This is a genomic window from Holophaga foetida DSM 6591 (assembly GCF_000242615.2).
Lineage (GTDB): Bacteria > Acidobacteriota > Holophagae > Holophagales > Holophagaceae > Holophaga > Holophaga foetida.
Genome location: NZ_KI912268.1, coordinates 1,115,462 through 1,230,804, shown reverse-complemented (window position 1 = coordinate 1,230,804; position 115,343 = coordinate 1,115,462). Strand labels below are relative to the sequence as shown.

Genomic DNA, 115,343 nt, shown 5'->3' with positions numbered 1-115,343 from the left:
CGATGATTACGGCCTCGCTGGCCAGCGCCTCCCGCACGAAGGCGTCGACGCGGGCCTGGTCGTAGAGCTGGGCCTGAGTGCGGGCCCAGAGCCTGATGTCAGAGTCTTCCGCCTTGAGACGCAGAATGGCTTGACTGAGGGTGGTCAGTTCCGTCGCGGTGGCACTGAAGTAAGAGATACGGGTCTCGATCATGGGAGGTCCTCAGCAGGGCGGACGCCAGGGTCCGATAGATGGAACAGGTGATGGATGGACCGACTTCGTGTGCGAGGCGGGAGGGGCAGTCCCCAGGGCAGCGGCCTGCAAGGGGGCAGGTTTCGCATGGCCCATTGAGGCGGGTGCCGCAGAAGGTCGACCGAAGCTTCTTCCAGTCAGGGGCTTCCAGGGTGCCGACCTGCAACCCCGGGTTGCCCACCGATTGGCTGCAGGGATAGAGCCGACCATCAGGAGCCACCGCAAGGCTTTCTCCTCGGCAGGCGTGGCAATAGTCCGCGCTTCCACAGGAGGCCCCCGCCATCGCTTGCGGCATCAGGGCCTTCTCCACCAGATCCAGTTCCCGCCAGGAGAAGGGAGTGCGGCGCCTTGACTTCAGGCCCTGGACAGTCGTGAAAAGGCTGCGTATCCCCGCCACCACCGAAGGTGGAGTGGGAACCAGATCCGGACGAGCCGCCGCCCGCCCCAGGTTCACCAAAGGATCCAGCGCCAGGCCTCTCACATTTGGATAGGTGGACAGGGCCAGGGCCAGCTTTTCGAGGTGGGCCACGTTCAGGCTGGAGAGCACCGTGGTGACCCGGACCGGTATGTCCTGTTCGGCCAAGCGGCCAAGGGTCCGGTAGGATTCCAGGCCTCTTCCCCGACTCTGGCCGTGAACCGCCGGAGGGCCGTCCAGACTCATGCCGATGTCCACGCTGTGGGACTGACACAGGCGGATAAGGTCCTCTGTCATGCTGGTCCCGTTGGTCTGAAGGGCGATGGTCGCGGGCCACTGCTGATTGCGGATCCTCTCAACAACGGTCGTGATCACACCGGGAGCCAAGGTGGGTTCCCCTCCGGCGATCTGAACGTGGAAGGGCAGGCCCGAAGACGCCGCCAACGCCAGGGCGGCGTGGGCGGTGTTCCGGGACATGGTCTCGGAGCCCCGGGTCTGGCGGTAGCAGTAGACACAATCCAGGTTGCAATCTGCGGTGGCCCAGAGCACCAGATAGCGGATCGCGGGTTTCAGCGGCACAGGACCTCCAGATTGAGGCGGTCCATGATGTGGCGGCGTCGGTAGGCCGCCGAATCCAGTTTGATCTGCAAAGTGCCCGGATGTGTGCGGCTGAGTTCGCTCCAGGGCTCATGCCCCGGGGGGGGGAGGAAGAGAACGGACTCGTCCGGAGAGGCCAGAGCGACGGGGATCCGCTCCAGGCACTTCACGCCCAGCATCGTCCTCAGGTCGGGAGCGAGATCCTGGCAGGGGGCGAAAGCAAGGTCACAACCCAGCTTGGCCAGGGATACCGCCAGCTCGGGATGCAGGAAGGCCTGGGGTCGCACGAGCGCCAAGCGGAAGCCGTCCCGCTCGGCCACATGGAAGTCCTGATCCTCCGATAGGGTATGGATGCCCCAGGGGCCCACCAGGAAAGGGTTCCCCTCCGAGGAGCCAGCGATCATTGGCAAGTCCTTGGCGATCACTTGCCTCTCGACGTAATTCAGGATGCCGGTGGAAAGATCCCCCGGGGGAAGCATGGAGACAACCCCTTGTCTGGAGGGCGTCAGGACCTCCCTGATTTGGGCGTGGGCCTTCTCTGGGTGATGCTCGGGCATCAGCATCTGGAGATCCACCGGAGACGAGGGCGCGCTCCCCCAGAGGTACGTGGTGTCCTCCAGGCCGTTGGTGTCCCTTCCCAGAGGGCGGTAGTTCCGAGGGGAGCGGGTCTCCAGGATATGTTCCCGCCTGGAAGACTTCATCTGGCCGTTGCTCAAGGGCCATCGGATCAGAAGAGCGCGACTTTCGCTGGATCTGTCGTCCAGGAGCACCTCGCCCTCGCCGGTGACGGCGTACGAGGAGGCTTCGCGGCAATCCATCATCTGGTCCAGGCCCGTGCGGTTGCACCCGATGACCCCGAGGCCGTTCTCCAGGGCGCGGGCTCGCCAAAGGGTCCGGGGGTCAACCCCTTGGGGTGGCCAGTTGGCCAAGACCAGGATCAGATCCGTGCCCTGGAGGGCCAGGGTCCTGGCGGGCAGGCCGTAATAGCTGTCCGCGCACACCAGCATGCCGACACGCCCCCAGGGGGTGTCGAACCAGCTCCGGGTGTAGGGATTCCCCGGGGTCGCCCAGCGCCTTTCAGCCACCAGTTTCCGGTGGTGGGCGGCGGTGCTGCCGTCCGGGCCGATGGCGATGGCGCTGTTGTGGAGGAGGCCTGTTTCCGGGTCCTGCTCCAGCATTCCGATGCAGCAGAAGACTCCGTAGTGGCTGCAGATCTCTCGCAGCCCTGTCAGGGTGGGACCATCCAGGCTTTCCGCGAAGGGCTCGGCCTCCTGCACACTGGGGAAGCTGTAGCCTGAGATCGCCATCTCCGGAAGCACGATCAGGCGGCTGCCCTTCTGGGCCGCCTTCCTCACACCCTCCAGGATGCGGGACCGGTTTTCCTCCGGACGGGCATGCTGGACGGCCATGTGCAGGAGCGTGATGGGAAGCCGTCTATTCATGGACTGCCTCCAGGGTGTTCAGGAGCTCCTCTACCCCATCCCCCGAGCAGGATCGGCTCCCGGCAATCTCCCAGTTCAGTCCCTCGCCTTCAGCGGTGAGGAGCCGGATGTGTAGGGCGGCACCCCCTTGCTCGCTGATCTCGAATCCAGCACGTTCCAGGGCGCGGCGGGTCCATTGGTTGGCGACCCCCTCGCCCTCCAGGGAAACCTGGCCCCGGGATGGGCGGTCCAGGTGGAAGGCCCCTCGCTGGGGGTCAAAGGAAAGGCCGCAGCTTTGGAATGTCTCGGCGAAACCGCCGTCCAGCACCAAGTCCTCCGGGACGCCGTCCCGCAGCTGGCCAGAAGGCGAGAGGAGCCAGAGTCGGTCGGCACTGCGCAGGGATAGCTCAAGGTCGTGGGAGGATAGAAGAATGATCCGCTGTTTCTGCCGGGCGAGGTTCCGCAGAAGATCCATCAGCTCTACCCGACGGGGCAGGTCCAGGAAGGCCGTTGCCTCGTCCAGGATCATGATCTTGGGATCCTGGGCTAGGGCCCGGGCGATCATGGCCTTTTGGCGTTCCCCGTCAGAGAGCTCACACACGGGGCGGAAGGCCAGGGCCTCCAGGCCGACAGAAACGATGGATTCTTCTACCGCAGACACGTCCTCGGTTCCCAGGCGCCCGGACCAGCCCGTGTAGGGGTGGCGACCCATGGCCACCATGGACCAGACCGGCATGTTCCCCACAGGTACCCGCTGGGTCAGCACAAGACTCATGCGCTGGGCTAGATCCCTGGGCTTGAAGGATGCCATGGGGGTGCCGTCGAGCAGAACCTCCCCCTCCAGGGGTGGCTGAAGTCCGGTGAGCGTGCGGATCAAGGTGGATTTGCCTGCGCCGTTGGGCCCCAGGAGGCATACGAAGGAGCCAGCGTGGAGACCCAGGTTCAGATCACTGGCCACGACCCGATCCCGATGGGCTCCCATGCGGTATCCGATGCTGAGCTTGCGGAGTTCCAGCAGGGCTGATGATTTCATGCTCCAGCCTCCAGCACCTGACGACGGCGCAGAACGACCCCCAGGACGAAAGGTGCCCCCAGGAGAGAGGTGATGGCATTGAGGGGAAGGGCCGTGCTGGTCCCAGGGGCCTGGGCGATGAGGTCCGCCGTCAGGGCCAACCCTGCCCCCATGAGAAGAACGGTGGGGGCAAGCACATGGTGATCCGTCGTGCGCATGAGCATGCGTGCCAAGTGGGGCACGGCGATGCCCAAAAAACCGATGGGGCCACAATACGCAGTGACACTCCCTGCCAGGACTGAGGCGCTCACGATCAGCAGGAATCGGGAGCGGCGCACCTCCAAGCCCATGCTGCGGGCGTACCCCTCCCCCAAGAGCAGGGCGTTCATGGCCTTGGCTTGGCTCCAGGCCAACATTCCCGCCAGGAGAATCGCCGGGGCGAAAATTCGCAGTTGGCTCCAGGTGACGCCCCCGAATGATCCAAAGGTCCATCCGATGTAGCGCTGGAGTTGCTGTTCCTGGGAGAAGTGCATCAGGATCGTCACGAGGCTGCTGGCGAGGTAGCCCGCCATAATGCCCACTATGAGCAGGGTCAGGCTGCTCTCCACCCGTCTGGCCACCATGAGCACCAGTCCCATCACGGCCATGGATCCTAGGCTGGAGGCGATGATCAGCGAGAATCCCGCCCCGGCCACCTGGGCCACACTGGCGGTCCAGCCCACCGCACCGGCTGACATGACCACCAGAGCCACTCCCAAGCTCGCCCCGGAGTTGATACCCAGGACGAAGGGATCCGCTAAGGGGTTGCGGAAGATGGTCTGCATTTGAAGCCCCGCCATGCCCAGGGCGGCCCCGGCCAGGGTGGCCGTGATGGCCCTGGGCAGGCGGAAGAGGAGGATGATGTTGCGCCAAGACTCCGGGGCCTGGGCATCTCCCAGAAGAATGGAGAAGACCTTGGCCGGGGGGATGAAGATGGAGCCCAGACAGAGTTCCAGGGCAAAGATGCAGAGGACCAGGATGGGCAAAAGGACCCAAGCAAGGCCCCAGAGACGGTGGAGGCAGGGGTGACCCCCTGTGGGGAGAAGGCCGATCTTGTTCATGAACTCACGCGAAAAGAAGCAGCCATCCTGACCGCATAGCCCGCTGTGCGAAGGCTCATCAGGCGGGACGTCTTCCAAAGAGAAAATTTCATACGATTCTCACCACCGGGCCTGGATGCCTGTGTTCACTCGGAATCCGTCGTCCGGATAGCCCTGGTGGGATTCGAAGGATGTGTTGAAGAGGTTGTTCACCTTGAGATACCAGTCGAATAATTTTTTATTAATTCTGAACGGCTGGGTGATGCTGAGGTCCATGCAGGTGTAGCCGTGGAGTTCCTGGGCGGGTAGGTTCTCTCTGGATGTGAAGCGCTTCCCTTCGTACCGCAGAGAGGACTCCAGGCGGGTCTTGGCGCGCTTCAAGCTGTACTGAACGGTCGTCTTGGCTTTGACCTTGGGCGTGTAGGGCAGGTTGTCTCCCGTATCGCTGTTCTCGGACTTCTGGAGAATCAGGTTTGCCTCTCCCTGCCAGCCAGCTTCCCAAGACTCTTTCCAGGAGATTTCCACGCCCTGGCGCATGGCTTTTTCCAGATTCATGGGGCGATAGATCAGGTCTGCCCCCCGTACGGCGCTGATGAGATCCCGGGTGTCCGTCCTGAAGAGGCTGAACTGGAAGAACAAGGCCTTGCCCTGCCTGTATTCGAAGCCCAATTCGTGGGACCAGATCTTTTCCTCCTTGAGGTCCGGGTTGCCTCGGATCTGGTCCACGGAACCGTGGCTGCTCTGGTAGAGCTGCTCAAAGGAAGGGACGTTAACGGTGTAACCGCTGCGACCGCGGAGGAACAGGTGTTCCGTGAGGCCCCAGCCGATGCCCCCCGTCATCCCCGGGTTGAAGCCAAAGCCCGTGGTCTGGATTCCCTTGAGTCCCAGGGTGGCGGTCCAATTGCCAATCCGCTGGTCGTACTGGCCCCCCAGCATGGCGGTCGTCCGTCCGTGCTCCCCCGCCAGGGTGTGCTCCATGTTGTCCCGTTCCAGGAGCCCGCTGATGCGGGCCTCCCAGGTCCCCTGAGGTTCCGTGAGGGTGAGCTCGGACTTGAGGCCTCCTTTGCGATCATCAAGGGTATAGACCGGTCCGGCCTCCGAGCGATCCTTGAGGGTGGTGGTATCCCCGTATACGTTCAGACCATAGGTGCCCTTGTCTCCGAGCATGCCGGAGATGCGAGTGTCCACGGAACCCTTGTGGTAGCGCTGGCGGGCATCTGGCGTGAGTTTGTCTGCGGGGCCGGAGGACCCGGCTTCGGAGGTGAAGTATCTGGCGTTCACTTCGTATTTACGGCCTCCCTCTCCGTTGCGGTTCCAGAAGGCCCCCATGCTGCCATCGGTGCGGTCGCTGTTCTGCCGCTTGCCGTCCCGGTGGTTACCGGTGGCTGTCAGCATCAGTTTGCCCCCGCCTGCGCTGAAGGAGTGGCTGCCGCTCCCCTCCATCAACCCGTAAGAACCTCCCCCAAGCTTGAGGTTGCTTCTTGGCTGGCTTTTTTTTTCGGAGGCTGTGTCCCGGGTGACGATATTGATGACACCGTCGCTGCCGCCCGGCCCCAGCCACACCGGAACCGGGGGCTTGAAAACGGTCACTGATTCGACGATGTCGATCGGAATGGCGCTGAGGTCCTGGTTGCCATACATGTTGCTGTTGAGGGGCCTTCCGTTGAGCAGGATCATCACACCCCCGGTCTTGCCAGAACCTCGAATCGAGATGCGGGTGCCCGTGCCGGGGGAGGGCTGGACGTCCACGCCGGGCATGGTCTTAAGGATTTCCTCCACATTCGGGAGGTTTCGCTGGAGGATCTCGGCGCGACCGACCTGCTTCACATCCTGGGGGTGGTTCTGGACATACTCTGCGAGCACCTTGTCGGCGGTGACCACCACGGGCGCCATGGTCTGAGGCTCCTCGGCAGCCCCGGGAAGGCAGAGGGCCGCCAGGGCCAGCGTCATCCATGGAAGGGGTTTGGGTATGAACATTTCAATCCTTTTTGTGTCGTGAATGTTTCATGGTTGCGCCAGGGGCCTGAGCCAGGCGTGCCAATACAGCGCATGGTTCGGCAGGAGTTCGGGGTGGAAGATGGCGATGAGGTCCGCCAGCACCAGATCCGGATTGGCGGATCCGTTTTCCCAGTAGTCGCTCCCGCCCCAGGGGCCCAAACGGGCGCCGGTGGTGAAGACCTTGCCCTCCCGGAAGGCCTTGAATAGGCCGTACCGCGGATCCGTGTCCTTCATCTCCTGGAGGGTGTGCAAGGAACTTCCGGTCATGTGGAGCATCCAGAAGTCGGCGTTCCGGGCGCGATCAAGGACTGTCTCAATCTTGAGTGCGCGGCTGCCTGGGTTCGGGTCATCCCCCAGGAGATAGGTGGCTCCGGCGTCGCGGATATAGGCAGCGAGGTAGCTTCCACCCCCTGGGGCATACCAGGAACCCCGATAGTCCATCTCACAGAGAACAGTGGGGCGGTGGAGGGCCTTCCGGGCAAGGGCTTTCTGCGCTTCGTAGCGGGCTTCCAGCTTCGCGAAGTGCGCCTCGGCCTCGGCATCCCGGTCCAGGAAGGCTGCCACGAACTTGATCCATTCGGCGCGCCCCAGGGGAGTATTCTCCATGTAGTCTGCGCATAGAGCGACCTTGAAGCCTGCCTCTCCCAGCTTCTGATGTTTATCCAGAGAGGAATCCCCGGTGCCCGTAGCCAGGATCAGGTCGGGGCTAAGGGTGAACAGGCGGTCATAGTTGAGCATCTTGTTCATCCCTGGGGCTCCATTGGAGACCTCCTGGATCTGGCCGCTTCTGATGCGATTTGCAAATACTGGCGTAGTGACATAACGGCCGCTCGCCACTCCCAGCACCGCTTCGATCCTGTCAAGCGTCACAAATGCCGGGAGGCAGGAGGTCGTGAGTAGAACAACCCTGCGGATGGGTGTCTCCACAAGGATTGCCCCAGGTTCGGCTGCTTTCGGATGGCTGCCCCTGGGGACAAGCTGGTAGACGAAGGCCTCTGTCGCATCCCGCCAGGGCTGGTTGACGCGGATGATTTTGCAATCCGAGCGGTATTCCAGAGTGAAACGCCGAGCATGGCGGATGGTGGCTTGCCCCTGCTGGGGAATCGTGGACGCGGCTCCGATCTTCCCAGGATGCCCGCGGCGGGCGGTGGACACAGAATCTGCAATTCGAAGGAAGCTCCAGGCCAGCCCCAGGGTCAGAAGCGCCAGCCCCCCCCAGCGGATCCAAGGATCGCTCTTTGGGGCCATCATCAGTGCCCCCTCTGGCGGAGCCAGTGGTGCCAGCGTAGTTTGTGGCCGGGTGTCAGTTCGGGATGGAAGATGCTGATGAGGTCCGCCAGGACCAGATCCGGGTTGGCGGATCCATTCTCCCAGTAGTCGTTGCCGCCCCGAGGGCCAAGGCAGGCATTGGTATTGAAGACCTTGCCTTCCCGGAAGGCCCGGAAGAGGGTGCATCGGGGGTCGATGTCCTTCAGATTCTGGAGAGAATTCAGGGAGCTGTCCGTCATGTGTAGCATCCAGAAGTCGGCATCTCTGGCGCGGTCCAGGACTGCGTCGATCTTGATGGGACGGTAACCCGGGCGAGGGTCATCCTTCAGGATGTAGTCAGCTCCGGCGTCTCGGATATAGGCGGCCACATAGCTCCCACCCCCCGGGGCGAACCAGGCCCCCCTGGCATTCATCCCACAGAGAACCGTGGGGTGGTGGGCGGCCTTGCGCGCCTGGGCTTTCTGGGCCTCGTAGCGGACCTCCAGCTTCGCAAAGTGCGCCTCAGCTTCGGCATCCCTGTCCAGGAAGGCCGCCATGAACTTGATCCACTCCGCACGGCCCAGAGGGTCGTTTTCCATGGACTCGGCGCAGATGGCCACGTTGAAGCCCGATTCTCTCAACTTCTCCTGATGGTCCAGGGCCGGATTTCCCTTGCCTGTGACAAAGACGAGGTCGGGCTTGAGGGTAAAGAGGCGGTCGTAGTTGAGGTGCTTCTCCATGCCCGAGATGCTGTCGGCGATCTCCTGGACTTGGCCATCCCGAAGGCGCTCCACAAACGCTTGGGTGCAGACCTGCCTTGCCCCGGCGATTCCCACTACGCTCTCTACGCGATCAAGAACTACAAAATCCGGGAGATGGGTGGATGCGAGCAGGACAATGCGTTTGACGGGAATTTCGATCAGGATCGCCCCGGGCTCCTCGCTTTTTGGGCGGCTACCCTTGGGGACGAGCTGGTACGTGAACCCTTCCCTGGCCCCCTGCCAGGGGGTGTTGACCCGGATGACCTTGCAGTCCTTCCGGTATTCAATGCTGAATCGCTGAGCGTGTCGGACCGTGGCCCGGCCTCCCTTCAGAACCGTCGAAACGGTGCTATTCGGACCGCTTCGCTTGAGGGTTTTCCCCACTGCCCTCGCGACCCGAAAGGAGCTCCAGACCAGGAGGGCCATCAGGAGTGCGGCTCCGCCCCATTTGGCCCAAGGGGCCCGCCGCTTCGGGGTCGGCTCCACCCTGCCTGACTGGTGTTCACCTGCAACCATCTCGCGGCTCCTCGCGCGGGCCGAGAAGTGGGCGGGTGGCTACCAGTGCCTCCCGCCCGCTCCCTCGGCGGGGGTTGATGCGCTGGGCCGGTCTCCGGACTTGCGATTTGGCTGGATCCTTTCGGTTCCTCCGAGTCCTTCCCGGTTTCCCAGTGGTCTCGGCTACAGGCCGCGCGCCAGAGGCGCGTCGCATACCGTTGCGGGGCAGTGCCGGATTCTCACCGGCTTCCCGAACACCCTTCGCTAAATTGTAGGACCACATTAGCATGCTGGTATGACTAGCAACAGTTTTTTTGTGGCAAGTATGTGGCGTATCCAAAAGTGATGTTAGGTGAAATTTAACGTTGACACTCTCGCGGGTGGATCATTAGTATGACCAGGATTGATAGTCCGCCCAGGTGCCCGCAAGGGCCCAACAGGGAAGCCGGTGAGAATCCGGCGCGGTCCCGCCACTGTGATCGGGAAGCGATTCCCCCCATCGTCACTGACAGGAATGTCGGGAAGACGGGGAGCCGCGATGGAGCCAGTCTCCGAGACCCGTGAGCCAGGAGACCTGCCTGAGCGGTTAGGCCAAAACAACTCCGCGAGGGCTCGGAGGGGCTGGGCGAGCGATGCTCGCACCCGCTTCTGCCTGCCCCCCACACCAGGGGGTCAAAGTCATGACTGGCAGCTGATTCATTCACAGGCAAACAGGACAAGTAGGGCTCCAATTGGTCATGGGGCAGCTGAAGGCTTGTCGCTTTTAAGTGTTGATTATGAGGAAGTTAATGAATCGTGTCGGTGCGCTCAGGTGGATTTGTTATATTTTTGTCATATTTTCTATTAAATGCAATATTTTTGCATTAGATGTTCCAACGCTCTCCGAATGCCTGGACGCCAAGGCTTCCATCGTCCGAGCCGAGCGGAACAGGCTCTGGGAGAAGACACTGGTGGTGAGATTCCCTTCCCGCAGGCGGGCCATCTCTACCAACGACGGCATCCTGGATGTTCTGGCTGCGGGAAACCACGCGGCCCAGCCTGCCCTCTGGCTCCAGGTCGAGGAAGCCATGAAGACTCCCCAGGAAGTAGGTGGGAAGGTCTATGCCCGAACGATCCAGGAACAGATGGCGGGTCGGCTGGGCCTCCGCCCCGGCGACACGGCCATGATGGCCACCGCCGCAGACTTGGACAACGGCGCGGTCGTGACCCGCACCTTTCCCCCATTCACGGTCACGGTCCTGGCCACGGCGGGGGCCCGTGGCAATGCCTTGCGGGCGGGCGTGGATGAGGGCACCTACATTGAACCGGACCCGGCTTTTCCAGCCACCCTTCAAGCCAAGGCACCTAAGCCTGGCACTATCAATATCCTGATCCTCACCAATGCCCGGTTGACGGACGGGGGCTTGGCGCGGGCCATCATCACGGCCACCGAGGCCAAGACCGCTGCCCTGGAGGATCTGAATGTCTCCAGTAGCTGCACCAAGGGGGTCCAGGCCACGGGCACCGGCACGGACAGCATGATCGTTGTCTCAGGCACGAGTGGCCCTCTGGTGACCTACCCCGGGGGTCATAGCCGCATCGGGGATCTCATGGCTCAGGCCGTCCATCAGGCGGTCCTGGAGGCCCTGGGCAAGCAGAACGGATTCAAGAAAACCCAACCCACCCCTCTCAAGGAGAAGCCATGAACCCCCTTTCCCATAAACACACGCTTCCACTGGGGCTTCTGCTGGCCACTCTGCCCAGCGCCGCTGCCGAGCCTGCGGATCTCCAGGAAGTGATCGTCACGGCCACTGCCGTCAAGGAAGCCAAGAAAGACGTGCCTGCCTCTGTCCAGGTTGTCTCCCAGGACGATATCAAGAACTCAACCTCCAGGAATGCGGGGGATCTGATCGCCGAGGCGGGCATTGGCCACGTCACAAAATACAACGGCTGTCTGACTGGTTCTATTGGTATCCGGGGACTCCAAAGCAACTGGTCCAGCAGTTACACCAGCCGGGTGCTGATCCTAATCAATGGCAGCAGGGCTGGCACGGTTAACTTGGCTAAGATCCCGGCTCAGGACATCGAGCGCATAGAGATTGTCAAGGGACCAGCCTCGGTGCTATTCGGATCGGCTGCCATGGGTGGTGTGGTCAATATCATCACCAAGGAGGGAACCAAGGATGGCTGCCATGGTGCCCTTGGTGTTGAAGGCGGCTCCTGGGACTACTGGAAGGTCTTTGGGGAGGCTCAGGGCAAGGTTGGGAAGTTGGATTTTTCCGCAACCCTGAGCCGGGAAGGGCAGGGCGACTACGAGGCTGCGGACTACGGGACGATTGAAAACAGCGGATACAAGGCCGAGACGCTTTCGACACGCCTGGGATACGAAATCGCGGCAGGGCACCACCTGTCCCTGGGGTACCAGCACTGGAAGGGGTGGGATATCGGCTCCCAGGGAGCGACTTACTCCGCAGACCCCGATGACTACAACAACAAAAAGCGGGACGCCTTGGACCTGAATTACCGCACTGAGTCTCTGCAGGCAAAATACTACTATGTGGCGGATCGGGATGAATGGTACAGCAACGCGGACTACTCCTCAGGTCCCGGTACTGACGCTCTGGACAAGACCGACACGGACACCCAGGGCCTGAGCCTTCAGAAGACCTTCACCGTGGGGGACCATCGCATCGTTACCGGGGGTCAGTGGGACCGAATCAAGGTTCAGAGCGTTCGGACTGCTGGTTCTCCCTACAACCCCAACTCCCGCTACGACAGTTATGGAGCCTTCGCCGAGGGGCGCATGAGCCTCCTGGAGAAGCGGCTCCTGGTGAGTGCGGGCCTGCGCTTCGATCGCTTTGAGAACAGCATCCTGGATACGCCTGGCCTGAGCGGCATGACAGCCAAAGATGACAGCCTCGATCACACCACGGTGCGGGGTGGCGTGGTCTACAAGCTCACCGAGAGCATCACCATCAAGGCCAATGCCGGAACCGCCTTCCGGGCCCCCGCCCCGCTGGAGTTGGCTGCGGACTACTATTCCTGGGGCACCCACTATGTGGGCAACGCCGGGCTGAGCCCCGAGAAGAGCACCACTGTGGATATGGGGATCGAGGTGGTGAAGGGGGCCTTCCGGGGGGACGTCTCGTATTTCCACACAGACTTCAAGGACAAGATTGTCAGCTACTACAGTTCCGCCCTGACTGCCTCGACCTACCGGAATGCGGGGGAGGCCAAGTTGGAAGGCTTCGAGATGAACGCCAGCTATGATCTGGGTGCGGCCCTGAGGCTCAGGATGGTCCTGGAGCCATACGCCCACATCAACTACCTGACCCGCTTCGAAGAGAAGGCCAGCGGTGCATGGAGCACGCTCACCTCTACCCCCAAATGGAGCGCTTCGGCGGGTATGAAGCTGGGCCAGGAGTCCTGGGACGCCCAGTTCATTGCTTCCTACCATGGCCACGAATGGGCCACGGACTGGAACAGCTCCAGCAGCACCTACGGGCTGAACATCAGCAAGGGCGGCTTCGTTCTATTGAGCCTGAAGGGGGCCTACCGTCCCCTCAAGGCCATTGAGTTGACGGCCTCCGTGGAAAACATACTCAACCGCTGCTATGAGTACAACCTCGGCTACCCGATGGCCGAACGGACCTTCGTGGGCGGCGCCAAGTGGCTTTTCTAGGGATGCCCAGACGTCTTATGGGGAAGCCGCTGGCATTCCCTTTTTGGAGTTGAGCCATGACTCCCGGTTCCTTGAATGATGCCCTGCTGGATGCGGTCTACCGGGATCACCTCTCGGGTGACCTCCGTCGGCCTTCCCGCATACTGGTCCTTTGCCTTTTTGGGGTCGTTACCGGGGCACTCCTGGGACTGGGAATCCTCTGCCTCCGTCGCGGGTCCTGCCAACCCGAGCGCCGAGTTGTCGGCATTTCCATCCGGGAAGTGATCAGTGATGAGCCCCCACCGCCACCGCCACCCCCTCCGGCCGGAGGGGGCGGTGAGGCGAGACCATCCCCTTCGCAGGCCAAGGAAATCGAGGAAAAACCAACCGAGCGGTCTCCCGAACCCACGGATATCCAACAGCCTTCAACGCTTCCCCAGGCATCACCAACTCCAGCAGGGATTGGTGTGCCCGGGGGTGTCCCTGGGGGAGAGGTTGGAGGGGTAGTGGGTGGTGTCGTTGGCGGCAAGAAGGGCGGCGTGGTGGGGGGGGGGCTCGGGGGAACCGGCAGCGATGTGGTCCCCCCGAGGGCGGATGCGGCCTATCTTCGCAACCCCGCCCCTGTCTATCCCATCTATTGCCGCCGGGCTCGTGAAACAGGCACGGTGGTACTCCGGGTCCTGGTAAAGCCCGATGGTCATGTGGACCAGGTGGAGATTAAGGCCACCAGTGGCTTCCCCCGTCTGGACGCAGCGGCCATGGATACCGTCCGGCGCTGGATCTTTGTGGCCGCCCATCGAGGTTCCGAGGCAGTGGCCGCATGGGTCCACGTTCCCATCACCTTCAATCTGGAGTAGTCATGAAGCAGATCGCCATCTACGGGAAGGGCGGCATCGGAAAGTCCACGCTTTCGGCCAATCTCTCGGCAGCCATGGCCCTTCAAGGGGCCAAGGTCCTCCAGATCGGGTGTGACCCGAAGCAGGATTCCACGCGGCTCCTCCTTGAGGGGCGGCGGCTTCCGACCGTACTCGACTACCTGAGGCATACCGGCCCCTCTGGCCGGAGGCTGGAAGACGTGGTCGAGCGGGGCTTCGCGGACATCGACTGTGTGGAGGCCGGAGGACCTGAACCCGGTGTCGGTTGTGCCGGGCGGGGCATCCTCAGCGCCTTTCAAATGCTTGAGACCCTTGGCCTGCAGGAACGCGGGTACGACATTACCCTCTATGACGTCCTGGGGGATGTGGTCTGTGGAGGCTTCGCGGTCCCCCTGAGGGAGGCCTACGCAGATCTTGTCTATATCGTCACCAGCGGCGAGTTCATGGCTCTCTATGCCGCCAACAACATTCTCCGGGGAATTCGCAATTTTGAGAGTGGGGGCTACCGCGTGGGAGGCATCCTCCTCAACCGTAGGGGGCTCCCGGACGAGACGGATCGGGTGAATCGCTTCGCGGAAGCGGTTCAGGTGCCCCTCCTTCTGGATCTTCCGAGAAACGATGTATTCATGGAAGCGGAGCGCAAGGGGCAGACGCTGGCCCAGGCCTTTCGCGATCATCCCATCACAGCTCAGTTCGGTGGTTTGGCCACAGCTATACTCCAAGGTGGCTGGAGCTTCCCCGCCCGCCCTCTGGACCCCGAAGTGCTGGAGTCCCGGATCCTGGGACACCATGTGGCCATTCCTGCAAGACCTCCAAGCCCGGAATTGCCGATTCGTGAATCGGCTCCCATTGGGGCCATCGGGAATGTCCCCCAGGGGCGATACTGGTCCAAGAGCGTCCGCAGCCAGGAAATCCTTCACGGCTGCGCCTTCAATGGCGCGGTGCATACAGCCCTCCAGGTGAAGGACAGCCTGACCCTGGTCCACGGGCCCCGGAGCTGCGCCTTCATCTCCGAGCATGGGCGGGGGGCCTCGGCCCGAAGGAATTGGTTCAGGCATGGACTGTCACCGGTCGCGGCGCTCGCCGCGCCACTCCATTGCACCGCCATGGATGAACGGGTGGCCATCTTTGGCGGAGGAGATCTGCTTGAGGCTGGGCTGGATGATGCGATCCAACGGGCACCCAATACCATCTTTGTGGCCACGACCTGTGCTGCGGGAATCATCGGCGACGATGTGGAACGCGCCCTCACCGCCCGCCAGGGGGGCCTAGTTGGCCTGTCGGTGCTCCCCCTCAAGGCCGACGGAAATCTCACGGGCGACTATATGCAGGGCATCATTGACGCCGTCGTGGGCATCGCGGAGCGCTTCATCGATCCGGAGCAAAAACCCGAGGGTAATTTTGTCAATCTGGTGGCTGAGAAGAATCTGGCCACCAATACCGAGGGCAATTTCGTGATCCTGAAGGCTCTCCTGGGGGCGCTTGGGATTGGCATCAACTGCCGCTTCATCCGGGACACCTCCACGGAAGAGATCCGGGGGTTCAAGAAGGCCAAGCTCAACATCCTGGCCAGTGAGGACGCCATGGGGCGCGCCGTCCGGGACTTCCTGGTGGACCGCTTCCAGGTACCCTTCCTAGAGGTTCCCTATCCGGTCGGTTTCGGAGCCACCTGCCTCTGGCTCCAGACCCTGGGGGAGCTATTCGGGAAGGAGGGAGAGGCGAGGGCACTGATTGCCGAGAACCTCGAACGCTACGAGCAGGGCATCGAGCGCCTACGCCCCGCCTTTGAGGGACTTCGGGTTCTGATCGTCACCCCGAACCACCGGGTGGACTGGATCCTGGAATTGGCCCTGGAATTGGGGATGGAGATCGTGAAAGTGGGCATCCTTCCCTCCGCTTGGGACGACACGTTCCACACGCGATACGCCCGCCACCTGCCGGTGGTTACCGGATATACCCGGGAACAGCGGGATCGGGATATCCGTGAACTGATGCCGGATCTGACGCTGGCCAACACGGTCTGGCCCACCCAGCCAGCGGAATGCCGGGTGGAACTGCTCCCCTACTGCCCCGATGCGGGTTTCTTTGCTGGATTGGACCTGGCGGAGCGGTGGCGTCGATCGCTGCTGCTCCCCCCCCGGGAGGGATGGCGCAATGATCTCTGAGAATGGAACCCTGATACAGACCGAAGTGCCGGACGGTCTGACCGGCGTCCTGCTGGGACTCGAAAGCTTCGGGGAGGGGGACGTGATCCTCCATGGCCCCACCGGGTGCCGGGGGCCTCACAGCTACCTTTCCGAGCACATGCGCCCCCGGGGGGATGCCCGTGAACGCATGAACTATGCTGATCCATTCTTCTTCGGTCAGCCGCGCATCCCCACTACCTCCATGGACGGCAACGATATTGTCTTCGGCGCCAGGGCCAAGCTGGAGGAATCCCTCAAGGTCATCGCAGGACGAGGCGATGGGCCCCTGGCCATCGTCAATTCCCCTGGAGCAGCCTTGATCGGGGATGACCTCCGGGCTTGCGCCGATGAAATCCTCCCGGGACGTCCCTGTGCCATCGTAGAGATGCCCGCACTTTCGGCCCCCTTCGCCGTCGGCTTCCAGAAGGGGCTCATCGCCATGCTGGAAGCTCTGGACCTGGAGCCCGCCGCCGTTCAACCCCGCACGGTGGCCCTGCTGGGGCTTTCCCTGTCCCACGCCCGTTGGGAAGGGAGCCTGGAGGAGCTGCATCGCCTCCTTGGCCTCTGCGGGCTGGAGGTCGTCTGCGCCCTGGGGGCTGGGGCGGATGGGGAAGCCTGCGCTCGGATGGCCTCAGCGGAGGTCCTGGCGGTGGTCCATGCCCCTTTTGCAGACGCAGTAGTCCCATGGATTGGAGCGAGGTTTCCTGGCCGTGTCGTGGAAGGCCCTCTGGGCGCTCCCTTGGGATACGCCGCCACTGAAGCGTGGATTCGCGCGGTGGCGGAGGCGGCGGTGGTCGACCCGAACCCCGCCCTGGAAGATATTCGCCAGGAGCGTCGTAAGGTCGCCCATCTCCTGGACCGATGTGTCGGCTCTCTGGAGACCTTGAAGGGGGCGGCTTTTGCGGTCCATCTTGAAGCTTCCCTGGCCCTCCCCTTGGTTCAATGGCTCCATGGCTATCTAGGAATGTTGCCGGTCTCCGTGGTGCTCAGTGACGGGGCCGATTCGGAACTGGCCCAGCAACTGCACGTTTGGCTTCAGGCCCATGGCCTGGGTGATGCCTGGGGGCGTTCCTGGCGTCAGGGGGAGGTGGACATCCTCTTCGCCGATGGGGCCGCAGCCATGCTGGCCCGGAGTTTGGGCATACCGGCGCTAGACCTGGAGTTTCCCGCCGATCCGATCCCGGACTTCCTGCCCAGGCCCCTCCTCGGAGTGCGGGGTGCCACCACCCTCCTGGAACAGGTGATTCGGGGCCTATTCTGATGTCTCCAACATGCCCGCAGGACCTCCCCGCCCGGACCCCGAGGCAATTTCCAGGGGGGCGGAGGGCTTGGCGCCGTGATCAGACTCGGATTCGGATCCTGGAGGCAGCCGCTCAGTGTCTCCAGGAGCGGGGAGTCGAGGGGCTTCGGATCCAGGATGTGGCCCAACGGGCCGATGTGGGTTTCGGAACGGTATACAGCCACTTCCGCTCCAAGGAGGAGCTCGGAAGCCTGCTGCTCGCCCTTCAGGTTCACAACCTTGGGCGCCACTGCTTCATGACCACCCTCTGTCTCCACCGCACTGAGCCGATCCGGGGGTGCGTGCTCGCCACCCGTCTCCTTATTCACGATCTTCTGACTGAGCGTCATTGGAGGAGCTGGGTGCCCGCCCCATCCATCCTGGTGGATGCCCTGCGACAGGGCCTTCCGGTCTTCGGTTTCAGGCGGCTTTGTTCCATGGCGGAGAGCGGTAGGCTCCTGACCCTGGCCCAGAGCGACACCCTCTGGGGGCTCCTCCTCTGGATGATCGTGGGCACCCTCTGTGATTATCCCGAAGGGCGTTCGGCAGACGAACAGGAGCAGGTTCTGATGGAACGCATCCTCGCCATGCTGGAGCTTCCCATGGGTGAGACCCGAAGCCTGCTCCAGGAGCCCTTGCCGAACGGGGGGCCAATGGATGTCGACTTTTTCTTCACTCCCTGATCAAGGTTCCTGTCGGAACGGCCCTTTGTCTATCTCTTCAAGGACTTGTCATGTGTTCTTTCCCAGCTTCCCTCCTGAACCTTGGCCTCGTGGAAGGGGCCAAGGGCGATGCCTTCGGCCCAGCCGCCATCTGGGCCGCCGCCTCGATTCCCAACAAGTGCATCATCCTGCTGCTGATCGCCTTGTTCCTCTTCCAGATCTACTTGGTGATCGAACGGGCCACCATGTATGCCGCCAGCGCCTCCGCCTCCCGGAAGTTCCTCAAGCTCTTCATGGACACCCTGCGCCAGGGTGACTTCGAGGCCGCCAAGCGCGCCGCCGCCACCCACCAGAGGAGCCACATCGCCCTGGTGCTGAAGCACGGCCTGGACATCTACCAGTACGAGAAGCAGCTCCAGGCCACCCACGAGAACCATGATGTGATCAACCCCGTGGAGCGCGCCATCGAGCGCGGCACCTCCGAGGTCACCGAGCTATTGAAGAAGGGCATGGGCACCCTGGCCACCATCGCCTCCGCCTCCCCCTTCATCGGCCTGCTGGGCACCGTGATCGGCATCATCAAGGTCTTCTCGGACCTCAAGACCAAGGGCGCCGGGGATATCAACGCCCTGGCCGGCTCCATCGGCGAAGCCCTGGCCACCACCGCCCTGGGTCTCGTGGTCGCCATCCCCGCCGTCTGGTTCTACAACATCCTCACCAACAAGCAGGACCAGGTCATCACCTCCATCAACAACGCCGCCTCCCAGATGATCGACGAGTTCATCCGCCGCGAGAGCCGGGCCTAGGAGAAAACCATGGCCATGGATGTAGGTGGGAAGAAGGGCGGCGCGAAGGCCGACATCAACGTCACCCCCCTCGTGGACATCGTGCTGGTGCTGCTGATCATCTTCATCGTGATCACCCCGGCCGTGAATGATGCCGTGAAGCTGCCGCTGGCCAAGCACAGCGTCAAGGCGGAGACCGACAAGAGCGCCAAGTACCTCACACTGATGCTGCCAGCCAAGCGGGATCCCAAGGACTTCAGCAAGGTCGTGGGCCCCGGCTTCGTGCTGCTGGACGACAAGGACGCCAAGGAGTCCCAGAAGACCACGGGCTGGGATATGAGCTCCACCGAGGGCCGCAAGGCCCTGGTGGGCTTCATCCGGAAGTCCACGGACTACCTCGCGGACAAGCGGGTCTTCGTCAAGGCGGAGGCCGACCTTCCCTTCAAGTACGTGAACGAGCTCTTCCAGATCTGCCGTGAAGGCGGGGCCGACGAGGCCTCCATCGTCACCAGCGAGGACAAGGGCGAGAAGGAGAAGAAATGAGCCCCCAGAAGCCCAAGAAGGTTCAGCATGGGGTCCACGCCAAGTCGGACATCAACGTCACGCCCCTGATCGATATCGTGCTGGTGCTCCTCATCGTCTTCATTGTGATGGTCCCCGGCCTGAGCAAGGCCCTGCCCGTGGTGGTGCCCCAGGTCATCAAGACCGACAAGCCCACCCCCCCGGACCCCAGGAATCCCCCCCTGGTGCTGGGCATCAGCCCCACCGCCGACAACAAGGGGTACGAATTCACCCTCCAGAGCGACCGGATCGAACTCCAGGACATCGCCGCCAAGCTCTGCCCCGTGCTCCAGCTCCAGCCTGCTGGCATGCGCAAGGTCTTCCTCAAGGTGGACGAGGAGACCCCCTACCAGGTAGCCGTCCACGTGCTGGACCAAGTCCGCCTGGCCTCCGAGAGAGCCAAGAAGGAGACCGGCGCCAAACCCGAATGGGGCGGATTCGATGGGGGAGACACCAAGGTAGCGATCTCGCTGAAGAAACGGGGCTGAGCTGCTGCAATCGGACTCGCCTTGCTCAGGCCTTGGCCGAGGCTGTTTAATATGAGCCCAATTGTTTAGCCCCTCCGGGCTCTGTTGGGGGATCGTTTTCCTATTTGGGGTGATTGAGTCAACCCGGCGGCAGGTGATGACTCACCGGGGGCCGAGGATCAGATCGATGACCAGTTGGATGCGCGTCTCAAGCTCTTTCTGTATGAACTCCGGCTCCAGGCCCTTGACCAGGACTCTCAGGTGCAGTGCGCCGATGGTGGCGCCGAAGAGCATATCGGCCACGAGGGGGATGTCGAGGGTCTTTAGCGGATGGTCTGCTCCGGGGCCCGTCAGGTGACCGACCAGGAGGTCGTTGACGCGCTGAAGGCAGTTCTCATAGAAACGCTGGGCCAGTTCCGGCGAATGCCGAGCTTCGGAGATGACCAGCCGGGTCATGGCCACCTGGCGGGGTGAGAAGGTGAACGTGGCCATCTCCAGGAGACTGGTGCTGAGGCTGGTCCGGAAATCCATTCCGGCCTTCAGATTCCGCTGAGGGGTGTCTTCGTAGTTGAAGATGAGGGTGGTGAAGATGGCTTCCTTGTCTGGAAAGAGCTGGTAGACGGTCTTCTTGGACATCTGGCTCCGGCGGGCGATCTCCTCCATGCTGGCGGCCCCATAACCGACCTCGCTGAAGACCCCTTCGGCCGCAGCCAGGATGCGCTCCCGGCGCTTCTCCTCCGACAGGGCGGGCGGACGGCCGGGGCGACGCTTGCCCGTGTTCATTCCGTTCTCCATCGGAGAGGCTCCTTGACAATGGGAAACACAATCGTATCCTAATCAAATGGAAACCGAATCGTTTCCAAATTGTAGGGGCCTTGCCTCACAAGCCGGAGAGAGTCAATGGACAGAAAGATTGCATGGATGACCTTGTGCCTCGGCTGCCTCTGCATGTTGGGCCCCCTGGGCACGGACATGAATGTGGGGGCCCTGCCCATGATTGGCAAGGATCTGGGGGCCAGCGGCAGCAGTATGCAGCTCAGCGTCACGAGCTACTTCCTCGGCTTCACCCTGGGGCAGCTCTTCTATGGCCCCCTCTCCGATAGGACAGGCCGCAAGCCCATGATCTATCTGGCCTTGGGCATCTTCGCTGCTTCCTCGGTTGGCTGCTGCTTTTCGACCAGTGCCACCCAACTGATCGCCTGGCGCTTCGTGCAGGGATTGGGGGGCTCCATCGGCATGGTCATGGGCGCTGCCATCATCCGGGACCTCTACACGGGCGTGATCGCTGCCAAGCTTATGTCGGTGGTGGTTATGATCTTCGGCCTGGCCCCGATCGTGGCACCCCTGGTGGGCAGCCTGATCCTGAAAATCGCCAGCTGGCAGACGATCTTTGCGGTTCTGGGCATCCTGGCGGTGCTGGTGTTCGCGCTGATCCACCTCAAGCTGCCTGAAACCCGCCTCCCATCCCTGCGTGCCCAGAGCCGACCCAGCGCCGCGCTCAAGCTCTATGCCCGGTTCCTCGTCAGCCGGAACTTCATTCCCTATGCCGGGACCCAATCCCTGGTCCAGGGGGGCTTCTTCGCCTACGTGGCGGGTTCACCCTTCGTCCTCATCAAGACCTATGGGCTTTCGCCCCTGATGTACTCGCTGCTATTCGGGATCAATGCTGTTGGCCTCGCCATGGGTAGTCACCTCATCGCCTACCTCAGCGCCCGCTTCGGCGCCGAGACGGTGGTGAAGGGGGCCACCCTTTTCTACGCTGGATCGGCCCTGCTGCTGGCCCTCCTGGAGGTTTCGGGTCTTTCGGGCCTCTGGGTCCTGTGCATCCTGCTCTTCGTCATCATCACGGCTCTGGGCGGCATCATGCCCGCATGCAATACCCTGACCATGGAAGCCCACGGAGCCGACCCCGGCTCCGCCGCCGCCCTCATGGGGGGCCTCGGCTTCGGGGTCGGAGCTCTTGGAAGTGCCATGATCGGCGCCTTCAAGGGCACCGGTGCCCTCCCGATGCTCAGCATCATCGCTGCCTTCGGCATTCTCGCCGCCCTGGTGGCCAACTTGAGTTTTTCCGGCCGAAGCCAGCGGGAGGGGGAAGATCCCTCACCCTGCGGGCAGGCCCTTTAGGGGCCGTTGCGGAACCCGTGCCGCTCTGGTTGTTCCGCTACGGCCCCTTATGCCGCTCCTATGAACTTGTTTGGGTTTCTGGAGAGCGGCTTAGGGCCGTTGCGGAACCCGTTTCCTTTCGCGGATGCGGAATGCGGTCTCACCCCAAAGGCAGCAGGACCCTGAACCGGGTGCCCTTTCCGAGTCCCGTTTCGACCTGGATCAGCCCATCGTGCTGTTGGGCGATGGCTCTGGCCATGGCGAGGCCGAGGCCGGTGCCCTTGCCTTCGTCCTTGGTTGTGTAGAATGCCTCGAACATGTGGGAAAGGACTTCGGCGGGAATGCCGGGACCCGTGTCCTGCACCTCAACACACGCATAGGTCCCACCGGGCCGATGATGCTCTGATGCTTCCGCCTCCTGGAGCTGGAGGGCAATGGTGCGCAGGGTGATCCTCCCCTGGCTGCCCATGGCATCGCGGGCGTTGATGCCGAGGTTCATCAGCACCTGCAGGATCTGGGAGGGGACGGCTCGGACCCGTGGGATGCCTTCCCCCGGCTGGAAGCTCAGTTCTATGCCCTTGGGAAGCGCGTGACGCAGGAGGATCGCCGCCTCTTCGGTCACGTCGTTCAGGTCGAGGTCGACCCGGACCGGCGCATCCTCCTTGCGGGCGAGGCGCAGGAGTTCCGTTTTGAATTCTTGTGCCCGTTCGCAACTTCGGACGAGGATCTCCACATGGCGCTGCTGCTTCTCGGTGAGTTGGCTCATGGCCAGCAGTTCCGCCGCCGCCCTCATGGACCCGATCAGGTTCCCGAAGTCGTGGGTGATGCCCCCGATCATCATGCCAAGATTCTCCAGGCGTTGACTCTGGATCAGGGCATCCTGGGCCACATGGAGCTCGGTGATGTCCTGGAGGATGCCCCGGAACCGACAAGCGGACCAGGCGAGGGTCCAACGGGTCCAGATCCAACGGCCGTCAGCATGCTGGATCCGGCAGTCGAAGTCTGTCCTGTCGAGTGCACTCGCTGGGGTGAACGAGGAGATGAAGCGCGAGAGGTCAGCGGGATGGACAATGGATTTCAGGAGCTCTGGTTCCGCGTTAAGAGTGTCGTGGGTATAGCCGAGGACATCCTTCACGAGATACCCGAAGACCCAGGTGCCATCCTCCTCGTCACGGATCCAGGGCACAACCTTGGCCACCCGGGCTGCCTCAAGCAGGGCTCGGCGGGTGTGCATCTCCTCCAGGGCCCGGTGGACGGCAGAAGGCAGGCGCTTCAGGTTGGATTTGAAGATGTAGTCTGTCGCACCGACCTTCATGCACTCCACACCGAGATCCTCGCCCATGACCCCCGAAACGAAGATGAAGGGCAATTCAGGGTGGATCTTCATCTTCGCGGTGAGGGCCTCAAGGCCGTTGTAGGAGGGCAGCGAATAGTCCGAAAGCACGAGACTGACATCCGGGGAACCGAGCTCCCGCAGGTAGTCCTCCCGGTTGTCCACCCGGATGATATTGATCTTGCCCAGATGCTCTCCGAGCAGTTGCTCGATGAGGAACGCATCGTTGAGGGAATCCTCAAGGAGGAGGATCTTTAAAGGCCCGTTCTGCACACCTATTCCTTTGCTCCATTACGGGCCTTGGGGGGCGGATTGTTGATGGCGGCCCAGAAGACGCCCAGGGAGGCCACCACCGATGCGAATTCGCCGAAGTTCAGTGGTTTAACGACATAGCTGTTCACGCCCAGACGGTAGCTTTCGATCATGTCCTTCTCTTCTGCGCTGGACGTGAGCATCACGATGGGGATCAGGCAGAACTCCTCATCGGACCGGATCTCCCGGAGGACCTCCAGACCGTTCATCTTCGGCATCTTGAGGTCAAGCAGGATGAATGTGGGATTCCCGGGAGATCTCGTGGCATAGCAGCCCTGGCGTCTGAGGTAATCCAGGGCCGCAGGCCCGTCCTCTACGTGGATGATCTCGTTGATGACGTTACTGGAGGCCAGGGCATCCATGGTCATCTCAGCGTCGGCCGGGCTGTCCTCCACCAGCAGGATTTGCCTGATGCAGTTCATGATCGTTCCTCCTCTCCGGGGAAGGCTATGAAGAAGGTGGCTCCCTCACCCAGGCGCCCCTCGGCCCACACCCTGCCGCCGTGGCGGGTGATGATCCGGTGGACGTTTGCCAGACCGATGCCCGTGCCTTCGAAGTCCTCTTCCCGGTGCAGCCTCTGGAAGACGCCAAAGAGCTTGTGGGCGTAGGCCGGATCGAAGCCCGCCCCATTGTCTCGGATCTCGATGCCCGACTCGCCTGCCAAGTCCAGCATGGGCTGGATTTCAATCACTGTTTCGGGCCGGTTCCTGGTGAACTTCAGGGCGTTCCCGATAAGGTTCTGGAAGACCAGTCGGAGCAGGGTGGGATCCCCCTGGAGCGTGGGCAGCTTGCCGATCTTCCATCGGATCTGCCGCTCTCCCCATTCGCTCTTGGACTCCTCAATTACGGCGGACACCAGTTGGGCCGTGTCCACCCTCACCCTGTGGAGTTCCGCCCTCCCCAGCCGCGAGAAGGACAGGAGACCTTCCACGAGCTGCCCCATCCTGACGGAGGCCCCCTGGGCGACTCGTAGATAGTGGTCGCCCTTTTCGTCCAGCCTGTCCCCCATATGGCGTGCAAGCATGCCCAGAAATCCCTCCATGTGGCGAAGCGGGGCGCGCAGATCATGAGAGACCGAATAGGCGAAGGCTTCCAGTTCCCGGTTGGCTTCGGCCAGTTCAAGGGTGCGGGTGGCCACCCTCTGCTCCAGATCTGCATTGAGGTGAAGGATCTCAGTCTCGGAGGCCTTCTGGTCCTCCAGGAGGCTCAGAAGGGCCTTTCGGGAGGCGTCGGCGATGTCGAGAAGGCGCCGGGCTTCCGACTGGGCTTCCTTGATTTCGGTGATGTCCTGCAGCATTCCCCGCACCTTGATGACCTTCCCGTACTCATCCCGTATTGGATTCCCCACCGTGCGGATGACCTTGAGGACCCCCTTGGCGCTGATGAGCTCAAGTTCCAGGTCGTAAGGCCTTCCGAGTTCGACGGCTTCCTGGACGGCACTGGCGATCTTCGTAGCGGAGGTGCCGGAGTAGAAGCCGAGGCCTTGTGAGACGCCCAGCTCTTCAGGGTTTTCCAGGTCGTGGATCCTGGCTGTCTCATCGGTCCAGGTGCCCTTGAGGGTCACCGGGTCGAATTCCCAGCCTCCGACCTTGGCCATCGTGCCTGCGAGGTCCAGCAGCTCCGTCTTGGTCCGGATGAGGTCCTCGGTCATCTTGCGTTCAGTGATGTTCTCGTGGGCCACGACGATTCTCAGGGGCCCCTCGCCTGCAAAGCGGGTCACTCGTCCCGAGAACCACCTTTTGACTTCGGGCGAATGGCAGGTGTATTCCTGGGTGTACTCTGCGACCTCTCCTGCCGTGACCCTCCGGATGCCGTCCAGGAAGGCCCTTGCCACTTCTGCATCCGGCCCGGTTGCGGCCTGGCACACCTCGAAGTAGTTGGCCCCTTCGCATACCGTGTGGCTGATGGGGGGATTCTCCCTGGCAAAGCGCCGCCAGGCCTCGTTCACATTGAGGATGGTGCCGTTCTCATCCAGGATGGCCAGGTGCTCCGTGAGTGCGTCCAGGGTTCCCGTGGCGGTCCGCTCCGCTTCTTTGAGGAAGGTCTCGGCCCGTTTCCGGTCCGTGATGTCCCGGACTACGGCCCACGTGCCAACGGGGGTGCCATCGATGTCCTTGAGCAGGCAGGTCCTCAGCTCGACGGGGAAGACGACGCCATCCTTCCGCTGGTAGCACTTCTCGTAGACCTTCGAATACCCGTGGACCAGCACTTCGTCATGGATGATCCCGGCTTCCATGGCATGCCACTCCGGCGGTGTCAGGTCCATGTAAGTGAGGCGTTTGAGCTCTTCGCCCGAATAGCCGACCATCTCCTGGAAGATCCCGTTGAAGTCGATGATGCGCCCCTCCATGTCCACCTGGGCGTACGCGTCCCGCATGCTCTCATGCAGGTGCCGGAAGCGGTTCTCACTCTGCTCCAGGGCCGTATTGACCATCTTCCGTTCGATGATGGCCCAGGTGGCCTCGGCCAGGAAGGTGACGGCCTCCGTGTCCTGTTCGGTGTAATCGAGGGGCTTGTTGCCGACGCCCAGGATCGCGACGACTCTGCCCGCCCGCATCACGGGGACCACCAGCTCCCTGACGACCTTTGCGTGCCCCGGCGGAAGTCCCTTCTTGTGGGCCAGGGAGGCGTAGTCGTTGTGGACCACCGGGGTCTTGAAGCGGACGCAGTCCATCCAGACGCCGGCCCTGTCGATGGGGTAGTGGGAACCGCGTCCTTCGGCCGTGCAGAACTCCTTCAGGGTGCGAGTGGACCACTGCTGCAGGGTGAGCTTGCCCGTGTTCTCGTCAAAGAAATGGTAGAAGCCGATGGGGCTGTCGACCATGGCGCCGGTTTCATCCAGGGTTTTTGTGATCAGCTCGTCCAGCGAGTGGGTGTCAGCATAATCGTTCAGGTCTGTGCGTATCTGGGTGAGCCGCTCCCGGCGACGAATGTCCGTCTGGTCCCGGAAGATGAGGACGACGCGGACGATTTCACCGCGGTCGTTCCGGACCGGGGCCGCGCTGTCGGCCAGGGCTCGCCTGCTGCCATCCCTGCCCAGGAGCATGGTGTGGCTGGCGAGGCTGATGGGCAGCCCATCCTGGAGGACGCGTCGGATTGGATTCTCCACCGGTTCAAGGGTGTCTTCTTCGACGACTTGGAAGACATCCTCAAGGGGGCCTCCGAGTGCCTCGGACTCCGTCCATCCCGTGAGGCCTTCTGCTGCGGGATTCATGTGGATCAAGCGCCCCTTTGCATCCGTGACGATGACCCCGTCCCCGATGCCGTACAGGGTTGCCTGGGCTTCCTCCGCGCTTTCGCGCACCTGGGCTTCCGCATGGCTACGGATGAGGTCCATGTGGTCCAGGGAGCGGGCGGTCCACCATGCTGCGGCCGCAAGGATGGTGCTGAAGGCGATGACGATGAGGGCGACACCGACCGCGTACTCATACCAGCCGAAGCGCTCCCCCAGGGCCCGGACCCATCCAACCAGGATGGATATGCCAGGAATGATGAGCATCATCCGCCGCAGCAGCCACCCTCCCATGGAGTCGCCCATGAAGCGCCGCATGAAACCCTCGGATGGGTTCAGGAGCAGGAGTCCCGCAGCCAGGACGATGAATGCCAGTGCCGTGAGGAGGGCCAGCTGGAAGTAATACCCCAGGCCGAAGGCCCCGAGGGTGCCGTAGAAATAGCCCAGCAGGGACAGGAGGCTGAAAAGGCCCACTGGCAGGGCCAGCCACTGCGATGCAGAGGCCGTTCGGGGGAAGCCCGCCAGGGTGAAGCCGCATCCCAGGAGGATAAAGCTCACGGCGGAGGTCGGTGCCATCCGGTTGGGGGCCAGGGTGCCCAGGGCGCCAGGGGCCTCGCGGAAGAGGAGCTGGTCGATGTGGAGATCCACCCCGAGGAGGTATTGAGCAAGGGTCAGGGCCCCCAGGATCGTGAGGACCGCTGCGCAGACCGCAGAACCCATCTGGCTGCCCCTGGATTGGGATGTCCGCAGGAACAAGGCCCCCCCCGCCAACAGGAACCCGATGGCCGTATTGGTCTTCATCGTCACGAAACCCGGCAGGAGACCCTTCAGGGCCGGGATGTCCCATGCCCATCCGGCCAGCACGAGGATGCCCACGGCGATCCCGACGAGTCCCGCTGCGCGGGCCGTCAGTCTTGCGCGGTGGACCCTGCGGGAGGGCACGTTGGGGTCATGCCTCGCAAGGGGTGTCACGGAGAAAAGCTTCTGGTAGAGCTTTGCCTGCCCTACATAGAACAGGAGGCCCATCAGCAGGCCGATCATCAGAACCCCGAGCCCGACGAAACCGAGGATGATCACGCCCCGATACCGGGCCTCCGCCAGGATCTCCCTGGTCTCGACCTTGGCGATCATGAACCACGACGAATCGGGAACGGGATGGATATCCGCAAGCACCTCGGCGCCCCGATAGTCCTTGCCCACGAAGGTGCCGATCCGCCCAAGCACTGCCTGGGATGCCGGGAGCTCCGGCTGGTGGAGGGGGTATCTCAGGGTGAGGGCAGGGGCCTGGTGGTGGCGCAGGCGGTTGAGGAACAGGATCTCCTCTCCGTCCCGCCGCACGAGGAGGGTCTCTGCCGTCTCGCTTGGGGTGGGCCAGGATTGAATGAGGGGGAAGAGGCGCGGTTCTGGGTCCGCCCGGAGAAGGAGCACGGCGAGCACCTTCCCTGCGGGGCTACAGACAGGTGCTGCGATGTCCAGATTGACCTGCCCTCCTCCAGGGGGGCGGAAAAGCTCGCCGACGACTACCCGTCCCGGTTCCTTCGCATCCTGAACGAGCGCCCTGACTTCTGGTCCCAGGCTGTCGACCCCCGGGTCGAGGGAGGCCAGGAGCTCACCCCCTGTGGAGGCCAGCATGACATTCCCGTAGTTGTCGGCGTTCCTGATGAGCTCCAGTTCCCGGATGGTTTCCCTGTTCGGTCTGCCTCCAGGGGGATGGCTCAGGGATGCCAGCACCTCCCGGTGCGCTGCGAGGTGATTGACCCCGTGCTTTGCATCCGAAATCCGCTCGTTCCGCCAGTCGACGATCTGAGAGACCTTCAGGGTGGCGATGGCCCGGAGCTCCCGGGACCGCTGGGCCTGTATCGAACGCTCCTCACGTTTGTAGGATGCGTATCCTCCCACCACCAAGAAGATGGAGAGGGCCACGAAGATGGCGGCGAGAACGCTGAGTGAGGGGCCGCGTCTCACGGCTTGCCTCCGCTGGAGGGCGTGCTGTTCCCTGCCGGGGCGCTTGGGTAGCGGGGCCCCTCCCCGAGGCGGGACAGCAGTTCGTTCACCTCCCGCTTCAGGTCGAGGATGCGGCCCTCCCGTCCCAGGGTGAGCTCATGCCAGCGACGCAGTTCCGCGAGCTGCTCCTGAAGCTCCGCCTGGACTTGCTTCGTGCGGGTGATGTCCTCGTTGATGGCCACGAAATGCGTGATGACGCCGCCCTCGTCGAGGATCGGGGCGATGGAGATATCCTCCCAGTAGTCTTCGCCGTTCTTCTTCCGGTTCAGGAGTTCCTGGTGCCAGACCTGGCCCGCCAGGATGGTGTTCCAGAGGTTCCGGTAGGTTTCTGCGGGATGGGCATCGGACTTGAGAATCCTCGGATTCTTGCCCAGGGCCTCCTCTCTGCTGTAGCCAGTCAGTTTGGAGAAACTCGGGTTCACGTATTCGATGCTGCCTTCGATATCCGTGATCACCACCACCGCCGGGCATTGATCAATGGCCTTCGAGAGCTTCCGGAGCTGTTGCTCGTCCGCTTTCTGGTTGGTGATGTCGTTGATGGCGCTCAGGATGTAAAGCACCTCACCGTTGGGACCCCGGACCGGCCCCCCGCTCACATCCCCCCACAGGATCCGTCCATCCTGGCGGAGATAGCGCTTCTGGACGTGGAAGCTGTCCAGCGATCCCTTCCCCAGACTTTGGAAGAGTCCCGAGGTCGGCTCCTGGTCCTCTGGATGGGTGAACTCATAGAAGTGATGCCCGACCAGGTGCTCTGGAGGACGGTCGAAGATTTCGCAGGCGCGGTGATTGACCCGCAGGATGTGTCCATCGATGGCGACCTGCACCATGCCGACAGCTCCCTGCTCGAAGGCAGCCCTGTACTCCATTTCCTGAGCCGCCAACGCCCTTTCCGCCTCCTCCCGCTGCCGTTCCTTTGCGAGGGCCCGGATGGCGAAAGATAGATCCCGTGCCACTTCTTCGATGAGGGCCAGGCGGTCCTGGACGAAGAATCCAGGCTGCACCGAATACAGGTTGAGAACGGCAACGGCGCGGTTTGCGAGGAAAACCGGCAGGGATACGCTGGAGCGGAGTCCATGGGGTTCGGCCCTGGAACCCCATGGGCTCACCGGGGGATCCGCTGTCCAATCCTGGCATAGGACGATCCGAGCCTCCCGCAGACTCGTCGCACTGGGGCCCTGTCCCTCGGGGAGGGCTGGGTCCAGGGGAATTGCCAGATCCTGGGCACACTCCGCAAGCGGTCCGGCCATGAAGTCCGCGCGGAGGGGCTCTCCCGCACCGGGGGCCCATCCGATCCATGCCAGATCGAGTTTGCCGTAGTCAATGCACAGGCGGCAGGTCTCCGCCAGCAGTTCTGCCTCCGACCTCGCGCTACGGATCGCGCGGTTGATCCGGTACAGCAGAATGTGGAGATCGGACAGGCGCCTCAGGTCCTGGTTGCGCTTCTCTAGCTTGTGGAAGAGAGCTTCGTTGTGCTGACGGAGGAAGGCCATCTCCGAATCGATCGATTCGTCCGGGGCCTTCGCCGCCCTGTGGCCGGCTGTGCCCAGCAGTTCCTGGACCACCGTCATGAGGTAGCTGGGTTCCTGGGGCTTGGTGATGAAGCGCTCGGCCCCCAGGCTCAGGGCGAAGCGTTCGTGCTTGGGCTCCGTGTAGGTGGCTGTGTAGAAGACGAAGGGGATATCTTTCAGTGCCTCGTCCTGCTTCATCCGTCGGCAGAATTCGAATCCGTCCATGACCGGCATGAGAATGTCCGAGATCACCAAGTCCGTGGGGGTGTTCCGTGCCATCTCCAGGGCCTCGGCCCCGTTCTCCGCGACGAGCGTCCGGTGGCCCATCCCCTTCAGGAGGGCATCCAGCATGTAGCGGTTCTGCTCGAGGTCGTCGGCGATCAGGATCGTGCTCATGCCTGCCCTCCGCCGGAGGGGGCGGCTCCCAGGAAGCATTCCACTTGGGCGAGGAAGGTGTCCGGATTGATGGGCTTTTCAATGTAGCCATCGCAGCCAGCTCCGAGCGCCTTCTCTCGGTCGCCCACCATGGCGTACGAGGTGACCGCCACGATGGGGACCTTTGCCAGAGCTTGGTTCTCCCGGAGCCTCCGGGCGATTTCGTAGCCGTCCATGCCAGGCAGCTGGATATCCAGGAGGATCAGGTCGGGTGCCTGGCCTCCGGCGAGGGCGATCCCCTCCTCTCCGCTCCTGGCCTGAACGACTTGGTAGCCAGCGGTTTCCATGATGAAGGTGATCAGGTAGAGGTTCTGCTCATTGTCTTCGATATAGAGAATGCGTTGCTTCATGGCTCCCTCCCTTCCAGCGGCAGGACGAAGGTGAAGGTGCTTCCTTCGCCCCAGACGCTCTCCACCCAAATCCTTCCCCCCATACGTTCCACCAATCGCTTGCAGATGGATAACCCCAGTCCGGTGCCTTCGTATTTCCGGGTGGTTCCAGCGTCCACCTGCCGGAAGGGCTGGAAAAGGACGCCAATGTCCTCGTCCCGGATGCCGATGCCGGTGTCCCGGACCCGCACCTCGATCTCGCACCCGTTGACCCGGCAGCTGATCAGCACCTTCCCGTGCTCCGTGAACTTGATGGCGTTGCTGCCCAGGTTCATGAGGATCTGTTCCACCCGGCGTCGGTCGCTTCGGAGCCGCCCGACCTCCGGCGCAATCTCGAGCTCCAGGGGGACCCCCCGCTTTTCCGCCTGGGGCCGGAGGATCTGGACGCTCTTCTCAAGGGAGGCACGCAGATCGAAGCTCTCCTGGACGATTTCCAGCTGTCCAGCCTCGATCTTGGAGATATCCAGTACGTCATTGATCAGTTCGAGCAGATGGTTGGAGCTATCCCGTACCATCCCCAGCTGCTTCTTCTGCTCGGCGTTCAGGGGGCCCACGAGCCCCTGGATGAGGATGCCCGTGAATCCGATGATGGAATTGAGGGGAGTCCGCAGCTCGTGGGACATCGTGGCGAGAAATGCCGACTTGATCCGGTCTGCGGTTTCCGCGGCCGCCAAAGCCCTTCTCAGGGATTCTTCGTTCTCCCGTTCGGTAGTGATGTCCTCGATCACCCCCACGACTCCGTCTGAGGGATTGGAAGTGTCCATCGACTGAAGCTTCATCCGCCCCCAGAACAGGCTTCCATCCTTTCTCACAAGTTGCAGTTCACGGATCAACATCTCGCCCTGGAGGGCGCTGGCGGCGATGGCTGCCCCGATGCTTTCCCAGGTCGCATCGTCCGGGTACCACATCCGGGTTCCCCTGCCGATCATCTCGCCGGGGGCGTAGCCGAAGATCTCTTCCAGCCTGCGGTTGCAGAGGACGATGGTGCGCGCCTGGGTCAGCACGATCCCGCTGGTCGCGGCCTCGAAGATGGCCTCAAGCTGGTCCTTGGCGGCCCGCAGTTCACCTGTGCGGGCCTGGACCTGGGATTCGAGGCGTTCATTGCTCTCCTGGAGTACGCGGTCCCTGTCCTGGATCTGGGCTAGCATCCCGTTGAATGCGTCCACCAGCACGCCCAGTTCATCCTCATAGACCTTTGAGACCCGCATGGAGTAGTCCTGGCTGCCCGCGACCCGCTGGGCGGTTCCGGTGAGCATGGAGATGGGGCGTGAGACGACCTGCTGGAGCCGTGAGGCCAGGAACAGGGCTACGAGGCTGCCCAGGCAAAGGATCGCGAAGGCCGACAGGAGATACTGTCTGGACACGACCCTCAGTTCTCCGAGATCGGCTTTCAGATAGACCGTTCCCAGGTGTGTGCCCTCCGTCAGGATGGGCTGGAACACGATCAGGCTGTCACCCGCAAATCGATGGCTGGTTGAACCCAGATTCGCCGGAGGGATCACTGCCTGGAGATCGGATGACCGGTAGCTGGCCACCAGCCCGCCCCTGGGATCGAATATCCCCCCCTCCACGATCGAAGGGATGCCCCGTAAGGCCGCCAGGTTTTCCTCGCAGAGCTTGGGATCGTCGAAGATCAGGGCCGCCGTGCTCCGGTCGGCCATGAGGCGGGCCAGCATTGAAGTGTCACGGACCATGCTCTGGCGGGCGTGGATGCGCTGCTGGACCCAGAACGAGGCCGTCGCAAGGAAGAGCACCGAAACGCTGGCCACCATGATGATCAGGATCAGTTTGCCCTTGATGGGCAGCTTCCAGAGGAGGGGGACTCGACCCATGGCTGCCCCTTTATTGGTGCACCGTTGCCACTTCCAGCAGCTTGGCGTGGATCCGCAGGCTGGACTGGCGCACGGTGCGCAGGTTGATTTCGATCCTGACTTTGCCTTCTTCAGTCACGAATCCGATCATCCCCCCCTGCTGGGAGAATCGGCCGATATCACTGACCGTGAGAACTCCGGAGGGTGGGAGCTGCCGCATGACCCTTGCCAGATGCTGCTGTTCGCTCTGGCTGATGAACAGGATGTGGCACTGGATGGGCTTCCCCCCAGAGGTGGAATAGCGTTCGATCACCAGGGGATGGCCTTTCACCTGTTTGCCTGAGAGTTCGTTGAGCAGATCTGTGACCTGGTCCTTGCCGATGACTCCGACACGGATCGGCTCCGTCGGGGGGGCCCCCTCGAGTGAGGGCCACTCTACGAATCGGATGAAGTTGAAGACGTAGGCGGTCTTGACCTTGGCCTGGAGCAGCTTCTCCTGCTGGGCCATGGCGGGCTGATGGCAGGTCCAGAGCAGCACCAGCCCGAGGAGCCAGCAAGGGGGCCGGAGGGCGGTGCGCAGATGGGTGAGGGCGGGGAGCAGAGGCATGGGGGGCTAGAAACTCAGGTGGATGTGGAAAGTCGCGTTGAATCCCGGGTCCTGGAACTGCCAAGGCATACGGATCTTTCTGTCGAGGACGTTGTTGAGGTCCAGAGCGCAGCTCAATGCGTGGCTGGAACTTCTGTAGAGTGATGCCTGCGCCTTGATGTTCAGGATCTGATCGTTCCCGAAGGCCGCTCGGGAGCTCTTGGAACTGCTGTCGAAATACCTCCCGAAGGACTGCAGGCAGGGGGAGACCGTCAGCCCCTTGGGAAGGCCGAGGGTCAGGCCCAGATTGGCGACGTACCTGGGGGCGAAGGGGGTGTCGGCGCCGTCCTGGTCCAGGTCGACGGCATTCCGCAACTCACTGCGGGTCAAGGTCAGATTGCTGAACCAGATGCACTTGTCCGACACCACCTGCTCCGCGCTCAGTTCGAGCCCGAGGGAGGAGGCCCTGCCTGCATTGACAGATCTCGTCTGGGATGGCGTGCTGCTCACGACGTTGTCCACGATGGCGTCGTTGACCCGGGTGAAGAAGCCCCTAAGGGAGAGGGTGAGGGCATGGCCAGGCTGCACGTTCATGCCCAGGTCCATGCCGATGCCCTTCTCCGGGCTGAGGTTCCGGTTGGGCAGTTGACCGTCCTTGCCGGGCTGGCCGACATCGCCCTCCTGGAGGGTTCCCCCGACCGATTTGGCGGATGGGGCCAGGAAACTGCTGCTGATGTTTCCGAAGAAGGAGAAGACCGGAGTCGCGTTGAAGCGAGTTCCGGCGCTCCACAGAGACCTGTTCCAGGCCTTGCGGGAGACCTCGGGCCGAGTGCCTCCGATCCAGTCATAGTGGTGGCTTGTCCGGTTGAATCGGGCGCCGGCCCTCCAGACCCATTTCCACGACACCAGCTTCTCCTGCAGGAACACTCCCAGGGACTGAGCCCTGGCATCGTTGCTGATCCTGGTGGAACCGGATGCATCAGAGTAGCTTGTGTACGTGGCGAACTGGGCATCGGCACCCACGGACAGCAGACTCTCGCCCCAGTGCTTCCAGGTGAGGGTCACGTCCGCCGGAACGATCCTCTGCTTCACGCGGTCACGTTCCTTGCGCTCCAGATTCGTGGGGTAGTTGTCCTCGGACCAGTTCCGGTCGTATCCGCGGTAGCCCGCCTTGGCCTGGAGATGGATGGATTCGCGGATCGGTCTTGAGTACGTGAGGTTCAGGGTGTCGTAGAGGTGCTGGAAATCCCGGTTGGGGCGCCCCACCTGGCCCGTGTGTGCCGTGTGGTGGAGGAAGATGGACAGCCTGTGATCCGCCTCTCCCAGGGCATAGGTGACCTTCCCGTAGACCTTGGATTTCTTGTAGCGCGGGTCCTCCAGGATGTTCAGCCAGGAAGGGGTGGTGCCGTAGTTGGTGTAGTTGGACTGTTCGTGGCTGGCTCCTGCCAGGTAGCTGAAGGCCCCCTTCTGATCCTGGTGATAGATCTTTCCGCCCATGGTCGCGTAGGATCCGCCGCTGGCCTGGATCCGCGTCAAGGGGCCGTCGATCCGTTCCTTGAGCACGAAGTGGGTGGTACCGGCCAGGGGCGACTCGTTCCCTGCAAAATCCATGGACAGATAGTTGGAATACATGACCGCCGCTGGGCCTTGCTGCACCTCAATGCGGTCGAAGGCCCATGGATCGAGGCTCATGGCGTCCATGAATGAGTCCATGGGCAGTCCGTCCAGGAGATACGTGTTGTACTTCGGCCCCAGACCGCCAAAGGATCCCCAGTTGGCATCGTTGCGGGAGAGAACGTTCACGAACTGTCCCGGCTGGTACTTCACCAGTTCCGCCAGATTCCGGTTGGATGCGGTGCTCTGGTCGAAGGCTTCGCTGTAGACAATCAACACCTTCTGGGTCACCGACTCCTGCCTTTGGGCGCTCTTGGTGTCCGTCACAATGACTTCCGCAAGCTGGTCGAGGCTCAAGGTTTCGACGAAGGTTCCGATGGGCAGCTTGGCAAGGTGGCTGCTGTACCTCGGCCCGCTGCGGCGACCGATGCCGCCTTCCTCAGCCCTGTCGTCCAGACTCCCCGAAGCGGCAAGGATGGCTCCCGCAAGCCAGATGACAGCATAGGGGCGGAAGGTTCGGTGCATGGCATCTCTCCGATTCAGGAGAACGAATGGCCTGTGGTAGGGGATTCCCGGGAAGTATGGGGCTGGATGCTGATCCATGATGGTGCGGCTTATGTTTTTCTCGGGATTTCCGGGCGGAACATTACTCATGGCGGATTTCCGGGTTGCCGAATCAAGCGGGTGAGCTGTTCCATCACCCTGTCCAGTCCACCCTCCGTGCGAGCGCTCAGGCCTATAGCTATGACTTCGGAATTGTCCAATCAAGCGCTCAGCATCCTCCTGGTGGAAGACGCTCCAGAGGATGCAGAACTGCTTCTCGCGCATCTGGAAGGGGCTGGACTACGGGTTTCCTGCCATCGCGTGGATACCCCGGAAGCCATGTCCAAGGCCCTTTCGAACGCCCTCTGGGATCTGGTCATCTCTGATTACTCCCTGCCTCGCTTCAATGGGATGGACGCCTTGGAGCTTCTCAAGGGGACTGGCATCGACATTCCCTTCATCCTGGTGTCCGGAACCATCGGGGAAGATGTTGCGGTGGCCGCCCTCAAGGCCGGAGCCCACGATTTCATCGCCAAGGGCAACCTCACCCGGTTGCTGCCGGCCATCGATCGTGAACTGCGGGAGGCCGAAAGCCGCAGGAAGCGCCGTGAGACCGAGGCTTCCCTTCGGGAGATGCATGAGAAGCTGGCGGCGGTGGGGGAGGCCGCCTCCGATGCCATCCTTATGACGGACAATCACTTCTGGATCACGTACTGGAATCCGATGGCAGAGCGCATGTTCGGGCACCCGTCCCCTAACGCCCTGGGGCGGGATCTATTCAGGCTTGTGTTCGCCGAGGAGTGCCGGGGCGAGTTCGAACGCCTATTCCAGGGCGCCATGTTCCTGGGGCAGGAGCACACCTACGGCAGGACCCTCGAACTCACTGGACGGGCCAAGACCGGAAGGGCGATCCTCCTTGAAATCTCTCTGTCTACGGTGATGCTGGGAGGGCGCTGGCATGCGGTCGCTGTCATGCGGGACATCACCCAGCGCAAGGTCATGGAGAAGGAACGGCTAGAGCAACTCCATTTCCTGCAGACCGTCATCGAGACCATCCCGCATCCCATCTATTACAAGGACGCCAATCTGCGCTTCCTGGGATGCAACCAGGCACTCCTGGACTACATCGGCCTTCCCAAGGCCGAGCTGATCGGCAGGACGCTCGGGGAGTGCGCCCCCTCCCTGGTGAACTCCGAACGTGAGGTGACTGATCTGGCGGTTCTGAGAGAGGGCAAGAGCCTGACCTACGAAGAGGAATCGATCTGTGCCGATGGGGGCCCCGGAGCCTCCATCGAGTCGAAAGCCCCCTTCTTCGATATCGAAGGCCGGGTGGCGGGCCTCGTCGGCACAATGCTGGATATCACGGATCGCAAGCGCAGCGAGATGGAGAAGGCCCGCCTGGAGATCCAGCTCCGGCAGGCCCAGAAGCTGGAAGCCATCGGCCAGCTCGCGGCCGGCATTGCCCATGAGATCAACACACCCACGCAGTTCATTGGAGACAACACGATCTTCCTGCGGGATGCCTTCAGGGACATTCTGCCACTCATCCAGGAGCAGGGCCGCTTGCTGAAGGAAGGTTCGGAGGCGACCCCTGATCTGATCCCTACCTTGAGAGAGCTTTCCCGGGGGCTGGATCTGGACTATTGCGTCACGGAGATCCCCAGGGCCATTGACCAGATGCTGGATGGGATTTCCAGGGTTGCACGCATCGTCGGGGCGATGAAGGACTTCAGCCATCCCGGCTCGGAATCCAAGATGCCCGTGGATTTGAACCACTCCATTGAAAGCACGCTGATCATCAGTCGCAATGAGTGGAAATACTTCGCCGACCTGGAGACGGAATACGACCCGGACCTTCCGCTTGTGCCCTGCTTCCCTAGTGAATTCAACCAAGTGATCCTCAACCTGGTGATCAATGCCGCCCATGCCATCCAGGAAGCCAAGGATCATGGGAATTCGGAACTCAAGGGGCGGATCAGGGTCTCAACGTGCCACATCGGCAACGAGGCGGTGATCCGCGTCGAAGACAATGGGACAGGCATTCCCGAGGCCATCCGGCAGCGCATCTTCGAGCCCTTTTTCACCACCAAGCCCATTGGGAAGGGGACGGGGCAGGGCTTGGCCATTGCCCGCGGCGTGATCGTGGACAAGCACCATGGCCGTCTCGACCTGGAATCCGAGCTGGGGAGGGGGACGACCTTCACCATCAGCCTCCCCATGTGAAATCTGCCTGCGTGGATGTCTCCGACCCTTCAATTGCGCTGGAAGGTCTCAGTCATCTCTCCCAGCCGATCCAGCAAGGCGCTGGTCAATTGGTTCTTCTGGTAGCGCCAGCGCCACCAGCCTGCAGATCGGCCCGGGAAATTCATGCGCGCCTCCGATCCCAGATTCAAAATGTCCTGGAGGGGGGCCACGGCCAGATTCGCGACGGAAGCCCAGGCCAAGCGCATCAGCATCCAGCTGGCGCTCTTCTCATCGCAGGCTTGGCCGAGGTAGCGTTGAAGGAGGGCGCGCTCCATCGCGGTGGTCGAGGCGTACCAACCTCGGGTCGTGTCGTTATCGTGCGTGCCGGTGTAGACCACGGTATTCCGCACGTAATGGTGCGGCAGGAAGCGCCCTTCCTGAGCATCCGAGAAGGCGAACTGGAGCACTCGCATGCCGGGAAACTGATACCTCTCCATCAGTTCATACACCTCTGGCGTGATGCTGCCCAGGTCTTCCGCGAGGATGGGCAGAGGGCCCAGTCGCTGGCCCATGGCCTCGAACAGCTTGGCGCCCGGACCCTTGATCCACTGGCCGTCTTTCGCTGTCTGGCTCCCGGCCGGGACTGACCAGTTGGCTTCGAAGCCCCGGAAATGATCGACTCGCACCAGATCGACCATTTTCATGGCTGCACGCATCCGGTCCACCCACCAGGCATAACCGGTCTGCTGCAGTCGGTTCCAGTTGTAGAGCGGATTTCCCCACAACTGGCCGGTGACGCTGAAGTAGTCCGGCGGTACACCGGCCACCGCCCTGGGGTGGTGATGTCTGTCGAGCTGGAAGTAGTCCGGATGGCTCCAGGCATCTGCCGAATCGAGGGCGATGAAGATCGGGACATCCCCGATGAGCTTCACACCCTGCGAATGCGCGTAGGCCCTGAGCGCATGCCACTGGCGGAAGAAGAGGAACTGGCGAAACCGATGCTGCTCGATCTCATCGGCGAGCTGCTCCCGTGCACGAACGAGCGAGGCTTGATGACCCTCCCGGAATTCCGGATCCCATGTCAGCCAACAGCTACCCTCATGCGCATCCTTCAGTGCCATGAAGAGCGCAAAATCATCCAGCCAAGTAGCCTCTGCCTGGGCGGCGTCAATTAGGAATGTGCGTCGTGTTGCCTCACGAACGAGTGTTACCCAAGTGCCTCATGATAGTTGCTACCTGGATGGATTCCATCCGGTAGGGGCAGCGGAGGGAGGCCGTAGGCCGACCGAAGCTGCCCCTACCGGGCGCGGCAAGCAGTAGGTGTCGTCCACCATGTCTAGTTGGTCACGGCGTGACATAGGCATTTCCGGCAAATACTAGCCGCCTTGCCTCTGCATCGCGCCATGCTTTCACCCTTCGTTGAAGTGTTCGGAGTTGCCCAGCCGTGTAGTTCGTGGGGGATTCGATCTGGAGGCGTTGGAGTAATTCTTTGGCGGTGCGGTCCGGTTCCGTTTCCAGCCACTCCGAGATAGTTAACCAGTCTTTCTCGAATGGGTCTTCCCTCGTCCTCCAAGTCCGTGCGGGCTTTTCCGGGGGACGATGGGTGGGCCTGACCTCACCTGACTGCCATGCGGTGGAGAGGCCATTCAGAAACTGGTCCAGGTCCGCAATCTGGTGGGGAGGAACCTGGAGGGCCTCACCCGCCACAAGCTGGGCGAGGTGTTCCTGCATGGTGCGGATCTCCTCCAGTAAGCGGAGCGGGTCGAGTGCGACTTCAGTGGCCTTCAGGCGTTCTTTCATCTGGTCTGGGATAGATTCCGATGACATCAAGCGGGCACAAGGTGTCGCGGGCGCGTGGTAACGCTTCGTGACACGCGCTCCGATCCGCGTCTTTGAAGCCAGCTTGAAGGAAGGCTGAAAGAAGTTCACGAACAGCCGGGATGCAGCATAGAGCCGCATGAGCGCCTTCGCGGCCTTGAGCCCTTCGATCCGACCATAACCGACGATTTTCCTGACGATGGCGCCGTTCTTTTGCTCCACCCAGGCTTGGTCGTTCTTATGGTAAGGACGCGACCGCGTGAACTCGATGGTGTTCTCATTGCAGTAGGTAAAGAGACACTCATTCAGGAATTCGGTGCCATTGTCCACATCCATGCCCAGAAGTTCGAAGGGCAGCACCTCTCGTAACCTCGCCACTGCTTCCACGACCAAGGTCGCGCTACGGACCACGAGCGGAACACACTCCGTCCAGCCTGAGGCGACATCGGTAAGCACGAGGGTGTGAACGAAACTCCCGGCCATGCTCACCCCGCTGTGAGCAACGAGGTCAGCCTCCATAAATCCGGGCTTGGGTTCCTTCCAGTCAGCAAAGGTTCGCACCGGGACGTTCCGCCGGATCGCGGGTGTAGAAGGACGCCTGCGCAGCTTGCCTCCGATCGCAGCGCGGGTCGGGGCCAAAATCCGGTCGATGGTTGCAGGACTCGCGGCAAGCACCCGGCAACGGACCTCTGGATCGAGGTAGAGGTGGCCATGGCGTTCTAAGGCATTGATGAGAAGTGGCACCAGAGCCTTGAGCCGCTTGCCACAAACACGGTCCGAAGCTTCCCACAGAACGATGAGTGCCTCTCGAACGGCCTTTCCGTACACCCGCTCACGTGGTGGATAGACCCCCTCGCGCACAGGATGCGCATCCGTCAGTAAGCGAATTGCGTGCTTACGGTGATACCCCGTGAGGGCGAGAAACTCATCCAGGATCCGGCGCTTTTCAGACCGCGTGCCCAGCTGGTACCGCTCTCGGATCGCCTGGATCAATTCCCCACGAACCGCCTTGCTCACTTGCCCCTTCATCGGAACCTCCTGCCGCTATGTGCGGTAGCAGATTACGTGAGGCAACAGGCAGGGTCCGGTAGTCTTTTAGGCGAGGCAATGCGATGCACAGGGGTAATTGTCGTCGCGCAATACCTGAAAGAACAAATCTCTCTTCTCCGGGAACGCTGGCAGTACCCCCTGCTTTCCCCCGACAATGGGAAGCCCGTTGAAATCGATGGGGCCGCCACCTTCCAAGAGCTGCTCACTCTCCGGATGGCGGAGATCAGGCGGAAGCTGATGGAATGCCCGGTTTCCGATCCTGGAGGGGGCGGCAGTGATGGCCTTCGAAAGCGCGCCCGTGAAATCTGGAACAGCCAAGCTGAAGCGGTGATCTCAAAGATGCTAGATGACCTTGGGAAGTTCGGATTGCCGGAAGTCTGTCCCATGGAGGCCTCCCGCTATCAGATCCGCGATTCCCGCGACTTGAGGGGAGCTTCGCTCCGGTTTGCCACATTCAGGGGAGCATTCCTTGAGAACATGCATTTTGAAGGGGCTGATATATCCCAGGCCTGCTTTGCTTTCTCGCGGTGTTTTGAGACCAACTTCGAGGATGCGACCTGCGAGGGGGGCGACTTTTCAGGGGCTGAGTGCCATTTCGCTGTCTTCAGCAGAGCGGTCTGTGATCACTTGATTCTCGATAACGCTGACTGCACGATGGTTCGCTTTGATCAGGCCGTCCTTCGCAACGCGTCCTTCCATGAAACCACATGCTTTGCCGCGATCTTTGACCGGGCTCTTCTCGCAAGGGCTGATATCGCGGACATGAAGATCAACCACCTCACCTGCTTCGGGCGACCTGGAGAACTGGAGGAAGCCCGGAACAGCAAACCTTCTTCCTCGAAGCGCAAGGGCGAAGGCGACGATTGGTACATCGTGGATCTCTTCCCTGCATGGCTGCGGGCGGCGCAGGTCAATTCCCAGATTCGCCTTCTGTTGAGAAGCAATGGTTTTTTCCTGGAAGCGGACAACTACCAGTATTTGGAAATGGTTTGCAAGAGGCATCTGCTTCACCAAAGCTTGGCAAAACAGTTTTTTGAGTGGTTTTTCAAGGACTTGATGTTCGGTTACGGTCTGAAATGGCGAAGGCCATTATTGACTGTCCTTGTGGTTATCGCTCTCTGGGGTACTGGCTTTGCTCTGTATTTCAAGCTCAACTCCCTATATGGTCTTGCTGCGAGTATTGGATATGGAATTTATTACTCCATTATAGCATTTACGACGCTTGGGTTCGGAAATGTGCCGGACCTCGAAGGGGTATGGCCAAAGGTGCTGCTCTGTTCCGAAGCGCTGATCGGAACCGTTCTCATGCCTCTTTTCCTTCTGGCCTATGCGAGGAAGATCCTTCAGGATTGAGCGAGGGGAGAATGGTTGCGATGGCATGGGCGGGCAGGCCCGTGCGCCGTGGGGGGCACTCGCGACTTTCATTCCGTCGGGCTGAATGCTGCATTCGGCCTGTGTATTTGTCCGTCTGGCGGGTATTGGGGCTGATTCGCCACAAAGCGTTTTCTCTGCCCGGAGGCCTGCCGATAATCAACCCGGAACAATTCGCCAAGGAGGGCGCCATGGCAGTGGGAAGCGTTGGCAGTGCCACCAGTAGCAGCACCAGTGCATTGGTTTCCGATCCAAGGGATCTGAACCGTGACGGCAAGGTTACGGAGATGGAGATTCAGCAGTACGACCGCACCCATCCCAAGGCTGATACCAAGGCCGACACCAAGGAAACGGTCCAGGCCAAGTCGGACAATCTTCTCGATGTGACCGTATAGCACTGAGATCCGTTGGCACCTCGGTTCTGAAAGGGTGGAGCTGGACATCTCCTGACGTCCATTCCAGGGTATACCTGGACTATGCGCATCCTTCACACGTCTGACTGGCATCTGGGGCGGGTCCTGCACGAGCACAGCCTCCTGCGGGACCAGGAGTCCTTCCTGGGAAGCCTGCTGGAACACCTTCGGGAATGCCCCTATGAGGCCCTGGTGGTGGCGGGCGATGTCTTCGACCGGAGCATCCCCTCCGAGGAGGCGGTGGGGCTCTGGAACGGCTTTCTGGAGGGTTTCAGGGCGGCCTGCCCCGAAACGGCGCTGCTGGTCATCGCTGGCAACCATGACAGCGCGGCCCGAGTGGCCCTGGCCTCCCGTCTCCTGGAGGCCGGTGGTATCCATATCCGGGGAGGCGGGGAGCGTGTGGACGAGCCCGTGCGGCTCCCTGGGGCCGATGTCTGGCTGGTGCCCTTCCTCTGGTCCGGCAGCCTGGCGGTCGGTGGCGAGAACGGGCGGGTGATGATTCAGACCCAGCGGGAGGCCCTGGCAGAGGCCGTGGCCCGGATCCGGCTGCGCATGGATCCCCAGCGGATCAATATCCTGGTGGCCCACTGCTTCGCTGTGGGGGGCGAGGTCTCCGACTCGGAGCGGACCCTGGTGGGCACGGCGGTCCAGGTGGAGACCCAGCTCTTCGAGGGTTTCGACTACGTGGCCCTGGGTCATCTCCATCGGCCCCAGGGGCTGGGACCCCGGATCCGCTACAGCGGCACACCCCTCGCGTACAGCTTCTCCGAGGCGGGCCAGGCCAAGTCCATGGCCGCCATCACCCTGACCAAGGGTGTTGACCCCGAACTGGAGCTGGTTCCCGTGAGGCCTTTCCGGACCATGCTGAACCTGAAGGGCAGCCTGGAGGAGCTGATGGAGGACGAGCGCTTTGCAGGGCTTGGCGAGGCCTACGTGCGGGTGACCCTCACCGGGCCCGCTGGCATCACCCAGCCCGTGGCCCGCCTGCGCAGCCGCTTCCCCCTCCTGTTGGACTTCCAGGAATACGTCGCTCCGCAGTCCCAGGCCCTGGCGCCCCTTCCTGCCCTCCGGAAACCCGATATCGGGGAGGAGTTCCAGGCCTTCGAACGCCGCCTCCGGGACGGCGATCCCCCCGGTCCTCTGGTGGCCGCCTTCAGCGAGCTGAGGGCCGAACTGGAGCGCACCCGATGAAGCCCCTGACCCTGAGCCTCCAGAACTTCGGCCCCTACGCCGGTCCCGAACTCACCATCGACTTCGCCCATCTGGACCGCCTCTTCCTCATCGCGGGCGATACCGGGGCTGGCAAGACCTCCCTCTTCGATGCCATCAGCTACGGCCTCTACGGCAAGCCCCTGGGCACCCGCAGCGAGACCACGCTGCGGTCCCAGTTTGCCGACGAGACCGGAAGCTGCGTGGTCAGCTTCACCTTCGAAACCCTGACGGAGCAGTTCCAGGTGACCCGGTCGCCCTATTGGGTGGAGAAGAAGGAGCGGGGCGGCGGCTTCAAGAAACCCAGCACCCGCCTGGCGGCCTTCCGGCGGCCCCGGACAGGGGGCGAATGGGAAAAGTTGGCGGAGGGCAAGGCGGGAGACATCAACGATGCCCTCCAGGCCGCCGTGGGCTTCAGCCACGCCGAGTTCTCCAAGCTCGTGGTCCTGCCCCAGGGGCAGTTCCAGCAGTTCCTGGAGATGGAAAGCGCCAAGCGTGAGGAGCTTCTCAAACAGCTCTTTCCGGTGGAGGACCATGAGGCCCTGGCGGCCCTGGCCCAGGTGCGGGCCAAGGGGCTGGAGGAGGAGGAAAAGGCTCTGGTGGAGCGCCAGAACGAGGTTCGCCGGGACTTTGATCCCGACGAGTCCGCAGAGCGCCTGGCTGGACTGGAGGCAGGCCTGGCCGACGCCTCGGAACGGTCCAGAGGGGCGGACATCGCCCACCAGTCGGCCTTCCAGGCCCTGACGGAAGGTCGCCTGCGCCAGGGGCAGTTCCAGAACCTGGAGGTGCAACGCGCTCGGGAAGCCTCCCTGGAGGCCCAGGGAGCGGCCCGGGAACTCGACCGGGTGCGCCTGGCCGATCACCAGCGGGGCCTCCAGGTCCGTTCGGTCCTGGACCAGACCGAAGGGGCCGAGGGGGACCGGGAGAGGCTGGAGAAGGCCCTGCGGGAACTCCAGGGAGAGGTGGAGGAGGCGGATGCCCGTCTTGCGAGGGCCCGGGAGGCTTGTGCGGGGCTTGGGGACGCGCGGGAGGCCCTGGAGGCACGCCGGGAGGAGGGGCGAGCCCTGGAGCGTCGAAAACAGGGGCTGATGGAACTCGCAGCCGCGAATCGCGGCCTGGCTGGCCTGGAACAGGCCCTCCAGGCCGCAGGGGAGGATCACAAGAGGGTGCAGGCGGAGCACCAGCTTCTTCTGGAGGAGCAGAAGGGGCTTGAACAGGCGGCCGAGGTCATCCGGGAACTGCAGGTCCGGAGGGACAGCTTGCGGACCGAGGCCGAGCCCCTTTCGCTCCTGGAGAAGGATGCCCGGCGGCTGGGGGAAATGCGGGCCGAGGAGCTTCCCCGGCTGCGCCGGAAGCTGGAGGAAGCCCAGGGCGAGGCCCGGAGGGCGGTCCTGGAACTGCAGGAGGCCGAGGGCCAGTTGCGGGCTTCGGAAGTGGCCCGGGACCAGGCCAGGGCCGCGGACCTGGCGAGCTCTCTGGCTCCGGGGGAGCCTTGCCCCGTCTGTGGCAGCCTTGAACATCCTGCCCCAGCCCTGTTTCATGGCGATGGGCTGGCTGAACTCCTTGACGCCCGGCGCGAACTGGTGGAGGCCCGCCGCAAGCGGGTCGTGGACACCGAACGCCTTGGCGGGGTGGCCGCCCACAGCCTGGGCCAGGGGGAAGCGGACGCCTCGACCCTGGCGCGGAGCCTGGAGGAGGCTGGATTCGTGTCTCCTGAGGCCCTGCTGGAGCGTCTTCAGGTCCTGCGGGAGGACTACAAGGCCCTTGTCCGGCAGCTCAAGCCCCTGGAGGAGGCCCAGAGGGGCAGGGGCGAGCTTCAGACCCGTCTCCAGGAGGTCGCCCAGAGGGTGGAGAACCTGCAGGCCAAGCGGCAGGAGACCCAGCAGGCATTGGCCCTCCGATCCGGAGAGCGCCAGCGCATCTTCCTGGAGGCCGGTTCCCCCGAGGATCCGCTCCAGGCCCTGGGCGATCTGGAGGCCCGGGCCCAGGCTCTGGCCTGCGGGATCCGTGAAGAAGCGGCTCGGCTGGACGCCCTGGAGAGCGAGCTTCGGGAAGGGGAAAAGGCCCTGGCGCTGAGACAGGCGGAGCAGGCGCAGAAGTCCAGGGATCTGGGGACCCTGGTGGAGCGCATCCAGGGCCTGGAGCAGGCTCTGAGGACGGCCCTGGCGGCATCGGCCTTCCCCGACAGGGCTGCGGTCCGCCTGGCGCTCCTGGAGGAACGGGAGCGTGCGACCCTTGCCAAGGTGCTTGGGGACTACGATCAGGCCCTGAGTGCGACCCGAGGGGCCATCGCTTCCCTGGAGAAGGAAGTGGAGGGCCTCACACCGCCGGATCTGGAGGAGCTGGAGCGGGTCGAAACGGCGGCTCGTGGCGAACGGGACGCAGCTCAGGCCTCCCGGCAGGGGGCCCAGGCTTCCCTGGAGGCTCACCGGAAAGCGGCCGGTCGCTGGGCCGAGCTGCAGGAAGCATGGAAGGAGCTCAAGGCCCGCGGGGCCATCTTCCTGGAGCTGTCCCAGGATCTGAACGGGGCCGGGAAGGAGGGGCGCCCCAAGCTCAGCTTCTCCAGCTTCGTCCTGGGCCGATGGCTGGCCCAGGTCCTGGAGCAGGGGAGCCGCCGACTCTCTGTCCTCTCCGGGGGGCGCTACCGCTTCGTCCACAACGATGGCGTTTCAGACGCCCGGAAGAGGGCGGGCCTGGAGATCGATGTCCACGATTCCCACGCAGGGGGCCAGCGGAGCGTGGGGACCCTCAGCGGTGGCGAGAAGTTCCTGGCCTCCCTCTCCCTGGCCCTGGGGCTATCCGATGTCATCCAGGCCAGTGCCGGGGGCCGCCGCCTGGACGCCCTCTTCATCGACGAAGGCTTCGGCAGCCTGGACGGGGATTCCCTGGACCGCGCCATCGCCGTCCTGGAGGAGATCGGCGAGGGGCGTCAGGTGGGCGTCATCTCCCACGTCGAATCCCTCAAGAAGACCATCCCCAGCCAGATCCGGGTGGAGAAGGGACCGGCGGGATCGAAGGTCGAGGTGGCGTGAAGGAGACTGTTAAAAAAAACCTCCTGATTTCTCAGGAGGTTTTGGTGGAGCGGAGGAGGATCGAACTCCCGACCTTCGCATTGCGAACGCGACGCTCTCCCAGCTGAGCTACCGCCCCGTGAACTTCCAGTCTATCGCGGGCGCCCGGACAGTCAACGTGCAAGTGGCTTCGGGGATGCCGCGGTGGGCACGGTGTTGACCACGGCGGAGGCTTCAGCGCTGAGGGTCTTGGCCTTCTGGACCTGGATGCCCCGGAATCGGGTGGTCATGGCCTGGACGCTGGCGTCCAGGCGGGCGAAGGGGCCTTCCTGTGCGGTGGCGGCCGGGGCCAGTTCGAAGGGCTCCGTGCTGGCGAAGACCTTGACGATCTCGCTGCCGAAGGGTTCGGAGATCCGCAATTCGAAGAGGTCGCCCTCGGCGGGGATGCGTGTGATGGCATCCTTCTTCACCCGGTAGTCCGGGTGGTACTGGTTGGGGAAGACCTGGACCTTGCTGCCGTCCACCTGCTGGTAGACCACCCGCACGTAACAATCCCGGTTGCTGCGAAGGAATAGGTGGAGCAGCTCCCCCTGGCGGTAGATGCCGCCGTCGCCGCGGTCCACTTGCAGGTTGATCTTCAGATCAGAGGGGCGGACCTGGGTATCCAGGATGGCCAGGCTCTGGGCGGCTTCCTGGTGGTTCTCCGGCAGGAGCCGCAGGCCGGCCTTCTGGATCCATGCCTTGGGAAGGCGGATCTGGCTGCTGGCCAGCTCCTCGCCTCCCATGGCGGTGGCCTTCAGGAGCAGGGAGACCTCGTCGCCCATCTCGATGTAGGTGCCGTGGAGAAGGGCCTGGGACTGGAGGGGGGAACCCTCCCTGGCAGCCAGGGCGCGATCCAGGACCTGGATGCCGTCGAACTTGAGGAGGCGCTCTCCAAGGCGCTGCTCCAGGTAGGCCCCGAAGGTGCTGGAGAAGCGTGTCTGGCCGTAGACGATGCGATCGATCATCACCCGCAGGCGGCCTGGGAGGTCCGCCCCAAGGGTGTATAGGGCGGCGTCCAAGGCCCCGTCAAGACCGGGGCGGGCCTTCAGGACTTCCAGGGCCATGCTGTCCAGCTCGCCCTGGGATGGGAGGTCCAGGGGCATGGCGCTCTTGCCGAGGACGCGCAGCAGGCCCGCGTCCTCGTGGGTCCGCTTGAGGAGGCCGCGCACCTTCAGGAGTCCATCCAGGTCGCGGTGCGCCTTGATTCGCTGGAACTCGCTTCGGGCCTCCCGGGCCTGGGTCTGGAGGCGCTCTTCCAGCAGGGAGGCGGCCCGGGTCCTCTCGATCACCGCCAGCACGTGGATGGCGCCGCTGCGGGGATCGGTCCAGGTCTCGAAGCGGTCCAGGCCTTCCAGATCGAGGTCCGAGCGGGTCTGGACCAGGTTCTGGACGTAGCGGGTCCCCTCGGTGCGCGTATGGGCGGTGGCACTGGTGAACTCGGACTGGACCCTGACCCGCAGGGTGGAGGCCAGTTCCTGGCGGGCCATGGCCTTGGCTTCCTTCATCCGCTGGGCCTCGGAGCCTCTGGCTTCGGACAGCCCATAGCCTGTGAGGTAGGTATGGCTCGGGAAGGGCGCCGAGGGCGACTGGATCCAGGCCGGGGCTTGGGCCGACAGGGCAGGGGCGATCAGTGCCGGAACAAGAACCAAGCATTTCCAGGACATGGGGCCTCCGGAGGATGTCCCATTGTAGGCATCCATCCCTCACTTCGTCTTGCCCTGCTCCCCTATGGCGACGATGCTTTCCCCAGGTGATCCCATGCGACTGAAAGCCCTTCTCTGCGGAATGCTCTTCTTCTCCCTGCTGGTCCGGGGGGCGGAACCGCCGACGGTGCCCCTGCTCCGCCTGGAGATCGGCACCCATCTGTCCGCCGTCAAGCAGATCGGGATCGATGCTGCGGGGCGCTGGGCCGTGACGGCGGGGCTCGACAAGACCGTGCGGGTATGGGATCTCCAGACCCGGCGCCTGGCCCAGACCCTGCGGCCCCCCATTGGATCGGGCAACGAGGGACAGCTGTACGCCTGTGCCATCAGCCCCGATGGGCGCTATGTGGCTGCGGCCGGATGGACCGGCTGGGACTGGGATGGCAGTGCCAGCGTTTACGTCTTCGATCGGGCCGCCGAGAAACTGGTGCGCCGGGTGTCGGGCTTGCCCAATGTCATCAACCAGCTCGGGTTCTCCCCTGATGGCACCCGCCTCGCGCTCTGTCTCCATAGCGGCCACGGGATCCGGGTGCTTAAGATCCCCTCCGGAGAGGAAGCCTTCCGGGATACGGGCTACGGTCAGCCTGCCTATGGGCTGGATTTCGATGCCTCCGGCCGCTTGGCCACCACTTGCTACGATGGCAAGCTCAGACTCTACGACCCCTCTGGGCGGAAGCTCGCCGAAGCCAAGACGCCAGGGGGGGGGAACCCCTTCATGCTGCGATTCTCGCCGGATGGGCAGCGCCTTGCTGTGGGCTTTCAGGACGCCGCCATGGTGTCGGTCCACTCCGGAAGCGATCTGAGCTTCCTCTATCACCCCGATTGCGCTGGAACGGACACCAACCTCATGGGGGTGGCCTGGTCTCTGGACGGCCAGGAACTGGTGGCGGGAGGTCGTTGGACGACTTCGGATTACTTCATGCCTGTGCGGATCTGGGGGCAGAAGGGGCGGGGAGTCTATCGGGATCTGGTCACCAGCTTCCGCAACTCGTTCCTGAGCTTCCGGATAATGCCAGACGGGCGCCTGGCGGCGGCCACCTGGGATGGATGGGGGTTCATCTCGCTGCATGGGCGGGCGCAGGTCAACATCAATGCCGCCGCCGATTTCCGGGATCGCGCGCTCAGCCTGGATCGGCAAGGGGGGGTAGTGGGCTTCACGCTGGACTATCCCAACGGGAGCCCGTGGCGATTCGAACTGGCGGGGCGGCGATTGGTCCAGACGGCTTCTCCTGCTCTTCGGCGGGCCCAGACCACGGCCTCCGGTCTGGACATCAAGAACTGGCTCAACGGGTTGGATCCCTCCCTGAACGGGAAGTCGCTGGGGATTCAGTCCCACGAGATCTCCCGGGCCTTGGCGTTCCAGCCGGACGCTCAGGGCTTCCTGTTGGGGGCAGAGTGGACCCTCTATGCCTTCGACCGCACGGGTCAGGAAAGGTGGCGCAAGGCGGCCCCTGCGCTGGCATGGACGGTCAATGTGAGTGGCGATGGGGCCGTCGGGATGGCGGGGTACGCGGATGGGACGCTCCGATGGCATCGGATGTCCGATGGTCAGGAACTTATGGCCCTCTATGTTCATACAATTAGTCATAAATGGATATTATGGACGCCATCGGGCTATTACGACGCTGCCCCGGGTGCAGAGGATCTGATCGGCTGGCATCTGAATCGGGACAAGGAGCAGGCGGCGGACTTCTTCCCTGCCAGCCGCTTCCGGAATGCCTACTACCGTCCCGATGTCATCGACCGTGTGCTGGAGACCCTGGACGAGGCCGAGGCCCTGAGGATGGCCAATGACCAGGCGGGCATGCGGGCCCAGGCGGCCACCATCGAGGAGATGCTGCCCCCCGTGGTACGGATCCTGAGCCCCGAGACCGGTGCCCGGGTGAAGAGCCCCTCCGTGGCCCTGCGCGCCAGCGTGCGTCATCCCCGGGGGCTGCCCATCGATGAGGTGTGGGCGGCTGTGGATGGCCGACAGACTGGCGAACGGGGCATCCAGGTCCAGTCCACGGAAGCCGGGGTATCAACCCTATCGGTCACGGTGCCTTCGAAGGATTGCGTGGTCTCGGTCTTCGCCCGCAGCGGGAGCGCCATCAGCGAGGCGGCCACGGTGCGCCTCGTGTGGGACGGGGATGAGCCCAGGGCCGCCCAGGACACCTTCACCGCCAAGCCCAAGCTCTATGTCCTCACGGTGGGGGTCGGGCGCTACGCCCGGAAGGATCTGAACCTGAAGTACCCCGCCAAGGACGCCCGGGATGTGGCCGCTTCCTTCAAGGCCCAGCAGGGTCGGATGTATCGTGAGGTGGAGACCCGGGTGCTGACGGATGAGGAGGCCACCAAGGACAACATCCTGGATGGTCTGGAGTGGATCCAGCGGGCCACGACGGCCAGGGACGTGGCGGTGGTCTTCCTGGCGGGACATGGGGTCAACGACCCCCAGGGACAGTTCTTCTTCCTTCCCCATCAGGCGGATCTGGAAAAGATGCGCCGCACCCTGGTGGCAGACAGCGAGGTGAAGGACGTCCTCTCCAAGGTGCCGGGAAAGGTGCTTTTCTTCCTGGACAGCTGCCACAGCGGCAATGTGCTGGGGAAGGCCCAGTTCCGGGGGGCCGGGGATGTGAACCGCTTCGTCAGCGAACTGGCCAGCGCCGAGAACGGCGTGGTGGTCTTCACCGCCAGCACCGGCCGTCAGGCCAGCCAGGAGAGCCCGGCCTGGGGCAATGGCGCCTTCACCAAGGCGCTGCTGGAGGGGCTCGAAGGGCGCGCGGACTTCACCCGCAAGGGGGCTGTCACCGTCAACATGCTCGACCTCTACCTGAGCGAGCGGGTCAAGGAACTCACCAAGGGCACCCAGAGTCCCGTGACCGTCAAACCCAGCGCCGTGCCGGATTTCCCGATCGTGATGATGGAGAAAAGATAGAATTCCACCACCAAGACACGAAGGGCACCAAGGAAAAGCAAAGAAAGGAAATGACCTTTTTCTTGATCTTTTCTTCGAGCCTTGGTGGATTGGTGGTGGAATTCGTTTTTTTACACCAGCCGTCGCCCTTCCATGGCCCGGTCCAGGGTCAGGTCGTCGGCGTACTCCAGGTCGCTGCCGATGGGCAGGCCCAGGCCGATGCGGGTGGTGCGCAGGCCCAGGGGCTCCAGGATGCGGGCCAGCCAGGTGGCGGTGGCTTCGCCGTCCAGGGTGGGGTTGGTGGCCAGGACGATTTCCTGGATCCGACCGTCCTCCAGGCGTTTCAGCAGCTCCCGCACCCGCAGCTGGTCCGGCCCCACGCCCTTGAGGGGGCTGATGAGGCCCCCCAGGACGTGGTAGCGTCCGTGGAAGTGGCCACTGCGTTCGAAGCTCAGGACATTGGAGGCTTCCGCCACCACCACCAGGGTCCGGGGATCCCGCTGGGTATCCGTGCAGACCAGACAGAGGGGGCGATCCGTGAAGGCACCGCACTCCTGGCAGAAGCCTACCTTGTGGGCGGCCTGCTGGAGGAGGTCCCCCAAGTGTTCCATGGCCTGGGGGCCCTCCTTCAGCAGGTGCAGGGCCATGCGCTGGGCGCTCTTGGTTCCCACGCCCGGCAGCTTCTGGAGGGCTTCCACGACGGCTTCCAGGGGGGCAGGGAGTTGCATGCTAGAACTTCAGGCCAGGCAGGTTCAGGCCTCCACCCATGCCGCCGGTGACCTTGGACATGGCCTCGTCAGCCTTGGCGCTGGCGTCCTTGAAGGCCGCCAGGATCAGGTCCTCCAGCATGGAGGGATCCTCGGGGTCCATGGCTTCCTTGGCGATGGAGATGGCCTGGAGCTCCTTGGAACCGTTGAGGGTCACCTTGACCATGGCTCCGCCAGCGGTGCCTTCGGCCCGCAGGTTCTGCTGGGCATCCTGAAGCTTGGTCTGCATGGCCTGGGCCTGCTTCATGAGAAAACGCATGTCCATGGGGGCTCCTTAATCCTGCTTGTCGGGGTGTTTGTGGTGAAGATGCACGTGGGGCATGTGCAGGTGCATCCTGCGGAGGCGTTCCGTGAACTTCCGCATGACGAAATAGCCTACCGGAATGGCCAGCAGGCTGAGAACTGCCCCCCCCAGGAGGTAGGGGGCCAGGATGGGCTCGATCATCTGGTAGGTGGCCCGAAAGCCCTCCCGGGTGACGAAGCTGCGCCAGCCGATCTCATGCCATCGGATGCCCTGGAGGCTCACATGCCAGCCGCGGCCCAGCAGGGCATTCCCGAGGAAAACGCTCGCGGTGGCCATGGGCACCATGGTCCAGGGGTTGTTGATGAAGGCCGCGATGAACATCAGGGGGCGGTGGAGTCGGCGGAAGATGAGGCAGAGCAGGATGACCATCCAGGTGTGGAGCCCCAGGAGAGGGTTCCAGGCGATGGAGAAGCCGATGGCGAAGCTCCAGGCCACCACGTTCGGGCTCAGCTCCGGGTGCAGGATATGGGACTTGAGACGGGCCCACAGGCTGGGTTTGGGGCTGGCCACTGGGATATCGGTCATAGGCTCACGGATGGAAATGGTCGAAACTCTGGTCCGGCAGGGGGATCAGCGCCTCTCCATCATAGTGGAGAAGAGGGGCCTCGCCCCGGGCGATCGCCTGTCCGACGGGTTGGAGGGAAAGCCCCAGAAGCTCCTCCAGTCGGATTTGGGGCAGGCTGGAGGCGAAGCAGCGGGCATAATCCTCCCCGCCCCGGATGGCATCCGGATCCAGGCCCTTGTTCAGGATCACGCTCAGCTTCGATGTCTCCGCCAGCATCCGCAGGTCCTTGCTGAGTCCATCCGAGAGGTCGATGCAGGCGTGGATCTCGGGGATCTGTGCCAAGCGAAGCCCCAGGCCCAGGTTGGGCGAGGGGTTGAGGTGGGCCAGGACATCCGGATCCGGATTCACCGGGTCCCAGCGCTGCCCTGCCTGGAGTTTCCGCAGTCCCCGGAGGCTGGCACCCAGGGGCTGGTCCACGAAGATCAGGTCCCCGGCCTGCATCCCATCCCGGCAAAGCCAGTGCCTGGCCGCTCCGAAGGCGCTGATGCCCAGGCCCAGCCCCGATGCGCGTCCCACGGTGTCACCCCCGATGACGGGTGTGCCGGTTTCCTTGGCGGCCCTGGAGAGCCCCTCCAGGAAGCGGAAGAGCCAGGCCTTGGGGATGTCCCTCCCCAGCGCCACGGTCAGGGTGAAGCCCAGGGGCCTCGCCCCGCTGGCGTCCAGATCCGAGAGGTTCACCATCAGCAGCTTGCGCCCCAGGAGTTCCGGGGGGTGCCAGTCCAGGCTGAAGTGCTGGCCCGACTCCATCAGGTCCGTGGTCACCAGGAGCTTCTCGCCCTCCGGCACGGGGGGTAGGGCCCCGCAGTCGTCCGTCAGGGTTTCCCCGCCGGGGAAGTGGGCCTGGATGAAGGCGATGATTTCGGATTCGGTGAGCATGGGGGCCTAAAGGATTGAAAGCGTCAACGCAGAGGGCGCAGAGGTTGAAAGGAGAGGGCGCGGAGAAAAGCAGAAAAGCCTGAGCTGGGATGCATGGGATAGAGGGGATGAAAAGATGCTGACCGGGGTTTCGGCGCATCCAGAACGCACGCGGCTTTGCCGTGTGCCCCCGCTACGCGGGGCAGGCCAGAGCGCCTGTGTGGGCCATCGTTGCCCGCAAAGCTCTCTGTGCCCTCTCTTTTTGCTTTTCTCTGCGCCCTCTGCGTTGACTCCGTTGGGCTTTTCATCAGTAAGTCCACGTCAGCCCGCAATTGGCATCCTTGGCCACCTTTTCCGCGAGATCGGGATCGAAGCGGATGCCGATCTCCCGGCCTGCGCGGACCCGGGCCAGGATGCCGGTCTTGCTGCGGTACTCGAAGGTCACGGGCAGCCTGCCTTCATGCAGGCGAAGAATGGGCAGGAGGCGGGCGGGATAATCGCCAACCGGGAGCTTGACCACGGCTCCGGTGAAGCCCCGGCCCTGGAAGTTCTCCAGGGGTTCCAGGGCGCTGACGAAGAGTTTCATGACCGTCTGGTCCTCTTCATCGCTTTCGCCCTCGCCGTTCCCGTTGTTGGTGATGGTCTCGATCCTGAGTTCGCCGGTGACCCGCAGGAGGGCGTCGGGCATGGCGAATTCCTTGTACATCTCGAAGCTGCGGGTCCGCTGCTTGGTGGCGGGATCGAAGCGGTTGGCCATGAGCAGGCCTTCGATGCGGTCCGTGAGGTCCTCCAGGACCAGCAGGGCCCAGGGCTCGCCCTTCTGGTTGGTCTTGAACTGCACACTGCTGACCATGAGGCCCAGGGTGACCGAATCCCGGTCCTTGGCCCTGCCAGCTGCCACGGCTTCCCGCAGGGAGGCCAGGGAGCCCATGGTGTGGACCTCCAGGGCGTCCTTGTATTCCTCCAGGGGGTGCCCCGACACGTAGAGACCCAGGGATTCCCGCTCGTAGTGCAGGCGCTCCTTGCGGCTCCAGGGTTCCACATCCTCCGGGAGGCTCCAGTTGTCCGCCAGGCTCTCCATCTCCGCTTCGTCGAAGAGGGAGGTCATGCCGTGGTCGGCGCCTCTCCCGGCGGAGGCGCTTTCGATGGCGCTGGGCAGGCCCTCCAGGAGAGCGGCCCGGTTCGGCTCCAGGCTGTCGAAGGCCCCGGCCTTGATGAGGCACTCCCACACCTTGCGGTTGGCTTTGGTCAGGTCTGTGGCCTTGAGGGCGTGGAAGAGGTCCTTGAACTTCCCTTCCTCCTTCCGGGCTTCCAGGATGCTCACCAGGGCCGCATCCCCCAGGCCCTTGATGGCCGCCAGCCCGAAGCGGATCTGCTTGGGGCCGGTGATGGTGAAGTCCAGTTCCGATTCGTTGATGTCGGGGCCAAGCACCTCAATGCCGATCTCCCGGCAGTTCTGGGTGTACTTCACCACATCGTCGGTGCGCTGGCTCTTGGTGGAGAGGAGTCCGGCCATGAACTCGGTGCGGTAGTGCGCCTTCAGGTAGCCCGTCTCGTAGGCCACCATGGCGTAGGCGGCGGAGTGGGACTTGTTGAAGCCGTAGCCCGCGAAGTACTCGATGGTGTCGAAGAGGTCGGAGGTCTTCTTCTCGTCGAAGCCGTTGCAGACGCCCCGTTCCACGAAGCGGTGCTTCTCCTTCTTCATCTTCTCCACGTCCTTCTTGCCCATGGCGCGGCGCAGCATGTCGGCCTCGCCCAGGGAGAAGCCCGCCACCCGCTGGGCGATCTGCATCACCTGCTCCTGGTAGAGGATGACGCCGTAGGAGGGGGAGAGGCAGGTCTCCAGCTCCGGGAAGGGGTAGGTCACGACCTCCCGACCGTGGCGGCGGTTGACATAGGTGTCGCCCATGCCCGCCCCCAGAGGTCCGGGGCGGAAGAGGGCGTTGAGGGCGATGAGATCGTCGAAGCGGTCCGGCTGGAGCTTGCGGAGGAGGCCCTTCATGCCCCCGGACTCGAACTGGAAGACGCCGTCGGTATCGCCCTGGCTGAAGAGTTCGTAGGTCTTCTTGTCGTCGAAGCCCCGGATGGTGAGCATGTCCAGGGGGGCGCCCTGGGTCTGGGCGATGTAGCCCTGGGTCTTGGCGATCTGGGTGAGGGTCTCCAGGCCCAGGAAGTCCATCTTGAGGAGGCCCGCCCGTTCCGCCTCGGTCATGGTGTACTGCACCATCACCTTGTCGTCCTTGTCTTTGCACAGGGGGGCGAACTTGGTCAATTCGTCCGGGGAGATGATGACACCCGCGGCGTGGACGCCGGTGTTGCGGGCCAGGCCCTCCAGCCGGGCGGAGACATCCAGAATCTCCTTCACATCCGGCTCGGTGTTGTAGCGCTCCCGCAGCTTCTCCGATTCCTCCATGGCCTGGGCCACGCTCATGGGCTGCCCCGGCACCGTGGGTACCAGTTTGGTGATCTCGTTGGACCAGTTGAAATCCTTCTCAAAGACCCGGGCCACGTCCTTGATGACGGCCTTGGTCTTGAGCTGGTTGATGGTGACGATGTTGCAGACCCGGTCCTTGCCGTATTTTTCGGTCACGTAGTCGATGACCCGCTGGCGACCGTCCCGGCAGAAGTCGATGTCCACGTCGGGCATGGAGACGCGTTCGGGGTTCAGGAACCGCTCGAAGAGGAGGTCGAACTGCATGGGATCGATGTCCGTGATCTTCAGCGACCAGGCCACGATGCTTCCGGCGGCGGAACCACGTCCCGGGCCTACGGGCACGCCGATTTCCCGGCTCTTGGCGATGAAGTCCCAGACCAGGAGGAAGTAGCCGGGATAGCCCATCTTCAGAATGGTGCCGATCTCGAACTCCAGGCGCTTCCGGTAATCGGCTTCGGTGTACTTGAGCATCCCCTTGTCCCACAGGGGGCGGCACTCCACCAGGCGCTTCTCGAACCACTCCCGGCTCACATGTTCGAAGTAGCTCTCCAGGGTGTGCCCCTCGGGCACAGGGAACTGAGGCGGGATGGGCTTGCGGGTGATGGGGTAGAGCTCGATCTTATTGGCGATCTCCAGGGTGCGTTCCAGAACCTCCGGGTGGTCCGGGAAGGTGGCCCGCATCTCCTCGGGGGTCTTGACGTAGAACTGATCCGAGGAGAAGCGCATCCGGTTCTTGTCGCTCTTGAGGCGCTTGGTGCCGATGCACAACAGGGTGTCGTGGTGGTCCGCGTCGTCCTGGTTGAGGTAATGGGCATCGTTGGTGGCCACCAGGGGGATGCCGGTCTTCTCGCTCAGTTCGTACTGGCTGGGGATGATGAGGCGCTCGGCCTCAAAGCCCTGGTCCTGGATCTCCAGATAGTAGTCGTCCCCGAAGATCTCCTTGTATTCCAGGGCCACCCGTTCGGCGGCCTCGAAGTTGCCCGCCAGGAGCCGGGCCTGGACCTCGCCCCCCAGGCAGGCCGAGAGGGCGATGAGGCCTTCGGAGTGCTCCCTCAGCAGGTCTTTGTCCACCCGGGGCTTGTAGTAGAAGCCCTCGGTGAAGCCCTGGGAAACCATCTTGGCCAGATTGGCGAACCCCTTGTGGTTCTTGGCCAGAAGCACCAGGTGATAGCCCGCATCCCGGTGCCCGGAGGGATCCTGGCAATCCTCCATGCCTTCGGTGTTGGGGGCGGAGGTGGTTTCGAACTTGCGTTCGAAGCGGGTCCGGGGGGCCACATAGACTTCGCAGCCCAGGATTGGCTTCACCGCCCAGTTGCCCTCCGCGTCTTTGGTCTTTTCGCAGGCATCGTAGAGCTTCATCATCCCGTACATGTTTCCGTGGTCCGTGACGGCCACGGCGGGCATGCCGGAGGCCTTGCACTTCTTGACCAGGTCGGAGATGCGGGTGAAGCCGTCGAGGAGGGAATACTCGGTGTGGAGGTGGAGGTGGACGAAACTCATCCTTCCATTCTCCCAAAGCCCCGGTCCAGGAGCGAAAGGAAAGTGCCCATGACGCCATTTGGCGGCTTCGCATTGACAAACCAGTGGGAAAGGGCCCTAGATAGAGGAAGTCCCACTCTGGTTTTGGTGAAATTTACAAATAAATCATCTGGAGTCCCCATGAAGCCTCTCTTCTCCATCCTCGCGACCGCCGGGCTCCTTGCCTTCATGGGCTGCTCCAATCCTGTCGCCAAGCCCTCGGTGCTCACCGGTCCCGTGCGCACCGGCATGACAGAAGAACAGGTGCTTTCCCGCCTGGGAGAGCCGGACAAGGTGATCGAGAATGGGCGGGTCAAATACCTGGGCTTCCCGACCCCGGAACTGAACGCCAACGTGATGAAGCTGGACCATGGCAACCTCTTCTGGGTGAGATTGGTGGATGGCCGCTTTGAGTCCTTCACCAAGGGGACTGACCTAGCCTATGTGCCCACGAGCCCCGTGCCGGTCCCTGCTCCTGCGGTGGCGCCTGCCCCCGCCCCGGCTCCTGTCCAGGCCCTGCCCGTGGATCTGAGGGCTGAACTGGAGAGGCTCAACAAGCTCAAGGCCGATGGGTTGATCAACGAGGAGGAGCACCAGGCGCTCCGCAAGCGGGTGATCGAAAAGGCCAAGCAGTAGAATTCAAGCACTTCGCTATCCTGGACGATGGATATATCCTCCATTGTATTTCGATTCCTTTCCAGGGGATTGCCCTAGCGAGGTGTGTGTTGGAACAGTTGGACATCTTCCATGCCCCCAGTCGGACCGTGGCCATGATCCTGGCGGGGGGGCGGGGGACCCGTCTCATGGACCTCACTTCCCGCCTGTCCAAGCCCGGCCTGGACTTCGGCGGGAAGTATTGCATCATCGACTTCACCCTCTCCAACTGTGTGAACTCTGGCATCCGCAAGATCCAGGTGCTGACCCAGTACAACTCCCACCGGCTGCTGGAGCACCTCCAGTTCGGCTGGTCCTTCCTCTCACCCCAGCTTGAGGAGTTCGTCCACGTCCTGCCCGCCCAGCAGAGCCTGGATCGGGATCAGTGGTACTGCGGCACAGCCGATGCCGTCTTCCAGAACATCTCCAATCTTCAGGACCATTCCCCCGAGCACGTCCTGATCCTGGCGGGGGACCACATCTACAAGATGGACTACCGGCGCTTCCTGGCGGATCACCTGCAGAAGGATGCGGATATGAGCATCGCCTGCATCGAGGTGCCCCGGGAGGAGGCCAAGGGTTTCGGCGTGGTCCAGGTGGATGAGGATGACCGCATCGTCGACTTCGTGGAGAAGCCCGAGGATCCCCCGTGCATTCCGGGTCAGTCGGATAGATCCTTCGCCAGCATGGGCATCTACCTCTTCAAGGCGAAGTTCCTTTACGAACAGCTTGCCCGGGATGCGGCCTGTCCGGATTCCAGCCATGACTTCGGCAAGGATCTCATCCCCTACCTGGTGTCCCGTGCGCGGCTCTTTGCCCACCGGTTCACCCATAGTTGTGTCAATAACCGGGACAAGGCGCCCTATTGGCGGGATGTGGGCACGGTGGATGCCTACTGGAAGGCCAATATTGACCTGACCACCGTGGATCCGGTCCTCAATCTCTACGACAACCACTGGCCGATCTTCACTCATCAGCGGCAACTGCCGCCTGCCAAGTTCGTCCACAGCGACCCGCACCGTAACGGGTTGGCCCTGGCCAGCGTGATCTCTGCCGGCTGCATCATCTCTGGGGCCACCGTACAGCAGTCCCTCTTGTCTTCGGGGGTGGTGGTCCACTCCCATGCCTACCTCCACGAGGTGGTGGTCCTGCCGGAGGCGGATATCGGGGGGCATGCCAGGCTCCGTAAGGTGGTTGTGGACCGCGGATGCCACATCCCCCCAGGGCTGGTGGTGGGGGAGGATCCCGAGGAGGATGCCCGGCGCTTCTTCCGGACGCCGAATGGCGTGACACTGGTCTCCCAGCGCATGCTGGACAGATTGGGGTGTCAATAGATGCGCGTTTTGCATGCCGCTGCTGAGTTTTTTCCTTTCGTTAAGGCTGGTGGTCTGGGTGACGTGGCCGGGGCGCTGCCCAGGGCTCTTCAGGAGATCGGCCTCAGTGTGCGGATCCTGCTCCCAGGATTCCCGACCCTGCTGAAGGGCATCGAGATCCGGCGCGAGGTTTACTGGTGGCCCGATCTGATGGGTGGTGGGCCCGCCAGGATCCTCCAGGGCAGAAGTCCGGATGGCCTCACGGTCTACCTGTTGGATTCCCCCTTCTTCGACCGCCCCGGAGGCCCCTACGAGGAGATGGGGGACAGCGACCGCAAGTTCGCGGCCTTCTCCTGGGCTGCGGCCCATCTGGCACGGCATGGCGACGGGTCGGGGTGGCACCCCCAGTTGCTCCACTGCCACGACTGGCAGACCGCACTGGCCCCCGTCTACCTGGACCAGGAGCCGGGAAACCGCCCCGCGACCCTTCTGACGATCCACAACCTGGCCTACCAAGGGATCTATCCTGGGGCCTGCCTCCCTGGGGTCTGGCTGGGGCCGCAGGTCTTCCACATGCATGGGGTGGAATACTACGGCCAGCTCAATTTCCTCAAGGGGGGGCTCCAGTTCGCCGACCGCATCAGCACCGTGAGTCCCACTTACGCCCAGGAGATCCAGACCCCGGCTTTCGGTGAGGGACTGGATGGTGTGCTGCGGTTCCGGAAGGATTCGCTGGTGGGGATCCTCAACGGGGTGGATGAAAGGGTCTGGGATCCGGCCACCTGCCCCCACCTGGACGCCCACTACGACGTCAAGCTCCCCTCGGGCAAGAAGGTGGACAAGAACATGCTCCAGCGCCAGATGGGGCTCCAGGAGGACTGCGAGGCTCCCCTCTTCTCCATCATCAGCCGCCTCGCCCCCCAGAAAGGTCTGGATCTGGTCCTCTCCAACGTGGACTACCTGGTTTCCCTGGGGGCGCAACTGGTGGTGCTGGGCTCCGGCGAGCCTCTCCTGGAGGCTGGTTTCCGGGCCTTCGCCGAACGCTATCCCGGGCGGGTGGCTGTCCACCTTGGATACAACGAGGGCTTGGCCCATCGCATCCTGGGGGGGGCCGATGCCCTGCTGATGCCCAGCCGCCAGGAACCCTGCGGCCTCACCCAGATGTACGCCCTCAAGTACGGTGCCATTCCCGTGGTGCGGCGCACCGGCGGCCTGGCGGACACCGTGGTGGACACCAGCGAGGAGAGTCTGGCCAAGGGGACGGCCACAGGCTTCTGCTTCGACGAACCCAGCTCCTGGGTGCTGGGAGAGGCCATCGGCCGGGCGGTCCACCTCTTCCGGGAGCAACCTCGCACCTGGGCCCAGATCCAGCGTCGCGGCATGAAGCAGGACTTCGGCTGGCATGCCGCGGCCAAGCACTACCGGGATCTTTACGCGAGTGTGATCGGGGGGATGTAGGGAAGGGCTGCCGCGGATTTGGGGCGGGGAGTGACGGCCCTTTTCCGTATCCCCGTTCATCCCCGGCTATTTCCCGATTATCGGTATGTCTCAGCTTGATCCGGCGGCTTGTAAATTCCACCACCAAGACACCAAGGGCACCAAGGCCCACGAAGAAAGAAGCGAGACTGGACGCACCTCCAACCAGGACCCTCAGGTCCGGTTCCGGTTGGGACAGGTGGCTTTGGCACGCTGGCGTGCCTCCGCCGCCTGCCCCAGCCGGAACGCGTGCGGCTTCGCCGCGCGCCCCCGCTCCGCGGGGCGGCCAGAGGGTCCGGTCAGCACTTGGTGATTCCTTGGTGTCTTCGTGCCTACCCTGTAAACCCTTGGGTTTACATCGCCCCCTGAAGCCGCGTATTCGCATTCGGTCCTTCTCTTTACCAAGCAACCCCGCGCGGCGGGGTTGCTTAGTGGTGGAAGTATTCTTTTGACTGAGCATTGCCGATAAACGGGTTCTGCTTTTGTAGCCGGGGATCCACGGAGATCATTGGCGCTGGAGGGCGTTGTCGGTACGCCGATGTTCTTCCCCGCTTTTAGGGCATGCTGGAGGGAATCTCCGGAGGGTTCCATGAAGCTCCTGCTGATCATTGGGCTGTCGGTGCTTGCCCTTCTGCTGCTCGCCTTCGGGGCGGCCCTGGCCTTCGGGGGGCCTGGTCAGCCTTCGACCATGGCCTCCATCGGGGATCCCTTCAAGACGGTGGACTTCTCCAGCCTGCCCTCCCTTGAGCGTTACCGGGCCCGGGACGGGGCCCAGCTGGGCTTCCGCCACTATGCCCCTCCGGGGGTGATCCGGGGGAGCGCCATCCTGATCCACGGATCCTCGGCGAACAGTGTAAGCATGCACCCCCTGGCCCGGGGGCTTGCGGCCGCCGGGTTCGAGGTCTTCACCCTGGACATCCGGGGGCACGGGGACTCCGGCCCCAAGGGGCAGATCGCCTACATCGGCCAACTGGAGGACGATCTGGAGGACTTCGCGAAGTCCCGGGTCCTGGCCCAACCCTCAACCCTGGTGGGGCTCTCCGCAGGCGGTGGCTTCGCGCTCCGCTTCGCCGGGAGTGCCCGCCAGGATCTCTTCTCCTCCTACCTTCTGCTCTCGCCCTACCTGCGCTACGATGCCCCGACATTCCGACAGGGCGGCCCCGAGTGGGCCCAGGTCGGGATTCCCAGGTTCCTGGCGCTCCGGCTGCTCGACGGGGTCGGCCTGAGGATCTTCCAGGGCCTGCCGGTGACCAGATTCGCCCTGTCGCCGGAGGACCAGAATCGCCTGACCCCTTGGTATTCCTTTGCCCTGGCGCGCAACTTCCAGCCCCATGACGACTACCAGGCGGATATCCGGCAGGCCCGGCGTCCCATGGCCCTGGTGGTCGGCACCGCGGACGAGCTGTTCCAGGCGGACCAGTTCGAGAACGTCTTCCGGTCCGCCGGGAAGCCCATCCCGGTGCGCCTCGTTCCTGGGGTGGGGCACGTCACCCTGATTCTCGCCCCCGAAGCCATCCAGGCCACCGTGGAAACCCTGGAATGCCTGCAGAAGGGAAGCTGATACCAGACCACCGTCAACCACAGACAGCAGGGAAATGGCCGGTAGAGGGGAACGCCGGGGTTTCCATGGTTGAATTAATTTAATATAAATAATTTGCAGCTATGTTTTCCTGGTGGTTTATCCATTTCGGGAAAACCCCCGGCTCTGCCGGGGAGGCAGTAGAAGTTTGACTTTTCAGGGAGTCCATCTTGGAATCTCGAATCGTGAGCCGCCAAGCGCGCGAAAGGAGGTCCGAGATGGACTCGTCGGAAAGTCTAAGCCACTCCCGCTGGGAGTGTAAGTATCACGTGGTTTTCATCCCGAAATGCAGGAGGAAGACGCTATACGAAAAGCTGAGGCCTCACCTGGGGGAGATATTCAAGCGTTTGGCTGATCAGAAGGAGTGTCGTATCGAGGAAGGCCACCTGATGGCTGACCATGTGGACATGCTGATCTCGATCCCGCCGAAGTATGCGGTGTCTCAGGTGGTGGGTTTCATCAAGGGGAAGAGCGCGATCTGGCTGGCCCGGGTCTATGGGGAAAGTAAGCGAAACTTCGTCGGGCAGCATTTCTGGGCCCGAGGCTACTTTGTGTCGACAGTTGGGCGGGATGAGGAGGTCGTCCGCGAGTACATCCGAAGCCAGGAAAAAGAGGACGAACGCTTGGAACAGTTGTCGCTGTTTCGTTAAGGCGGGCACCATGTGGTGCCCCATAACTCATTCGGGGCCGCGTTAGCGACCCCGTTCAGCCGCTTCGAGCGGCTCACATTGAAAGGCCCCCGGCTCTGCCGGGGGATGTCTTACTTCCCTTCTGCTTTTATCCTGTCCATCTGTGCGCCACGAAAGGCGCGAACTCTTCAGGAGGGTTATGAGAACTGACTGAGGAGGGTGCTGAGCTGCACGGAAGATGGGGGTGGGCCCCCCGGGGTCGGGCTGCAGGGTCAGACTCCAAACCGCCGGTCGCTGCGCAGGGGTGACAGCCTGGGTGGTGAGCGGAACCGGAAAAGGCGGGTTTGAAGCCGTCAGGTGGGACCAGGGAAGGCGAACGTGAGTGAACCGCTGATGAGGCGTCGAGAAGGAATGCAAGTCATCGAAACCAGGCTCCGGATGAAGTCCTGGGATGAAGCCCGGAAGGGACCTGTTTACGGTCCGGGCGGTGACCGGCGTAAAGGCGGCGCGAGCCCTGGTCAGGCTTTTGTGCGGAACGTGGGAACCGAGCGTCCCGATGGCAGCATTCGCCGTGAGGCGAATAGGACGGCATGGCCGACAAGGCCATGGCCGCCCGAAGGGCGAGGGCCAAAGGTCCGAGTCAAGGGAGGAGCCCGAGGGGAAGTCCCCCGAAGGGTGCGAGTACCGATGCGGGACGCCGGGGCGGACCGATCCGTAGTAGTGCTGAGGCCCGGCAATGCGGGCGGAGCGAAGGGATCGGCCTGTCCAGCTTCAAGCGCAGTTCAACCCATCGGGGGAAGAGGCTGTGACTGAAGCAAAGCCATACGAGATTTCCAGAGAGCAAGTCGCTCAGGCGTGGCGCGTGGTGAAGGCCAACCGGGGAGCGGGAGGGGTGGATGGTCAGACCCTGTCGGCTTTCGAGAAGGATCTGGAGGGTAACCTCTACAAGATCTGGAACCGGATGTCGTCGGGGAGCTACTTTCCGCCGCCCGTCCGCCTGGTGGAGATCCCTAAAGGGGATGGCCGGATGCGGCCGTTGGGTATCCCGACGGTGGCGGACCGGGTGGCGCAGATGGTGGCCAAGCAGGTGCTGGAGCCGTTAGTGGAACCGGTATTCCACCCGGACTCCTACGGCTACCGTCCGGGACGGTCGGCTCTGGATGCCGTGGGCAAGGCGAGAGAGAGGTGTTTCCGCTTCGACTGGGTGATTGACTTGGATATCAAGGGATTCTTTGACAATCTGAGGCATGACCTGATGCTCAAAGCGGTAAGGCACCACACGGACCCGGAACCGGGCCTGAAGTGGATCCCCCTCTACGTGGAGCGTTGGCTGAAAGCGCCGCTGCAAGGGGAGGATGGAACGCTGAAGGAGCGGACATCGGGGACGCCGCAGGGTGGGGTGGCAAGCCCAGTGCTGGCCAACCTGTTCATGCACTACGCCTTTGACGCGTGGATGGTGCGGGAGTTTCCCAAGGTGCCATTCGAGCGCTATGCCGATGACGCGGTGATCCACTGTGTGAGCTTGGCGCAAGCCGAGCTCGTGCTGGAAGCGGTGCGGAGGAGGCTGAAGGACAAGGGGCTGGAGCTCCATCCAGACAAGACGCGGATCGTGTATTGCAAGGACGATCGGCGGGGGGGAGACCATGAGCCATGTTCCTTCGACTTCCTCGGCTACACGTTTCGGAGGCGGTCAGCCAAAGGGCCAGCGGGAAACCTGTTCGTGGGTTTCCTCCCCGCGATGAGTGAGAAGGCGAAGCGGCGTATCCGGGAAGTGATCCGGAGCTGGCGGTTGGCCACGGCCATGAACACCAGTCATCTGGAGGAAGTAGCTGCCCGGATCAACCCCGCGATACGGGGATGGGTGGGCTACTACGGGCGTTTTTATCGCTCGGAATGCCTGGATATGCTGAATTACCTTAACTTGGTCTTAGCTCGGTGGGCGAAACGGAAGTTCAAACGGTTCCATCGGAACTGGATGGCGGCCTACCGCTGGTTGGGGGGAGTATCCCACCGACAGGACACGCTGTTTCACCACTGGAGCCTGGGAATTCGTCCGAAAGGCTGGACAGGACGAGCCGGATGAGGTGAGAGTCTCACGTCCGGTTCTGTGAGAGCGCGGGGGGGCAGTTCCTCCGCGCTACTCGACTGCATATCCTGTGAAAAAACTTTGAACAGGATAGATAGGATGGGTAGGATAAAATGATTAAAAAATCATATAATTGTCAGCAAGGGCTGGTAAGTCCATGATTTGCCGCCGCATCCCAGTGAGCGGTTACGTTACGTTGGACGGCGAATCGGTAGGAGTTCTCAGGCCCCGGGTTCAGGTGGGCAGGGCAGGAAGACGTTGTGTTCTTTGTTGGGGTGGTAGGGGGTGTGGAATTCCCCGATGGGGGGGAAGCCCGGGCACTCCACGCCCGCCACGGCCCGCAGGCTCTCCACCATGGGGCGCTTTACCCATCCCTCGTGGAAGGGGGTGCGGAAGATGACGTACCACTTGAATTCGAGATACTTCCACTTCCCGTCCTCCTTGATGAAGGTCAGGTCGTACTTGCCGAGCTGCCACATGGCTTCGAGGCTGCCGTCGAAGGCCTTGTAGGTGTTGGTGCCGAAGGAGTTCCACATACCCTTGGCCGTCCTGCCGTCCTTGGCCACCTCGATGACCGGGGTGAGCAGCATGTGGACCATGAGGGAACCCGCCATGCCGTATTTGCTCCCGGCCATGTGCTTGAATAGTTCGCCGACTTTAGCCGGGCCTTCCCAGAGGCCGCTGTCACACATCTCGACCTTGACGCCTGGATTGCTGAAGGCGAAGAGTTCCGCCATCTTGTCCTTGAGTTGGCCGGTCTGGAGGTAGTGATTGTAGCGGCCCTGGAGATTGCAGATTTCACGGTAGTCCTCCAGGCTCTGGATCCTGGCTTCAAGGCTGGTGTCTGACATGGTTGCCCCTTCTCTGGTGTGGGTGGTGGAGTGCGCAAAAGCGCCCTGTCTCGCTGGGGTTCCGGCGAGTGGTGTTGAGGGTTTTAAATTAATTAAAAATAACAATAGTCATAGTCGATCTAAGCTCTGATTCGTGTGCTCACCTTTGGCAGGGGGAGGGGCGAATTGCGCCTGATCGCAGTCCTTGTTATCTTTTTGAAGCTTACTTGACCATGCGAATGCTGAGAAGGGAGCTGAGATTGAAAGTTTCCGGGAGTAAATCACCAAAAATTTTCTGATCTTATCAAAATTGTCTATTTATTGGAGAAACCGTGGATACCCGTTACCTGCGCTGCTTCATGGCTGTGGCGGAGCATCTCAACCTCACCAAGGCCGCCCATCAGCTCTGCCTGACCCAGTCGGCGGTCAGCTACCAGATCACCGCCCTGGAGCGCGAGATGGACGTCAAACTCTTCGAGAGGGCTCCCAATTCTGTGAAATTGACGCATCCCGGGCTGCTCCTCAAGGAGGGCTTGAAGGGGGTGATGGACAGCTACGATGATCTGGTGGCCAGTGTGCAGAGGGCCGCCGCCGGAGCCACCAAGAGTCTTTCCATCGGCTTTCTGTGGGCGGTCAAGAAGCTCTTCCTCCCTCCGATCATCAAGGGGTTTCGATCGAAGCATCCGGACGTCTTCCTGCAGGTCAACCACTATGACCTCGTTCCGCTGGCTCTGGCGCTTGAGAAGGACGACCTGGACATCGCCTTCACGCTGGCCGTGGGGCTGCCCAATACCGCCGGGATCAGCACCCAGGTCCTCTTCTCCGAGCGGGTGGTGGTCGTCATGGCGGCGGATCATCCCCTGGCGCAAAGGGAGAGCCTTTCCTATGCCGATCTCAAGGGGGTGGACTTCGTCGACATCCTCCGTCCCCTGAAGGTCTCCGCCGAGGCCTGGGTCGCCAAGCTTTGCGCCGCGCATGGCTACACTCCCAGGATTGTGGAGCGTTTCCCGGACATGGAATCCTTGTTCCTGGCTGTGGAGCTGGGAGCCGGGGTGGCGGTCTTCCCCCGCTACCGGGCCGAAGCCCACGCCAGCGATCGGGTGGTCCTGGTGGACATGGTGGGCGAAGGCAGCACTTCCGACTTCGTGGTGGCCTGGAAGCAGGACACCCGCAACCCGGCCGTGCATGCCTTCCTTGCGGAGATGGGCGTCAATGCATCGCCACCATCCCCTTCTGCCGCTTCCCTGGACTCTTGCACAGGAGAATGAAAGGTAGGGCCACCACGAAGACCAGCACGAGGAAGGCAAAGACATCCACGAAGCTCATGACGAAGGCCTGGCGGGTGACTTCGGCGCCGATCACGCCCTGGGCCAGCCTTGCGGTTGAGCTGGGGTCCAGCCCCGCGTGAGGGTAGAGCCCCTTGGCGAGCTGGACCGAGCCCAGCTGGGCCATCGGGTTGTAGGGGGTGATCCATTCCGCCAGCCGCGCGTGGTGGAACTGGGCGCGCTGGGTGAGGATGGTGGTGCAGATGGCGATGCCCACGCTGCCGCCCTCGTTGCGCAGGAGGTTGAACATACCCGCCGAGACCCCCAGGAGCTTGGGGGGCACCCGGATGATGGTCTCCGTGGCCAGGGGGATCAGCACTAGGCCCAGACCGAAGCCCTGGAATAGCCAGGCGATGATCATGTAGGCGATGTCGGTGTCCAGGCTGAGGTGGGTGAGCATCCACGCCGCGATGACGAGGGACAGGAATCCTGTCCCCACCAGGAGCCGGACATCGACCTTGCCCGCACAGTAGCCCGCGATGCCCATGGCGACGATGGACGCGACTCCCGATGGGGCCAGGATGATCCCCGCCCAGGTGGGGGTGTAGTTGAGGAGGCTCTGTACGAAGAGGGGCAGACAGACAAAGGCGCCATACATCCCGAAGCTGGCCAGGAAGATCAGCAGCATGCCGCTGGAGAACTCACGCAGCTTGAAGATCCTGAGATCCACCAGCGGATTCCGGGCGGTCAGGGAGCGCCAGATGAAGAGGGCCAGGCCCAGGAAGGCCAGTCCAGCGAAGACCTGGATGAAGACGCTGTCGAACCAGTCGTAGCGGTCGCCCCGGTTGAGGAAGACCTCCAGGCAGCCAAGCCCCACGGCGATGAAGATCAGGCTCTGCCAGTCGACCTTCCCCTCGGGCTTCTCCAGGTAGTCCGGATCCTCAATGAAGGTGAAGGCCAGGTAGAAGGCGATGAGGCCCGCCGGGATGTTGATGTAGAAGATCCAGGGCCAGGACCAGTTGTCCGTGAGCCATCCCCCCAGGAGGGGACCCGCGATGGGGCCGCAGATGGCGCCGATGCCATAGAGGGCGGCGGCATAGCCGTGCTCCTCCGGCGGGAAGGCGTCCAGGGTGATGGCCTGGGACATGGGCACCATGGCGCCGCCAGCCAGCCCCTGGATGACCCGCATGAGGATGAGGAACCAGAGGGAGGGCGCGATGCCCGAGGCGAAGGATGCCAAGGTGAAGATGGCCAGGCAGATGAGATAGAGTCGCTTGCGGCCGAAGAAGTTGGCCAGCCATCCCGTGATGGGCAGCACGATCGCGTTGGCCACCAGGTAGGCCGTGATGACCCAGGTGATCTCGTCAGTGCCCGCCGCGAAGGTGCCCTGGATGTGAGGCAGGGCCACGTTGGCCACAGAGGTGTCCAGCACCTCCATGAAAGTGCCCAGCATGCAGGTGATGCCCACGATCCACTTGTAGGCGGGACTGTGACGCAGGGCGAGAGCGGGAGCCTGGATGACGGCCTCAGACATGGCACTACCTGCCGTCCCGGGTGTCGATCTCGGCGCTTACGGTCAGCCCCAGTCGCAGTTTGTGGTTCGGATCGGCTCCAGGATCCAGCTTGATCCGCACGGGCACCCGCTGTACGACCTTCACCCAGTTGCCCGTGGCGTTCTCGGCCGGGAGCAGGGAGAAGGCAGCGCCGGTTCCGGCGGAAAGGCTCTCGACCCGGCCCGTGAAGGCTGCCCGGGAATCCAGGTCGGCCACCAGCTTGACGGGCTGACCGGGCTTGACTCGCCTGAGCTGGGTCTCCTTGAAATTGGCCTCCACCCAGACCTCCTCCTGGCCCAGGGGCACGATGGCGCAGATGGGCTGGCCCGGGGCCACCACCGTGCCGGGCTCGCCCATCTTGCGGCTCACGTAGCCATCGCAGGGAGCCGTGATGGTGCAGTAGGAACGCTGCAGCCTGGCGGCGGCCACGGCGGCCTGGGCGCCCGCCACCTTGCTCTGGCTGACGCTCAGGAGCCCTTGGGTCGCCGCCACCTGCTTGCGGGCCGCCAGGACCTGGGCCTCGGCCACCTCGGCGGCGCTGAGGGCGTGGTCATACTTCTGTTTGGCGATGGAGTTCCGTTCGTAGAGGGCGGTGAAGCGGGTGCGCTCCAGTTCCGCCAGCTTCTTCTGGCTGAGGGCAGCCTTCACCTGGGCCTGGGCCTGGGCGATGCGGGCCTGGTCCAGGGAGACGGATGAAGCTGCCTCCTGGAGGGCAGCCTCGGCTCGGGCCTGGTTGGCATCGAAGTCCCTCGGGTCGATGGTGGCCAGGGTCTGCCCGGCCTTCACCAGCTGGTTCTCCTGCACCTCCACGGTGAGGAGGGGCCCAGGGATGCGGGAAGCCACTGCGGTGACGTGCCCCTTCACGTAGGCGTTGTCGGTGGAGATGAAAAGCTGGCCATGGCGCCACTCGGTGGTGCCCCAGAGGGTTCCGGCCACGGCGACGGCGAGGATGGCGGCGAGGGAGGCTCCTTTCTTCGAAATCATGTCACGGCTCCTTGGTGGTCGAGTGTTCGTAGAAGGCAGGCAGGTCTTCGCCCAGGACGGCCAGAAGGGCCGCCTGCTGGGTGTAGGCGCGGTGGCGCCGGGAGGCGAGCCAGAATCGGCTGTCCGCCAGTAGGGCTTCGGCATCGAGGGCGTCGGTGCTCTGGGCCAGGCCTTCGCGGTACTGGTCCTCCACGATGCGGAGGTTCTCCTCGGCGGAGGCCACATTGGCCTCTGATGTCTTCGATTCCTGAAGCGCCACCTGGAAGTCCCGGTAGGCCGCAGTCGCGGCGTTCCCGGCCTGACGCTCGGCTTCCTGGATCTCACGGCGCCCGAGATCCAGTTCGGACACGGCCTGTCGCACCTTGGAGGCGCGGGCCCCGTCGAAGACCTTCCAGGAAATGCCCAGGTAGAGGCCGCTCTCGTGGGGATGAGGGGTGTAGCTGTTCTGTTCGTAGCTGTGGAATGCTTCGGTCACGACATTGGGGGCGTAGTCGCTCCGGCGGAGGGCCACCTGGGACTCCAGGGCCTTCGCCTTGGCCCGGAGGGCCTTGACGTGATCGCTTGACTGGGCTGCGAGCCTGCGGCAGCCCGCCTCATCCCAGGGCAGGGCGGGGGGAGCGTCCAGGGTTTCCGGCAGGTTCAGGGGGGCCGTGGGTTCCAGGCCCACGGCCACATTCAGGGCCTCCCGGGCTCCCGCATCGGCGCTGTCCAGGGCGCGCTCGGCATCCCCGAGGTTGCGCAACGCCACTTCCGTGCGCAGGAGATCGTTGCGGGCCACGATGCCCTGCTGGAAGAGATCCTGGACGCTCTTCATGTGGTCCTCCAGGGCCTTCCGACGCTGTTCCAGGACCTTCCTCTGGGCCTTGATGTGGAGGAGCGCCACATACCGGGTTGCCACCTCGGCCTGGGTGCGCCGGATCTCACCGTTCTCCCTCAGGCCGACGGCCTCCTCCCTGGCTCTGGAGGCCCCCAGGGCCTGGTGCCGCTTGCCGAAGTCGTAGACCAGATACTGGGCCGAGACCTTGTAGCACCAGGAGGATGTGTCCGCCAGGGGATTGACCATGGACCCCAGGTTCATGCCACTGAAAAGGATGGGGGCGGAGGTGAGCTGCGGCTGGTTGTCCAGGTTCAGGTGGCCCCCCTCGAAGTGGAGTTCCGGAAGGTAGAGGCTCCGGATCTGGGCGGTATCCTCCCTGGCTTTGGCCCGCTCCAGTTGGGCTGCATCGGCCTTGAAGGAGGTCCTGGCGGCCTGTCGCATGGCCTCGGAAAGACTGAGACTCCCGGCCTGGAGTGAACCGGCTGTCAGGAGGAGGGCTACCCCGGCAAGGATCCCGCGCCTCATGACTGGACCCCCACGCCGCAAATCAGGCAATCCATGGCTCGATCCACGCATGTGCCCACCGCTTCCTCCGGATGGCGGTGGCTGTAGTGGAGCGAGGCCTCCAGAGCGCCCAGGCAGAGCTGGGTGAGGAAGCCGGGGTCCAGGGGGCGGAGCTGTTCCTGGGCGATGGCGGCCTCCAGGAATCCACGGAGCCGAAGGCTCTCCTCCTCATAGATCCGGCGGATCCGTTCCCCGAAGCGGGACTGGAAGCCCCAGTCGTGGTGGACCCTGTCCCGGATGAACATGGGCAGGAGCATCGGCTGTTCCCGGAACTGCCGGGTGTAGACCTCCGCCAGGGCGCGGATCTGCTCCAGGGGCCTGGAGATGCCCGCCAGGGCTTCCTCTGCTCTGGTTCGGAAGACCTCCGCCCGGCTCTCCATCACCTGCTCGTAGAGTTCCTGTTTCGATGGGAAGTGCTCATAGAGCCCCTGCATCCCGATCTCGGCCTCCGCGGCCACCTCCTGCATCGTGGCCTCGTCGAATGGCTTGCGGCCGAAGATCCGGGCGGCGGCTTCCAGGAGGATGGACCGCCTCTGTTGCCGTTCCAGTACCCTTCTGGAGACTTTCATCCTGGCTCCTCATTATCAGAATTCAAATTCTAGAATTTGAATTCTGATTTTGTCAAATCCTTCCTGCAGGGAATCACAGATCGCCGCTAACCCATGCCGCCGTTCTGGCGTCTAAGCCTGGGAGATATGGAATCCCCGCCTCTATCCTGGTGCCCGACATGAACGACTCCGCCGACTACCGCAACCGCCTCACCCGGGCCTCTGAGGCTCTGGGGGAGGCCGATTTCCTGGTCATCGGGGGAGGGGCGGGGCTCTCGGACGCCGCGGGACTGAGCTATGCCGGACCCCGCTTCACCGAGAACTTTGCCCCCTTCATCGCCCGCTACGGCTTGCGGGACATGTACCGCGCGGGCTTCCACCCCTTCCCGAGCCCGGAGGACCGGATCTTCACGGTGCAGGGCGACTACGGCCTCTGCCAGTGCGCCCGGGCATGCCACCGGAGGCTTTACGACAACAACCCGGAAGGAGTCCGGGAGAACGCGGAACGGACCCTGGCCTTCCGCGAGGACATGGAGGGGGTCCTCTTGGCCCTGAAGGGGGATGTCGCATGAGCCTTCGGATGGAAGACCTTGCCCTGGGGACGGCCCCGGAATGTTCGTGGGGTGTTCAAGGTCTTAAAGGGCAAGGACTTGGCGATCTATCGGGAAGTGATTGGCTTGAGGCCCGGGATGGCTTCGGTCGTGACCTTAACGGCGCCGTCTTCTTGGTGGAGGACCACCCAGTGCTGGAAGTGCCGGTCGTCCCGCTCCGGGAAGTCCTCCCGGAGGTGCCAGCCCCGGGACTCCCGGCGGGCCAGGGAGGCTCGGAAGAAGAGCTCAGCGCAGAGGACCATGGCGTGGACCTCGTTGCAGGCCGAGAGGTGGTGCCAGTCGCCTGCCCGCAGGTCCGGCAGGCGCCGCCGGATGTCCTCCAGGGCGCCAAGGGCGCGTTCCATCCGGGCCTCGGATTTGCAGATGGTGTTCCCCACGGGGGCCATCAGGGCCTGGATCTCCCGGACGATGGCCATGGGAGCGATCCCGCTCTCATGGCGCAGAGGCGCGAAGACCCGCTGGCGGATCGCCTCCACCTGGACGGGGTCGGGGGAAAGGGGCTCCCGGCCCACCGCGGTCTCCGCCGCCGCCGGACCGGCCTTGAGAGCGGTCCAGAGGGCGTTCATCATGCCACTGCCCCGGAGGCGCCCCGGGGGGGCCGGGACCGCGCCGGGCCAGCCGGTGCCGGAGGCGCAGATGTCCCCGGCCGCGAACAGGCCCGGTACCGTAGTCTCCATTCGGCGGTCCACCTTCAGGGGGGACAGTTCGCCGATGAAGCCGGGATGGACCTCCTGCATGGGGCCTTTCTGGCGGGAGGCAGCCATGGCCTTCCCGATGGTACGGGTCCAGAAGGCCGTGGTGATGGGCCGCACGGCCACGCCATCGGAATGGAAGGCCCGGGCGGAAAGGGCGGCGATCTGATTCTCGGCCATGTTGGCGCGGATAGGTCCGTTCCCGGCCTGCATCTCCCGCCACCAGGCCACGATCTCCTTTGAGTGCCCGTCCGCCTCCATCACCGGTCGCACCCGCTTCGAGATGCTCTCTCCCCGGGCGTTGTAGAGGACGTCCTCCGCGCCCTGGCAGACCTCCTTGGTGTCCGCGAACACCCAGGCGCTGTAGCTCCCGAACTCGGCATTGACCATGGCGGCCCCGGCGCGCCAGGCGGCGGCGATCCCGTCCCCCCTGGCACTGGCCCAGCGCCGCATCAGCCGGTAGTTCTGGTTGCCGTTGGCCAGCACCACGGCACCGGCCCGAACCAGGTGCTCGGCGCCGTCCAGGAGGCTGAAGCCCCAGGCGCCGCTGACCCTTCCGCCCTCCTTGAGGAGATCCACCAGGGTCACGTGATCCAGGGTCCGGACCCCGAGTTCCCGGGCCCGGCGGGCCATGCACTCGGTGATGTCCTGCTCGCAGAGGGCCATCCGCCAGGGCATCCCCTCGATCCAGCGGACATAGGTGTAGCTGCCGTCGGGCTCATGGAAGACCTTCACGCCCCAGGATTCCAGGCGCCCCAGGATCCCATGGCAGGAGGTGATGAAGTCCCGCAGCATGGCCTGGTCCTCCAGGCCGCAGCCGATCTCCTCCACCCGGAAGCGCATGAAGGCCTCCACATCGTCTCCAGGGGCCAGGAAGGCCAGGTTGCCGCCCCCCTTGTTGGCCTTGCCGCCCCATCCGCAGGTGCCCTTGTCCACCACCAGGACGTCGACCTCCGGGGCCGCCTCCTTGGCGGAGATGGCCGCAGCCAGTCCCGCGATACCGCCACCGATCACCAGCACACCGGTCTGCTCCTGGTTCGTGCTCATGGCTGCTCCTCAATGATCTCGGGCCAGGTGATGCCCGCATAGTCGGGCTGGACCTGCAGGCATTCCACGGGGCAGGCGAGCTCGCACTTGTTGCACTCCACGCAGTCTTCGGGATAGGCCACGATGGGCCGCTCCCGGACGGCATCCCAGCGGAAGACATCCACAAAACAGGCCTTGAAGCAATTGCCGCAGCCGATGCAGCGGGCGTCATCAATCGTGAGGGTGTTCATCGCGCATCCTCCTGGCCGGGCCAGAGCCGCTGCTGGATGTGGCGCAGTCCCACCAGGGCGACCGCATAGTCCTCGGGGGGAAGACCCACCCCTCCCACGCCGATGGCTCCCATGCAGGTCCGGCGGAAGGGCGGACGGGCGTGGCCCGGCCCCAGATCTCCCCCTTCCTGTCCCAGATCGAAGATCGCGACCCCGCCCGGGATGGAGGTCCCGCCGGCGCAGAACTCCTCCAGGAGGGCGCCGCCCTTCTTCAGCATGGCGTCGGCCCGGTCGTTGTCCTGGCAGCAGATGGCCGCGGTCCAGGCCTTGCGGATGGCCACATCACCCGGGATCTGGTGGGACGAGTCCATCTTGGCGAAGGCGATCAGCTTGCCCCGGTCATCGACTACGGCCAGCCCGCCATGCTGCCAGTAGCGGTCCGGGTTCGAGCGGACCTCATCGAGCATGGCCTGGATCGCCCCCATGGCTTCCTCCAGGCCGATGGACACCTTCATGAACATGGGCACCTCCCTTTCCCCCGGGCAGGCTGACGCCGACCCGGGAAGCCGGTGGCATCGCTTGTTATGTGGGGGCTGGGTCGAGCATAGGCGGCCGGAGGCGGCACGGGAAATAAAGCTTCCGGGTGTGGTTATAACCATTGGCAATAACCACACCCCATGGCAGGATGCTGCCAGGATTCGGGGGCCCCATGGATGTAAGGCAGCTCAAGTGCTTCCTGGCCGTGGCCCGGATTCGGAGTTTTACCCGGGCCGCGGCCTCCCTCTTCATGAGCCAGCCGGGGGTCAGCCAGCAGATCGCCAGCCTGGAGGCCCACCTCGGGGTGCGCCTCTTTCTGCGGGATACCCACAGCGTGCGCCTGACGGCCTCCGGTGAGCTTTTCCTGGAAACCGTGTCCCGGATGGTCCAGGAATACGACGAGGTGGTGGCGAGGATGCGTCAGGCGGAGGAAGGGCAAGGCCCAGCCTTCACTGTCGGCTTCTTCGGGGCCACCGAGACCACCTGGCTGCCGGAGCGCCTCCATCGCCTCCGGACCCTCCACCCCGGGGTGGCGATCCGAATGAAGCGCTTCAGCCTTGCCGGTCTCGCCCAGGCCCTGAAGGAGGGTGAGATCCAGGTCGGCTTCACCCTCTCCGTGGGCTGGAAGGACGACCCGGCCTTCCGGAGCCGTGTCCTGCGGAGCAGCCCCTCCGTGGTCGTGCTCCGGCCGGACCACCCCCTGGCGGGCCGGAGCTCCATGACCTATGCCGATCTCCGGGGCCAGAAGATCGTCATTGAGCAGGCCGACCAGGCTCCCCTGGCGGTGGAGACCCTTGAGCGGCGCTGTGCGAGGCACGGGTTCGCCCTCCAGATTGCTCAGTGGGCCAGCGACTTCGAGACCATTCTGCTCCTGGTGGAGTCCGGGGTCGGGGTGGCCGTACTCACCCGGCATATGGTGGAGTCCTACCCCAATTACAAGCTGCGCTGCATCGACATGGAGGGCGAAGATGCGGTGGTCCAGGACCTCATGGTCTGGCCCCGGAAGAGCCCCCACCCCTTCCTCGGGCGCTTCCTGGAGGCGATGGATGGCTGAGGCCGTAGCGGGATGTCACCCATTTCGAGGATCTGAAGGGCCAACCCGAATTCGTGCATCCGCTTTCTCTCCGGCCAGGCTACCAGGGTCCATGGCTTCGGGATGGAAGATCAGGGAATTCTGGCTCCTTAATCGTTCTCCACCGATGGAAAGCTGTGGGCACAACCCGCTAACCTGTCATCTGACCCATGACCCAGCCCTCCCTTAATAGCGAACTCCATCGGATCCTCAAGCACTACTTCGAGGATCTGGGGGCTGTGATGCGGGAAGCGGGGCAGGGCGAGGACTATGCTAGGCTCCTGGATGACATCGGGCTGGGCGAGGAGGACTTCCGGGAGCTGACGGGACGCCTCAGTTACGAGAACTATCTCTCCGCCCTGGGTCGGCTGGACAAGGAGGGGCGGATCCCCGGGCTGGGGCTCAGGCTGGGGGCCCGGAAACGCCATGGGACCTTCGGCTTGAGCGGTTTCAACATGCTGACCCAGGGCACATTCGGTCAGGCCAACCGCTTTGCTTCCGATTACTTCGAGTTCTGCTGGGGGCACTTCCTGCGCCTGCATGTCGCAGTGGAGGGGGAATGGGCCGTTGCCCGCTACGAGCCCTCGCCACCTTCCCTGGCGAGTCACGTCACCCTGATCGAGCAGGCCCTGGTGACGGGCATCCGCATGATTTCGGAAGTGCTTCCGGATCTGGACTGGTCGTCCTGTCGGGGGCTGCTGGCCTTTCCGGCCCCTGAACACGCAGGGCTCTATCGTCAGTTCCTTCCCTTTCCCTGCGACTTCGACCAGCCCTTCAATGGTTGGCGCTTTCCGGCCGCCTGGGCGGATCGCTCCCTGCTCCTGGCGGATGAGGATGTGAAGCAGTTCTGCGAGCTGCGTTTCAAGGCCATGCTCGAGGAGGAATTCGGCAGGACCCACCTTCAGCGCCAGATCCGTCGGATCCTGATGGACTCGGACCTGGACAGCCCCCCGGGCGTCCGGGAGATCGCGCGCCGTCTGGAGCTTTCAGAGCAGGCCCTTAGGGCGAGCCTCGCCAGGGAGGGGGCCTCCTTCCGGGCCATCCTGAATGAGGTGGTCCTGGAGCGGGCCAAGCAACTCCTCCAGGATCCCAGGCTCTCGATCAAGGAAATCGCCTTTCAGCTCGGCTATGCCCAGCCTCCCAGCTTCCACCGCGCCTTCACCAAGGCCATGGGGCAGACGCCTGAGCAATTTCGAGTCCGGCTCAAAGCCAAGGACTGATGAGCTTCTGCTCTGGGCTGCTGCGATCAAAAGTGCTAGCCGATTCATCGGAAATGCTAAGGGGATCCTGTGGCGGTCCAGGGCTGGCTCCGAAACAATGAATTCAATTCAAGTGTTAAGGCTTGTGGTTAACGCATAGCCGCCCCTTTCGCTTTCAACGGTGTCCTACGTATTTGGCGGGCCTGATTCCTTCAGGCTCCAGAGGCCTTGTGCCCCTTGATGGAGGTTCAGTGATGGAAAACAAACAGGCTCTATTCCAGGAACGCTATGCGCGGATCAGCGCCGCGGCGAACCTCGAAACCCCAGATCGTGTGCCGCTCGTGCTCATGGCGGACGCCTTCTGTGCCAACCACCTGGGGGTTCCCCTCTCCAAATTCTGCACGGACGCCGAGACCGCCAACCGGACCGTGCTTCAGTCCCTCACTTCCCTGGGGGATTTTGACGGCTTCCTGATGCCCGTTTGCAATGAAGCCCTCTTCAGCTTCCTGTGGATGTCCAACGTGAAGATCCCCGGCCGGGACCTCCCCGAGGGCAGTCTCTGGCAGGTGGACGAAGAGCCCCTTATGACCGTCGAGGACTATGACACCATCATCCAGGAGGGCTTCGACGAGTTCCGGGTGGACTTCGTGGGTTCCCGGCTCCGGGACAAAGCGCTCCTGCCCAAGGTCGGTGCGGCCTTCGGCTTCCTGCCCCAGGCCACCCAGAACTTCGCCCAGGCCGGCATCCCGGTTCTCACGCCCACGGGCTCGGGCATTCCCATGGATCCCTTCTGCGGCGCCCGTGGCCTCACCAACTTCATGGTGGATCTCCGCAGGATCCCGGACAAGGTCCAGGAGGCCATGGATGTGGCCATGGCCGAGACCATCGCCTCCACCCGCGAGATCATCAAGATGTTCAAGCCCATGATGCTCTGGGTCGACGGCATGCGCGGTTCCAGCGGCATGGTCTCCCCCAAGATCTGGCAGCGCTTCGTCTGGCCCTACTACCGCCAGCTCATCGAGGCCATCCACGAGGAGGGCGCCAAGGCCTACCTGCATTTCGATGGCGAATGGGATCGGGACCTGGAGTTCTTCAAAGAACTGCCCAAGGGCAGCGCTGTCCTGGCTCTGGACCACGCCACCGACCTCTACAAGGCCCGGGAGGTCCTGGACGGACACCTCTGCGTCATGGGCGACGTTCCCCCCACCATGCTCACCCTCGGCACCCCCGATGAAGTCTATGCCTACAGCACCAAGCTCATCCGGGACCTGGGCCCCTCGGGCTTCATCCTCTCCCAGGGCTGCGATATCCCCGCCAACGCCAAGGTCGAGAACGTGGTGGCCATGATGGCCGCGGCCTCCGGCAAGTAAAACACTGTCCCCACGCCGCACAGCAACCTAAGGGGCGGTATGGGAATGCCTCGAATGACACCGATTCTTCACGACTGCCCCTAAAGGAGCACCACCATGTCTGAATTCATCCAGATCATCGAACACAAGGGCAAAAAGGTCATCTTCTTCAATTGTGCTGGGATGGACCCGGATGTGGCCGCCGGGCTCTTTCCCGAGGTGACCCGCACCGCCATCGAGCACAGGATCAACCTGGTCTGCAGCGATGTGAGCAACAGCTCCGCCAACGACGCCCTCAAGGCCGCCGCCGCCGAGAGTGTCAAGGCCGTCACCCAGTCCCTGGGCTCCATCCATACCGCCCTCGTGGGTCTCAAGGGGATCCAGCGCATCATCGCTCAGGCGGTGGTCAAGGATCAGTATTTCGCCAAGACCCGGGAAGAGGCCCTGGAATATCTGGTGGGGAAGGGGTGAAAGCGTCTGCCTGAGCAAGGGTGGCGCGATGGGCTGCACCGCATCCAATGAGGCATGTAATGGAAGGCGCCTGGCAAGCAGACGCCTTCCATACATCCCGGGCTACGACTCCCTGCACGAATCCAGATGGGCTGGTTTCTCCTCACTCCCTCGGCGATCAGGCTTGAGGAACTGGGAGGTCACCAGACCGATCAGGGCTACAGCCGTCACAATATAGATGGACGCGTGATAGCTGCCGGTGAGCTTGAGAGCCGTCGCCCCTACGAAAATGGCAGGCACACCGGCATAGAGGCCGATGCCGAAGGCAAGGCCCGTGAGTCTTCCAACGATCGAGTGGTGATAGTTGATCGAGATGAAAGCCATGACAACGGGGAGGGGCCATGCCCCGAAGAAGCCTGCAATCGAGAGCACCACGCCCAGCCTCGGGGCAGTGAGGTTGACCACGCGAAGGAGGATCGAGCAGATCAGCACTGCGGACAGCAGGTAGCCGAAGCGAAGGGTGGCTTTTGCATTCCCCCGGAAGATCTTTTCGAAGATGAACCCGATCAGGAATGCTCCAAGCATGAACAATATCTGATATATGCCCATCACCTTCCCCGCCAGCACCGGCCCGTACCCCAGCCCCATCGGGGGTGCTATCGCGATGTAGCCAGGAATGAGGTCGTTCACGCCGGTGAAGAACCAGCACGTGATGAAGACGCAGGCGATCAGCACCCATGTGCTGCCCGAGCGCAGGGCCGTGGCGAAGATCCCCTTTGATGCGGAATCCGACCTGTCGACTTCGTCGGGCTGGAAGGCCGGTGGCTTGGGGCCGAACAGGATTCCGCAGGAGAAGATCAAGGCCACGATGGGAGCCACGACCATCCACTGCATGGTTGCCAGCCAACTCGACGTGTGGACGTAGGTTGCGGGGGAAATAAGGAATCCGAGCAGGACACCGGCCGACGTCGCCATTCCCTGGATCCCCGCCACGGCCCCTCGCTGGCGGACGGGAAACCAGGTGGCTGCCAGGCTGCCCAGGACAGCGGTGATCGGCCCCACTCCCGAGGCCTGGATGATACGCAAGACCAGCAGCCATCCAAGGTGCGTTCCGGCCAGGGGAAACAGCAGACTCGGTACGATATGTATGATGCAACCTGCGACCATCAGCTTTGCGGGGCCGAAGCGATCGACGAAGAACCCCGCCACCAGACAAGAGGTGGCCCCGACGATCTGCCAGCTTCCCAGCAGGAGGGTCGTGGCGTTGCCCGGGTGGATGGCGAGTGCGGTTGAGATCTCGCCGATGAGGGGCGCTGGAGCAATCATGAGCACGGTGGAGGCGGCCGTGGCGATAACCAGAGCCAGCAGGACGAACCACCTGAATTTGGGATAATCGGGTTCTTGCCTCATTTGTCGTCACCCTTATGGGGATGCATGGGTTAATGGTTGAAAATGTCAGCCTAAGGTGACTGGGAGCAGCACATGGGAGTCATGGCTGCCGCCCGTGTGGATGATGTGGGTGCCCTGGTTGCGGGTCAGGATCTTGTCGGCACCAGGCATGCCCGGAAAAGCGAAGGTTTCGAAGGGCCCTCCGCCGACGCCAACACACAGGATTTCGCCGGGGTGAAGCTTCATGGCCACGGGCCAGACAGAAACCTCGACCGGCACGATCTGGCCGGGGGAGAGCCGCTCTTCGCGGGCATGCGCGTGGATCGGCTGGAGATCGGTGGACAGCTGTGGGTCGAGGGCCCGGTGGGAGACGCGGTGGCGCCCCTGGGGTCCCGCGAACGTGAGCATCACGGGTGCCTTGCCGGTCTCCGCCATCATCTTCCGCAGCCCCTCGCCAGCCTCGCCTGGCAAGGCGATGTGGTAGAGCTTCTTGCCCGCTGCATCGGTCTTGTAGACCTGGGTGAACAGGTCCATGTCATCGGCCCCCTCGGCTTCCACCCAGAGCTTGAGCTTGATGGGCCCCGCAATCTCGGTCTCCCGGGTGATGGGCAGTTTGAAGATGACGCTCTCACCTTCTGCCGCATATTGGATTGCGGCTGGTACGCCGGGTGAATCCAGCAGTGCGCCGCCCGTTCCCAGGAAGAGTGCCTTGGGCTTCATGGCGATGGGGGGCCATGCCTCACTGGGCCGGTTGACCTCGTCCACCCCGCCAGGGTCGAGTACGGTCATGCGCACCCGGGGTGTCTTCTCCCAGCCGTTGTCCTCACCCTTGAGATAGCGGTCAAAGAAGCGGGTCAGATCCTTCACGTTTTCCGGCATGTAGCCGTCGGGCCACTCCTGCATGTTGTGGATGCGCAGCCACTTGTCTTTGGACTTGAGGGCGTTGAAGGCGTTCAAGGTCCCCTTGGCGTGGAGGGGATTGGAGTAGCTGGCCACCACATAGGCCGGGATCTCGATCTTATCGACCTTTGCGCGCTTGTCCTCCCAGTAGGCGTTATAGAGGGGGTACTTCTCGATCATCAGCGCAGGGTCTTCATACCGATTGAGCCCGTTCTTGTGGGCCATAATCTGGTCTCGGAGGAAACCGCTGTTGATCATGCCGCCCTGACAGATGTCATCCCGGTACATATCGAAAATGCCTTCCCAGGGGGCAATGGCCGCGAGGTGAGGAGGCTGCAACGCCGCTCCGAACCACTGCAGGATGGCGAGCTGTGAGTTCCCAGCCATGCCGACACGCTCGTTGGACCAAGGCTGGGCCGCAATCCATTCAATGGCGTCGTAGAGGTCCTCTGATCCCGCTTGACCCCACCAGCGGAGGTCTCCCTCGGAGAACATGGCTCCGCGGGTATCCGCGACGACGACGGCATAGCCTTGGGACACCCACCAGGCAGGATCGGCGGCTTCGAACGCCTGCAGGCCGGAGACCCAGTCACGCGGCACGCCTACCCGGTCGGGGGTCACGTTGACCCTGAACCATCCGCCCTGCTTGCCGTAGGGCGTCCAGACCAGGACCGTGGGCAACTTCCCATCCTCGACGGGGCGGTAGATGTCCGCATAGATTTTGACGCCGTCCCGAAGGGGAATGGTAACGTCCTGATCCCAGCGGATCGGCACAGGCAGGGGCAGGCGTCCCGGCTCGTGGACATAGCCTTTCTCCAGGATCACCGTCCCCGGATTGAAGGGGACGATATGACTTTCCGGTGCATCCATGGGTCTCATGGGGCTGTACAGGAACTCGATCTTCTGACCGTTTTCGTCGAAGAAATCCATAGGTGCTGCTCCTAGTGTGAAGGGGCCCGCGGACGGTGCGCGGGACCGGGTGGGGGTGCGTTCGGGCAGCCCCGACTCCTGGGGGCCAGGGGGCGGGGAAAGCTCGGAAATGTGAAGGGACGGGTTTAGGCTAGATCCATCCGTTTAAAAATGCAACACCTGTTTAATTAGCGAGGGTGCTAAATCGCTATTTAAAGTATTGTTTGGAATTGAAACCGAATATCCTGGGGAGACTCATCCGGAGGACCGCTTTGAACGACACGCCCAAGACGGCCGATGCCCCTCGGCGGAAATCGGGGAGGCCCCGGGGCGGGGCGGTGGATGGCCGGGAGGCGATTCTCGGGAAGGCCATTCCCGCCTTCTCCCGGCTGGGATACGAGGCGGTCAACCTTAGAGATCTGGCCCGGGAGGCTGGAGTCAACCCGGCCCTGGCGATCTATCACTTCGGTTCGAAGTCCGATCTCTGGCTAGCGGCGGTGGCAAGGCTCGTGGAATGGATGGCGCCCCGGCGGCGCAGCCTCGCCGAGATCGCGGAATCCGGGGCGCCCTACCGCGAGCGGCTGGAGGACTTCTACAGGGAGTACGTGCGGGTGAACGCGGAGATCCCGGACTACGGACTCTTCATCCTCCAGGAGGCCGTCCGCCCCACCGAGCGCCAGGCGGTGGTCCGGGAGCGCCTGATCATGCCCTCGTACCTCCAGACCCGGCCCCTTCTGGAGGAGGGGATGCGCCTGGGGGTCATTCCCGAGCAGGACCCGACCCTGCTCTTCTTCATGACCATCATCCCGATCTCCAACCTCTTCGCAGGCTCGTCCATGGTGGACCCCCTCCTGCAGCTGGAGGCCCGCGGCGAGGACCTGATCTCGGGCGTGTTCGAGGTGGTGATGCGCTGCCTCACAGGGCAGTCCCGGGCTGGGGGAAGCTGAACGGCTGCCACCCCATTGAGGGCACTGCCGGGCCCCCAAACCCAACCAAGTGTGGTGTCAGATACGTTCGAATGGTCCGCGTTTCACCGAAACACCACACTAGCCACCCGCAGAGACCTCATCGAGAATGGGGAGCAGACCGCCCATGCCCCAGCCCACCCTCCAAATCGAACTGCACCGAATCCTCGTCCACTATTTCGAGGATCTGGAGGCTGTCATGGGGGAGGGGGGAATGGGTGCGGCCTACGCCGGGCTCCTGGCAGACCTTAGGCTGGAGACCTCGGATTTCCAGGAGCCTTCCGGCCGCCTCAGTTTCGAGAAATACATCACGGCGCTGCAGTGGGTGGATGGGACGGGCCGGATACCTGGTCTGGGGCTCAAGCTCGGGAGCCGCAAGCGCTACGGCACCTACGGGCTCTCCGGGATCGCCGTGTTGACCCAGAACACCCTGGGGCAGGTGAACCAGGCGGCGGTGGACGGCTTCGAGTTCTGCTGGGGTCACTTTCTGCGGTTGCAGGTCCGGATCGAGGGGGAGTGGTCCGTTAGCCGCTACGAAACCTCGCCGCCCTCCCTGGCCCTCTGCGCCCCCCTGATCGAGCAGGCCACGGCCACCGGGATCCGGCTCATCTCCGAGGCCATCCCGGGGCAGGACTGGTCCGTGTGCCGTGCCCGTTTCGCCTATCCGGCCCCCCTCTACGCCCACCTCTACCGCCGCTTCCTGCCCTTCGAGTGCGAGTTCGGCCAGCCCGCGAACGAGCTCAGGATCCCGGCTGCCTGGGCATCGCTCCCCTCAGCCCTGGCGGAGGAGAGTGTCCAGGACTTCTGTACGGCCCGTCTCCAGGCCATGTTCAAGGAGGAGTTCGGCCGCTCCTACCTGGAGCGCCAGATCCGAAGGATTCTCTGGGATTCGGCGCCGGACAGGCTCCCGGACCTCCCGGAGGTCGCCCGGTGCCTGGAGGTCTCCGAACGCACGCTCCGTGCGGCTCTGGCCCGGGAGGGGACTTCCTTCCGGGCCATCCAGAACGACATCGTGATCCGGCGTGCCCAGCAGCTCCTCTCTGACCCACGATTGTCGGTGAAGGAGGTTGCCTTTGCCCTCGGCTTCGCCCAGCCCCCCAGCTTCACCCGGGCCTTCCTCAAGGCCACAAACGAGACGCCGGAGCACTACCGGAGCCGGATAGCGGCGCGGTAGACCCCGGAGAGCCGGAAATGCTAAGTCTCTCGTCGTAAGTGCTAAGCCCTTCTGGTGTATTTCCGATATCGCATTTCCGATACTCATATCAGCACTCATTCTGGTCCGCCCGCTTCGAAGATGCATGCGAGGGGCCTGCCGTCACGGTTTCCGTCATCCCCGACGGCCGTCTGCTGCATGGCCTGGGGGGACTCCATCCGGAGGTGAAGAGATGAAAACCAGCCAAGACCTGTTCCAGGAACGCCTGAACCGAATCCAGACCGCCGTGGCCCTGGGCCGACCGGACCGGGTGCCCGTGGTGACAACCTGCACGGGTTTCGCCGCCCGCTATACCGGCACGAAGATGGCCGAGTTCTGCGCCAACCCCAAGCTGGCAGCGGAGATCATGCTGAGCACCATCCAGGAGATGGGCGAGATCGACGGGACCCAGTTCGCCCTCTTCAGCCCCTACCTGCTTAGCATGGGGATGGGCTGCAAGGTGGACATCCCCGGGGTCGAGCTACACGAGGACATGCCCTACCAGATCCACGAAACGGAGCTCATGAAGGAGTCCGACTACGACTTCATCATCGAGAAGGGCTACGACGAGTTCTACGAAAAGCACCTGGAGGAGAACCTCCCGGATACCCTCGCCCACCTGGGGGAGGCCTTCGAGGCACTGCCTCAGGCGACCATGAACGTGATCCAGGCCGGGCTGCCCATCCTGAGCCCTGCGATCGCCGCCATTCCCTTCGAACAGTTCAGCGGCATCCGCTCCATGGCCCGCTTCGTTTCAGACACCTTCCGCATCCCCGAGAAGGTTCTGGAGGCCAGCGAGATCGCCATGGAGAGCACCCTGTCCACCCTGAAGGCCACGATCCAACAGACCCACCCGATGGGCGTGTTCATCGGCTTCGGTCGCTCCAATCGCGGCTCCCTCTCCAAGCGGCAGCAGGAAAAGTTCGTCTACCCCCACTTCCGGCGGATCGTGGATGCCGTGATTGCCGAAGGGGCCATTCCCCTGCTCCATTGCGACCAGGACTGGACCCAGGATGCCGAGTTCCTCCTGAGCCTGCCCAAGGGCAAGTGCATCCTCCAGCTCGACGGGGCCAGCGACATCTTTGCCCTGAAGAAGAGCGTCGGCCACCACATGTGCCTCATGGGCGATGTCCAGGCCGCCAAGCTGGCCCTGGGCACGCCTGACGAGGTCTACGCCTACTCCCGGCGCCTGGTGGAGGAGGTGGGCCCCGAGGGCTTCATCCTGAGCCAGGGATGCGACATGCCCACCAACGCCAAGGCCGAGAACTACAGGGCCATGGTTTCCGCCGTCCACGCCTGATTCCACAAGGAGACAACCCATGTCCGAATTCGTCCAGATCATCGAGCACAAGGGGAAGAAGGTCGTCTTCTTCAACTGCGTCGGAATGAACCCCGATAAGGCGGCCAGCCTTTTCCCTGAAGTCACCCAGATGTGCATCGCCAACCGGATCAACCTGGTCTTCAGCGATGTGACCGACAGCTCCGCGAACGATACGCTGAAGGCAGCCGCCGTCGAGAGCACCAAGGCCGTCGTAGCCGCCCTGGGCTCGATCCACACGGCGCTTGTCGGGATCAAGGGCATCCAGCGGATCATCGCCCAGGCGGTGGTGAAGGATCAGTATTTCGCCAAGACCCGGGAAGAGGCCCTGGACCACCTGGTTTCCAAGGCCTGACCTGAAGGAGGATGACGATGCGATCGATGGACCTGACGCCTGCCGAGCAGGCCAAGCCCTACGCAAAATACTTCACCCGGAAGCCCGCGGCTCCCGATCCGGCGCGCCTGGAGCTGATGGCCCGGCCCATGGACCCCGCCAAGGCCCTGCGGCCAGAGAATATCAATGACCTGCTGAATCCGGGCTATCACGAGGTGGAGACCGGTTGGTGCATCCTGCCGAATGGCGCGGGCTACATCGCCAACCTGACGAAGATGCCCGGGGTCACCGTCGACATGATGAATTGGTGGTTCGGCTGGCATGCCCTGGAAGACCTGCGCTACAAGATCTGGCACCCGTCCTGCCATCACGGCATTTCGATTCCGGATCCGGAGCACCGGGCCCAGGTGTTGGACCCGGCCACCCCTGCGGTGAAGCGCTTTCAGGGCACCACCCATCATGTGATCGAAGACATCGGAAGCGGCCCTGAGGACATCCTCATCAAATTCCTGCCACCGGAGGAAATGGGTTTCGACATGACCCGGTTCAAGTCCCCGGCCGTGGGAACCATGGTGGGTGGTTGGGGCAAGACCCGCCCCGTAGGCGCCTTTTTCCTGCGGCCCTGGGCCCCGGCCATGATGTGCCACTTCATCCGCGAGACAGAGGGTGGTATCGAAATGCGGACCCGCTTCTGGATGGGCTACAAGGTGAAGAATCGCAAGCCCAAGTGCGTGCTCCCGCCCTTCGTGAAGCTGCCGGGCAAGATCCCCCAGGGCCTGGCGATCCACAACATCCACGAATACACCAACCTGGCCTCCTTCCTGCCGGAGCTCTATGCCGAGATGAAGGGTAAGGTCACCGCCTGACTCTGATCCAGGTGGTTTTAGCTGATGAACATGACGACGGGCCGGGGATTTGCCATATGGGGTTCCCGGCCCACTTGTTGACTGTCCGGGGCAGACCCCAATGGAGGCGTTTGTGCAGAAGACTACAAATGATTGGTCCCCGCATATTTGGTTCAACCTCCACAATTTGTTCGGATTCCTGTCCTTTGGCCTGCTGATGATCCTTGGGGTGGGGCTCCGGGCCCAGGCCCCAGTCGGAAAAACCTTGGTGGCGACCGGTGGCGAATGCCTGATGTATGCCGTATCCCTCTGGGGGGATGCCTACAAGTCCAAGGACCCTTCATTCTCCATGGAGGTTCGCGTCTCCGGAGAGGATAAAGGCCTGGAGGATCTCACCGAGGGCTCTGTCCAGATGGCTATGATCGCCCGGGATGCGGTGCCGGACGAATTGGCCGCGTTTCGGGAGAAGTGGGGGTACCTCCCCACCCGGATTGCAGTGGCCATGGATGCCCTCGTGGTCGCGGTCAACAGGGAAAACCCTGTCAAGGGCATCCGGATCGAACAGATCGACGCCATCATGACCACGAATCGCGGCATGGGATGGCCCAAGGACATTCTGACCTGGGCCGATCTCGGGGTGGTGGATCCCCGCTGGGCGCAGCGGAAGATTGTCCGTTACGGGCGCTCCCTTGACTCCAGTGTCTTTGGGCTCATTGCTCATTTCTTCCCCCACCAGATGGAGACCAGAATGCCGATTACCATCCTCCCGGATGGCATGGCCATGGCGGAAGCGTTGGCCTCCGATCCTGACGGCTTCTGCATGGCCAATCTTGTCGAGGATTTCTCCTCCCTGAGGACCCTTCCTGTCTATCCATCCGGGACCGATTATCCCGTCCAACCCACACCGGACTCCGTGTCATCTGGGGCGTACCCCTACTCCCGTTGCCTCTATCTATACGTCAATAAACATCCCAAGAAGGGGCTTGAGCCCAGATTGAAAGCCTTCCTCGAATTCGCCCTTTCACCTGAAGGGCAAAAGCTCGTGAAGGCCGCTGGTCAGGCACCCCTGTCCCGGGACATCCAATATCTCAACCAATTCAAAGTCACTGACGGCCTGCACACGGATGCAAAGGGCATTCGTTGATTCGAATCCTGTCCGTTATCACCTTCGGATGAGCCCCCGGCTGGGCCGTTCCCTTTGAATCCGGAAGCTCAGACTCGCTGTCGCGACAGGCCAAAGGTCAACAGACCCCCGGCCTGTTCCAGCGTGTCGGCAAGGCGCTGGATCCTGGGTTTGCGTTGCTCGTCCTGGTCGCCCTCGGCCAGGCTCCGCAGTCCCTGGACGCCCTGCTGGGGTGTCACTTCCTGGCGAAGCACGCCATTGACGAGAGCTCCGACCGGGGTGGGCATGCCCAGCTGGTGGAGGTCGATCATGGCCCGACCCAGGTTGAGGGTGGCCAGCATGCCTGCCGGGTGTTCGCCCCCGGCGCGCCCTATGTGGAGTGAGAGTCGCAGAATCTGGCGGGAACCCCGGGCGTGCCAGACCTGGGGATCCGCTTCTTCCTCCCGTTGCAGGATCCTGAGGAGGTCCTTGCGGATCTTGGATACCGCGTCCCTGGCCTGGCGACGGGGATTCCTGGGCACCAGGAGGAAGACGGCCACCCCGATGCCGGAGCCCAGGGCAATGGCCCCGGTCTCCCGGAAGATCACTGCGGCCTGGTTGGAGACGGACATGCCGTACTGGGAGCCCATCAGGAAGACCATGAGCAGGTCGATCCCCAGGGCCGCCGTCCGCGGGTGGTTCCGGATGAAGCCCCCCACGAGGAGAACGGGGATGAGGACCAGCAGGGTTGAAGTGGTCGTTCCGAGATGGGGTTGAAGGGTGAGCCGGTAAAGGGCGGCCAGGGATGCTCCCAGCAGGACCCCCGTGAACATCTTGGGAGCCATGAGCTGGGGAAGGGACATTCCGCTCAGCACCAGGGAGAGTACGCAGACGCCCATGGCGACCATGCCCAGGGCAGGGATGCCGGACCAGATGGCGAGGAGGGTCGCGGCGAGGCAGAGGCCACCGACGAGGGCACCGGCCCTCAGGGCCAGACCTGCTTCGCGATGCGGGGCCAGCCAGGATCTGCGTCGGGGGGGCTCGGTGACCGACGAGTTCTGGCAGGAAAGGGCACGGTGGGCCGCCAGGAGGTCCCCGATGGCCCCGGCCAGGCGTTGAGGCGCTGCTCCCTGGGATCCGGGGACCGGGGGAGGGAGGGCGTCGCCGCTGAGGTTTTCCCGGAGGGCCTCCAGTCGGAGGGGCAGGGTCGGATCGAGAGGGAGCCTGCCGTCCCGGATGTCCCGGGCGGCGGCCATGGCCGAAAGGGAGGCCACGATCAGGAGGTCCACCTGGCGCTGGCGGCGATAGCCTTCAAGGGAGCCAGCGGCGATCACCCGGGCGGTGGATTCGAGCCGACTGATCAGGCTCAGGATCCGGGCCTCGCCGGCTTCCTTGTCCGAGCTTCCCCGCACCACCTTGGCGGCGTAGTCCACCGCATCCACCGAGACGGACCGGACCTGGGCATAGAAGTCCGTCAGAGGAGATTCAGGGGTGAGCCACGCCATGATCAGGGTGCCCACAATCACACCGATCAGGGTGCAGTCCACCCGGCTCAGGGCCAGGAGCACCGCATTCGAGGGGGCGTGGAGCGAGGGAATGACCACGATACCGGCGGTGATGGCCGAGAGGGTGGCTCCGTAGCCGTGGACGCCCCGGTGGAGGTGGGTCAGGCCAGCGTGGATGCCGATCCAGAGGGCCAGGGCTGTGACCTGGACATAGGGCGAGAGGGGCAGGTGGAGAAGGGCGATCCCGAAACTCGCGCCGATGATGGTCCCGAAAAGGCGGAAGAACCCTCTTTCCATCAGGGCACCCCGGGTGGGCTGGGCAATGACCCAGACCGGCATGGCGGCCCAGTAGGCGTTATGCACATGCAGCAGGGATGCCACGAGGAAGGCCAGCCAGGAGGCCAAGGCAAGGGAAAGGGCCCTGCGAACGGCGGTTCTATCCCAGCCGTAGTGGTTCAGTAAGGTAATTGCTGCTGTCATTCACTCGCACCTGAGAGGGATCAACGGCCTCTCAAATGGTACATTGTAGCGGCTGAGGGACCTCCAGGCTGAATTCGGCGGATTTGCCAAGCTCGGAACGGGCGTTCATGCGGCCTCCGTGGAGGTTGACCACGCGCCATGCAGTGTAGAGCCCCACCCCCGTCCCCTTGCGGGCCAGGAGTTCCGGGGTCTGGAGCCGGGAGAACTTCCGGAAGAGGCGGGGGCGTTCCTCGGGGGGGAAACCCGGGCCTTCGTTCCAGACCGTGATGACGAAGCGGTCGTGGAGCTGCTCCAGGCGCACCTGGATGTGTCCGTCGGGGTTGCCGTACTTCACGGCATTGCCCAGGAGGTTCACCATCACGATCTTGAGGAGCTGGGGGTCGCAGTCTGCGGGCCAAGTGTAATCCGGGTAGATGCGCTCCAGGGTGACGTTCATCTCCTGGAGCTGGGACTGCACCAGCTCGATGGCAGGTTCCAGCAGGTCCTCCACCAGGTGGCAGGAGCTGGCCTTGAGGTGGAGCTTGTCCCCCTCCATGCGGGCCAGATCCAGGTATTCCCGCACCAGATCCAGCAGGTATTCCCCCTTCTTGATGAGGCGCTCCAGCTTCTGCACCTGGACGGGCTCCATGGGGCCCAGGTAGCCCTGGGAGAGCACCCGGGCGTCCGTGATCATGCTGGCCACCGGGTTCTTGAGCTCGTGACTCACGAAGCCCAGCATCTCGGTGTAGGCCTGGTTGGCGGCCACCAGCTCTTCGATGCGCCAGGCCTTCTCCACGGCCTGGGAAATGCGCTCGGCGATGGCCCGCCAGAGGCGCCCATGGTAGGGGGTGTAGACCCGCTCCTCCCGGGAGCTCAGGAAGATGACGCCGAAGGGGCGGTCCTCCAGGATCAGGGGGCAGGTGAGGCTGGAGCGGACCCCTTCCCTGACGAGGAGACGGGTGCTGGCGCTGCGGGGGTGCTCCTCCTCGTAGCGCTTGAGGTCATAGATGATGCGGGAGGCCCCGCCCTCGATGACCCGGCGCAGGGAGCTTCCCGAGAGATCCTCGGCGTAGCCCACCTTCAGGATCACGGGTTCGTAGGTGGTCTTCGTCCAGTGGGAGACGATGCGCCGCCCCTCGTCTTCGATGAAGGCAAGCCCGATGCGGTCGCAGGGATAGAGTTCCTGGATGGCCTTGAAGAGGAAGTCCATGAGTTCGGCCATGGACGAGGCCGCTGCGACTTTCTGGTTCACCGTGTCCAGGACGGCCTGCTCGTCCGGCTGGAAGCGCGTCCTTGCCTCCCGGGCATCGTAGTTGCCCAGGTAGTGCAAGGTGGATTGCAGTTCATGCATGCAGGGAGTCCGGGAAGAGGTTCAGGGATTTTCCCACGCCGGGGGGGCAAAGGGGAAAAAGGCATTCATCTGGGACGCAGTGAGCGCGGCTTTGGCATTGAAAGGCAAAAGCAATTCGGTCCACAGATGCACAGGATGAACACGGATAAAGACGGCTGCTGTTTACCTTGACGCTCTGGCCAGGTTTCGGGAAGGCGAGGGGGCAGAGGCACGCAAGCGTGCCATAGCCCCCTAGCCTTCCCGAAACGCGCTCGGCGAAGCCGTGCGCCCCCGCTGCGCGGGGCAGGCCCGAGTGTCAGCCCCTTGTCGGCTTCTTTGATCCGTGTGCATCGGTGTTTATCGGTGGACGATTCTTCTTTCAAGGGCCAGCAGGTAAGGCGGATAGTGAACATTCCGGCCAGACAGAGAAAAACACGAAGAAAAGCCGGGAGGCCCCTTCTTTCTTCGTGTTCTTCCTGCTGCTGTTCGTGTGCTTCGTGGTTTTCAGTCTGCGGGTCTACTCGATGTACTTCCCGCGGGGGGTGTAGTGCGTATGCAGGAGCTTGTGGCTCTTGTGTCCGCAGGGGCCCTCGGTGAGGAATTCCGTGTAGATCTTCAGCACATCGGGGTTCTCATGGGATTTCCGGATCTCGTAGGCGGAATCCTCGGCATAGATGGCCTTGGCGCGCGCCTGACGGATCTCGGGAGTGGTGGGGATGGGCTGGCCGCCCCCGCCCAGGCAGCCGCCGGGGCAACCCATGAACTCGATGAAGTGGCACTTGGAGAACTGGCCACCGGCCTTGATGTCCTCCATGACCTTCTTGGCGTTGGCCGTGCCGTGGGCGATGGCCACCTTGAGGGTGGCGCCCTTGAGGAAGTCCCAGCTGGGGAAGAGGGGCTTCAGCAGATCGGGCACGGGGCCCACCTGGGGGATGGCCAGCTCGACGTAACGGACGCCCTCGAAGCCGCGCACGGGCTTGATGTCCGCGTGCTCGAAGAGGTCCTCCACCTTGACGCCCACCACCAGTTCGATGACCGTGCGCAGGGCCGCTTCCATCACGCCGCCGGTGGCGCCGAAGATCACGCCGGAACCCGAGGGGGTACCGAAGGGGGAGTCGAAGTCGCTCTTGGGCAGGCGGGGCAGGTCGATGCCGGCCTCGCTGATCATCTTGGCCAGCTCGCGGGTCGTGAGGCCGAAGTCCACGTCCTTGTGGCCGCTGTCGGCCATCTCGGGGCGGTTGCACTCGAACTTCTTGGCGGAGCAGGGCATGAGGGCGACGGTGACGATGTCCTTGGGGTCGATGCCCTGCTTCTCGGCGTAGTAGGTCTTGATGACCGCGCCGAACATCTGCTGAGGGCTCTTGGCGGTGCTCAGGTTGGGGATGTATTCGGGGTAGAAGTGCTCCAGATACTTGATCCAGCCCGGGGAGCAGGAGGTGAACTGGGGGAAGACCGCGCCGGGCTCCCGCAGCAGGAGGGCCTGCTTGAGGCGGAGCAGCAGTTCCGTGCCTTCCTCCAGGATGGTGAGGTCGGCGCTGAAGTTGGTGTCGAAGACCTGATCGAAACCCGCCATCTTGAGGGCGGTGTTCAGCTCGAAGGTCATGGCCGTTCCGGGCTCCATGCCGAAGCACTCGCCGATGGCGGCGCGGGGGCTGGGGGCGGTCTGGATCACCACGTGCTTCTTGGGGTCCTCGATGGCGGCCCAGACTTCGTCGGTCTGGTCATTGGCCCGGAGGGCGCCGGTGGGGCAGCGGTTGATGCACTGGCCGCAGTTGATGCAGACTACGTCGCCCAGGGGTTTGTCCAGGAAGGTGCCGATGTGGCTCTGGTGGCTGCGGCCCAGCACCTCGATGGTGCCCACTTCCTGGAGGTCCAGGCAGGTGCGCACGCAGCGGCGGCACAGGATGCACTTGTTGTTGTCCCGGACCACGGAGTAGCTGGAGCGGTCGATCTCGTGGACCGGCTTCTCCACGTGGCCGAATCGGAAGGAGTCGACGCCGTATTCCTTGGCCAGGGTCTGGAGCTCACAGTTGCCGTTGCGGCCGCAGGTGTAGCAGTCGCCACAGTGCTCGGAGAGCATCAGGTCCAGGATGTGGCGGCGGGCCTGGCGCACCTTCTGGGTGTGGGTCTTCACCTTGATGGGGGTGGTGACCGGGAAGGAGCAGGAGGCCTGGAGGGTGCGCTGGCCTTCCACTTCCACGGAACAGATGCGGCAGACGCCAGCCACGCAGAGGTCGGCGTGATGGCAGAGGGTAGGGATCTTGATGCCGGCTTGCTTGGCGGCATCCAGGATGGTGGTGCCCAGGGGCACCTTCACATCGACGCCGTCGATGTTGACGCCGACCGTGGCGCCGATGGCGTCGAGATTGCCGGGGACGGGGACGCTCATGGCCTGCTGGCTCGCGGGGACGCGGCGGCTGGTGTCGGGATTGGTCATTTCACTCATGCTCGGATCCTCGCTCGCTCAGGCTTGGGAATAGGTGCGGCCCATGATCTCGTCACGGAAGTGGGCTACGACCGAGAGGAAGGCGTTGGGGCTGCTCTGGCCGAGACCGCACTTGGAGGCGATCTGCATGGTTTCGCCCAGGGCACACAGTTCCTTGAGGTAGGACATGGAACACTTGCCCGCCCTCAGGAGCTTGACGCCCTCGAGGAGCTTGAGGTTGCCCACCCGGCAGGGGGTGCACTGGCCGCAACTCTCGTCGCCGAAGAAGTCCATGAAGTTCTCCAGCACATCGAGCATGTCCCGCTGCTGGCCGAAGACGATGAGGCTGCCGCCGCCGGTGGGGATGTCCTCGTAGGCGATGCTTCGGGCGTATTCGGAAGGGGGGATGCAGCGGCCGGATGCGCCACCCACCTGGACGGCCTTGGCGCCTTCGCCTCCGACTTCCTTGAGGATGTCCGCCACGGTGACGCCCAGATCGAACTCGTAGACGCCGGGGCGGGCGCAGTCGCCGGAGATGCTGAAGAGCTTCATCCCGGTGGACTTTGCTGTGCCCATGGTCTTCCACCAGTCGGCGCCCCGGCCCATGATGCAGGCGGCGGAGGCCAGGCTCTCGACGTTATTGACCACGGATGGGTGGCCGTTGAAGCCGGTGTTCACGGGGTAGGGGGGGCGGTTGCGGGGTTCGCCGCGGTTCCCTTCCAGGCACTCGATGAGGGCCGTTTCCTCGCCACAGATGTAGGCACCGGCCCCGATGAAGACCCGGATGTCGAAATCCACGCCGCTGCCCTGGATGTTGTCACCCAGGAGCTTCTGCTCCCGGCGGCGCTGCAGGGTGTCCTCCAGGTGCTCCCTGAGGTCGGTGTACTCGCCTCGGAGGAACAGGATGCCCTCCCTGGAGCCCACGGCCTTGGCGGCGATGGTCATGCCTTCGAAGACCAAGTCGGCGTGCTCCTGGAGCACCACGCGGTCCTTGAATGTGCCGGGCTCGCCTTCGTCAGCGTTGCAGATGATGTACTTCTTCTCGGACTTGGCGGAAGCGGCGAAGTTCCACTTGCCGCCCACGGGGAAGCCCGCACCGCCGCGGCCCTTCAGGCCGGACTCGTTCATCTCGTGGATGATGTCGGGACGGCTCATGCCCAGGGCCCGCTTCAGGCCGGCCTCAGGGGTTGCTTGGGTATAGGTCTGGATCGAGCTCATGCGAGGTGCGCCTCCTTGCGCTCGGTGGCGTGGACTCCGAAGGTCCGGCGACACTCTTCAAGGATTTCGTGGACCTTCTCGGGGGTCACTTTGGTGTAGAGGCGGTCATTGACCAGCATGGCGGGCCCCTGGTCGCAGAGCCCCATGCAGTTGGTCCACTCCAGGGTGAAGTGGCGATCCTTGGTGGTTTCGCCGAAGGTGATGCCCAGGTCGTTCTCCAGCTGGCGGGCCACCCGCTTCTTGCCGTTCATGTCGCAGGAGATGGTGCGGCAGAGGCGGATGACGAACTTGCCCTGGGGCTTGCCGTCGAGGAAGGCATAGAAGGAGACGACGCTCTGGACCTCCACGGGGTGGATGCCCAGTTCGTCGGCGATGACCTGCATGGCATAGGTGCCGATCCGGTGATGCTGCTTCTGCACTTCCTGGAGGATGGGGACCAGGGAGGAGCGGTTGCGACCCAGCTTCTGGACCAGGTCCCGGATCTCTCCGGCCAGGCGTTCGTGAGCTGTCATGAGCATGGGCACTCCTATTTCTTCAGAAGCTCGGCCACCTTCTTGACGAGGGCGGCGGGCTCAATGGGCTTGCTCTGGAAGTCGTCGACGGGCACCATCTCGCTGTCCCGACCGAAGTCCAGACCCGAGGCGGTGGAGACGCTGGTGAGCATGAGGATGGGGAAGGTCTTGCCCTGGCGGCGCAGTTCCTGGGCCATGACGAAACCATCGTCCGGCAGCTCCATCATCACGTCCAGCAGCAGCAGGTCCGGCTGGAAGCTCTCCACCTTGGCCATGCCCTCCCCGCGATTGCTGGCGGTGGCGATCTGGTGGCCCTCCTTGGCCAGGAAGAGCTGGCTGGCCTCGACGATATCGGGATCGTCATCGACAATGAGAATCTTCGCCATGGAAATGGTCCTCCGGCAGAGCCCATTGAGGGCATTCAGGTGGATGAATCACGGCAAGCATGTGGCTTGATCATTGAAAAACCAGGCAGACACACACCGGATAATCACGGAATAAATTCATCTTATGAGTCCGTTTTCTTTCCGTGCAAGTGTTTTATTCACTTTGTTTATATCGATTGGGATTTGACAAATTTGGGCATATCAGATGATAATGGGCCATGATGGATTTTTTGTTACCAGCCTCCCAGGATTTCCTCGGATTCCACGCTGAGATGTCGGCATGTGGCCTCGGCTCCATTATCATTAGCGGTACTCACCCCGCTCGGGGGTAGGTGGCCGGATCTCTTTTCAATCCTTGTCCAACTCACCCCCGCGCTTACAGCCGCGGGGTTTTCTGTATCAGGGCTACCCCTTCCGTTGAGAGGTTTTCATGGCGAACTCGGTCCCATCCTTCCGTGTGATGAAATTCGGAGGCACCAGTGTTGGCGGCTCTGAAAGGATGCGGGGCGTGGTCGCGCTGGTGACCAGGGCCCTCGCAGAGCGGCGCGTCTGCCTCGTGGCCTCCGCCATGTCCGGTGTGACGGATCTGCTGGTCAAGTCGGTCCTGCCCGCCAACCTGGGGCAGGCTGGCACGGTGGCCGAGCGTTTCCGTGAACTCCATGAGAAGGCCGTGGCCGAACTCGAGGCGGATCTCGGGGGCGAGACTCCGGCCCTCCGGGCGGCCCTGGAGGCCCTGGCGGGCGAGTGTGACCGCCTCTTCCGGGGCATCATGCTCCTGGGCGAGTGCTCTCCCCTGGTGGTGGCCAATCTCTCCAGCCTGGGTGAGCGCGCCTCCTGCGCCATCCTGGTGGCCCTCCTGAAGGCCAAGGGGCTGGAGCCCCAGTATCTGGACCCCCGCCACTACATCGTGGCTGAGGGTGACCCCCTCCAGGCCCGGCCCCGGCCCGAGGCCATCCGGGAAGCCTTCAAGCCAGTCCGGGAGGGCTCAAGCCAGCTCTTCGTGCTGCCGGGCTTCTTCGGCGGTGATGGTCAGGGGAAGATCGTCTCCCTCGGACGGGGCGGCTCGGATTACAGTGGAGCCCTGGCTGCCGCGGCCCTGGATGCGGATCTCCTGGAGATCTGGACCGATGTGGAGGGCATCTACAGCGCCGATCCCCGGGTGGTGAGCGATGGCTTCTCACTCCCCTATGTCAGCTTCGATGAGGCCATGGAACTGGCCTACTTCGGCGCCAAAGTGCTGCACCCCAAGACCATCGCCCCCGTGCGCGGCAAGAACATCCCTGTCCGGGTCTGCAACACCTTCAATCCTGAGCACCCCGGCACCATCGTCAAGGCGGACGTGCCCCAGCCCGAAGGCGGCGTGCGCGGCATCTCCTTCCTTAAGGGCATGGCCATGGTGAACGTCTCGGGTTCCGGCATGGCCGGGGTGCCCGGTGTGGCGGCCCGACTATTCGAGGCCCTGGCCACCCGGGACATCTCCGTGGTCCTCATTGGCCAGAGCTCCTCCGAACTCTCCATCTGCTTCTGTGTCCAGGAGGGTGATGCCCAGCCCGCCAAGGCCGCGGTGGAGGAATCCTTCAGGGCCGAGATGGCCGCCGGGCTCCTGGATTCGGTGGATGTGCAGAACGGCGTGGCGGTCCTTAGCATCGTGGGCGACGGCATGCAGACCAAGTCCGGCGTGGCCGGGACCTTCTTCCGGGCTCTGGGCGAGGTGGACTGCAACGTGGTGGCCATTGTCCAGGGGTCCAGCGAGCGCTGCATCAGTGCGGTGGTGCGGGAAGCGGATGGCAAGCGGGCCATGGCCCACGTCCATCGGCGCTTCTTCGATACGAAGGGTGTTCTTGAGGTGGCCATCTTCGGTGTCGGGAATGTGGGGGGAAGCCTCGTGGAGCAGATCCGCGGCCAGCGATCCAGGATGCTGGCCTACGGCCTGGATCTCCGGGTGGTGGCCCTGGGGGGCTCCAGGAAGATGCTTCTGGATCCCGATGGCATCGATCTCGACTGCTGGCGGGAGACCCTGGCAGAGAAGGGTGTGCCCACGGACCTCCAGGCCCTGCGGGATTCCATCAAGGCCCGCCGTCCCCTGCACCCGGTCTTCGTGGATTGCACCACCTCCCCTGAGCTGGCGGCCCAGTACCCCTCCTTCTTCGACGCGGGGATGCACGTGGTCACGGCCAACAAGAAGGCCAACAGCTCCGAGATGACCTTCTACCGGGAACTGCGGAACCGCGCCCGCAAGCATCAGCGCCGCTTCCTCTACGAGACCAACGTGGGCGCCGGCCTGCCGGTCATCGACACCCTCAAGAACCTGGTGCACACGGGTGACACGGTCCTTCGCTTCGAGGGCATCCTCTCGGGCACTCTCTCCTTCATCATGGGCCTTCTGGGGGATGGGGTTCCCTTCTCCGAGGCGGTCAAGCAGGCCAAGGACAAGGGCTTCACCGAGCCCGATCCCCGGGATGACCTCAACGGCATGGACGTGGCTCGCAAGGTCCTCATCCTGGCCCGGGAGATGGGCATGTCCGTGGAGCTCTCCGATGTGCAACTGGAAGGCCTGGTGCCCGCCTCCTTTGACGCCAGCGGGACGGTTCCAGAGTTCATGGCGCGCCTGACGGAACTGGATGGCAGCTTCGGCGAGATGCTGTCCAAGGCTGCCGCCCAGGGACAGACTTACCGCTACATCGGCTCCATCACCCCCGAGGGCTGCCGCGTGGGCCTCCAGGCCGTGGACCAGGCCCATCCCCTGGCGGTCATCAAGGGGGGGGAGAACGCCCTCTCCTTCCTTACGGAGCGCTACCAGCCCCATCCCATGGTGATCCGGGGCTACGGTGCCGGGGCCGAAGTGACGGCGGCCGGCGTACTCTCCGACGTCCTGCGTCTGGCTCCCACGGGCACCGCCGTCAAGGGTGCCTGAGCCGGTCCGTGCGGGAGGGGCTCAAAAGCCTTTCCAGCCACGGATGCACAGGATGGACCCCCACGTGATGGTCGGGCTTTGCCCGGCCATCACGTGGGGGTCAAAGGGGGGACATCGCGAGCGCAGCGAGCAGGCGGTCCCCCCTTTCATGGCAGTTCAAGGACGTCTCCCTGGGTGCGGGCGGCCCAAGGTGCCCCGCCTTTGGACGGCTTCTTTATCTGTGTGAATCTGTGTGCATCTGTGGCTATTTCTTCTTTTGTATCGGGATTCCCGGTGTTGGAATGCGATAACCCCAGGGCACTGGGCGGAATCGAAGACAATCTCAGTGCTGGAACTCTTGGAGCGATGACTATGGGCAATGCCATGACCGGAATGAATCCCATCCGGGCCTACGCCCCGGCCAGCGTCGGCAACTTCGCTGCCGGGCTGGACCTCCTGGGCGCTGCCCTGGCTCCCCTCGATGGCTCTCTCCTGGGGGATGTGGTCCTCATCGAGGCGGCGGAGGAGGATGCCTTCGCTCTCGAGGGGCTCTACGCTTCAGCTCTGCCACCCGATCCCGCCAAGAACCTGGTTCTGAAGACCTACGCTCTCTTCAAGGCCCGGATGGAAAGCCTCGGCAGGCCCTGCGGCCCCTTCTCCCTGACCCTGGAGAAGCGTCTCCCCCTCAACAGCGGCATGGGCTCCAGCGCCAGCTCCATCGTGGCTACGCTGGCGGGGCTCCAGGCTGCCTGCGGGCAGCCCTTCTCGGACGAAGAACTGCTGGAGCTGGCGGGGCAGGCCGAGGGCGTCTACTCCGGCGGGGCCCATCTGGATAACGCCGCGCCCTCCCTCCTGGGAGGACTCCAGCTCGTGACGCCCAGGGGGGCTCGGCGTCTGCCCTGGCCCGAGGATCTCCTGATCGTGCTGGTGCACCCCGATTTCGAGCTGCCCACCGCCCGGAGTCGGGCCGTGCTGCCAGCCGAGGTGCCCCGACCCCAAGCCTTGGCGTTCGGCGAGAACCTGGCAGGCTTCGTTCACGCCCTCCACACCGGTGATCGGGAACTCCTGCGGGCATGTCTGCGGGATCCCCTGGCGGAACCCTATCGGGCGCCTCTCCTGCCGGGTTTCCATCGGGCCCAGGCGGCCGCCCTGGAAGCCGGAGCCCTGGGCTCCTCCTTTTCCGGTTCCGGGCCCTCAATGTTCGGGGTGGCGGATTCCCTGGCCCAGGCCGAGGCCATCCAGCGGACTATGGGGGAGGCTCTGGCCCAGGAGGGGCTCCGAAGCCAGGGGTGGATCTGCAGGCTGGATGGGCGAGGTGCCCAGGTTTACTGATATTAATTGTGTTTTATATATCCATTATGCGGCATGTGTATCTCTTTAGGCATGCTATTGCCTCTTGCGCATGAATTCAGAGCAATAGCACACTGCCTCCGCGCACCTCCCGTGCTTTTCTGGGAGTGGTCCATGTCTTGCTTATTCCTTGGTTGTGTGGGAGCTTCCACGTAAAGGAGGTTGGCATGGGGAAGGGATACTGGGTCGCGATTGGGGTGTGCGTGCTCATGCTGGCCTGTGGGGGAGGCGGTTCCGAAGGCGCCTCGGGGAGTACCACGGTGCCCACGGTGGACGATGTGTCCTCCCCGGATACGGTGATCGGGACGGGTACCCCCGCCAGCTGCACGGCGGAGGCCTTTGTCGCCGCCGTGGCCAAGGGGGGGAAGATCACCTTCAATGGCGGCACGGCACCCTTCACTATCAAGCTCACGGAGCCTGCGAAGGTCATCAACAGCCACCCGGATGTGGTCATCGACGGCGGAGGTCTGGTGACCCTCAGCGGCGGAGGGACCACCCGCATCCTCTACATGAACACCTGTGATGAGGCGCAGGTCTGGACTACCGAACACTGCGACAACCAGGCGACGCCGACCCTGACGGTGCAGAACCTCACCTTCATCGATGGAAATTCCTCGGCCGAAACGGATTATGACGGCGGGGGGGCCATCTGGGTCCGGGGCGGGCGCTTCAAGGCCGTGAACTGCACCTTCCAGAACAACGTCTGTGCCAGCACCGGGGCTGATGTGGGGGGCGAGGCCCTGCGGGTCACCAGCCAGTACAACAGCCTGCCGGTCTACCTGGTGAACTGCATCTTCGGCGGGGCCGCGGGGTATGGGAACGAGGGCTCCAATGGCGGGGCCATCAGCAGCATCGGGGTCTCCTGGTCCATCTACAACTGCACCTTCTCCTACAACAAGGCGGTGGGCAACGGGGGCAACCCGGCAGATAGCGGAACCCTAGGCGGGGGGAGCGGGGGGGCCATCTACAACGATGGCAACACCATGACCCTGGCGATCTACGACTCGCTGATCGAGCACAACGAAGTCAAAGCCTATGGTTCGGCCATCTTCTTCGTGACCAACGACTACAGCGGCAACATCTACCTTGAGGACACGACCATCCGGGCCAACACGGGCGGGAGCTGGTATCCCGTGGTGCCAGGGATCTCCATGCACAGCACAACCAAGTTTCAGCAGGTGAACTGCACCATCACGGAATGAGTCCGACGGGGCTTGGGACCTCGTTCCTGGCTGGGGCGCTGGACAGGAGGAGCGGCGCCCTTCCTATCGTTTCATCCTGGGTAGCTGTTCAGTTCAGGGGCCATGAATCGTGATTCCCGCCTTTCGAGCGGATAGAATCGAATCAGTGGTGCCGTGATTTTATCGGCGCCTTGACGGGAGACTTGCGATGAAGAAGGTCGGCATCATCGGTTGGCGGGGCATGGTGGGCTCGGTGCTCATGGAGCGCATGACGGCTGAGAAGGACTTCGACGGCTCCTTCGAACCCATCTTCTTCTCCACTTCCCAGGTGGGTGCCCAGGGACCCAACGTTGCCAGCGCGCCCTTGGCGGACGCCAACGACATCACGGCCCTGGCGGCCATGGACATCATCGTCACCTGCCAGGGGGGCGACTATACCAGCGAGATCCATCCCAGGCTGCGGGCCTCGGGCTGGCAGGGAATCTGGATCGATGCCGCTTCCACCCTGCGCATGAAGGACGATTCGATCATCGTCCTGGACCCCGTCAACCGCAGCGTTATCGACGCCGGTCTGGCCAAGGGGATCAAGGACTTCGTGGGGGGCAACTGCACCGTGAGCCTCATGCTCATGGCCCTGGGCGGCCTCTACGAGAAGGGTTGGGTCGAGTGGATGACCGCCATGACCTACCAGGCCGCCTCCGGTGCCGGTGCTCGCAACATGCGCGAGCTGGTTCGCCAGATGAAGGCCATCGGCAGCGTGGATGCCGCCCTGCTGGACGACAGGAGCGCCATTCTGGAGCTGGACCGCACGGTGAATTCCGTGATCCGCAGCGACTCCTTCCCCACTGAGAACTTCGGTGCTCCCCTGGCGGGCTGCCTCATCCCCTGGATCGACAAGGCCTGGGAGAACGGCCAGACCAAGGAGGAATGGAAGGGCTTCGCCGAGACCAACAAGATCCTGGGCACCACCAAGCCCATCCCCGTGGATGGACAGTGTGTGCGTATCGGCGCCATGCGATGCCACAGCCAGGCCATCACCATCAAGCTCACCAAGGATGTGCCTTTGGACGAGGTCATCTCCACCATCAAGGCCCACAACTCCTGGGTGAAGGTGGTGGAAAACACGAAGGAAGCCACCCTCAAGGAACTCAGCCCCGCCGCCGTCAGCGGCACCCTCACGGTTCCCGTGGGCCGCATCCGCAAGATGAACCTCGGTCCCGAGTACCTCACCTGCTTCACCGTGGGCGACCAGCTCCTCTGGGGTGCCGCCGAGCCCGTGCGCCGCATGCTGCTCATCGCCCTGGGATCCGGGAAGATCTGATCCTGGCGGGGTTCCTCACGCGGAGACGCGGAGGGCGCGGAGAGGATGCTGATCTCTCCGCGCCCTCCGCGTCTCCGCGTGAGCCTGCCGTTCGCCTCAGTCCTCCCGCAGCAGGGCCATCAGGGCGCCGGCATCCAGCTTGGCGGCCAGGGCGCTTTCGCTCAGGAGATCCTCGGCCATCTGGCGCTTCTTTTCGTGGAGGGCCAGGATCTTCTGCTCGACGCTACCCTTGAGCACCAGTCGGTAGACTGTGACGGGGCGGGTCTGGCCCATGCGGTGGGCGCGGTCGCTGGCCTGGTCCTCCACGGCGGGATTCCACCAGGGATCCATGTGAATGACGTAGTCGGCGGCGGTGAGATTGAGACCCGTGCCTCCAGCCTTGAGGCTGATGAGGAAGAGCTCGCCCTCGCCGGCCTGGAAGGCCTTGACCGCCGCGGCCCGCTTGCGGGCTGGGGTGGAACCGTCCAGATACTGGTAGCTGATGCCCCGCTGGTCCAGGGCGTGGCGGAGCAGGCCCAGATGGTCCACGAACTGGCTGAAGACCAGGGCGCGGTGGCCGTTCTCCCGCAGCTCGTCCACCAGCTCCAGGAAGGCCTCCAGCTTGGCGGAGGGGATGTCCAGGTTCTCCTGCACCAGCTTGGCGTTGCAGCAGGCGCGGCGCAGCCGGGTGAGGGCTGCCAGCACCTGGAGGGCCTGGCCTTCGCTGTTCTCCAGGGACGCCAGGCTTTCGCGGCGCAGGGCTTCCAGGAAGCCCAGCTCCTGGGGCGTGGGCTCCAGTTCGAGGGTGATCTCGGTGCGCTCCGGCAGCTCCTTGAGCACCTCGGTCTTGAGGCGTCGCAGGAGGAAGGGGGAGACGATGCGGCGGAGGCGCCCCAGGGCGTTCTCGTCCAGATCCCGCTCCACAGGCTCCTGGAAGCGCTTCCGGAACTGCTCCAGAGTGCCCAGGAGGCCCGGGTTCAGGAAGTGGAAGAGGTTCCAGAGCTCCGCCAGGTGGTTCTCCACCGGGGTGCCCGAGAGGAGGAGCCGGAATCCGGACTGGAGTTCCATCACGGCCTGGCTTCGCTTGGTGAAGGCGTTCTTGATGGCCTGGCCCTCGTCCAGCACCACGGTGCCCCAGGCCACCTGCTGGAGCCGCTCGGCCTCCAGCTGGAGCAGGCCGTAGCTGCACACGATGACATCGAAGGGGCCCGCACTCTGGAGGGTCTGGTCCCGGTCGCCCTCACCGAAGCGATGGATCCGGAGCTTGGGTGCGAACTTCTCCGCCTCCAGGGTCCAGTTGGGGCACACGCTGGTGGGGGCCAGCACCAGGGCCGGGCCTTCACCGGCCCGGGCCTGGAGCATGGAGAGGGTCTGGACGGTCTTGCCCAGGCCCATGTCGTCGGCCAGACAGGCGCCCAGGCCCGCGAAGGCCAGGCGCTGCATCCAGCGGTAGCCCTCCACCTGGTACTGGCGCAGGTCGGCGCGGAAGTCCTCCGGCAGCTCGGGCTCCAGGGCCATGGCCTCCTGGAGGCGCTCCACCAGGGCCTTCCAGGCCTTGTCGGCCTTGAACTCGCCCAGCTCCTCCGCCAGACCCTCCAGGGCCAGGGCGCTAAGGCTGTGGAGCCGCAGACCCTTGCCCTTCTCTTCGCCCAGAGCCCGGAGATCCTCCAGGCGGCGGCGGAACTGCTCGGTGAGGGCCACGAACTTGCCCTCGCCCAGGCGCACCATGCGGCCATCGCCCTCCCGGGTGGCTTCCAGGAGCTCCGAAAGGTCCATGACCTGCCCGTCCTCCAACTGGATCTCACCCTCGGCGTCGAACCAGCTGCCGTGGCGCTTGACGGTCAGGCGCATGGCGTTGAGGCCCAGGCTCTTGGGGGGATTGAGGCGCCCGCCCTCGGGCCAGTGGACGGTCACCAGCTCCTGGGCCGCCTCCAGCTCCATGAGGAGATTCATGCAGCGCTCGGGGTCGTCGATCATCCACTCCGTCAGCCCCTCGTCCAGGGGCAGGGTGGGCAGGGACTCCCGCACCCGTTCCGCCCCCTGGCGCTCGGCCTCTGGGTTGCGGCTCACCAGGAGCTTCTGGCCCCGGCGCTCCAGGAGGAGGCTGGCGCCGCCTTCGCCCGGAACATAGAACTCGCCGTCATCCAGGGGGCGCACCCGGAGTTGGGCCTTGAGGCCCTGGTGGAAGGGCATGAGGAGCATGTGAACGCCGGTCTGGCCTTCCATGCGCGTCATGCCCGCGTCCTTCACCGCCTGGGCGGTCATGGCCACGTCGGAGCGCACCGTCACCATGGGGGCCACGGCTCCCAGGGCCTGCAGGACCTGCCGTTCCGCCTTGGCGGGGATCTGGAGACCGTTTCCGAGAATTTCCGCAAGTTTCCTGTGGGCGGGCGTGATGGCGATGATCCGCACCCGGCCCAGGCCTTCGGCGCTCACCTGCACATCCTCTTCGGTCAGGGGGGGATCCAGGCGCAGTTCCAGGATCTCGCCCTTGCGCAGCACCCGCAGCTCCGGCTGGCTGGCCACCACGTCCACCCGGGCGGCCTGCTCCACCTCGCCCTCGCTCCAGAAGACCAGGGGGTGGCCCACCAGGGCCTTGAGGGCCCCCTCGAAGTCCAGTTCGAAGCCCTTCCAGTTCTCCCGGATGCAGCCCAGGAGGGCGTGGTCCTGGGGCAGGAGGAAGTCGTAGGCCCGGCTCTCCTCCTTGAGGCGCTTCATGGAGATGGCCTTGCCCCGGGACCACTGGCCCCGACCGTCCAGGCGCTGTTCCCGGGCCTCGATGGCATAGGGGGTGCGGGCCTCGGGGTCCCGCCAGACCCACCAGGCCAGGCGTCCCGGCCGCTGGTCGCTGTTGGGGCGCACGATGCCCTGGAGGGCTTCCAGGGCCTTTTCCCAGCCCTCTTCGTGACAGACCAGGTCCAGGAAGGGGCATGACTGGTTCGCCATGCCTCCCCGGGCCCGGCGGGCCAGCTCCGCGGCTTCCTTCTGGAAAAGGCCCAGGGGCAGGCCTTGGAGCTGGGCTTCGCAGTGCTCCAGGGCTTCGTTCGTCAGGCGGGCTTCGCAGAGGTAGTCCGAAAGGAGTTCCACGAAGGCCGCGAGGCCGATGGGTGCGGTGCGGACCACGCTGCGGACCACGGGCTGGCCCAGGAGGTGGAGCAGCACCCGTTGAAGGGGCTCGTGGAAGGCGCTCAGCGGGTCGCTGATATGGCGGCGGCCCATCAGTTCCAGGCGCTCCGAGGCGGCCTTGAGCCCTGTTTCGTTCCCGCGGCCCAGGAAGGCCAGGATGCAGAAGAGGTCCATGAGCCCCGGGAGGTGGACGGCCTTCTTCTTGGCCCCCTGGCCGAGCTGGGCCAGGACGGCCTCGAAGCCCTCAGCGGCCTGGGCGGCCTGCCCCTGGGTCAGGCGCAGGGTGGCCTCCAGCAGGGCGATGGGAGTGAGGCTCCGCTGGGTGGGCTTGAGCTTGTCCAGGAGGGCTTCCGCCTCTTCCAGGCGGCCTTCCAGGATCAGGTACTCGAGCACGGTCCCGATGGGGGTGCGCTTACCGGTGCTGCGGGTCTGGAGCCAGTCGATAAAATCTTTATTAATATGTCCGAGGATCACCTGATCGTGGAGCAGGGCCCAGGCGGCGTGGCTCTGGACGGCGGGGGCCAGGCTTTCGAACCACTCGGCATCGAAGGGTTCGCCGCAGACGATGGAGAGGGGGTCCCGCTGTTCCAGGGTGCGGCTGTGGGTCTGGCGCACCCGCTCCTGGGCGGCCAGCCAGTCCTTGGATTCCCCGGTGAGCATGGCCACCCGCAGGGTTGCCAGATCCCGTCCCAGGGCATCCAGCACCACTTCCCCCGTGCCGTAGCCTGCGGCGCCCACCGCCGACAGGGCCTTGAGGCAGCCCTTGCGGTGGGCCCGGCGGCAGACCACTTCCCGGGCCTCGGGGGTGAGGGCCCAGAAGCCCTTCCGGGGTTCCTGGGCGAAACCGGCATCCTTCAGTACCTCCATGAGGGTGCTCATGGCGGCGGGATCCTTGATCCAGGGGGCGGCCTGGGGGGCTACCTTCGAGCGCACCAGGGTCTGGGCCAAGTGGCCCCGGGCCGCGGGCTGGCCGATGGCCCCCATGGCCATGAGGATCGCTTCAGGGAGGGGCTGGAGCTTGTCAAAGATGGAGTCGGAGAAAAAAAACGGCATCCGATCAGGTTAGCTGTGATGACCGGGGAGTGCATGTCTTGATTTTTCTCTCGCCCCTTTTTCGGAATCCGCAGATGGCAAATTATGAAAAATGATTTGTATTCATTCGCCGGAATGAGCCAATATATCGGGAACTTCTAGGGTGTGCGCGATGAAAAGGGCATTTTTGCTCCTCCCCTTCCTGCTCCTCTCCTGCGCCAGGGTAACCGTGACCCATGTCAAACCCGGCGATACCTCCAGCGGTGTCCACTTCGTGCGGCCCCGCCCGTACCTACTGGTGTCTTCCCAGGGGAAGGAGCTCAAGAGCGAGATCCTCTGGCTTCCCGACTACAGCCAGGAATTCACCATCAACCTCGTGCCGGGGCTCGGGCGCTCGAACCTGAACCTCAAGCTCAAGGATGGCTGGATGCTGGCGGAGCTGGGCGGGGAGACGGATTCCCGATTGGCGGAGACTGCCTCGGCCTTCGGAAATGTCCTGGAGGCGGTGAAAACGGCCTCCAGCGATCCCGTGGGCCTTTACCGCATCGATATCGACCCTGCGGGGAACGTCAAGCTGAAGAAGCAGGATTGGATGAATCCCTAGTTTGCCAAGCTACCTGAGGCTCCACGCCCTTTCGGTCCTCGCCGAGGACTTCGGGGTGGCTCTGGAGGCGGCCTGCCGCTTCTTTGCCCCCATCGGGGTCGAGGTGGAGCTGCTTTCCCGGGGGCATCTCAGCGGCTACCCGTCGGCCCTGCCCATTGTCATCACGGACCCCGGGCGGCTGACGCCCCAGCAAGCTGATCTCTATGCCCACCGCGACCAATGGCCCCTGGATGAGGTGGTCGCCTTCTTCGTGGGCAGCATGCCGCCCATGCTCTGCCGGGGCTTCAGCCATCCTGGGTTGCACCTATGCGTGGTCGCCGCCGGGGCTCCTGTCCTCACCCTCGCCCATGAACTGGGACACCTGCTGGGGCTGGAGCATGCGGCAGACCCGGGCAATCTCATGTACCATCGAGGCCCCCAGGGGGCCGAGGCCCACCTGGATGGGTTCCAGGTCCGGCGCATCTTCGACAGTCCCCTCCTTGGACCCGCTTCTGCCCAATCGGGATAGCCCCTGCCGGATCCGGATCACGCTCCTGTCAGGGGCTTTCTAGAATCTGGCTCTAGTCAGCAGAAGGCAGCATGGTGTCAGGTCCGGGTGAGGGAAGTGGACAGGGAGTCCCGGGCTCGGCTTTCCGCCTGTCTTCTGCTGCATGGCAACGGCTTTAAATAGGAGGACATTTCTTATGCTCAAGGGCTTGTTCCTGGACGGCAGCATCACGGGGCTGGGGTACCGGACCGAGACGCGTTGCGGCTTGCTCGACGAACGCGGCGGGTACGAGTACCTCCCCGGCGAGACGGTGAGTTTTGATGCGGCGGGGATCTTCCTGGGCAGCGGCCTGGGGCGGGAGTTCATGACACCCGCGGATCTGGTGGCGGAGGTGCACGGGGATGTGACCCGCATCTCCCACTTCCAGGTGACCAACGAGGCCCGCTTCCTCATGGCCATCGGGGCCTTCACCCCTGAGGTCAACGAGGTGCTGAAGGACTACCGCTACCGCATCAACTTCGTGCAGGACTACGAGCACTTCGCCGCTGATCCATCGGTGACGGAAGTCCTGGGCAAGCTGGGCAAGGCCCTGACGAGCGTTGAATCGGCCCGGAACCTGGTGCGCCGCTGCATCCAGGGCATCCGCAAGGAGGCCAACGTCAAGCTCCCCATGCGGGATGGCAGCTTCGTGCTGGCCGATGTCTACCGCCCCCTCAAGGAGGGCAAGTACCCCGTGGTCATGTGCATGGGGGTCTTCGGCAAGGGCTTCGTCAATGGCTACGCCACGACGCCTGAGGAGATCGGCTTCCATGAGAAGGCGGAGGACGCCTTCCACGAGACCTACGGCGATCCCGAGACCAAGAAGTTCCTCCAGGGGGTCTTCTTCCAGCGCATGGGCCCCTGCTTCGGTTCCGCGGTGCCCATCCCCCGCCTCAAGCCTGGTCATGCCATCGTCCACCACGGGCCTCCGCCCCAGTTGGTGCCCATCTCCGAGACCTTCGAGCAGCCCTGCGCCAAGGACTGGGTGCCCCACGGCTACGTGGTCATCAACATGGAGGAGCGGGGAGTCGGATCGAACCCCGGCGACCTCAAACAGTTCGGTGTGCAGTCCGCCAGGGACTACGCCGATGGCATCGAGTGGGCCGCCTCCCAGCCCTGGTCCACGGGCAAGGTGGGCCTCTGGGGGGCCTCCTACTACGCCATGACCCAGTACCTGGCTGCCCAGCAGCGTCCCAAGGGCCTCACGGCCATGATCCCCATCATGGGCGACTACGACGGCTACCGGGACTACATCTACAGCGGCGGCGGCCTCTACAACCGGGCCGACAACATGAACGCCACGACCCATCCCCAGGCCCGCACCTTCATGGACCACAACCGGGAGAATCCCTTCTGGACCGAGGAGGCCTATGGCGCCAGCGCCGAGTTCACCTCCACCTGCGATATCGCCAAGCTCGACTACCCCATCTGGCCCGTGGTGGAGCCCGGGGCCTCCCTGCACGGGAAGGGATCCAGCGAGGCCTACATCCGCTGCGGCTCCAAGGACAAGAAGCTGATGGTCATCAACGACACCGGCATCCACTTCTGGATGTACGACCCCCAGTACCTGTCCAAGTTCCGCGCCTTCTTCGACAAGTGGCTCAAGGGCGAGGACAACGACATCATGGAGCAGCCCAAGGTGGAGATGCAGATCCGCACGGGGAAGGGGGGCTACTACTGGCGCAAGGAGTCCGACTGGCCCGTGCCCGGCACCAGCTACCCCCGCTTCTACCTGGACGCTAAGGCCGGCTCCGTGACCACGGACGGTCACCGCGGCGGCTTCCGCAGCCTGGTGGCCGAGCCCGACACCGATGGGATCGTCACCTACAACGCCGACGAGGACCACAGCCAGATCGAGTCCAAGACCGGCGCCAGCTTCATCTCCGAGCCCATGGCCGAGGACATGGAGATCGCGGGCTACATCAAGGCCCAGCTCTTCGTCTCCTCCACGACCCACGACATGGAGATCCACCTGAACCTGCGCGTCATCGACGAGAACAATGTCGAGGTGCGCTACTCGCCCCCCACGGGCATGTGCCAGTACCTGCCCCTGGGCTTCGGTGCCCTCAAGGTCTCCCACCGCAAGCAGGACCCCACCCTCACCCGGGAGGACTGCCCGGTCTACACCCACACCCAGGAGGATCATCAGCCCCTGAAGCCCGGGCAGATCGTGGAGTGCGAAGTCGGCACCTTCCCCACCACCGGCCTCATCCGCAAGGGCTGGCGCATCCGCCTGGACATCGAACCCGTGGGCAACACCTGGATCGGCTTCGACGAGCACGAATACCGCCCCGGCTCCACCAACAGCATCTTCACGGGCAAGACCTACCCCTCATACGTGCAGTTGCCTTTGCTTCCGAAGAAGGGCTGAGGGAAAAGCACTCACGCGGAGGCGCGGGGGCGCGGAGAAAGGAAAGTGATCCAGCTTTTCCTCCGCTTCTCCGCGCCTCCGCGTGAGCCTGCGGCGCTACCATGGATGCATCATCCAAGGAGACGCCATGAACATCCCTGATCCCGCTGGTCTCAGTCTGGCCAGTTGCATAGGTTGGCTGGTGCTCGCGGTCGTCTTCCTGTTCCTCTTTTTCAAGACCTTTCGCTACATCCCGAACAACCGGGTGGGCATCGTCGAGAAGCTGTGGAGCGGCAGGGGCTCGGTGAAGTCCGGACTCATCGCCCTCAATGGGGAGGCGGGCTTCCAGCCCCAGCTCCTGCGCGGCGGCTGGCACATCCTGCTGCCCTTCATCTACCGCATCCACCGCATGCCCCTGGTGACCATTCCCCAGGGCAAGATCGGGTATGTCTTCGCCAGGGACGGCCAGGATCTCCCCCCCACCCAGGCCATGGCCTCCAACGTCAAGGTCAAGGACTTCCAGGACACCGCCCTCTTCCTTCAGAACGGCGGCCAGAAGGGCCCCCAGCGGGCCATCCTGCGGGAAGGCACCTACGCCATAAACCTCTCCCAATTCGTGGTGCTCACCGAGGATCAGGTCTACTACCTCCCCCTGGACAAGTCGGAACTGGAGACCTTCCAGAAGATGAGCGCCATCATCGCCGAGCGCGGCGGTTGGCGACCCGTGATCATCCGGGGCAATGACGACTCCGTGGGCGTCGTGACCATCCACGACGGCCCCAGCCTCGGGGCAGGGGAGATCATCGCACCGTCGGTGGGGGAGGACCCCGCCAAGCCCGACACCTACCACAACAACTTCCAGGACGCTGACAAGTTCCTGCGGGCCGGGGGCCTTCGGGGCCGCCAGTACCAGGTGCTGGTGGAAGGCACCTACTACATCAACCGCCTCTTCGGCACCGTGGAGCTGATCCCCAAGACGGTGGTGGAAGTGGGCACCGTGGGTGTGGTGGTGAGCTACACCGGGGACAAGGGCGCCGATATCAGCGGCCAGGAGTACCGGCACGGCGAGCTGGTCACCACCGGCCAGCGGGGCGTCTGGAGCGATCCTCTGCTGCCGGGCAAGTACGCCTTCAACACCTACGCGGGCAAGGTGCTCATGGTGCCCACCACCAACTTCATCCTCAAATGGACCAAGGGGGAGGTGGGTAGCCACAAGTTCGACGAGAACCTCAGCGAGGTCAGCCTCATCACCAAGGATGCCTTCGAACCCAGCCTGCCCTTGTCAGTCGTTGTCCATATCGACTACCGCAAGGCGCCTCTGGTCATCCAGCGCTTCGGGGACATCAAGAAACTGGTGGAGCAGACCCTGGACCCGATGGTCAGCGCCTACTTCAAGAACATCGGCCAGACCCGCACCCTCATCCAGCTCATCCAGGACCGCAGCGCCATCCAGGAGCAGAGCGGCGTCCAGATGAAGGAGAAGTTCAACCAATACAACCTGGAGCTTCAGGAGGTCCTGATCGGCACCCCCACCAGCGGCGCCCAGGGGGGCCAGATCGAGCAGATCCTCATCCAGCTCCGGAGCCGCCAGATCGCCGACGAGCAGGTGGAGACCTACGGGCGCCAGCAGAACGCGGCGGCCAAGGAGCGGGAGCTCCGCGAGGCAGAGGCCAAGGCGAAGCAGCAGACGGCCCTGACCGAATCCGCCATCAGCATTGAGGTGCAGAGCAACCAGGGCAAGGCGGACTACGCCAAGGCCCAGCAGCAGGCGGCCCAGATCAAGACCCTGGCCGGGGCCGAAGCCGAGAAGGTCAGGCTCATGGGCGAGGGTGAGGCCAAGCGCATCAAGGTCATGGCCGAGGCTCAGGCCGAGCAGGCGGCCCGGGTGGGTGTGGCCCAGGCCCTGGCCATCGAGGAGCAGGTCCGGGCCTACGGCGGTCCCCAGTTCCAGCTGGTGCAGCAGGTCATGAACCGCTTTGCGGAGGCCATCGAGAAGTCCCAGGTGGACGTGGTGCCCAAGATCAATATGGCGGGCGGCGGCTCCCAGGGGGGCGGCAGTGTCATCGAGAACCTGCTGGGGCTGCTTCTGAGCCAGAAAGTGGGCGAGATGGCCGGGATCCCCTCCACGGCCCCCAGGGATCCCATGGCCGAGAAACTGAGGAATGACCTGAAGAGCCAGTTCGCCAAGGGTGAATAGATCTTTATCTCCTTCACAGTGGCGCCTGGGAAACCCGGCGCTATTTTTATTGGTGTTGACTCTCTTCTGGTTTCAGGTCTACTACACGATAACTATCCGCATTGCTCCACAGACATGGCCCGACCTTCCAGGTGCCTTCCGGCTCCTGGGTTAGCTGCAGATCTTTTCCACGTTGATCAGGAGGCAGAACCATGCACGGAAAAATGCCACCGACTGAGCGGTTGGAAGCCACCATTGCACTCCGTCCCGTCGATCGGATCGTGTGCGCCCCCTTCATCAATGGGTATGCGGCAAGCTACGCCCATATCTCCCAGATCCAGTTCCTCAATGACTTCGATCTGGGGCTCCATTGCCTGGATCGGCTCAAGGCGGCCTACCCGGGCTGGGACTGCAACCGCGGCTCATACAGCTTCCTGGGCTATGGCCCCCTGCTGAAGAACCGCTGGTTCCAGAAGGTCGTACTCCCAGGAGAGGGGGGGCTGGCGGAGGATACCCAGTACCAGATCCTGGAGGAGGAGTTGGCCACCCAGGAGGAGCTCCTGAGTATCCGTAAAAAAGGGTTCACGCGTTACATGATGGCCGTGACCAAGCGGGTGCGCCCCAAGGCCGGTCTGATCCACTACCTGCTCTGGGAGCGGCGCTACAGGAAGTTCTTCCTGCGTGAACGTGAGGCCGCCCGGCATCGGGGCCAGTCCCAGTACTATGGGGCCGCCTCCGGTATCGCCTTCGAAATGTTCTCCATGACCCGCTCCCTGGAGAAGTTCACCCAGGATGTCTTTCGGCTGGGGGAGGACCTGCTGGAGATCCTGGACATCGTGGACGGAACCGGGCTCCAGGCCACCATCGACCAGTGCCGGGAATCCGGGAATCCCAGGGTCTTCGTTTCGCTGACCCGCTGCGGTCCGGCCTTCCTGAGCCCCAAATACTTCGACCGCTTCGTATGGCCTGGGCTGAAGAAAATGGCCCTGGGTCTCATCGATGCGGGACTGACCCCCATCTTCCACCTGGACACCAACTGGGATCGGGTGATGGAGAAGTTCCTGGAACTCCCCAAGGGAAAGAGCATCATCGAGACCGATGGGGACACGGATCTCTTCCGGGCCAAGGAGATTCTCAAGGATCACACCTGTCTGGCGGGGGACCTTCCGGCGGCCATGCTCGCCGTGGGCAGCCCTTCGGAGGTGGAGACCTACTGCCGCCGCCTCATCGATGAGGTCGGCAAGGGGGGAGGCTTCATCTTCAGCACCGGCTGCATGATGCCCATCAATGCCCGCCACGAGAACGTGAAGGCGATGTTCGATACCCTGGCCAAGTTCGGGCGCTACGACTAGTGGCTCAGGTCTGGACCCTGTTGCGGCCTGCATGTTTGGCCGCGTATAGCTTTGCGTCGGCCCGCTTCGCCAGTTCGTCGAACCCCTCGCCTTCCAGAAGCTGGGCCACTCCGATGCTCATGGTGATGTTGAAAGGACCTTCAGGCCCACTCATCCTGCAGTTCCCCACCGCCTCCCGCATGCGCTCGGCCACTTCGCAGGCACCCTCCAGCCTCGTTTCCGGCAGAATGACGGCGAATTCTTCACCCCCCACGCGTCCGATGGTGTCCAGGCCACGCAGGCAGGTGCTGCATGTCTGGGCGAAGCGCACGAGGGTCGTATCACCCACGCCGTGGCCGTAGGTGTCGTTGATCCGCTTGAAGTGGTCGATATCCAAGGCCAGGAGGCTGACCCCGCGACCATTCCTGGCCTCCCTGGCCAGCTCGTACTCCCCCAGTTCCAGGAAACGACGGCGGTTGTATACGCCGGTGAGGGGATCTGTCGTGGCCAAGACCCGCAGTTCCACCTCCAGGGTCTTCCGAGTCTCCACTTCGTGGGCCAGATCGGTGTTGAGGATGAGGAGGTGTCGCGCCTGCTCCTCCAACAGCCGCGATTTCTCCTGGAGTTCCCGTGTGATCTGCCGGAGCTGCTCCTGCTGGCGGTCTCCCGCACGAACCAAGCGTCTCTGCTCCCGGGCGCTCTGCTCATAGGCCTGGATCAGTTCGCGGACGATGCCCTGGAGTTCCTCCGCATCGGGGTGTTGAACGAAGCCGCTCCGCGGCGGGGGTGGCGCCGTGTGGCGGGCCCGCGCAGTAAGAAAGCTAGCAATTCCATGTAAATGAAGGCTCCTTGGTCATCGCGATGTTGACGCATCGCCAGACGACTGTCAAGCGACATGAAAATTAACCCACCCGGCGACACGAATATTGACCCCCTTGTTGTATGAGCCCGTGGGGTGTCTGGAGCGTAGGCCGTAGGCCGAAGCGGAGGACACCCCACTGGGTGCGGCTCAGGTGGTGGCCGCTGGCACCGGGGCCGGGACGATCCCGGCTCGGCGCTTCTCCCGCAGGCGGTAACTCTCGCCTTTGATGGTGATGATGTGGCTGTGGTGCAGCAGTCGGTCCAGGATGGCGGTTGCCAGGATGGTATCCCCGAACACCTCGCCCCACGCACCCACTGGCTGGTTGCTGGTGATCATGAGGCTGCCCCGCTCATATCTCCGGTTCACGAGCTGGAACATGAGGTGGGGCCGCCCGCCGCTCGAAGGGTAGATATCCTAGCTCATCCACAATCAGTAGTTTGGGCTTCGAGAAATGCAGGAGACGCTCCTCCAGGCGACCCTCTGCCTCGGCCCGCATCAGTTGACCCACCAGGGCCGTGGCGCTCACGAACAGGCAGCTCGCGCCCCGTTCGATGGACTTCCGCCCCAACCCGATGGCCCAGTGGGTCTTACCCACCCCTGGTGGCCCAAGGAGCAGGATGTTCTCCGCATGAGCGA

Annotated in this window: 86 protein-coding genes, 1 tRNA gene, 1 pseudogene and 2 riboswitches (1 of these 90 cut by a window edge); of the genes and pseudogenes, 43 read left to right on the top strand and 45 right to left on the bottom strand. The window is 63.5% G+C overall.

Annotated features, from left to right (window positions below):
- From cobN to HOLFODRAFT_RS19560, 8 genes are all read right to left on the bottom strand, one after another.
- Window positions 1–193, bottom strand: the start of a protein-coding gene (gene cobN, locus HOLFODRAFT_RS0205260) for a cobaltochelatase subunit CobN (RefSeq protein ID WP_005036895.1). It extends 3,584 nt beyond the left edge of the window; only the first 193 of its 3,777 coding nucleotides appear in the window; its start codon is at window positions 191–193; its stop codon lies off the left edge, out of view.
- The gene (locus HOLFODRAFT_RS19570) at window positions 99–1,226 is read right to left on the bottom strand and encodes a radical SAM/SPASM domain-containing protein (protein WP_052572474.1); all 1,128 of its coding nucleotides are present in this window, start codon (window positions 1,224–1,226) and stop codon (window positions 99–101) included. Before HOLFODRAFT_RS19570 ends, cobN begins: the two co-directional genes overlap by 95 nt.
- Window positions 1,217–2,686, bottom strand: coding sequence for a carbon-nitrogen hydrolase family protein (locus tag HOLFODRAFT_RS0205250; RefSeq protein ID WP_005036898.1), 1,470 nt, complete (start codon window positions 2,684–2,686; stop codon window positions 1,217–1,219). The genes HOLFODRAFT_RS19570 and HOLFODRAFT_RS0205250 overlap by 10 nt, the downstream gene beginning before the upstream one ends.
- A complete protein-coding gene (locus HOLFODRAFT_RS0205245; RefSeq protein ID WP_005036901.1) occupies window positions 2,679–3,698 on the bottom strand; it encodes an ABC transporter ATP-binding protein in 1,020 nt (339 codons plus the stop codon). The genes HOLFODRAFT_RS0205250 and HOLFODRAFT_RS0205245 overlap by 8 nt, the downstream gene beginning before the upstream one ends.
- On the bottom strand, window positions 3,695–4,777 hold the full coding sequence (locus HOLFODRAFT_RS0205240; protein ID WP_005036903.1) for an iron ABC transporter permease: 1,083 nt from the start codon (window positions 4,775–4,777) through the stop codon (window positions 3,695–3,697). Before HOLFODRAFT_RS0205240 ends, HOLFODRAFT_RS0205245 begins: the two co-directional genes overlap by 4 nt.
- Before the next feature lie 99 nt (window positions 4,778–4,876).
- The gene (locus HOLFODRAFT_RS0205235) at window positions 4,877–6,733 is read right to left on the bottom strand and encodes a TonB-dependent receptor plug domain-containing protein (RefSeq protein ID WP_005036904.1); all 1,857 of its coding nucleotides are present in this window, start codon (window positions 6,731–6,733) and stop codon (window positions 4,877–4,879) included.
- A 27-nt stretch (window positions 6,734–6,760) separates the two neighbouring features.
- A complete protein-coding gene (locus HOLFODRAFT_RS19565; RefSeq protein WP_005036905.1) occupies window positions 6,761–8,005 on the bottom strand; it encodes an ABC transporter substrate-binding protein in 1,245 nt (414 codons plus the stop codon).
- Window positions 8,005–9,279 (bottom strand): ABC transporter substrate-binding protein, encoded by a 1,275-nt coding sequence (locus HOLFODRAFT_RS19560; protein WP_005036907.1) that lies wholly within the window; start codon window positions 9,277–9,279, stop codon window positions 8,005–8,007. Before HOLFODRAFT_RS19560 ends, HOLFODRAFT_RS19565 begins: the two co-directional genes overlap by 1 nt.
- A 70-nt stretch (window positions 9,280–9,349) precedes the next feature.
- A riboswitch (cobalamin riboswitch) is annotated at window positions 9,350–9,555 on the bottom strand.
- A 103-nt stretch (window positions 9,556–9,658) separates the two neighbouring features.
- A riboswitch (cobalamin riboswitch) is annotated at window positions 9,659–9,854 on the top strand.
- Window positions 9,855–10,208: 354 nt separating this feature from the next.
- Here HOLFODRAFT_RS19560 and HOLFODRAFT_RS0205220 point away from each other — a divergent pair.
- From HOLFODRAFT_RS0205220 to HOLFODRAFT_RS0205175, 9 genes are read left to right on the top strand one after another with little or no spacing between them, the layout of a single operon-like run.
- A complete protein-coding gene (locus HOLFODRAFT_RS0205220) occupies window positions 10,209–10,943 on the top strand; it encodes an adenosylcobinamide amidohydrolase (RefSeq protein ID WP_211237934.1) in 735 nt (244 codons plus the stop codon).
- Window positions 10,940–12,919, top strand: a complete 1,980-nt coding sequence (locus HOLFODRAFT_RS0205215) for a TonB-dependent receptor plug domain-containing protein (protein ID WP_005036911.1) — start codon at window positions 10,940–10,942, stop codon at window positions 12,917–12,919. Before HOLFODRAFT_RS0205220 ends, HOLFODRAFT_RS0205215 begins: the two co-directional genes overlap by 4 nt.
- 56 nt (window positions 12,920–12,975) lie before the next feature.
- Window positions 12,976–13,755, top strand: coding sequence for an energy transducer TonB (locus HOLFODRAFT_RS25040; RefSeq protein ID WP_148300366.1), 780 nt, complete (start codon window positions 12,976–12,978; stop codon window positions 13,753–13,755).
- A 2-nt stretch (window positions 13,756–13,757) separates the two neighbouring features.
- Complete coding sequence (locus tag HOLFODRAFT_RS0205200) at window positions 13,758–15,938, top strand: nitrogenase component 1 (protein ID WP_005036914.1); 2,181 nt, start codon at window positions 13,758–13,760, stop codon at window positions 15,936–15,938.
- On the top strand, window positions 15,928–17,220 hold the full coding sequence (locus HOLFODRAFT_RS0205195) for an oxidoreductase/nitrogenase component 1 (RefSeq protein ID WP_005036917.1): 1,293 nt from the start codon (window positions 15,928–15,930) through the stop codon (window positions 17,218–17,220). Before HOLFODRAFT_RS0205200 ends, HOLFODRAFT_RS0205195 begins: the two co-directional genes overlap by 11 nt.
- Window positions 17,220–17,921: a TetR/AcrR family transcriptional regulator gene (locus HOLFODRAFT_RS22690; protein WP_005036919.1), complete on the top strand. Its 702-nt coding sequence runs from the start codon at window positions 17,220–17,222 to the stop codon at window positions 17,919–17,921. Before HOLFODRAFT_RS0205195 ends, HOLFODRAFT_RS22690 begins: the two co-directional genes overlap by 1 nt.
- Window positions 17,922–17,971: 50 nt before the next feature.
- On the top strand, window positions 17,972–18,706 hold the full coding sequence (locus HOLFODRAFT_RS0205185; RefSeq protein ID WP_026939062.1) for a MotA/TolQ/ExbB proton channel family protein: 735 nt from the start codon (window positions 17,972–17,974) through the stop codon (window positions 18,704–18,706).
- A 9-nt stretch (window positions 18,707–18,715) separates the two neighbouring features.
- Window positions 18,716–19,228, top strand: a complete 513-nt coding sequence (locus HOLFODRAFT_RS22685; RefSeq protein WP_005035054.1) for an ExbD/TolR family protein — start codon at window positions 18,716–18,718, stop codon at window positions 19,226–19,228.
- Entirely contained in the window at window positions 19,225–19,734 is a 510-nt protein-coding gene (locus HOLFODRAFT_RS0205175; protein ID WP_026939061.1) for an ExbD/TolR family protein, read from the top strand. The genes HOLFODRAFT_RS22685 and HOLFODRAFT_RS0205175 overlap by 4 nt, the downstream gene beginning before the upstream one ends.
- A 141-nt stretch (window positions 19,735–19,875) precedes the next feature.
- On the opposite strand, the gene HOLFODRAFT_RS0205170 is transcribed toward HOLFODRAFT_RS0205175, so the two are convergent.
- Window positions 19,876–20,496 (bottom strand): TetR/AcrR family transcriptional regulator, encoded by a 621-nt coding sequence (locus HOLFODRAFT_RS0205170; protein ID WP_026939060.1) that lies wholly within the window; start codon window positions 20,494–20,496, stop codon window positions 19,876–19,878.
- Window positions 20,497–20,613: 117 nt separating this feature from the next.
- On the opposite strand from HOLFODRAFT_RS0205170, the gene HOLFODRAFT_RS0205165 reads away from it, so the two are divergent.
- Window positions 20,614–21,837 (top strand): multidrug effflux MFS transporter, encoded by a 1,224-nt coding sequence (locus HOLFODRAFT_RS0205165; RefSeq protein WP_005033985.1) that lies wholly within the window; start codon window positions 20,614–20,616, stop codon window positions 21,835–21,837.
- Window positions 21,838–21,976: 139 nt separating this feature from the next.
- On the opposite strand, the gene HOLFODRAFT_RS0205160 is transcribed toward HOLFODRAFT_RS0205165, so the two are convergent.
- Genes HOLFODRAFT_RS0205160 through HOLFODRAFT_RS0205125 form a run of 8 tightly spaced genes read right to left on the bottom strand, consistent with a single transcriptional unit; the run spans window position 21,977 to window position 35,565 of the window.
- The gene (locus tag HOLFODRAFT_RS0205160; RefSeq protein WP_005033988.1) at window positions 21,977–23,422 is read right to left on the bottom strand and encodes an ATP-binding response regulator; all 1,446 of its coding nucleotides are present in this window, start codon (window positions 23,420–23,422) and stop codon (window positions 21,977–21,979) included.
- A 2-nt stretch (window positions 23,423–23,424) separates the two neighbouring features.
- Window positions 23,425–23,883, bottom strand: a complete 459-nt coding sequence (locus HOLFODRAFT_RS0205155) for a response regulator (RefSeq protein ID WP_005033990.1) — start codon at window positions 23,881–23,883, stop codon at window positions 23,425–23,427.
- Entirely contained in the window at window positions 23,880–28,658 is a 4,779-nt protein-coding gene (locus HOLFODRAFT_RS22680) for a PAS domain S-box protein (RefSeq protein WP_005033992.1), read from the bottom strand. Before HOLFODRAFT_RS22680 ends, HOLFODRAFT_RS0205155 begins: the two co-directional genes overlap by 4 nt.
- Window positions 28,655–30,601, bottom strand: a complete 1,947-nt coding sequence (locus tag HOLFODRAFT_RS0205145) for a PAS domain S-box protein (protein ID WP_005033994.1) — start codon at window positions 30,599–30,601, stop codon at window positions 28,655–28,657. The genes HOLFODRAFT_RS22680 and HOLFODRAFT_RS0205145 overlap by 4 nt, the downstream gene beginning before the upstream one ends.
- Window positions 30,598–30,990 carry a response regulator gene (locus tag HOLFODRAFT_RS0205140; protein ID WP_005033996.1) on the bottom strand — a complete coding sequence of 131 codons (393 nt, stop codon included), beginning with the start codon at window positions 30,988–30,990 and terminating at the stop codon, window positions 30,598–30,600. Before HOLFODRAFT_RS0205140 ends, HOLFODRAFT_RS0205145 begins: the two co-directional genes overlap by 4 nt.
- Window positions 30,987–32,861 carry a sensor histidine kinase, YfiR-like protein-associated gene (locus tag HOLFODRAFT_RS22675; protein ID WP_005033998.1) on the bottom strand — a complete coding sequence of 625 codons (1,875 nt, stop codon included), beginning with the start codon at window positions 32,859–32,861 and terminating at the stop codon, window positions 30,987–30,989. The genes HOLFODRAFT_RS0205140 and HOLFODRAFT_RS22675 overlap by 4 nt, the downstream gene beginning before the upstream one ends.
- Window positions 32,862–32,871: 10 nt before the next feature.
- The gene (locus HOLFODRAFT_RS0205130) at window positions 32,872–33,447 is read right to left on the bottom strand and encodes a TOL_0243 family YfiR-like periplasmic protein (protein ID WP_005034001.1); all 576 of its coding nucleotides are present in this window, start codon (window positions 33,445–33,447) and stop codon (window positions 32,872–32,874) included.
- A gap of 6 nt (window positions 33,448–33,453) precedes the next feature.
- Window positions 33,454–35,565: a TonB-dependent receptor plug domain-containing protein gene (locus HOLFODRAFT_RS0205125; RefSeq protein ID WP_005034003.1), complete on the bottom strand. Its 2,112-nt coding sequence runs from the start codon at window positions 35,563–35,565 to the stop codon at window positions 33,454–33,456.
- A gap of 231 nt (window positions 35,566–35,796) precedes the next feature.
- On the opposite strand from HOLFODRAFT_RS0205125, the gene HOLFODRAFT_RS22670 reads away from it, so the two are divergent.
- Window positions 35,797–37,806 (top strand): PAS domain S-box protein, encoded by a 2,010-nt coding sequence (locus tag HOLFODRAFT_RS22670; RefSeq protein WP_052572472.1) that lies wholly within the window; start codon window positions 35,797–35,799, stop codon window positions 37,804–37,806.
- 29 nt (window positions 37,807–37,835) lie between these two features.
- Here HOLFODRAFT_RS22670 and malQ read toward each other — a convergent pair whose 3' ends face one another.
- Together malQ and HOLFODRAFT_RS0205110 are read right to left on the bottom strand one after the other, a co-directional pair.
- Window positions 37,836–38,939: a 4-alpha-glucanotransferase gene (malQ, locus tag HOLFODRAFT_RS19525; protein ID WP_280113201.1), complete on the bottom strand. Its 1,104-nt coding sequence runs from the start codon at window positions 38,937–38,939 to the stop codon at window positions 37,836–37,838.
- Between the two features lie 172 nt (window positions 38,940–39,111).
- Complete coding sequence (locus HOLFODRAFT_RS0205110) at window positions 39,112–40,614, bottom strand: ISNCY family transposase (protein WP_005034010.1); 1,503 nt, start codon at window positions 40,612–40,614, stop codon at window positions 39,112–39,114.
- A 78-nt stretch (window positions 40,615–40,692) separates the two neighbouring features.
- On the opposite strand from HOLFODRAFT_RS0205110, the gene HOLFODRAFT_RS0205105 reads away from it, so the two are divergent.
- From HOLFODRAFT_RS0205105 to HOLFODRAFT_RS0205090, 4 genes are all read left to right on the top strand, one after another.
- Window positions 40,693–41,988 carry a pentapeptide repeat-containing protein gene (locus HOLFODRAFT_RS0205105; RefSeq protein WP_005034012.1) on the top strand — a complete coding sequence of 432 codons (1,296 nt, stop codon included), beginning with the start codon at window positions 40,693–40,695 and terminating at the stop codon, window positions 41,986–41,988.
- A 209-nt stretch (window positions 41,989–42,197) separates the two neighbouring features.
- The gene (locus HOLFODRAFT_RS0205100) at window positions 42,198–42,401 is read left to right on the top strand and encodes a hypothetical protein (protein WP_005034014.1); all 204 of its coding nucleotides are present in this window, start codon (window positions 42,198–42,200) and stop codon (window positions 42,399–42,401) included.
- 81 nt (window positions 42,402–42,482) lie between these two features.
- Window positions 42,483–43,610: an exonuclease SbcCD subunit D gene (locus tag HOLFODRAFT_RS19520; RefSeq protein ID WP_005034016.1), complete on the top strand. Its 1,128-nt coding sequence runs from the start codon at window positions 42,483–42,485 to the stop codon at window positions 43,608–43,610.
- Window positions 43,607–46,660 carry an AAA family ATPase gene (locus tag HOLFODRAFT_RS0205090; RefSeq protein ID WP_005034018.1) on the top strand — a complete coding sequence of 1,018 codons (3,054 nt, stop codon included), beginning with the start codon at window positions 43,607–43,609 and terminating at the stop codon, window positions 46,658–46,660. Before HOLFODRAFT_RS19520 ends, HOLFODRAFT_RS0205090 begins: the two co-directional genes overlap by 4 nt.
- A gap of 42 nt (window positions 46,661–46,702) precedes the next feature.
- Here HOLFODRAFT_RS0205090 and HOLFODRAFT_RS0205085 read toward each other — a convergent pair.
- Together HOLFODRAFT_RS0205085 and HOLFODRAFT_RS25485 are read right to left on the bottom strand one after the other, a co-directional pair.
- Window positions 46,703–46,778 (bottom strand) — tRNA-Ala (locus HOLFODRAFT_RS0205085).
- 34 nt (window positions 46,779–46,812) lie between these two features.
- Window positions 46,813–48,345 carry a DUF4384 domain-containing protein gene (locus HOLFODRAFT_RS25485; protein ID WP_005034020.1) on the bottom strand — a complete coding sequence of 511 codons (1,533 nt, stop codon included), beginning with the start codon at window positions 48,343–48,345 and terminating at the stop codon, window positions 46,813–46,815.
- Between the two features lie 94 nt (window positions 48,346–48,439).
- Here HOLFODRAFT_RS25485 and HOLFODRAFT_RS19510 point away from each other — a divergent pair, with 94 nt between their 5' ends.
- On the top strand, window positions 48,440–51,301 hold the full coding sequence (locus tag HOLFODRAFT_RS19510) for a caspase family protein (RefSeq protein ID WP_005034024.1): 2,862 nt from the start codon (window positions 48,440–48,442) through the stop codon (window positions 51,299–51,301).
- Window positions 51,302–51,411: 110 nt separating this feature from the next.
- Here the strand turns inward: HOLFODRAFT_RS19510 and recR are convergent, their stop codons facing one another.
- The 5 genes from recR to dnaE form a co-directional block, all read right to left on the bottom strand.
- Window positions 51,412–52,008, bottom strand: coding sequence for a recombination mediator RecR (gene recR / locus HOLFODRAFT_RS0205070; RefSeq protein WP_005034026.1), 597 nt, complete (start codon window positions 52,006–52,008; stop codon window positions 51,412–51,414).
- A gap of 1 nt (window position 52,009) precedes the next feature.
- The gene (locus tag HOLFODRAFT_RS0205065; RefSeq protein ID WP_005034029.1) at window positions 52,010–52,312 is read right to left on the bottom strand and encodes a YbaB/EbfC family nucleoid-associated protein; all 303 of its coding nucleotides are present in this window, start codon (window positions 52,310–52,312) and stop codon (window positions 52,010–52,012) included.
- Between the two features lie 9 nt (window positions 52,313–52,321).
- Window positions 52,322–52,876 (bottom strand): DUF2062 domain-containing protein, encoded by a 555-nt coding sequence (locus tag HOLFODRAFT_RS0205060; protein ID WP_005034031.1) that lies wholly within the window; start codon window positions 52,874–52,876, stop codon window positions 52,322–52,324.
- Between the two features lie 4 nt (window positions 52,877–52,880).
- Window positions 52,881–53,792 (bottom strand): thiamine-phosphate kinase, encoded by a 912-nt coding sequence (locus HOLFODRAFT_RS19505; RefSeq protein WP_005034034.1) that lies wholly within the window; start codon window positions 53,790–53,792, stop codon window positions 52,881–52,883.
- A 286-nt stretch (window positions 53,793–54,078) separates the two neighbouring features.
- The gene (gene dnaE / locus HOLFODRAFT_RS19500; RefSeq protein WP_005034036.1) at window positions 54,079–57,705 is read right to left on the bottom strand and encodes a DNA polymerase III subunit alpha; all 3,627 of its coding nucleotides are present in this window, start codon (window positions 57,703–57,705) and stop codon (window positions 54,079–54,081) included.
- A 159-nt stretch (window positions 57,706–57,864) separates the two neighbouring features.
- Here dnaE and HOLFODRAFT_RS19495 point away from each other — a divergent pair, with 159 nt between their 5' ends.
- From HOLFODRAFT_RS19495 to ltrA, 6 genes are all read left to right on the top strand, one after another.
- Window positions 57,865–58,359, top strand: coding sequence for a hypothetical protein (locus tag HOLFODRAFT_RS19495; RefSeq protein WP_005034039.1), 495 nt, complete (start codon window positions 57,865–57,867; stop codon window positions 58,357–58,359).
- An 89-nt stretch (window positions 58,360–58,448) separates the two neighbouring features.
- Entirely contained in the window at window positions 58,449–59,711 is a 1,263-nt protein-coding gene (gene glgC / locus HOLFODRAFT_RS0205040; protein ID WP_005034042.1) for a glucose-1-phosphate adenylyltransferase, read from the top strand.
- Complete coding sequence (gene glgA / locus HOLFODRAFT_RS0205035) at window positions 59,712–61,148, top strand: glycogen synthase GlgA (RefSeq protein WP_026939059.1); 1,437 nt, start codon at window positions 59,712–59,714, stop codon at window positions 61,146–61,148. It begins immediately after the preceding gene.
- Window positions 61,149–61,755: 607 nt separating this feature from the next.
- The gene (locus tag HOLFODRAFT_RS0205030; RefSeq protein WP_005034047.1) at window positions 61,756–62,727 is read left to right on the top strand and encodes an alpha/beta hydrolase; all 972 of its coding nucleotides are present in this window, start codon (window positions 61,756–61,758) and stop codon (window positions 62,725–62,727) included.
- Window positions 62,728–62,963: 236 nt separating this feature from the next.
- A complete protein-coding gene (gene tnpA, locus HOLFODRAFT_RS0205025; RefSeq protein WP_005033945.1) occupies window positions 62,964–63,395 on the top strand; it encodes an IS200/IS605 family transposase in 432 nt (143 codons plus the stop codon).
- Window positions 63,396–64,179: 784 nt separating this feature from the next.
- The gene (ltrA, locus tag HOLFODRAFT_RS0205020; RefSeq protein ID WP_026939058.1) at window positions 64,180–65,457 is read left to right on the top strand and encodes a group II intron reverse transcriptase/maturase; all 1,278 of its coding nucleotides are present in this window, start codon (window positions 64,180–64,182) and stop codon (window positions 65,455–65,457) included.
- 224 nt (window positions 65,458–65,681) lie between these two features.
- Here the strand turns inward: ltrA and HOLFODRAFT_RS22660 are convergent, their stop codons facing one another.
- Entirely contained in the window at window positions 65,682–66,311 is a 630-nt protein-coding gene (locus tag HOLFODRAFT_RS22660; protein WP_005034053.1) for a nuclear transport factor 2 family protein, read from the bottom strand.
- Between the two features lie 311 nt (window positions 66,312–66,622).
- Here HOLFODRAFT_RS22660 and HOLFODRAFT_RS0205010 point away from each other — a divergent pair, with 311 nt between their 5' ends.
- Window positions 66,623–67,558, top strand: coding sequence for a LysR family transcriptional regulator (locus tag HOLFODRAFT_RS0205010; protein ID WP_005034055.1), 936 nt, complete (start codon window positions 66,623–66,625; stop codon window positions 67,556–67,558).
- Here the strand turns inward: HOLFODRAFT_RS0205010 and HOLFODRAFT_RS19480 are convergent.
- Genes HOLFODRAFT_RS19480 through HOLFODRAFT_RS24365 form a run of 4 tightly spaced genes read right to left on the bottom strand, consistent with a single transcriptional unit; the run spans window position 67,500 to window position 72,042 of the window.
- Complete coding sequence (locus HOLFODRAFT_RS19480; protein ID WP_005034058.1) at window positions 67,500–69,089, bottom strand: DHA2 family efflux MFS transporter permease subunit; 1,590 nt, start codon at window positions 69,087–69,089, stop codon at window positions 67,500–67,502. The genes HOLFODRAFT_RS0205010 and HOLFODRAFT_RS19480 overlap by 59 nt on opposite strands.
- A 4-nt stretch (window positions 69,090–69,093) precedes the next feature.
- Window positions 69,094–70,092 carry an HlyD family secretion protein gene (locus HOLFODRAFT_RS19475; protein ID WP_005034060.1) on the bottom strand — a complete coding sequence of 333 codons (999 nt, stop codon included), beginning with the start codon at window positions 70,090–70,092 and terminating at the stop codon, window positions 69,094–69,096.
- A 1-nt stretch (window position 70,093) separates the two neighbouring features.
- On the bottom strand, window positions 70,094–71,434 hold the full coding sequence (locus HOLFODRAFT_RS0204995) for a TolC family protein (protein ID WP_005034062.1): 1,341 nt from the start codon (window positions 71,432–71,434) through the stop codon (window positions 70,094–70,096).
- Window positions 71,431–72,042: a TetR/AcrR family transcriptional regulator gene (locus HOLFODRAFT_RS24365; protein WP_005034064.1), complete on the bottom strand. Its 612-nt coding sequence runs from the start codon at window positions 72,040–72,042 to the stop codon at window positions 71,431–71,433. Before HOLFODRAFT_RS24365 ends, HOLFODRAFT_RS0204995 begins: the two co-directional genes overlap by 4 nt.
- A 158-nt stretch (window positions 72,043–72,200) precedes the next feature.
- Between HOLFODRAFT_RS24365 and HOLFODRAFT_RS19470 the strand changes: the two genes are divergently transcribed.
- Window positions 72,201–72,593, top strand: coding sequence for a hypothetical protein (locus HOLFODRAFT_RS19470; protein WP_005034066.1), 393 nt, complete (start codon window positions 72,201–72,203; stop codon window positions 72,591–72,593).
- An 86-nt stretch (window positions 72,594–72,679) separates the two neighbouring features.
- On the opposite strand, the gene HOLFODRAFT_RS0204980 is transcribed toward HOLFODRAFT_RS19470, so the two are convergent.
- Genes HOLFODRAFT_RS0204980 through HOLFODRAFT_RS0204970 form a run of 3 tightly spaced genes read right to left on the bottom strand, consistent with a single transcriptional unit; the run spans window position 72,680 to window position 75,101 of the window.
- Entirely contained in the window at window positions 72,680–74,371 is a 1,692-nt protein-coding gene (locus HOLFODRAFT_RS0204980; RefSeq protein ID WP_005034073.1) for an FAD-binding protein, read from the bottom strand.
- Window positions 74,368–74,601 (bottom strand): 4Fe-4S dicluster domain-containing protein, encoded by a 234-nt coding sequence (locus HOLFODRAFT_RS19465; protein WP_005034076.1) that lies wholly within the window; start codon window positions 74,599–74,601, stop codon window positions 74,368–74,370. The genes HOLFODRAFT_RS0204980 and HOLFODRAFT_RS19465 overlap by 4 nt, the downstream gene beginning before the upstream one ends.
- Entirely contained in the window at window positions 74,598–75,101 is a 504-nt protein-coding gene (locus tag HOLFODRAFT_RS0204970) for a heme-binding protein (RefSeq protein WP_005034078.1), read from the bottom strand. Before HOLFODRAFT_RS0204970 ends, HOLFODRAFT_RS19465 begins: the two co-directional genes overlap by 4 nt.
- A 188-nt stretch (window positions 75,102–75,289) precedes the next feature.
- On the opposite strand from HOLFODRAFT_RS0204970, the gene HOLFODRAFT_RS0204965 reads away from it, so the two are divergent.
- The 4 genes from HOLFODRAFT_RS0204965 to HOLFODRAFT_RS0204950 all read left to right on the top strand — a co-directional run bounded on the left by HOLFODRAFT_RS0204965 (window position 75,290) and on the right by HOLFODRAFT_RS0204950 (window position 79,208).
- Window positions 75,290–76,171 (top strand): LysR family transcriptional regulator, encoded by an 882-nt coding sequence (locus HOLFODRAFT_RS0204965; protein WP_005034081.1) that lies wholly within the window; start codon window positions 75,290–75,292, stop codon window positions 76,169–76,171.
- 188 nt (window positions 76,172–76,359) lie between these two features.
- Window positions 76,360–77,409: an AraC family transcriptional regulator gene (locus HOLFODRAFT_RS0204960; RefSeq protein ID WP_005034083.1), complete on the top strand. Its 1,050-nt coding sequence runs from the start codon at window positions 76,360–76,362 to the stop codon at window positions 77,407–77,409.
- Window positions 77,410–77,642: 233 nt separating this feature from the next.
- Entirely contained in the window at window positions 77,643–78,758 is a 1,116-nt protein-coding gene (locus HOLFODRAFT_RS0204955) for a uroporphyrinogen decarboxylase family protein (protein WP_005034086.1), read from the top strand.
- A 96-nt stretch (window positions 78,759–78,854) separates the two neighbouring features.
- Window positions 78,855–79,208 carry a hypothetical protein gene (locus HOLFODRAFT_RS0204950; RefSeq protein ID WP_005034088.1) on the top strand — a complete coding sequence of 118 codons (354 nt, stop codon included), beginning with the start codon at window positions 78,855–78,857 and terminating at the stop codon, window positions 79,206–79,208.
- 102 nt (window positions 79,209–79,310) lie between these two features.
- Here HOLFODRAFT_RS0204950 and HOLFODRAFT_RS0204945 read toward each other — a convergent pair whose 3' ends face one another.
- Together HOLFODRAFT_RS0204945 and HOLFODRAFT_RS0204940 are read right to left on the bottom strand one after the other, a co-directional pair.
- Window positions 79,311–80,597 (bottom strand): MFS transporter, encoded by a 1,287-nt coding sequence (locus tag HOLFODRAFT_RS0204945; RefSeq protein WP_005034090.1) that lies wholly within the window; start codon window positions 80,595–80,597, stop codon window positions 79,311–79,313.
- A gap of 45 nt (window positions 80,598–80,642) precedes the next feature.
- Window positions 80,643–82,406 carry a CocE/NonD family hydrolase gene (locus HOLFODRAFT_RS0204940; RefSeq protein ID WP_005034092.1) on the bottom strand — a complete coding sequence of 588 codons (1,764 nt, stop codon included), beginning with the start codon at window positions 82,404–82,406 and terminating at the stop codon, window positions 80,643–80,645.
- 251 nt (window positions 82,407–82,657) lie between these two features.
- Between HOLFODRAFT_RS0204940 and HOLFODRAFT_RS0204935 the strand changes: the two genes are divergently transcribed.
- From HOLFODRAFT_RS0204935 to HOLFODRAFT_RS22655, 6 genes are all read left to right on the top strand, one after another.
- Window positions 82,658–83,332, top strand: a complete 675-nt coding sequence (locus HOLFODRAFT_RS0204935; RefSeq protein WP_005034095.1) for a TetR/AcrR family transcriptional regulator — start codon at window positions 82,658–82,660, stop codon at window positions 83,330–83,332.
- A gap of 145 nt (window positions 83,333–83,477) precedes the next feature.
- Window positions 83,478–84,524 carry an AraC family transcriptional regulator gene (locus HOLFODRAFT_RS0204930; RefSeq protein WP_005034097.1) on the top strand — a complete coding sequence of 349 codons (1,047 nt, stop codon included), beginning with the start codon at window positions 83,478–83,480 and terminating at the stop codon, window positions 84,522–84,524.
- Between the two features lie 211 nt (window positions 84,525–84,735).
- Window positions 84,736–85,842 (top strand): uroporphyrinogen decarboxylase family protein, encoded by a 1,107-nt coding sequence (locus HOLFODRAFT_RS0204920; protein WP_005034100.1) that lies wholly within the window; start codon window positions 84,736–84,738, stop codon window positions 85,840–85,842.
- Window positions 85,843–85,861: 19 nt separating this feature from the next.
- Window positions 85,862–86,215, top strand: a complete 354-nt coding sequence (locus HOLFODRAFT_RS0204915) for a hypothetical protein (protein ID WP_005034102.1) — start codon at window positions 85,862–85,864, stop codon at window positions 86,213–86,215.
- A gap of 17 nt (window positions 86,216–86,232) precedes the next feature.
- A complete protein-coding gene (locus HOLFODRAFT_RS0204910; protein ID WP_005034105.1) occupies window positions 86,233–87,060 on the top strand; it encodes a DAPG hydrolase family protein in 828 nt (275 codons plus the stop codon).
- A gap of 100 nt (window positions 87,061–87,160) precedes the next feature.
- On the top strand, window positions 87,161–88,183 hold the full coding sequence (locus tag HOLFODRAFT_RS22655; protein ID WP_425280004.1) for a PstS family phosphate ABC transporter substrate-binding protein: 1,023 nt from the start codon (window positions 87,161–87,163) through the stop codon (window positions 88,181–88,183).
- 68 nt (window positions 88,184–88,251) lie between these two features.
- On the opposite strand, the gene HOLFODRAFT_RS0204900 is transcribed toward HOLFODRAFT_RS22655, so the two are convergent.
- The 6 genes from HOLFODRAFT_RS0204900 to HOLFODRAFT_RS0204875 all read right to left on the bottom strand — a co-directional run bounded on the left by HOLFODRAFT_RS0204900 (window position 88,252) and on the right by HOLFODRAFT_RS0204875 (window position 95,976).
- Window positions 88,252–90,126, bottom strand: coding sequence for an FUSC family protein (locus tag HOLFODRAFT_RS0204900; RefSeq protein WP_005034110.1), 1,875 nt, complete (start codon window positions 90,124–90,126; stop codon window positions 88,252–88,254).
- Between the two features lie 31 nt (window positions 90,127–90,157).
- Window positions 90,158–91,456, bottom strand: a complete 1,299-nt coding sequence (locus tag HOLFODRAFT_RS22650; protein WP_005034112.1) for a sensor histidine kinase — start codon at window positions 91,454–91,456, stop codon at window positions 90,158–90,160.
- 496 nt (window positions 91,457–91,952) lie between these two features.
- Complete coding sequence (locus HOLFODRAFT_RS0204890) at window positions 91,953–93,881, bottom strand: NADH-dependent [FeFe] hydrogenase, group A6 (protein WP_005034114.1); 1,929 nt, start codon at window positions 93,879–93,881, stop codon at window positions 91,953–91,955.
- Window positions 93,882–93,899: 18 nt separating this feature from the next.
- Window positions 93,900–95,078 (bottom strand): complex I 51 kDa subunit family protein, encoded by a 1,179-nt coding sequence (locus HOLFODRAFT_RS0204885; RefSeq protein ID WP_005034121.1) that lies wholly within the window; start codon window positions 95,076–95,078, stop codon window positions 93,900–93,902.
- Window positions 95,075–95,596: an NADH-quinone oxidoreductase subunit NuoE family protein gene (locus HOLFODRAFT_RS25035; RefSeq protein WP_005034123.1), complete on the bottom strand. Its 522-nt coding sequence runs from the start codon at window positions 95,594–95,596 to the stop codon at window positions 95,075–95,077. The genes HOLFODRAFT_RS0204885 and HOLFODRAFT_RS25035 overlap by 4 nt, the downstream gene beginning before the upstream one ends.
- 8 nt (window positions 95,597–95,604) lie before the next feature.
- A complete protein-coding gene (locus HOLFODRAFT_RS0204875) occupies window positions 95,605–95,976 on the bottom strand; it encodes a response regulator transcription factor (protein WP_005034124.1) in 372 nt (123 codons plus the stop codon).
- 430 nt (window positions 95,977–96,406) lie between these two features.
- Between HOLFODRAFT_RS0204875 and thrA the strand changes: the two genes are divergently transcribed.
- The 4 genes from thrA (at window position 96,407) to asd (ending at window position 102,721) form a co-directional block, all read left to right on the top strand.
- Window positions 96,407–98,890 (top strand): bifunctional aspartate kinase/homoserine dehydrogenase I, encoded by a 2,484-nt coding sequence (gene thrA / locus HOLFODRAFT_RS0204870; protein ID WP_005034125.1) that lies wholly within the window; start codon window positions 96,407–96,409, stop codon window positions 98,888–98,890.
- Window positions 98,891–99,235: 345 nt separating this feature from the next.
- Complete coding sequence (gene thrB / locus HOLFODRAFT_RS0204865; RefSeq protein WP_084053336.1) at window positions 99,236–100,201, top strand: homoserine kinase; 966 nt, start codon at window positions 99,236–99,238, stop codon at window positions 100,199–100,201.
- A gap of 185 nt (window positions 100,202–100,386) precedes the next feature.
- A complete protein-coding gene (locus tag HOLFODRAFT_RS19445; RefSeq protein WP_005034130.1) occupies window positions 100,387–101,421 on the top strand; it encodes a hypothetical protein in 1,035 nt (344 codons plus the stop codon).
- Between the two features lie 187 nt (window positions 101,422–101,608).
- Window positions 101,609–102,721 (top strand): aspartate-semialdehyde dehydrogenase, encoded by a 1,113-nt coding sequence (gene asd, locus HOLFODRAFT_RS0204855; RefSeq protein ID WP_005034132.1) that lies wholly within the window; start codon window positions 101,609–101,611, stop codon window positions 102,719–102,721.
- Window positions 102,722–102,817: 96 nt separating this feature from the next.
- Here the strand turns inward: asd and HOLFODRAFT_RS19440 are convergent, their stop codons facing one another.
- A complete protein-coding gene (locus HOLFODRAFT_RS19440) occupies window positions 102,818–106,879 on the bottom strand; it encodes a DEAD/DEAH box helicase (protein ID WP_005034133.1) in 4,062 nt (1,353 codons plus the stop codon).
- 151 nt (window positions 106,880–107,030) lie between these two features.
- Here HOLFODRAFT_RS19440 and HOLFODRAFT_RS0204845 point away from each other — a divergent pair, with 151 nt between their 5' ends.
- The 5 genes from HOLFODRAFT_RS0204845 to HOLFODRAFT_RS0204825 all read left to right on the top strand — a co-directional run bounded on the left by HOLFODRAFT_RS0204845 (window position 107,031) and on the right by HOLFODRAFT_RS0204825 (window position 113,866).
- The gene (locus HOLFODRAFT_RS0204845; RefSeq protein WP_005034136.1) at window positions 107,031–107,462 is read left to right on the top strand and encodes a hypothetical protein; all 432 of its coding nucleotides are present in this window, start codon (window positions 107,031–107,033) and stop codon (window positions 107,460–107,462) included.
- Between the two features lies 1 nt (window position 107,463).
- A complete protein-coding gene (locus HOLFODRAFT_RS0204840) occupies window positions 107,464–107,970 on the top strand; it encodes a matrixin family metalloprotease (RefSeq protein WP_005034137.1) in 507 nt (168 codons plus the stop codon).
- Window positions 107,971–108,145: 175 nt separating this feature from the next.
- The gene (locus HOLFODRAFT_RS0204835) at window positions 108,146–110,359 is read left to right on the top strand and encodes a CocE/NonD family hydrolase (RefSeq protein WP_005034138.1); all 2,214 of its coding nucleotides are present in this window, start codon (window positions 108,146–108,148) and stop codon (window positions 110,357–110,359) included.
- 127 nt (window positions 110,360–110,486) lie between these two features.
- On the top strand, window positions 110,487–112,535 hold the full coding sequence (locus HOLFODRAFT_RS0204830) for an SPFH domain-containing protein (protein ID WP_005034139.1): 2,049 nt from the start codon (window positions 110,487–110,489) through the stop codon (window positions 112,533–112,535).
- A 191-nt stretch (window positions 112,536–112,726) separates the two neighbouring features.
- Window positions 112,727–113,866: a uroporphyrinogen decarboxylase family protein gene (locus HOLFODRAFT_RS0204825; protein WP_005034140.1), complete on the top strand. Its 1,140-nt coding sequence runs from the start codon at window positions 112,727–112,729 to the stop codon at window positions 113,864–113,866.
- Between the two features lie 4 nt (window positions 113,867–113,870).
- Here the strand turns inward: HOLFODRAFT_RS0204825 and HOLFODRAFT_RS19435 are convergent, their stop codons facing one another.
- On the bottom strand, window positions 113,871–114,524 hold the full coding sequence (locus HOLFODRAFT_RS19435) for a GGDEF domain-containing protein (protein ID WP_005034142.1): 654 nt from the start codon (window positions 114,522–114,524) through the stop codon (window positions 113,871–113,873).
- Between the two features lie 330 nt (window positions 114,525–114,854).
- Window positions 114,855–115,343, bottom strand: a pseudogene (gene istB / locus HOLFODRAFT_RS25745) (IS21-like element helper ATPase IstB); the annotation flags it as partial.

Excerpts from the sequence above, each read along its gene's own strand:
- asd (WP_005034132.1), top strand. The coding sequence starts at position 101,609 with ATGAAGAAGGTCGGCATCATCGGTTGGCGGGGCATGGTGGGCTCGGTG.
- HOLFODRAFT_RS0205170 (WP_026939060.1), bottom strand. The coding sequence starts at position 20,496 with ATGAACACGGGCAAGCGTCGCCCCGGCCGTCCGCCCGCCCTGTCGGAG.
- HOLFODRAFT_RS0204845 (WP_005034136.1), top strand. The coding sequence starts at position 107,031 with ATGAAAAGGGCATTTTTGCTCCTCCCCTTCCTGCTCCTCTCCTGCGCC.
- HOLFODRAFT_RS22660 (WP_005034053.1), bottom strand. The coding sequence starts at position 66,311 with ATGTCAGACACCAGCCTTGAAGCCAGGATCCAGAGCCTGGAGGACTAC.
- HOLFODRAFT_RS0204995 (WP_005034062.1), bottom strand. The coding sequence starts at position 71,434 with ATGAGGCGCGGGATCCTTGCCGGGGTAGCCCTCCTCCTGACAGCCGGT.
- HOLFODRAFT_RS0205195 (WP_005036917.1), top strand. The coding sequence starts at position 15,928 with ATGATCTCTGAGAATGGAACCCTGATACAGACCGAAGTGCCGGACGGT.
- HOLFODRAFT_RS22685 (WP_005035054.1), top strand. The coding sequence starts at position 18,716 with ATGGCCATGGATGTAGGTGGGAAGAAGGGCGGCGCGAAGGCCGACATC.
- HOLFODRAFT_RS0205165 (WP_005033985.1), top strand. The coding sequence starts at position 20,614 with ATGGACAGAAAGATTGCATGGATGACCTTGTGCCTCGGCTGCCTCTGC.
- HOLFODRAFT_RS0205215 (WP_005036911.1), top strand. The coding sequence starts at position 10,940 with ATGAACCCCCTTTCCCATAAACACACGCTTCCACTGGGGCTTCTGCTG.
- HOLFODRAFT_RS19475 (WP_005034060.1), bottom strand. The coding sequence starts at position 70,092 with ATGATTTCGAAGAAAGGAGCCTCCCTCGCCGCCATCCTCGCCGTCGCC.
- HOLFODRAFT_RS19445 (WP_005034130.1), top strand. The coding sequence starts at position 100,387 with ATGGGGAAGGGATACTGGGTCGCGATTGGGGTGTGCGTGCTCATGCTG.
- HOLFODRAFT_RS0205235 (WP_005036904.1), bottom strand. The coding sequence starts at position 6,733 with ATGTTCATACCCAAACCCCTTCCATGGATGACGCTGGCCCTGGCGGCC.
- dnaE (WP_005034036.1), bottom strand. The coding sequence starts at position 57,705 with ATGAGTTTCGTCCACCTCCACCTCCACACCGAGTATTCCCTCCTCGAC.
- HOLFODRAFT_RS19440 (WP_005034133.1), bottom strand. The coding sequence starts at position 106,879 with ATGCCGTTTTTTTTCTCCGACTCCATCTTTGACAAGCTCCAGCCCCTC.
- HOLFODRAFT_RS25035 (WP_005034123.1), bottom strand. The coding sequence starts at position 95,596 with ATGCTCATGACAGCTCACGAACGCCTGGCCGGAGAGATCCGGGACCTG.
- HOLFODRAFT_RS0205105 (WP_005034012.1), top strand. The coding sequence starts at position 40,693 with ATGCGATGCACAGGGGTAATTGTCGTCGCGCAATACCTGAAAGAACAA.
- HOLFODRAFT_RS22650 (WP_005034112.1), bottom strand. The coding sequence starts at position 91,456 with ATGCATGAACTGCAATCCACCTTGCACTACCTGGGCAACTACGATGCC.
- HOLFODRAFT_RS0205240 (WP_005036903.1), bottom strand. The coding sequence starts at position 4,777 with ATGAACAAGATCGGCCTTCTCCCCACAGGGGGTCACCCCTGCCTCCAC.
- HOLFODRAFT_RS25040 (WP_148300366.1), top strand. The coding sequence starts at position 12,976 with ATGACTCCCGGTTCCTTGAATGATGCCCTGCTGGATGCGGTCTACCGG.
- HOLFODRAFT_RS19565 (WP_005036905.1), bottom strand. The coding sequence starts at position 8,005 with ATGATGGCCCCAAAGAGCGATCCTTGGATCCGCTGGGGGGGGCTGGCG.
- HOLFODRAFT_RS0204920 (WP_005034100.1), top strand. The coding sequence starts at position 84,736 with ATGAAAACCAGCCAAGACCTGTTCCAGGAACGCCTGAACCGAATCCAG.
- HOLFODRAFT_RS19520 (WP_005034016.1), top strand. The coding sequence starts at position 42,483 with ATGCGCATCCTTCACACGTCTGACTGGCATCTGGGGCGGGTCCTGCAC.
- HOLFODRAFT_RS0204930 (WP_005034097.1), top strand. The coding sequence starts at position 83,478 with ATGCCCCAGCCCACCCTCCAAATCGAACTGCACCGAATCCTCGTCCAC.
- HOLFODRAFT_RS22675 (WP_005033998.1), bottom strand. The coding sequence starts at position 32,861 with ATGGGTCGAGTCCCCCTCCTCTGGAAGCTGCCCATCAAGGGCAAACTG.
- HOLFODRAFT_RS0204940 (WP_005034092.1), bottom strand. The coding sequence starts at position 82,406 with ATGGATTTCTTCGACGAAAACGGTCAGAAGATCGAGTTCCTGTACAGC.
- HOLFODRAFT_RS0204965 (WP_005034081.1), top strand. The coding sequence starts at position 75,290 with ATGGATGTAAGGCAGCTCAAGTGCTTCCTGGCCGTGGCCCGGATTCGG.
- HOLFODRAFT_RS0204970 (WP_005034078.1), bottom strand. The coding sequence starts at position 75,101 with ATGTTCATGAAGGTGTCCATCGGCCTGGAGGAAGCCATGGGGGCGATC.
- HOLFODRAFT_RS0204915 (WP_005034102.1), top strand. The coding sequence starts at position 85,862 with ATGTCCGAATTCGTCCAGATCATCGAGCACAAGGGGAAGAAGGTCGTC.
- HOLFODRAFT_RS19470 (WP_005034066.1), top strand. The coding sequence starts at position 72,201 with ATGAACGACTCCGCCGACTACCGCAACCGCCTCACCCGGGCCTCTGAG.
- HOLFODRAFT_RS0204875 (WP_005034124.1), bottom strand. The coding sequence starts at position 95,976 with ATGGCGAAGATTCTCATTGTCGATGACGATCCCGATATCGTCGAGGCC.
- HOLFODRAFT_RS0205060 (WP_005034031.1), bottom strand. The coding sequence starts at position 52,876 with ATGACCGATATCCCAGTGGCCAGCCCCAAACCCAGCCTGTGGGCCCGT.
- HOLFODRAFT_RS0205130 (WP_005034001.1), bottom strand. The coding sequence starts at position 33,447 with ATGCCTCTGCTCCCCGCCCTCACCCATCTGCGCACCGCCCTCCGGCCC.
- HOLFODRAFT_RS22655 (WP_425280004.1), top strand. The coding sequence starts at position 87,161 with ATGGAGGCGTTTGTGCAGAAGACTACAAATGATTGGTCCCCGCATATT.
- HOLFODRAFT_RS0204900 (WP_005034110.1), bottom strand. The coding sequence starts at position 90,126 with ATGACAGCAGCAATTACCTTACTGAACCACTACGGCTGGGATAGAACC.
- HOLFODRAFT_RS0205065 (WP_005034029.1), bottom strand. The coding sequence starts at position 52,312 with ATGGACATGCGTTTTCTCATGAAGCAGGCCCAGGCCATGCAGACCAAG.
- HOLFODRAFT_RS0205090 (WP_005034018.1), top strand. The coding sequence starts at position 43,607 with ATGAAGCCCCTGACCCTGAGCCTCCAGAACTTCGGCCCCTACGCCGGT.
- HOLFODRAFT_RS0205250 (WP_005036898.1), bottom strand. The coding sequence starts at position 2,686 with ATGAATAGACGGCTTCCCATCACGCTCCTGCACATGGCCGTCCAGCAT.
- recR (WP_005034026.1), bottom strand. The coding sequence starts at position 52,008 with ATGCAACTCCCTGCCCCCCTGGAAGCCGTCGTGGAAGCCCTCCAGAAG.
- HOLFODRAFT_RS22690 (WP_005036919.1), top strand. The coding sequence starts at position 17,220 with ATGTCTCCAACATGCCCGCAGGACCTCCCCGCCCGGACCCCGAGGCAA.
- HOLFODRAFT_RS19510 (WP_005034024.1), top strand. The coding sequence starts at position 48,440 with ATGCGACTGAAAGCCCTTCTCTGCGGAATGCTCTTCTTCTCCCTGCTG.
- HOLFODRAFT_RS25485 (WP_005034020.1), bottom strand. The coding sequence starts at position 48,345 with ATGTCCTGGAAATGCTTGGTTCTTGTTCCGGCACTGATCGCCCCTGCC.
- thrB (WP_084053336.1), top strand. The coding sequence starts at position 99,236 with ATGACTATGGGCAATGCCATGACCGGAATGAATCCCATCCGGGCCTAC.
- HOLFODRAFT_RS0205145 (WP_005033994.1), bottom strand. The coding sequence starts at position 30,601 with ATGAGCACGATCCTGATCGCCGACGACCTCGAGCAGAACCGCTACATG.
- HOLFODRAFT_RS24365 (WP_005034064.1), bottom strand. The coding sequence starts at position 72,042 with ATGAAAGTCTCCAGAAGGGTACTGGAACGGCAACAGAGGCGGTCCATC.
- HOLFODRAFT_RS0204910 (WP_005034105.1), top strand. The coding sequence starts at position 86,233 with ATGCGATCGATGGACCTGACGCCTGCCGAGCAGGCCAAGCCCTACGCA.
- HOLFODRAFT_RS19495 (WP_005034039.1), top strand. The coding sequence starts at position 57,865 with ATGAAGCCTCTCTTCTCCATCCTCGCGACCGCCGGGCTCCTTGCCTTC.
- HOLFODRAFT_RS0204950 (WP_005034088.1), top strand. The coding sequence starts at position 78,855 with ATGTCTGAATTCATCCAGATCATCGAACACAAGGGCAAAAAGGTCATC.
- HOLFODRAFT_RS19505 (WP_005034034.1), bottom strand. The coding sequence starts at position 53,792 with ATGCTCACCGAATCCGAAATCATCGCCTTCATCCAGGCCCACTTCCCC.
- HOLFODRAFT_RS0205155 (WP_005033990.1), bottom strand. The coding sequence starts at position 23,883 with ATGAACTGCATCAGGCAAATCCTGCTGGTGGAGGACAGCCCGGCCGAC.
- HOLFODRAFT_RS0204960 (WP_005034083.1), top strand. The coding sequence starts at position 76,360 with ATGACCCAGCCCTCCCTTAATAGCGAACTCCATCGGATCCTCAAGCAC.
- HOLFODRAFT_RS0204955 (WP_005034086.1), top strand. The coding sequence starts at position 77,643 with ATGGAAAACAAACAGGCTCTATTCCAGGAACGCTATGCGCGGATCAGC.
- HOLFODRAFT_RS0205175 (WP_026939061.1), top strand. The coding sequence starts at position 19,225 with ATGAGCCCCCAGAAGCCCAAGAAGGTTCAGCATGGGGTCCACGCCAAG.
- HOLFODRAFT_RS0204885 (WP_005034121.1), bottom strand. The coding sequence starts at position 95,078 with ATGAGCTCGATCCAGACCTATACCCAAGCAACCCCTGAGGCCGGCCTG.
- HOLFODRAFT_RS0205125 (WP_005034003.1), bottom strand. The coding sequence starts at position 35,565 with ATGCACCGAACCTTCCGCCCCTATGCTGTCATCTGGCTTGCGGGAGCC.
- glgA (WP_026939059.1), top strand. The coding sequence starts at position 59,712 with ATGCGCGTTTTGCATGCCGCTGCTGAGTTTTTTCCTTTCGTTAAGGCT.
- HOLFODRAFT_RS19480 (WP_005034058.1), bottom strand. The coding sequence starts at position 69,089 with ATGTCTGAGGCCGTCATCCAGGCTCCCGCTCTCGCCCTGCGTCACAGT.
- HOLFODRAFT_RS19560 (WP_005036907.1), bottom strand. The coding sequence starts at position 9,279 with ATGGTTGCAGGTGAACACCAGTCAGGCAGGGTGGAGCCGACCCCGAAG.
- HOLFODRAFT_RS0204980 (WP_005034073.1), bottom strand. The coding sequence starts at position 74,371 with ATGAGCACGAACCAGGAGCAGACCGGTGTGCTGGTGATCGGTGGCGGT.
- HOLFODRAFT_RS0204835 (WP_005034138.1), top strand. The coding sequence starts at position 108,146 with ATGCTCAAGGGCTTGTTCCTGGACGGCAGCATCACGGGGCTGGGGTAC.
- HOLFODRAFT_RS0205185 (WP_026939062.1), top strand. The coding sequence starts at position 17,972 with ATGTGTTCTTTCCCAGCTTCCCTCCTGAACCTTGGCCTCGTGGAAGGG.
- HOLFODRAFT_RS0205110 (WP_005034010.1), bottom strand. The coding sequence starts at position 40,614 with ATGAAGGGGCAAGTGAGCAAGGCGGTTCGTGGGGAATTGATCCAGGCG.
- HOLFODRAFT_RS0205030 (WP_005034047.1), top strand. The coding sequence starts at position 61,756 with ATGAAGCTCCTGCTGATCATTGGGCTGTCGGTGCTTGCCCTTCTGCTG.
- HOLFODRAFT_RS0204830 (WP_005034139.1), top strand. The coding sequence starts at position 110,487 with ATGAACATCCCTGATCCCGCTGGTCTCAGTCTGGCCAGTTGCATAGGT.
- HOLFODRAFT_RS0204945 (WP_005034090.1), bottom strand. The coding sequence starts at position 80,597 with ATGAGGCAAGAACCCGATTATCCCAAATTCAGGTGGTTCGTCCTGCTG.
- HOLFODRAFT_RS0205100 (WP_005034014.1), top strand. The coding sequence starts at position 42,198 with ATGGCAGTGGGAAGCGTTGGCAGTGCCACCAGTAGCAGCACCAGTGCA.
- HOLFODRAFT_RS0205140 (WP_005033996.1), bottom strand. The coding sequence starts at position 30,990 with ATGAAGCAACGCATTCTCTATATCGAAGACAATGAGCAGAACCTCTAC.
- HOLFODRAFT_RS0204890 (WP_005034114.1), bottom strand. The coding sequence starts at position 93,881 with ATGAGTGAAATGACCAATCCCGACACCAGCCGCCGCGTCCCCGCGAGC.
- HOLFODRAFT_RS0204825 (WP_005034140.1), top strand. The coding sequence starts at position 112,727 with ATGCACGGAAAAATGCCACCGACTGAGCGGTTGGAAGCCACCATTGCA.
- HOLFODRAFT_RS0205245 (WP_005036901.1), bottom strand. The coding sequence starts at position 3,698 with ATGAAATCATCAGCCCTGCTGGAACTCCGCAAGCTCAGCATCGGATAC.
- thrA (WP_005034125.1), top strand. The coding sequence starts at position 96,407 with ATGGCGAACTCGGTCCCATCCTTCCGTGTGATGAAATTCGGAGGCACC.
- HOLFODRAFT_RS0205200 (WP_005036914.1), top strand. The coding sequence starts at position 13,758 with ATGAAGCAGATCGCCATCTACGGGAAGGGCGGCATCGGAAAGTCCACG.
- tnpA (WP_005033945.1), top strand. The coding sequence starts at position 62,964 with ATGGACTCGTCGGAAAGTCTAAGCCACTCCCGCTGGGAGTGTAAGTAT.
- HOLFODRAFT_RS19465 (WP_005034076.1), bottom strand. The coding sequence starts at position 74,601 with ATGAACACCCTCACGATTGATGACGCCCGCTGCATCGGCTGCGGCAAT.